This is a genomic window from Arthrobacter sp. Soil_C_60, from assembly GCF_057656375.1.
The window spans coordinates 1-112,115 of record NZ_JBDGKM010000003.1 but is presented as its reverse complement, the minus strand read 5'-3'; the positions used below and the strand labels follow the sequence as shown (position 1 = coordinate 112,115).

109 protein-coding genes and 3 tRNA genes are annotated in these 112,115 nt (G+C 64.7%); 36 read left to right on the top strand and 76 right to left on the bottom strand.

Features of this window, described 5'->3' with window-relative positions; all coding sequences use genetic code 11:
- Positions 1–92: 92 nt before the first annotated feature.
- Positions 93–257 carry a hypothetical protein gene (locus AC3A4M_RS07310; RefSeq protein WP_498734940.1) on the bottom strand — a complete coding sequence of 55 codons (165 nt, stop codon included), beginning with the start codon at positions 255–257 and terminating at the stop codon, positions 93–95.
- A 79-nt stretch (positions 258–336) separates the two neighbouring features.
- Here AC3A4M_RS07310 and AC3A4M_RS07305 point away from each other — a divergent pair, with 79 nt between their 5' ends.
- Complete coding sequence (locus tag AC3A4M_RS07305; RefSeq protein ID WP_074700193.1) at positions 337–954, top strand: DUF47 domain-containing protein; 618 nt, start codon at positions 337–339, stop codon at positions 952–954.
- Entirely contained in the window at positions 955–1,965 is a 1,011-nt protein-coding gene (locus AC3A4M_RS07300; RefSeq protein WP_498734938.1) for an inorganic phosphate transporter, read from the top strand.
- A gap of 101 nt (positions 1,966–2,066) precedes the next feature.
- On the opposite strand, the gene pstB is transcribed toward AC3A4M_RS07300, so the two are convergent.
- The 4 genes from pstB to pstS form a co-directional block, all read right to left on the bottom strand.
- Positions 2,067–2,846 carry a phosphate ABC transporter ATP-binding protein PstB gene (gene pstB / locus AC3A4M_RS07295; RefSeq protein WP_074700195.1) on the bottom strand — a complete coding sequence of 260 codons (780 nt, stop codon included), beginning with the start codon at positions 2,844–2,846 and terminating at the stop codon, positions 2,067–2,069.
- 31 nt (positions 2,847–2,877) lie between these two features.
- Positions 2,878–3,993 carry a phosphate ABC transporter permease PstA gene (pstA, locus tag AC3A4M_RS07290; protein WP_498732800.1) on the bottom strand — a complete coding sequence of 372 codons (1,116 nt, stop codon included), beginning with the start codon at positions 3,991–3,993 and terminating at the stop codon, positions 2,878–2,880.
- The gene (gene pstC / locus AC3A4M_RS07285; RefSeq protein ID WP_498734935.1) at positions 3,993–4,922 is read right to left on the bottom strand and encodes a phosphate ABC transporter permease subunit PstC; all 930 of its coding nucleotides are present in this window, start codon (positions 4,920–4,922) and stop codon (positions 3,993–3,995) included. Before pstC ends, pstA begins: the two co-directional genes overlap by 1 nt.
- Before the next feature lie 143 nt (positions 4,923–5,065).
- The gene (gene pstS / locus AC3A4M_RS07280) at positions 5,066–6,181 is read right to left on the bottom strand and encodes a phosphate ABC transporter substrate-binding protein PstS (protein ID WP_498734933.1); all 1,116 of its coding nucleotides are present in this window, start codon (positions 6,179–6,181) and stop codon (positions 5,066–5,068) included.
- Positions 6,182–6,467: 286 nt separating this feature from the next.
- On the opposite strand from pstS, the gene AC3A4M_RS07275 reads away from it, so the two are divergent.
- From AC3A4M_RS07275 to disA, 3 genes are all read left to right on the top strand, one after another.
- A complete protein-coding gene (locus tag AC3A4M_RS07275; RefSeq protein ID WP_498732803.1) occupies positions 6,468–7,595 on the top strand; it encodes an FUSC family protein in 1,128 nt (375 codons plus the stop codon).
- Positions 7,596–7,634: 39 nt separating this feature from the next.
- On the top strand, positions 7,635–9,026 hold the full coding sequence (gene radA / locus AC3A4M_RS07270; protein WP_498734931.1) for a DNA repair protein RadA: 1,392 nt from the start codon (positions 7,635–7,637) through the stop codon (positions 9,024–9,026).
- A gap of 179 nt (positions 9,027–9,205) precedes the next feature.
- Positions 9,206–10,279 (top strand): DNA integrity scanning diadenylate cyclase DisA, encoded by a 1,074-nt coding sequence (disA, locus tag AC3A4M_RS07265; RefSeq protein WP_498732805.1) that lies wholly within the window; start codon positions 9,206–9,208, stop codon positions 10,277–10,279.
- 46 nt (positions 10,280–10,325) lie between these two features.
- Here the strand turns inward: disA and AC3A4M_RS07260 are convergent, their stop codons facing one another.
- Complete coding sequence (locus tag AC3A4M_RS07260) at positions 10,326–10,991, bottom strand: hypothetical protein (RefSeq protein WP_498734929.1); 666 nt, start codon at positions 10,989–10,991, stop codon at positions 10,326–10,328.
- Positions 10,992–11,078: 87 nt separating this feature from the next.
- Here AC3A4M_RS07260 and AC3A4M_RS07255 point away from each other — a divergent pair, with 87 nt between their 5' ends.
- Complete coding sequence (locus tag AC3A4M_RS07255; RefSeq protein ID WP_498734927.1) at positions 11,079–12,047, top strand: HhH-GPD family protein; 969 nt, start codon at positions 11,079–11,081, stop codon at positions 12,045–12,047.
- Between the two features lie 38 nt (positions 12,048–12,085).
- Positions 12,086–12,610, top strand: coding sequence for a hypothetical protein (locus tag AC3A4M_RS07250; protein WP_498734925.1), 525 nt, complete (start codon positions 12,086–12,088; stop codon positions 12,608–12,610).
- Between the two features lie 10 nt (positions 12,611–12,620).
- Here the strand turns inward: AC3A4M_RS07250 and AC3A4M_RS07245 are convergent, their stop codons facing one another.
- From AC3A4M_RS07245 to dacB, 22 genes are all read right to left on the bottom strand, one after another.
- Positions 12,621–12,806, bottom strand: a complete 186-nt coding sequence (locus AC3A4M_RS07245; protein WP_498734923.1) for a CsbD family protein — start codon at positions 12,804–12,806, stop codon at positions 12,621–12,623.
- 2 nt (positions 12,807–12,808) lie between these two features.
- Positions 12,809–13,030: an Rv0909 family putative TA system antitoxin gene (locus tag AC3A4M_RS07240; protein ID WP_498734921.1), complete on the bottom strand. Its 222-nt coding sequence runs from the start codon at positions 13,028–13,030 to the stop codon at positions 12,809–12,811.
- Positions 13,031–13,151: 121 nt separating this feature from the next.
- Positions 13,152–13,661: an amino-acid N-acetyltransferase gene (locus AC3A4M_RS07235; RefSeq protein WP_498734919.1), complete on the bottom strand. Its 510-nt coding sequence runs from the start codon at positions 13,659–13,661 to the stop codon at positions 13,152–13,154.
- 82 nt (positions 13,662–13,743) lie between these two features.
- Entirely contained in the window at positions 13,744–14,349 is a 606-nt protein-coding gene (nboR, locus tag AC3A4M_RS07230) for a nicotine blue oxidoreductase (protein ID WP_498734917.1), read from the bottom strand.
- 138 nt (positions 14,350–14,487) lie between these two features.
- On the bottom strand, positions 14,488–16,989 hold the full coding sequence (locus tag AC3A4M_RS07225; protein ID WP_498732813.1) for an ATP-dependent Clp protease ATP-binding subunit: 2,502 nt from the start codon (positions 16,987–16,989) through the stop codon (positions 14,488–14,490).
- Between the two features lie 214 nt (positions 16,990–17,203).
- Complete coding sequence (locus AC3A4M_RS07220) at positions 17,204–17,533, bottom strand: histone-like nucleoid-structuring protein Lsr2 (RefSeq protein ID WP_139003854.1); 330 nt, start codon at positions 17,531–17,533, stop codon at positions 17,204–17,206.
- A gap of 537 nt (positions 17,534–18,070) precedes the next feature.
- The gene (locus tag AC3A4M_RS07215) at positions 18,071–18,202 is read right to left on the bottom strand and encodes a hypothetical protein (protein ID WP_498732815.1); all 132 of its coding nucleotides are present in this window, start codon (positions 18,200–18,202) and stop codon (positions 18,071–18,073) included.
- 23 nt (positions 18,203–18,225) lie between these two features.
- A complete protein-coding gene (gene lysS / locus AC3A4M_RS07210; protein ID WP_498735565.1) occupies positions 18,226–19,680 on the bottom strand; it encodes a lysine--tRNA ligase in 1,455 nt (484 codons plus the stop codon).
- A 118-nt stretch (positions 19,681–19,798) separates the two neighbouring features.
- Positions 19,799–20,704 carry a pantoate--beta-alanine ligase gene (gene panC, locus AC3A4M_RS07205; RefSeq protein WP_498734915.1) on the bottom strand — a complete coding sequence of 302 codons (906 nt, stop codon included), beginning with the start codon at positions 20,702–20,704 and terminating at the stop codon, positions 19,799–19,801.
- Complete coding sequence (locus AC3A4M_RS07200; protein WP_498734913.1) at positions 20,701–21,618, bottom strand: Rossmann-like and DUF2520 domain-containing protein; 918 nt, start codon at positions 21,616–21,618, stop codon at positions 20,701–20,703. The genes panC and AC3A4M_RS07200 overlap by 4 nt, the downstream gene beginning before the upstream one ends.
- Entirely contained in the window at positions 21,605–23,137 is a 1,533-nt protein-coding gene (locus tag AC3A4M_RS07195) for a PH domain-containing protein (protein WP_498734911.1), read from the bottom strand. Before AC3A4M_RS07195 ends, AC3A4M_RS07200 begins: the two co-directional genes overlap by 14 nt.
- Positions 23,134–23,646 carry a PH domain-containing protein gene (locus tag AC3A4M_RS07190; RefSeq protein WP_498734909.1) on the bottom strand — a complete coding sequence of 171 codons (513 nt, stop codon included), beginning with the start codon at positions 23,644–23,646 and terminating at the stop codon, positions 23,134–23,136. The genes AC3A4M_RS07195 and AC3A4M_RS07190 overlap by 4 nt, the downstream gene beginning before the upstream one ends.
- Positions 23,639–24,136: a DUF3180 domain-containing protein gene (locus AC3A4M_RS07185; protein WP_498734907.1), complete on the bottom strand. Its 498-nt coding sequence runs from the start codon at positions 24,134–24,136 to the stop codon at positions 23,639–23,641. The genes AC3A4M_RS07190 and AC3A4M_RS07185 overlap by 8 nt, the downstream gene beginning before the upstream one ends.
- 19 nt (positions 24,137–24,155) lie before the next feature.
- Entirely contained in the window at positions 24,156–24,650 is a 495-nt protein-coding gene (gene folK, locus AC3A4M_RS07180) for a 2-amino-4-hydroxy-6-hydroxymethyldihydropteridine diphosphokinase (protein ID WP_498734905.1), read from the bottom strand.
- Positions 24,647–25,036, bottom strand: a complete 390-nt coding sequence (gene folB / locus AC3A4M_RS07175) for a dihydroneopterin aldolase (protein ID WP_498734903.1) — start codon at positions 25,034–25,036, stop codon at positions 24,647–24,649. The genes folK and folB overlap by 4 nt, the downstream gene beginning before the upstream one ends.
- A 5-nt stretch (positions 25,037–25,041) precedes the next feature.
- A complete protein-coding gene (gene folP, locus AC3A4M_RS07170; protein ID WP_498734901.1) occupies positions 25,042–25,947 on the bottom strand; it encodes a dihydropteroate synthase in 906 nt (301 codons plus the stop codon).
- Positions 25,948–25,975: 28 nt separating this feature from the next.
- On the bottom strand, positions 25,976–26,584 hold the full coding sequence (gene folE / locus AC3A4M_RS07165; RefSeq protein WP_498732823.1) for a GTP cyclohydrolase I FolE: 609 nt from the start codon (positions 26,582–26,584) through the stop codon (positions 25,976–25,978).
- 10 nt (positions 26,585–26,594) lie between these two features.
- A complete protein-coding gene (gene ftsH / locus AC3A4M_RS07160; RefSeq protein ID WP_498734900.1) occupies positions 26,595–28,664 on the bottom strand; it encodes an ATP-dependent zinc metalloprotease FtsH in 2,070 nt (689 codons plus the stop codon).
- A gap of 162 nt (positions 28,665–28,826) precedes the next feature.
- Positions 28,827–29,378, bottom strand: a complete 552-nt coding sequence (gene hpt, locus AC3A4M_RS07155; protein ID WP_074700218.1) for a hypoxanthine phosphoribosyltransferase — start codon at positions 29,376–29,378, stop codon at positions 28,827–28,829.
- Positions 29,379–29,393: 15 nt separating this feature from the next.
- The gene (gene tilS / locus AC3A4M_RS07150) at positions 29,394–30,575 is read right to left on the bottom strand and encodes a tRNA lysidine(34) synthetase TilS (protein WP_498734898.1); all 1,182 of its coding nucleotides are present in this window, start codon (positions 30,573–30,575) and stop codon (positions 29,394–29,396) included.
- Entirely contained in the window at positions 30,572–31,750 is a 1,179-nt protein-coding gene (locus AC3A4M_RS07145; protein ID WP_498734896.1) for a zinc-dependent metalloprotease, read from the bottom strand. Before AC3A4M_RS07145 ends, tilS begins: the two co-directional genes overlap by 4 nt.
- 154 nt (positions 31,751–31,904) lie before the next feature.
- Positions 31,905–33,329, bottom strand: coding sequence for a D-alanyl-D-alanine carboxypeptidase/D-alanyl-D-alanine endopeptidase (gene dacB, locus AC3A4M_RS07140; RefSeq protein WP_498734894.1), 1,425 nt, complete (start codon positions 33,327–33,329; stop codon positions 31,905–31,907).
- A 187-nt stretch (positions 33,330–33,516) separates the two neighbouring features.
- Here dacB and AC3A4M_RS07135 point away from each other — a divergent pair, with 187 nt between their 5' ends.
- The 3 genes from AC3A4M_RS07135 to AC3A4M_RS07125 all read left to right on the top strand — a co-directional run bounded on the left by AC3A4M_RS07135 (position 33,517) and on the right by AC3A4M_RS07125 (position 35,301).
- Positions 33,517–34,080, top strand: a complete 564-nt coding sequence (locus tag AC3A4M_RS07135) for an inorganic diphosphatase (protein WP_074700220.1) — start codon at positions 33,517–33,519, stop codon at positions 34,078–34,080.
- Between the two features lie 104 nt (positions 34,081–34,184).
- Positions 34,185–34,814, top strand: coding sequence for a hypothetical protein (locus AC3A4M_RS07130; protein WP_498734892.1), 630 nt, complete (start codon positions 34,185–34,187; stop codon positions 34,812–34,814).
- Between the two features lie 58 nt (positions 34,815–34,872).
- Positions 34,873–35,301, top strand: coding sequence for a DUF1761 domain-containing protein (locus AC3A4M_RS07125; RefSeq protein WP_498734890.1), 429 nt, complete (start codon positions 34,873–34,875; stop codon positions 35,299–35,301).
- 28 nt (positions 35,302–35,329) lie between these two features.
- Here AC3A4M_RS07125 and AC3A4M_RS07120 read toward each other — a convergent pair whose 3' ends face one another.
- Both AC3A4M_RS07120 and serS read right to left on the bottom strand, forming a co-directional pair.
- Entirely contained in the window at positions 35,330–36,208 is an 879-nt protein-coding gene (locus tag AC3A4M_RS07120) for an HAD family hydrolase (protein ID WP_498734888.1), read from the bottom strand.
- A gap of 83 nt (positions 36,209–36,291) precedes the next feature.
- Positions 36,292–37,575, bottom strand: coding sequence for a serine--tRNA ligase (gene serS / locus AC3A4M_RS07115; RefSeq protein WP_498734886.1), 1,284 nt, complete (start codon positions 37,573–37,575; stop codon positions 36,292–36,294).
- Between the two features lie 73 nt (positions 37,576–37,648).
- Between serS and AC3A4M_RS07110 the strand changes: the two genes are divergently transcribed.
- Positions 37,649–38,752 carry a diacylglycerol/lipid kinase family protein gene (locus AC3A4M_RS07110; RefSeq protein ID WP_498734884.1) on the top strand — a complete coding sequence of 368 codons (1,104 nt, stop codon included), beginning with the start codon at positions 37,649–37,651 and terminating at the stop codon, positions 38,750–38,752.
- Positions 38,753–38,789: 37 nt separating this feature from the next.
- On the opposite strand, the gene AC3A4M_RS07105 is transcribed toward AC3A4M_RS07110, so the two are convergent.
- The 3 genes from AC3A4M_RS07105 to AC3A4M_RS07095 all read right to left on the bottom strand — a co-directional run bounded on the left by AC3A4M_RS07105 (position 38,790) and on the right by AC3A4M_RS07095 (position 40,458).
- A complete protein-coding gene (locus AC3A4M_RS07105; protein WP_498734883.1) occupies positions 38,790–39,119 on the bottom strand; it encodes a hypothetical protein in 330 nt (109 codons plus the stop codon).
- 86 nt (positions 39,120–39,205) lie between these two features.
- The gene (pheA, locus tag AC3A4M_RS07100; protein WP_498734882.1) at positions 39,206–40,132 is read right to left on the bottom strand and encodes a prephenate dehydratase; all 927 of its coding nucleotides are present in this window, start codon (positions 40,130–40,132) and stop codon (positions 39,206–39,208) included.
- Positions 40,132–40,458 (bottom strand): rhodanese-like domain-containing protein, encoded by a 327-nt coding sequence (locus AC3A4M_RS07095; RefSeq protein WP_074700228.1) that lies wholly within the window; start codon positions 40,456–40,458, stop codon positions 40,132–40,134. The genes pheA and AC3A4M_RS07095 overlap by 1 nt, the downstream gene beginning before the upstream one ends.
- Before the next feature lie 110 nt (positions 40,459–40,568).
- On the opposite strand from AC3A4M_RS07095, the gene AC3A4M_RS07090 reads away from it, so the two are divergent.
- The 4 genes from AC3A4M_RS07090 (at position 40,569) to AC3A4M_RS07075 (ending at position 46,464) form a co-directional block, all read left to right on the top strand.
- Positions 40,569–41,312, top strand: a complete 744-nt coding sequence (locus AC3A4M_RS07090; RefSeq protein WP_498734880.1) for a Type 1 glutamine amidotransferase-like domain-containing protein — start codon at positions 40,569–40,571, stop codon at positions 41,310–41,312.
- A gap of 74 nt (positions 41,313–41,386) precedes the next feature.
- A complete protein-coding gene (locus tag AC3A4M_RS07085) occupies positions 41,387–43,444 on the top strand; it encodes an ABC1 kinase family protein (protein WP_498734879.1) in 2,058 nt (685 codons plus the stop codon).
- Between the two features lie 57 nt (positions 43,445–43,501).
- Positions 43,502–44,884: an amidase gene (locus AC3A4M_RS07080; protein ID WP_498734877.1), complete on the top strand. Its 1,383-nt coding sequence runs from the start codon at positions 43,502–43,504 to the stop codon at positions 44,882–44,884.
- A 104-nt stretch (positions 44,885–44,988) separates the two neighbouring features.
- Positions 44,989–46,464, top strand: coding sequence for a peptide MFS transporter (locus AC3A4M_RS07075; RefSeq protein ID WP_498734876.1), 1,476 nt, complete (start codon positions 44,989–44,991; stop codon positions 46,462–46,464).
- Positions 46,465–46,612: 148 nt separating this feature from the next.
- On the opposite strand, the gene AC3A4M_RS07070 is transcribed toward AC3A4M_RS07075, so the two are convergent.
- The gene (locus AC3A4M_RS07070; protein WP_498734875.1) at positions 46,613–46,978 is read right to left on the bottom strand and encodes a winged helix-turn-helix transcriptional regulator; all 366 of its coding nucleotides are present in this window, start codon (positions 46,976–46,978) and stop codon (positions 46,613–46,615) included.
- An 86-nt stretch (positions 46,979–47,064) separates the two neighbouring features.
- Between AC3A4M_RS07070 and AC3A4M_RS07065 the strand changes: the two genes are divergently transcribed.
- Positions 47,065–47,838: an NAD(P)H-dependent oxidoreductase gene (locus AC3A4M_RS07065; RefSeq protein ID WP_498734874.1), complete on the top strand. Its 774-nt coding sequence runs from the start codon at positions 47,065–47,067 to the stop codon at positions 47,836–47,838.
- 18 nt (positions 47,839–47,856) lie between these two features.
- Here the strand turns inward: AC3A4M_RS07065 and AC3A4M_RS07060 are convergent, their stop codons facing one another.
- The 3 genes from AC3A4M_RS07060 to arsB form a co-directional block, all read right to left on the bottom strand.
- Complete coding sequence (locus AC3A4M_RS07060) at positions 47,857–49,281, bottom strand: FAD-dependent oxidoreductase (protein ID WP_498734872.1); 1,425 nt, start codon at positions 49,279–49,281, stop codon at positions 47,857–47,859.
- A 73-nt stretch (positions 49,282–49,354) separates the two neighbouring features.
- On the bottom strand, positions 49,355–49,798 hold the full coding sequence (locus AC3A4M_RS07055; RefSeq protein WP_498734871.1) for an arsenate reductase ArsC: 444 nt from the start codon (positions 49,796–49,798) through the stop codon (positions 49,355–49,357).
- Positions 49,798–50,925, bottom strand: coding sequence for an ACR3 family arsenite efflux transporter (gene arsB / locus AC3A4M_RS07050; protein ID WP_498734870.1), 1,128 nt, complete (start codon positions 50,923–50,925; stop codon positions 49,798–49,800). The genes AC3A4M_RS07055 and arsB overlap by 1 nt, the downstream gene beginning before the upstream one ends.
- A 124-nt stretch (positions 50,926–51,049) precedes the next feature.
- On the opposite strand from arsB, the gene AC3A4M_RS07045 reads away from it, so the two are divergent.
- Positions 51,050–51,415, top strand: coding sequence for an ArsR/SmtB family transcription factor (locus AC3A4M_RS07045; RefSeq protein ID WP_498734868.1), 366 nt, complete (start codon positions 51,050–51,052; stop codon positions 51,413–51,415).
- 79 nt (positions 51,416–51,494) lie between these two features.
- Here AC3A4M_RS07045 and AC3A4M_RS07040 read toward each other — a convergent pair whose 3' ends face one another.
- Positions 51,495–51,959 carry a DUF4190 domain-containing protein gene (locus AC3A4M_RS07040; RefSeq protein WP_498734867.1) on the bottom strand — a complete coding sequence of 155 codons (465 nt, stop codon included), beginning with the start codon at positions 51,957–51,959 and terminating at the stop codon, positions 51,495–51,497.
- A 175-nt stretch (positions 51,960–52,134) separates the two neighbouring features.
- On the opposite strand from AC3A4M_RS07040, the gene pgm reads away from it, so the two are divergent.
- Positions 52,135–53,781 (top strand): phosphoglucomutase (alpha-D-glucose-1,6-bisphosphate-dependent), encoded by a 1,647-nt coding sequence (gene pgm / locus AC3A4M_RS07035; RefSeq protein ID WP_498734865.1) that lies wholly within the window; start codon positions 52,135–52,137, stop codon positions 53,779–53,781.
- A gap of 197 nt (positions 53,782–53,978) precedes the next feature.
- On the opposite strand, the gene AC3A4M_RS07030 is transcribed toward pgm, so the two are convergent.
- A complete protein-coding gene (locus AC3A4M_RS07030; RefSeq protein WP_498734864.1) occupies positions 53,979–54,608 on the bottom strand; it encodes a malonic semialdehyde reductase in 630 nt (209 codons plus the stop codon).
- A gap of 213 nt (positions 54,609–54,821) precedes the next feature.
- On the opposite strand from AC3A4M_RS07030, the gene AC3A4M_RS07025 reads away from it, so the two are divergent.
- The 3 genes from AC3A4M_RS07025 to AC3A4M_RS07015 all read left to right on the top strand — a co-directional run bounded on the left by AC3A4M_RS07025 (position 54,822) and on the right by AC3A4M_RS07015 (position 57,831).
- Positions 54,822–56,150 (top strand): uracil-xanthine permease family protein, encoded by a 1,329-nt coding sequence (locus AC3A4M_RS07025; RefSeq protein ID WP_498734863.1) that lies wholly within the window; start codon positions 54,822–54,824, stop codon positions 56,148–56,150.
- Between the two features lie 99 nt (positions 56,151–56,249).
- The gene (locus AC3A4M_RS07020) at positions 56,250–56,459 is read left to right on the top strand and encodes a dodecin (RefSeq protein WP_074700241.1); all 210 of its coding nucleotides are present in this window, start codon (positions 56,250–56,252) and stop codon (positions 56,457–56,459) included.
- A 43-nt stretch (positions 56,460–56,502) separates the two neighbouring features.
- The gene (locus AC3A4M_RS07015; RefSeq protein WP_498734862.1) at positions 56,503–57,831 is read left to right on the top strand and encodes an erythromycin esterase family protein; all 1,329 of its coding nucleotides are present in this window, start codon (positions 56,503–56,505) and stop codon (positions 57,829–57,831) included.
- Positions 57,832–57,838: 7 nt separating this feature from the next.
- Here the strand turns inward: AC3A4M_RS07015 and AC3A4M_RS07010 are convergent, their stop codons facing one another.
- Positions 57,839–58,507, bottom strand: coding sequence for a dienelactone hydrolase family protein (locus tag AC3A4M_RS07010; protein WP_498734860.1), 669 nt, complete (start codon positions 58,505–58,507; stop codon positions 57,839–57,841).
- A 125-nt stretch (positions 58,508–58,632) separates the two neighbouring features.
- On the opposite strand from AC3A4M_RS07010, the gene AC3A4M_RS07005 reads away from it, so the two are divergent.
- Entirely contained in the window at positions 58,633–58,884 is a 252-nt protein-coding gene (locus AC3A4M_RS07005; RefSeq protein ID WP_074700244.1) for a hypothetical protein, read from the top strand.
- A gap of 11 nt (positions 58,885–58,895) precedes the next feature.
- On the opposite strand, the gene AC3A4M_RS07000 is transcribed toward AC3A4M_RS07005, so the two are convergent.
- The 8 genes from AC3A4M_RS07000 to AC3A4M_RS06965 form a co-directional block, all read right to left on the bottom strand.
- The gene (locus AC3A4M_RS07000) at positions 58,896–60,014 is read right to left on the bottom strand and encodes a glycerate kinase (protein ID WP_498734859.1); all 1,119 of its coding nucleotides are present in this window, start codon (positions 60,012–60,014) and stop codon (positions 58,896–58,898) included.
- On the bottom strand, positions 60,011–60,823 hold the full coding sequence (locus AC3A4M_RS06995; RefSeq protein ID WP_498734858.1) for a glycerophosphodiester phosphodiesterase family protein: 813 nt from the start codon (positions 60,821–60,823) through the stop codon (positions 60,011–60,013). The genes AC3A4M_RS07000 and AC3A4M_RS06995 overlap by 4 nt, the downstream gene beginning before the upstream one ends.
- Positions 60,824–60,836: 13 nt before the next feature.
- Complete coding sequence (locus AC3A4M_RS06990; protein ID WP_498734857.1) at positions 60,837–61,640, bottom strand: HAD family hydrolase; 804 nt, start codon at positions 61,638–61,640, stop codon at positions 60,837–60,839.
- Between the two features lie 29 nt (positions 61,641–61,669).
- Positions 61,670–62,587, bottom strand: a complete 918-nt coding sequence (locus AC3A4M_RS06985; protein ID WP_498734855.1) for a carbohydrate kinase family protein — start codon at positions 62,585–62,587, stop codon at positions 61,670–61,672.
- 51 nt (positions 62,588–62,638) lie between these two features.
- On the bottom strand, positions 62,639–63,400 hold the full coding sequence (locus AC3A4M_RS06980; protein ID WP_498734854.1) for an alpha/beta hydrolase family protein: 762 nt from the start codon (positions 63,398–63,400) through the stop codon (positions 62,639–62,641).
- 10 nt (positions 63,401–63,410) lie between these two features.
- A complete protein-coding gene (locus tag AC3A4M_RS06975; RefSeq protein ID WP_498732858.1) occupies positions 63,411–64,478 on the bottom strand; it encodes a LacI family DNA-binding transcriptional regulator in 1,068 nt (355 codons plus the stop codon).
- A 102-nt stretch (positions 64,479–64,580) separates the two neighbouring features.
- Complete coding sequence (locus tag AC3A4M_RS06970) at positions 64,581–66,986, bottom strand: phosphoketolase family protein (RefSeq protein WP_498734852.1); 2,406 nt, start codon at positions 66,984–66,986, stop codon at positions 64,581–64,583.
- A 61-nt stretch (positions 66,987–67,047) separates the two neighbouring features.
- Complete coding sequence (locus AC3A4M_RS06965; RefSeq protein ID WP_498734851.1) at positions 67,048–69,579, bottom strand: ATP-dependent DNA ligase; 2,532 nt, start codon at positions 69,577–69,579, stop codon at positions 67,048–67,050.
- A gap of 69 nt (positions 69,580–69,648) precedes the next feature.
- Here AC3A4M_RS06965 and ku point away from each other — a divergent pair, with 69 nt between their 5' ends.
- Positions 69,649–70,581 carry a non-homologous end joining protein Ku gene (gene ku, locus AC3A4M_RS06960; protein WP_498734850.1) on the top strand — a complete coding sequence of 311 codons (933 nt, stop codon included), beginning with the start codon at positions 69,649–69,651 and terminating at the stop codon, positions 70,579–70,581.
- A 69-nt stretch (positions 70,582–70,650) separates the two neighbouring features.
- Here ku and AC3A4M_RS06955 read toward each other — a convergent pair whose 3' ends face one another.
- Together AC3A4M_RS06955 and AC3A4M_RS06950 are read right to left on the bottom strand one after the other, a co-directional pair.
- On the bottom strand, positions 70,651–70,893 hold the full coding sequence (locus tag AC3A4M_RS06955) for a DUF2630 family protein (protein WP_498637262.1): 243 nt from the start codon (positions 70,891–70,893) through the stop codon (positions 70,651–70,653).
- Positions 70,894–70,973: 80 nt separating this feature from the next.
- A complete protein-coding gene (locus AC3A4M_RS06950) occupies positions 70,974–71,537 on the bottom strand; it encodes a cysteine hydrolase family protein (RefSeq protein WP_498734849.1) in 564 nt (187 codons plus the stop codon).
- A gap of 115 nt (positions 71,538–71,652) precedes the next feature.
- Here AC3A4M_RS06950 and AC3A4M_RS06945 point away from each other — a divergent pair, with 115 nt between their 5' ends.
- Positions 71,653–73,176, top strand: coding sequence for an FAD-dependent oxidoreductase (locus AC3A4M_RS06945; protein ID WP_498734848.1), 1,524 nt, complete (start codon positions 71,653–71,655; stop codon positions 73,174–73,176).
- Between the two features lie 79 nt (positions 73,177–73,255).
- Positions 73,256–74,362, top strand: coding sequence for a phosphate ABC transporter substrate-binding protein PstS (locus tag AC3A4M_RS06940; protein ID WP_498734846.1), 1,107 nt, complete (start codon positions 73,256–73,258; stop codon positions 74,360–74,362).
- Here the strand turns inward: AC3A4M_RS06940 and AC3A4M_RS06935 are convergent.
- From AC3A4M_RS06935 to AC3A4M_RS06910, 6 genes are all read right to left on the bottom strand, one after another.
- Positions 74,349–74,963: an SRPBCC family protein gene (locus AC3A4M_RS06935; protein ID WP_498734844.1), complete on the bottom strand. Its 615-nt coding sequence runs from the start codon at positions 74,961–74,963 to the stop codon at positions 74,349–74,351. The genes AC3A4M_RS06940 and AC3A4M_RS06935 overlap by 14 nt on opposite strands.
- Positions 74,964–75,015: 52 nt before the next feature.
- Entirely contained in the window at positions 75,016–75,804 is a 789-nt protein-coding gene (locus AC3A4M_RS06930) for an SRPBCC family protein (protein ID WP_498734843.1), read from the bottom strand.
- Between the two features lie 217 nt (positions 75,805–76,021).
- On the bottom strand, positions 76,022–76,564 hold the full coding sequence (locus AC3A4M_RS06925) for a YceI family protein (protein WP_498734841.1): 543 nt from the start codon (positions 76,562–76,564) through the stop codon (positions 76,022–76,024).
- A gap of 134 nt (positions 76,565–76,698) precedes the next feature.
- Positions 76,699–77,496, bottom strand: a complete 798-nt coding sequence (locus AC3A4M_RS06920; RefSeq protein ID WP_498734839.1) for an enoyl-CoA hydratase/isomerase family protein — start codon at positions 77,494–77,496, stop codon at positions 76,699–76,701.
- Positions 77,497–77,523: 27 nt separating this feature from the next.
- Entirely contained in the window at positions 77,524–78,312 is a 789-nt protein-coding gene (locus AC3A4M_RS06915; protein ID WP_498732869.1) for an inositol monophosphatase family protein, read from the bottom strand.
- A 52-nt stretch (positions 78,313–78,364) separates the two neighbouring features.
- Positions 78,365–79,180 carry a LysR family substrate-binding domain-containing protein gene (locus AC3A4M_RS06910; RefSeq protein ID WP_498734838.1) on the bottom strand — a complete coding sequence of 272 codons (816 nt, stop codon included), beginning with the start codon at positions 79,178–79,180 and terminating at the stop codon, positions 78,365–78,367.
- Between the two features lie 124 nt (positions 79,181–79,304).
- Here AC3A4M_RS06910 and AC3A4M_RS06905 point away from each other — a divergent pair, with 124 nt between their 5' ends.
- Positions 79,305–79,700 (top strand): DUF5997 family protein, encoded by a 396-nt coding sequence (locus AC3A4M_RS06905; protein WP_498732871.1) that lies wholly within the window; start codon positions 79,305–79,307, stop codon positions 79,698–79,700.
- A gap of 67 nt (positions 79,701–79,767) precedes the next feature.
- Here the strand turns inward: AC3A4M_RS06905 and AC3A4M_RS06900 are convergent, their stop codons facing one another.
- Both AC3A4M_RS06900 and AC3A4M_RS06895 read right to left on the bottom strand, forming a co-directional pair.
- Positions 79,768–80,148 (bottom strand): VOC family protein, encoded by a 381-nt coding sequence (locus tag AC3A4M_RS06900; protein ID WP_498734837.1) that lies wholly within the window; start codon positions 80,146–80,148, stop codon positions 79,768–79,770.
- 112 nt (positions 80,149–80,260) lie between these two features.
- Positions 80,261–80,343, bottom strand: a tRNA-Leu gene (locus AC3A4M_RS06895).
- A gap of 424 nt (positions 80,344–80,767) precedes the next feature.
- Between AC3A4M_RS06895 and AC3A4M_RS06890 the strand changes: the two genes are divergently transcribed.
- The 7 genes from AC3A4M_RS06890 to pknB are packed head-to-tail and all read left to right on the top strand — an operon-like array spanning position 80,768 to position 90,373.
- Positions 80,768–81,508, top strand: coding sequence for an FHA domain-containing protein (locus AC3A4M_RS06890; protein WP_074700264.1), 741 nt, complete (start codon positions 80,768–80,770; stop codon positions 81,506–81,508).
- Positions 81,508–81,990, top strand: coding sequence for an FHA domain-containing protein FhaB/FipA (locus AC3A4M_RS06885; RefSeq protein ID WP_498734836.1), 483 nt, complete (start codon positions 81,508–81,510; stop codon positions 81,988–81,990). Before AC3A4M_RS06890 ends, AC3A4M_RS06885 begins: the two co-directional genes overlap by 1 nt.
- A 2-nt stretch (positions 81,991–81,992) precedes the next feature.
- On the top strand, positions 81,993–83,633 hold the full coding sequence (locus AC3A4M_RS06880; protein WP_498734835.1) for a PP2C family protein-serine/threonine phosphatase: 1,641 nt from the start codon (positions 81,993–81,995) through the stop codon (positions 83,631–83,633).
- A complete protein-coding gene (locus tag AC3A4M_RS06875) occupies positions 83,626–85,062 on the top strand; it encodes an FtsW/RodA/SpoVE family cell cycle protein (protein ID WP_498734834.1) in 1,437 nt (478 codons plus the stop codon). Before AC3A4M_RS06880 ends, AC3A4M_RS06875 begins: the two co-directional genes overlap by 8 nt.
- Entirely contained in the window at positions 85,059–86,507 is a 1,449-nt protein-coding gene (locus tag AC3A4M_RS06870; RefSeq protein WP_498734832.1) for a peptidoglycan D,D-transpeptidase FtsI family protein, read from the top strand. Before AC3A4M_RS06875 ends, AC3A4M_RS06870 begins: the two co-directional genes overlap by 4 nt.
- The gene (locus AC3A4M_RS06865) at positions 86,504–88,300 is read left to right on the top strand and encodes a protein kinase domain-containing protein (RefSeq protein WP_498734830.1); all 1,797 of its coding nucleotides are present in this window, start codon (positions 86,504–86,506) and stop codon (positions 88,298–88,300) included. Before AC3A4M_RS06870 ends, AC3A4M_RS06865 begins: the two co-directional genes overlap by 4 nt.
- A 27-nt stretch (positions 88,301–88,327) precedes the next feature.
- Positions 88,328–90,373, top strand: a complete 2,046-nt coding sequence (pknB, locus tag AC3A4M_RS06860) for a Stk1 family PASTA domain-containing Ser/Thr kinase (protein ID WP_498734829.1) — start codon at positions 88,328–88,330, stop codon at positions 90,371–90,373.
- 17 nt (positions 90,374–90,390) lie between these two features.
- Here the strand turns inward: pknB and AC3A4M_RS06855 are convergent, their stop codons facing one another.
- Genes AC3A4M_RS06855 through AC3A4M_RS06845 form a run of 3 tightly spaced genes read right to left on the bottom strand, consistent with a single transcriptional unit; the run spans position 90,391 to position 91,960 of the window.
- Complete coding sequence (locus AC3A4M_RS06855) at positions 90,391–91,035, bottom strand: anthranilate synthase component II (protein WP_498734827.1); 645 nt, start codon at positions 91,033–91,035, stop codon at positions 90,391–90,393.
- Between the two features lie 2 nt (positions 91,036–91,037).
- Positions 91,038–91,202 carry a hypothetical protein gene (locus AC3A4M_RS06850; RefSeq protein WP_498732881.1) on the bottom strand — a complete coding sequence of 55 codons (165 nt, stop codon included), beginning with the start codon at positions 91,200–91,202 and terminating at the stop codon, positions 91,038–91,040.
- A gap of 2 nt (positions 91,203–91,204) precedes the next feature.
- Complete coding sequence (locus tag AC3A4M_RS06845) at positions 91,205–91,960, bottom strand: class E sortase (RefSeq protein WP_498734825.1); 756 nt, start codon at positions 91,958–91,960, stop codon at positions 91,205–91,207.
- A 279-nt stretch (positions 91,961–92,239) separates the two neighbouring features.
- On the opposite strand from AC3A4M_RS06845, the gene AC3A4M_RS06840 reads away from it, so the two are divergent.
- Positions 92,240–92,488, top strand: coding sequence for a cell division protein CrgA (locus AC3A4M_RS06840; RefSeq protein ID WP_498734823.1), 249 nt, complete (start codon positions 92,240–92,242; stop codon positions 92,486–92,488).
- Positions 92,489–92,563: 75 nt separating this feature from the next.
- On the opposite strand, the gene AC3A4M_RS06835 is transcribed toward AC3A4M_RS06840, so the two are convergent.
- From AC3A4M_RS06835 to AC3A4M_RS06825, 3 genes are all read right to left on the bottom strand, one after another.
- The gene (locus AC3A4M_RS06835) at positions 92,564–93,745 is read right to left on the bottom strand and encodes an NAD(P)-dependent malic enzyme (protein ID WP_498734822.1); all 1,182 of its coding nucleotides are present in this window, start codon (positions 93,743–93,745) and stop codon (positions 92,564–92,566) included.
- 1,421 nt (positions 93,746–95,166) lie between these two features.
- On the bottom strand, positions 95,167–95,826 hold the full coding sequence (locus AC3A4M_RS06830) for a rhomboid family intramembrane serine protease (protein WP_498732886.1): 660 nt from the start codon (positions 95,824–95,826) through the stop codon (positions 95,167–95,169).
- A 291-nt stretch (positions 95,827–96,117) separates the two neighbouring features.
- The gene (locus tag AC3A4M_RS06825; RefSeq protein ID WP_498732887.1) at positions 96,118–96,660 is read right to left on the bottom strand and encodes a peptidylprolyl isomerase; all 543 of its coding nucleotides are present in this window, start codon (positions 96,658–96,660) and stop codon (positions 96,118–96,120) included.
- Positions 96,661–96,813: 153 nt separating this feature from the next.
- On the opposite strand from AC3A4M_RS06825, the gene AC3A4M_RS06820 reads away from it, so the two are divergent.
- On the top strand, positions 96,814–97,800 hold the full coding sequence (locus AC3A4M_RS06820; RefSeq protein WP_498734820.1) for a hypothetical protein: 987 nt from the start codon (positions 96,814–96,816) through the stop codon (positions 97,798–97,800).
- A gap of 97 nt (positions 97,801–97,897) precedes the next feature.
- Positions 97,898–98,737 carry a glycosyltransferase family 2 protein gene (locus AC3A4M_RS06815; RefSeq protein WP_498734818.1) on the top strand — a complete coding sequence of 280 codons (840 nt, stop codon included), beginning with the start codon at positions 97,898–97,900 and terminating at the stop codon, positions 98,735–98,737.
- Here AC3A4M_RS06815 and AC3A4M_RS06810 read toward each other — a convergent pair whose 3' ends face one another.
- From AC3A4M_RS06810 to dnaA, 12 genes are all read right to left on the bottom strand, one after another.
- A complete protein-coding gene (locus AC3A4M_RS06810; RefSeq protein WP_498734816.1) occupies positions 98,738–99,655 on the bottom strand; it encodes a DMT family transporter in 918 nt (305 codons plus the stop codon).
- A gap of 104 nt (positions 99,656–99,759) precedes the next feature.
- Positions 99,760–99,832, bottom strand: a tRNA-Ala gene (locus AC3A4M_RS06805).
- A gap of 40 nt (positions 99,833–99,872) precedes the next feature.
- On the bottom strand, positions 99,873–99,989 hold the full coding sequence (locus AC3A4M_RS06800) for a DLW-39 family protein (protein ID WP_240793188.1): 117 nt from the start codon (positions 99,987–99,989) through the stop codon (positions 99,873–99,875).
- 31 nt (positions 99,990–100,020) lie between these two features.
- Positions 100,021–100,094: transfer RNA gene (locus tag AC3A4M_RS06795), tRNA-Ile, on the bottom strand.
- 154 nt (positions 100,095–100,248) lie between these two features.
- Positions 100,249–100,842 carry a DUF3566 domain-containing protein gene (locus tag AC3A4M_RS06790; protein WP_498734814.1) on the bottom strand — a complete coding sequence of 198 codons (594 nt, stop codon included), beginning with the start codon at positions 100,840–100,842 and terminating at the stop codon, positions 100,249–100,251.
- On the bottom strand, positions 100,839–103,520 hold the full coding sequence (gene gyrA, locus AC3A4M_RS06785) for a DNA gyrase subunit A (protein ID WP_498734812.1): 2,682 nt from the start codon (positions 103,518–103,520) through the stop codon (positions 100,839–100,841). Before gyrA ends, AC3A4M_RS06790 begins: the two co-directional genes overlap by 4 nt.
- A gap of 61 nt (positions 103,521–103,581) precedes the next feature.
- A complete protein-coding gene (gene gyrB, locus AC3A4M_RS06780; protein WP_498735564.1) occupies positions 103,582–105,630 on the bottom strand; it encodes a DNA topoisomerase (ATP-hydrolyzing) subunit B in 2,049 nt (682 codons plus the stop codon).
- Positions 105,631–105,893: 263 nt separating this feature from the next.
- A complete protein-coding gene (locus AC3A4M_RS06775) occupies positions 105,894–106,499 on the bottom strand; it encodes a DciA family protein (protein ID WP_498734811.1) in 606 nt (201 codons plus the stop codon).
- Entirely contained in the window at positions 106,499–107,680 is a 1,182-nt protein-coding gene (gene recF / locus AC3A4M_RS06770; protein ID WP_498734810.1) for a DNA replication/repair protein RecF, read from the bottom strand. Before recF ends, AC3A4M_RS06775 begins: the two co-directional genes overlap by 1 nt.
- A gap of 10 nt (positions 107,681–107,690) precedes the next feature.
- Entirely contained in the window at positions 107,691–108,614 is a 924-nt protein-coding gene (gene gnd / locus AC3A4M_RS06765) for a phosphogluconate dehydrogenase (NAD(+)-dependent, decarboxylating) (RefSeq protein WP_498734809.1), read from the bottom strand.
- A gap of 73 nt (positions 108,615–108,687) precedes the next feature.
- The gene (dnaN, locus tag AC3A4M_RS06760) at positions 108,688–109,812 is read right to left on the bottom strand and encodes a DNA polymerase III subunit beta (protein ID WP_498734808.1); all 1,125 of its coding nucleotides are present in this window, start codon (positions 109,810–109,812) and stop codon (positions 108,688–108,690) included.
- A 555-nt stretch (positions 109,813–110,367) separates the two neighbouring features.
- Positions 110,368–111,786, bottom strand: coding sequence for a chromosomal replication initiator protein DnaA (gene dnaA, locus AC3A4M_RS06755; protein ID WP_498732930.1), 1,419 nt, complete (start codon positions 111,784–111,786; stop codon positions 110,368–110,370).
- Between the last annotated feature and the right edge of the window lie 329 nt (positions 111,787–112,115).

Genomic DNA, 112,115 nt, shown 5'->3' with positions numbered 1-112,115 from the left:
GCAGCCAGTCCCTTAGGCCCCGCAGCACCGGCCGAGCAAGGCCGTTGAATGCGGGGCATGTTAGCCCTGTCCGGCCTGATTTTCCAGCAGATTTAGCGTTTTTTCCCCGTTATTCCGCGGTGGTTGACATCGATGCTCAGGCGTAGAAAACTGAAGGTGGTGTCGAACTGTGGCAGCCCCGGGCTCCAACTTTTAGCCGCTTCGAGCGGCCATCCGCCGAGAGGCGCTCCCAGTTCGGCACCATTATTTTTGTTCACTTTCAGACGATACTCTTAGCCTTGCGGACGCCCTCAGCTCCGCAGTTTTCTTCCACAGCTAGAGACCTTCGGTGAAACAGTGAAGCTAAGCCTTTTCCCCCAGGAGAACAAGAGCCTGGATCTGCTGACCGAGATGGCGGGTCAAATCCCCCACGGCGTCACCACGCTCTCCGAAATCCTCGGCGCGTCGGCAGATGACTACGATCGGCTGGCCGAAGAGCTGCACCAGCATGACGCCAAGGTTTTCGAACTTCACTTCGCGCTGATGACACACGTGCGCACCAGCTTCATCACGCCGCTGCCCCGCGAGGACCTGTTCCAGATCTCCCGGTACATTGTGGAGGCCTACGAAAAGCTCGACGGCGCCGCCGAGCTGATCGCCCTGAACCGGGTCAAGCGGCTTTCCACCAGGGCGTCAGAGCAACTGGAGGTCATCGCCCGCATGTCGGAGCTGACCCGGGACGCGATGGGTCGGCTGAGTTCCCTGCTGGATCTGGATGAGTACTACGTGGAAATGCTGCGGCTGGCCAAGCGTGCGGAGCGCACCCACCGGAACTGGACCGCGGAGGCGCAGAAGGAGCTGAAGACTCCGAACTACCTGCGCCACCGGGACGTCGCCAACCAGCTCGTGGAAGTCACCAAGGACTTGCGGCGCGTTTCGAACCACGTGGGCCAGATTCTGATCAAGGAATCGTAGGTGGAGCTGTTCCTGTTCGCAGCAGTCGTCGTCTTCGCCGGATCTTTCGCCTTCATCAACGGTTTCCATGACGTCTCCAATGCCGTAGCCAGTGCCGTCCGCACCCGTGCACTCACGCCGAGCATCGCCGTCGTTCTCGTGGCTTTTTTCAACTTTGCCGGCGCGATGATCTCCACCGGCCTGGCCCTGCTGGTCAGCGAGGCCTGGATCGGCCTGCCGGAAGGGCCTGAGGGCCTCGGCATCCTCATTGCCGGCCTGCTGAGCGCCTGCGGCTGGGGAATCTACACCTGGTGGCGGCGGATGCCTTCCTCGTCCACACACGCGCTGGTGGGCGGGCTGGTGGGCTCCGGCGCGGCTTCGGCCTTCCTGGGCGGGCACAACATCATCGCCGGGGACAACTTCATCGGCACGCAGATAGTCCTGCCGCTGCTGCTCTCCCCCGTCATCGCCTTCGCCATTTCCTACGTTGTGGTGTTTCCCCTGACCTGGATTTCCCGCTACACGGCGCCGAAGCGGGCCAACGAGAACAACCGGATGATCCAGTCCATCCTCGCCGGTGCTTTTGCCTTAGGTCACGGGCTCCAGGACGGGCAGCGGACCATGGCCGTGCTGCTGTTGGCGCTAGTCGCTGCGGGACTGGATACCGGGGACCGGATGCCGCTGTGGGTCCAGCTGTTCGCGGCGACCCTGCTGGCCGCCGGCAGCCTGTTCGGCGGTTGGCGCCTCTCGCACACGCTGGGCTACCGGCTGGTGCGGATGGATCCGCTGCGCGGCGCCGTGGCGCAGGGCGTGAGTTCGGCGATGCTGTTTTTCGGCGGGATGGCCCTGCACATCCCGCTTTCCAGCACGCACACCATGACCTCGTCCATCCTGGGCGCCGGTGCCAACCAGCGCTTCGACGCCGTCCGCTGGCGTGTGGCCAACCGCGTTTTCCTCACCTGGGTCATGACCGCCGTCGCGACGGCAACCGTGGGCGCGGTCCTCTACCTCGCGCTGGATCCGCTGCTGTAGGTTCAGCCAAAGCACGACGGCGGCACCCGGCTGGCGTGTAAACCGCCGGGTGCCGCCGTCGGCAGCTGTGCAAACCCGGTTGAGTACCGGGGCGCTGCTGGTTAGCCGAAGCGGCCGGAGACGTAGTCTTCGGTGGACTTCTCGCTCGGGTTGTTGAAGATGGTGGGCGTGTCGTTGTATTCGATCAGCTTGCCGGGCTTGCCGGTGCCGGCGATGTTGAAGAACGCCGTCTTGTCCGAGACGCGGGCGGCCTGCTGCATATTGTGCGTCACGATCACTACGGTGTATTCGGTCTTCAGTTCCTCGATCAGGTCCTCGATGGCAAGCGTCGAGATCGGGTCAAGGGCCGAGCACGGCTCGTCCATCAGGATCACCTGCGGGGAGACGGCAATGGCGCGGGCAATGCACAGACGCTGCTGCTGGCCGCCGGAGAGGCCGGATCCCGGCTTGTCCAGACGGTCCTTGACCTCGTTCCACAGGTTGGCGCCGGTCAGCGACTTTTCCACCAACGCGTCCGCATCCGACTTGCTGATGCGCTTGTTGTTCAGCTTGACGCCCGCCAGGACGTTGTCCCGGATGGACATGGTGGGGAACGGGTTCGGGCGCTGGAAGACCATGCCGATCTGGCTGCGTACGGTGACCGGATCGACGCCGGGCCCGTAGAGGTTTTCCCCGTCCAGGAGCACTTCGCCCTCGACCCGGGCGCCCGGAAGCACCTCGTGCATGCGGTTCAGGGTCCGAAGGAAGGTGGATTTGCCGCAACCGGAGGGCCCGATGAATGCGGTGACGGACCGAGCCTCAATGTTGATGTTCACGCCTTCAACGGCCCGGAAATTTCCGTAATAGACGTTCAGATCATTGACGTCGATACGCTTGGACATAGTGTTCCTTCTCTTGGACGCAGGTGGAGGCTTAGCGGCCGGTCTTGGGGGCGAAGAGGCGGGCAATAACCCGGGCGATCAGGTTGAGCAGCATGACGATCAGGATCAGCAGCAGTGCCGCCGCCCAGGCCCGCTGGGCGCTCGGATCGATGCTCGTCGGTGAGGTGGGGTTCATCAGCTGCCGGTAGATGAACGTCGGCAGGGTGGTCATCCAGCCCGCAAACGCGTTGAAGTTGATGCTGTTGACGAAGCCGGCGGTGACCAGCAGCGGAGCGGTCTCGCCGATGACCCGGGCGATGGCCAGGGTGACGCCGGAAGCAATACCCGAGATCGCCGTCGGCACCACGACCTTGACGATCGTGCGCCATTTGCGCACGCCGAGGGCGTAGGACGCTTCGCGCAGCTCGTTGGGCACGATCTTGAGCATTTCCTCGGTGGAACGCACCACCACGGGGATCATCAGCACGGACAGCGCCACGGCGGCCACAAAGCCGGTACGCGTGGACGGGCCGAAGATCAGGCCGAAGAGCGCCGCCGCGAACAGGCCGGCCACGATCGACGGGATGCCGGTCATGACGTCGACAAAGAAGGTGATGCCGCGGGAGAGCGAGCCGCCCTTGCTGTATTCAACGAGGTAGACGGCGGTCAGCAGGCCCACCGGCACCGATATGACGGTCGCCCAGAAGGTGATCAGGACCGTGCCGACGATGCCGTGGTAGGCGCCGCCGAGCACCGGGGTGCCGTTCTCGACTGTCTCGTTGTCCACCACGCCGGTCATGCCGTTCATGGAGGTGAACAGGAAGTTGGAGGTCATGCCGGGAAGGCCCTTTTCCAGGACTGTCCAGATGACGGAGAACAGCGGCACCAGGGCCACGATGAACGCCGCGTAGATCAGGTTGGACGCGAAGCGGTCCTTGGCCTTGCGCTCACCCTCAACGGACAGCGTGACCAGGAACCCGGCGATCACGAAGATGACGGCGGAGAACAGCGCCCAGCCGACCACGTGGAAGCCGATCAGCGAGGAAATTGCAGCGCCGAGCACCAGCGAGCCGGCCAGCACGGCCCAGATGGCCCACTTCGGCAACTGGTTCTTGGTCAGCGTGTTCTTGCGCAGCGGCGAAGGCGTGCGCGTAGCGGTCTGTGACATTAGTTTGCCCCCGAGAATTCTTTGTGACGGCTAACGATCCAGCGGGCGACCATGTTCACGGCCAGCGTGATGACGAACAGGACCAGGCCGGCGGCAATCAGCTCCGCGAGGCGCAGCCCGAAAGCCTCCGGGAAGTTCAGCGCGATTTCGGCCGCGATGGTCTGGTTTCCGCTCTGGATCAGGCTGGCGATCAGGCCGCCGCCGGAGAGCACCATGGCCACCGCCATCGTTTCGCCCAGGGCGCGGCCCAAGCCCAGCATGACGGCACTGATGATGCCGGCGCGTGCGAAGGGGAAGACGGTCATCCGGATCATTTCCCAGCGGGTGGCACCCATCGCCAGCGCGGCTTCCTCATGCAGCTTGGGCGTCTGTAGGAAGATCTCCCGGCTGAGCGAGGTGATGATCGGCAGCACCATGACGGAGAGCACGATGCCGGCGGTCAGCATGGTCTTGCCGGTCTGGCTCGCCGGGCCCGCAAAGATCGGGATCCAGCCGGCGTTCTCCGCCAGCCAGACGTAGGGGCCTACCAGGGCGGGCGCAAGCACGGTCATGCCCCACGCGCCGTAAACCACCGAGGGGATGGCGGCAAGCAGGTCGATGACGTAGCCGAGGCCCTGGGACAGCTTCCGCGGGGCGTAGTGCGAGATGAACAGCGCCACGCCAATGGAGATCGGGGTAGCAATCAGCAGCGCGATCGCGGCGGCGATGAGCGTGCCGATCACGATGGGCCAGATGTAGCTCCAGAATCCGTTCCCGCCGGTGATCTCGGCCGGATCCGCGGCAAAGGTCGGAAGGGCCTGCCACAGCAGGAATAACGCCACGCAGAAAAGGACGAAGAGAATCAGGCAGCCGGCGAACAATGCAATGCCGGAGAAAACCTTATCTCCGGCACGGCCTCTGCTGCCGCTTTCTGTCAATGTGTTGGACACTTCACAACCCTTCGGGCTCCTGTTTTCTAGCGGTCTGGCTTTTGTCAGTTTTCACTGTTTTGTCCACGGGAGCAACGTCGGCTCCCTGACACGGGGATGCCCCGCTCGTCATTTTCGACGGCGGGGCTCCCCTGCGTGCGTTGCTACGAAGCCACCGAGATGGATTCGAGAGCGGTTCCGGCCTGCTCGCGCAGGTTCTCGGAGAGCGGTGCGCTACCGGCGGAGTCGGCAGCAGCCTGCTGGCCTTCTTCACTGATCACGTAGTTGCCGAAGGCCTTGACCAGGTCAACGGTCTCCTGGTCAGAGTACGTGCTGCAGTAGATATGGTAGGAAACCAGCACGATCGGGTAGGCCCCGGATTCGGTGGTGTCGCGCTTGAGATCCAGGGACATATCGACGTCGCTGCGGCCCTCAACGGGCGTGGCAACCTCAACGGCCTTCGCTGCAGCCTCGGGGCTGTAGCCCACGAACTCTTCGCCGACCTGGACCTTGACGGTACCCAGACCCCCGACGGCGGACGCGTCGGCGTAGGTGATGGCGCCATCGGTGGCGCTGGCGGCAGAGACGACGCCGGAGGTGCCCTGGGCGTTCTCGGCCACGATGTCTGCAGGCCAGGCGTCGGAGGGCTCGTCGGTCCAGACGTCGGGAGCGGCGGCAGAGAGGTACTCCACGAAGTTCTCAGTGGTACCGGAGTCGTCAGCGCGGTGGACAACGGTAATGGGGGTATCCGGCAGTTCCACGCCCTCGTTCAGAGCGGCGATGGCCTCGTCGTTCCAGTTCTTGATCTCGCCGCGGAAGATCTTGGCGATGGTCTCGGCGTCGAGGTTCAGCTCCTCGACACCCTCAAGGTTGAAGGCAACAGCGATCGGGGAAACGTAGCCCGGGATGTGGAAGGCACCCTCGGGTCCGCAGACCTCTTTGGACTTCTCCAGCTCTTCTTCGTCCATGTACGCATCCGAACCGGCGAACTGCACGCCGCCGGCCAGGAAGTTGTCGCGGCCGGCGCCGGAGCCGTCCGGGGAGTACTGGACGTTCGCTTCGGGATTCTGCGCCTGGAAACCGGCGATCCAAGCCTGCATGGCCGAGTCCTGGGAAGAGGCGCCGGCGCCGGACAGCGTGCCGGAGACGCCTTCGGCTGCCGCGGCGCTGCCGCCGGCCTCCGCCTGCGAGCCGGTGGCGTTGTCGGAGCCGCAGGCGGTCAGGGCCAGTGCTGCTACGGAAAGTACTGCGGCCGCGCGGCCGAAGCGGAATGCCTTCACTTTGGGTCCCTTTCAGGGTTAGCAAACGAGATGGACGAAATGCGCGGTGATGGCCGTGCGGTTTCGTACTTCTACGAAGCTATTCGTGTCAGGTAACGAGATTGGCGGGTGAAAATGAACGGAAAGTGAACAGATGCGGGCCATTCGCTAACATCGCCGCTGGTGCTGTTGCTTTTGTGATGGAAATCGTATTAGAGGACCAGCCACCCAGAGCCTTTCCTGGCACTCGTACGACGCACAGCGGCACAGTTCCGAAGGCCCGCGGCTTCCCGCCTAGACTGAACCCATGAGTACCGGCGGCCCTCTCTCCCGAGCCCGTACTTTCCTGCGCAACCGCACCCGCGTGGGTTTCAGCCGGAGCAAGGCTTCTCTGTTTCCGGCTGCACGGATGACACTCTGTGCCGTCGCCGCCTACGTGATCGCCGAGCAGCTCCTGGGCCACGAGGGTCCGCTGTTCGCTGCAACGGCGTCGCTGGTGGCACTGGGCTTCGCCACCGGTCCGCGGTTCCGCAAGGTCATGGAAGTGGCCATCGGCTGCACCTTGGGCATCGCCGTCGGTGATTTGCTCCTGCACTTCCTCGGCTCCGGAATCTGGCAGGCCGCCGCCGTCCTGTTGATCTCCATCCTGCTGGCGCGTTTCCTCGACAGCGGGTCCATCTTCTCGACCCAGATGGGCCTCCAGTCCGTGCTGGTGGTGCTGTTGCCGGCTCCCGACGGCGGACCGTTCACCCGGAGCCTGGATGCGGTGGTCGGCGGTGCAATGGCGCTGATCGTGACCATGCTGATCCCGGGCGACCCGCGGTCCGCCCCGAAAACCAACCTGCAGAAGCTGCTCAACGAGCTGGCGTCGGTGTTGCGCGAATGCTCCAATGCGCTCAGCCGCAGCGACTCCACGCTGGCCTGGCACGCCCTGGTCCGGGCTCGCGCCTCGCAGAAGCTGATCGACGAGGTCCGCACGTCCTTTTCGGGCGCGCAGGAAGTGGCCCGGATTTCCCCCGCGTACCGCCGCCACCGCGAAGAAGTGGGCGACCTGCAGAAATCGGCGGAGATGATCGATCTGGCCATGCGCAACAGCCGGGTCTTCTCCCGGCGCCTGACTTCGGCCATCAACCACGCGGCGATGACCGACGACGCCATCGAGTCCTTCGCCGAGGTGCTGCTGGAAGCCGCCGACGCCGTCGAGGTCCTCTCCGCGGGCCTGTCGGACCCGGACGGCGGTGCGCGCGAACGCCGGCTAAGCAGTGCCCGGAACGAGCTGGCCGCCGTGGCCACTCGCCTGCATCCGAAGACCCTGGGCATCCAGAGGCTGGAAGGTGAAGGCCTGGTCCTCGTCTTCCGTCCGCTCATGGTCGACCTCCTTGAGGCGACCGGGCTGACCCATGACGAAGCGGCCGCGTACCTGCCCAAACTGTGACTGGCCGGGATTGTCACACCGTTCCGTTAGCCTGATTCCATGAGTTCGAAGACCGCACGCGCCAAAGCGCCCGCCTACCGATGTGCCGAATGTGGCTGGAGCACCGTCAAGTGGGTAGGCCGTTGCGGCGAGTGCCAGGCCTGGGGCACCGTGGAGGAAGCCGGGGCCGTCATTTCAAGAACGACGCCGGCGGCGGCCGTAGCGAATCCTGCGCAGCGCATCGCGGACGTGGACGCCTCGACGGCAGCTTTTCAGGCCACCGGTATCGGCGAACTGGACCGCGTGCTGGGCGGCGGTCTGGTGCCCGGCGCCGTCATCCTGCTGGCGGGCGAGCCGGGCGTGGGTAAGTCCACCCTGTTGCTCGACGTGGCCGCGCGGGTCGCCGGACTAGCCAAGGATGTCCTGTACATCACCGGCGAGGAATCAGCCGCGCAGGTCAAGCTGCGCGCCGAACGCATTTCCGCCATCGCTGACTCGCTGTACCTGACCGCAGAATCGGATCTGGGCATCGCGCTGGGCCAGATCGAAAAGACGGACCCTTCGCTGCTCATCGTGGATTCGGTCCAGACCCTGAGCAGTTCCGCGGTCGAAGGGAGCGCCGGCGGCGTCACCCAGGTCCGCGAAGTGGCTGCCTCGCTGATTAACGCGGCGAAAACCAGGAACATGACCACCATCCTGGTTGGCCATGTCACCAAGGACGGTTCCATTGCCGGACCCCGCCTGCTGGAACACCTCGTGGATGTGGTCTGCCAGTTCGAGGGAGACCGGCACTCCAGGCTGCGGCTGCTTCGCGCCATCAAGAACCGCTACGGCCCCACCGACGAAGTGGGCTGCTTCGACCTGACCGAAGAGGGGATCGAAGGACTGGCTGATCCGAGTGGGCTGTTCATGTCGACGGCGGCGGAGCCGGTTTCCGGTACCTGCATCACGGTGACCCTGGAGGGCCGCCGGCCCCTGCTGGCCGAGGTGCAGGCGCTGCTCGCGGAGACCTCCAATGCGCAGCCGCGCCGGGCCACGAGCGGCCTTGATTCCTCCCGGGTGGCCATGATGATGGCCGTGCTGCAGCGCCGTGCAGCCATGTCGCTGCACAAGGATGACAGCTACGTGGCCACCGTCGGCGGCGTGAAGCTGACGGAACCGGCCACTGATCTGGCCACGGCGCTGGCCATCGCCTCGGCCAAAAGCAACAAGCCGCTGCCCAAGGGCTTGATCGCTTTCGGCGAGGTGGGACTGGCCGGGGAGGTCCGGCCCGTGCCCGGAATCGGCCGGCGCATCCAGGAAGCGGAACGGCTCGGCTTCACCCATGCCGTCGTCCCTTCTTCCCACGGCGGACCCGGGCAGGTGCCCAAGGGCTTTCGCGTCAAGGAGGTCGGCACCGTGGCCGAGGCGCTGGATCTGCTCTTCGGCGCGGGCACTGCCAGCCCCAGTTAGGCGGGCTGTACCTGGCGCACGGCTCCCGCCATAGCAGCAGTCCTGTGCAACCGCGGCGGCGACGCGCGCCTCGTCGGCATATTATGGTGCCTAATGGCTGTTTCCCGCAGCGTTTCCGGAACCGGAGGCCGCGGGCTCCCGCCCGACTGCACTGCGACCGACTGATCAAAGGAAACTTCATGGCTAAGAGCCCCGAGGACGCCTTGAAGGCTACCTTGGCACGTGTCGCTCCGGGCACTCAGCTGCGCGACGGACTGGAACGGATCCTCCGCGGTCGCACAGGCGCCCTGATCGTCCTCGGCTATGACAAGCAGGTGGAATCGATCAGCAGCGGCGGGTTCGACATCGGCATCGGCTTCTCGCCCACAGGTCTGCGGGAGCTGGCCAAAATGGACGGGGCGATTGTCTGCGACCAGGACGCTACGAACATCATCAAAGCCGCCGTCCAGCTGGTTCCGGACCCGTCCATCCCCACGCAGGAATCGGGCACCCGGCACCGCACGGCCGAGCGGGTGGCCATCCAGACCGGGCTGCCGGTGATTTCGGTCAGCCAGTCCATGCAGATCATTGCCCTGTATGTCGACGGAATCCGGCATGTGCTCGAAGGCTCGGAGCCGGTTCTGGCCCGGGCCAACCAAGCACTCGCCACGCTGGAACGCTACCGCGCCCGCCTTGACCAGGTGACCAGCTCGCTTTCGGCCCTGGAGATCGAGGCCATGGTCACGCTGCGGGACGTCGCCGTGACCTTGCAGCGTCAGGAAATGGTCCGGCGGATTTCGGAGGAAATCTCCCAGTACGTACTGGAACTCGGCGTCGACGGACGGCTGCTGTCCCTGCAACTCGATGAGCTCACCTCCGGGCTCGGCCCCGACAGCGAAATGATTCTGCGCGACTACGCCGAGGTCAAGGGCGGCATCGACGTCGAGCCTGCCCTGGAATCCCTGCGCACGTTCAGCTCCACCGACCTGATCGATCTGGGGCGGATTGCCAGTGTCCTGGGCTTCCAACCCGGCGTGGACTCGCTGGAAGCGGTTGTCCAGCCGCGCGGCTACCGGCTGCTCTCGGCGGTGAAGTCCGTTCCGCGGGCAGTGGCGGACCGCCTGGTGGACCACTTCGGCGGACTGCAGAACCTGATGGCGGCAAACATCGATGACCTGATGGCCGTGGACGGAATCGGCGAGCAGCGCGCCCGCGTCATCCGCGAAGGACTTTCCAGAATAGCCGAGACCAGCCTCCTCGACCGCTTTATGTAGGAGCGGGACAGCCCCTTCGCCGCCGGGGCAAAAGGGCCTGCTTGGCTCATTGCAGGTCGAACACGATTTTGTCGCTGGTCCATGGTCCCAGTTTTGCCGTCAGGACATAGGTCCCGGGCTGCGGATTGGCGTTGACCGCTTTACAGCCCGGGGCGCTCCGGTTCCGCTCCCAGGTGAACTGCGCCCGTTCGCTTTCGCCCGGCTCGATGGTCCGCATCAGTTCGCTGGTGTCCACGGCGCAGTCCTTGGACGAGAAGATGCGGTCTTCACCGCTGGTCACGAGAAACTCCATGGCATCGGTGCCCACGTTGACCTCGCAAGGGGAGTCGCCCTTGTTAGCAACTTCGAGGATCAGGATCGGATTCTCACCGGCCGCATAGGCCGGGGCATCCGTGGATGCGGTCACGGAAATCTTGGACTCGTCGCAGGCTGCACTGGCCATCGGGCTGGGGGAAGCCGCCGGCGAGGACGTCACTGGAACGCTGCCGCCGCCGTCGTCGTTGTCCGCTACGGGCTGGCTCCCGCCGCCGAAGAGGCTGGCGATCCAGAATCCGACGGCAACGAGCAGGGCCAGAACGAGCAGGACTGCGATCAGAAGCGCCAGCCTGCGTCTGCGGTAGACGGCCGGGCTTGGCTTGCGGCCGGAACGTGGGGTATTGCGGGTCGCCGAGGCACCGCTGCCGCGCGATGACCCCGTGCCTGTACCTGCCATACCTTAAGGCTAGAGACAGTTGCGCGGCCGGAGCGGTAACACCACGCCGAGGCAGTAAGGTATTGGTGGTCACAGACAAGGAATGCCATGCCCAACCACACGATCACGCACGCAAAACCGGCTCCGGCGCCAGGTCAGACGCGGTATCTGCATGAACAGATCACGTCCTGGTTCGCCGACAATGCGCGCGAGCTGCCGTGGCGGGAGCCCCAGTGCAGCCCGTGGGGCATCATGGTCAGCGAATTCATGCTCCAGCAGACGCCCGTGGTCCGTGTGCTCCCGGTCTGGGAGCAGTGGATGCAGCGGTGGCCGACCCCTGCCGCCCTGGCCGCCGAACCCAGCGGCGAAGCTCTCCGCGCCTGGGGTCGGCTGGGATACCCCCGTCGGGCGCTCCGGTTGCACTCCGCCGCCGCCGCGATCGTGGACCGGCACGGCGGGCGGGTTCCGGACACCCGGGAGGAACTCCTTCAGTTGCCGGGCGTCGGCGCCTATACCGCCGCCGCGATCGCCTCCTTCGCCTTCGAACGCCCGGAAACCGTGGTGGATACCAACATCCGCCGCGTCCACGCCCGCGCCGTCACGGGAAACGCCCTGCCGGCGCCGTCGCTGACGTCGGCGGAGATGAAGCTGGCGGCCGCGCTCATGCCCAGCCAGGAGACCAAGGCATGGAATGCCGCCGTGATGGAACTCGGAGCCTTGGTCTGCACTGCGCGCTCCCCCAAATGCTGCTCCTGCCCGGTACGGGAGCAGTGTGCCTGGATAGCCGCCGGGCAACCCGAGCCGCATTACGTGCCCAAGGGACAGGCCTGGGCCGGTACGGACCGGCAGGTGCGCGGCGCCATGATGGCCGTGCTCCGCGAGGCGGAAACGCCGGTCCTGCGCGAGGTGCTGCTGGGCACGGTGGATCTTGTGGACCACGGCTCGGGGCATGTTGTCCACCTCACTAAGTTGCGATCGCTCGGGGCCAGCGACGAGCAGTTGGCACGTTCGTTGGACGGGCTGCTCGCGGACGGACTCGCCGAAACGGCTGGCAGCGGCGTGCAGTTACCAAAATGAGGCTTGGCTGCAGCAGCTGCCGCTTCTAAGCTCGCAGTATGCGGCTGAACCGCCGGGAGGGAAGCTCCCTAACAACGACGGCGGTAGCCGCCTTGCTGGTACTGGTTACCGGTTGCGGTGCGTCCACCGGCTCCCAGGGCCACGCCTGTACGGAAATCGGTGCAGTGTCCGGAGTTGGCCTCACGGTTGGACAGGAGCTTGCCGACGACGTCCGCGGGGCGGAGATACAGGTTTGCTGGGACGGCACCTGTGAAAGGCTTCCGCTTGATCTGCACCCGGGCGAACGCATGGTCGATCTGGGATGCGAGTCGGATCAACCGGACGCAGTTTGCTCGGCTACCTCCACGCCGGACGGCACGTTAACCGGCTTCGCACAGCTCGACTCGCTGCCTGCGGGCGAGGTCCAAGTCCGCGTCTACACGACCCGTCAGGGTGGCACGCAGGTCGAAACGGACCCGCTTTCCGTTGCGACGGAAACAGTCTTTCCTAACGGCGAAGACTGCCCGGGCGAAGCGCAGCAGCTGTCGTTGACCCTTGACCCATCGGGACTGAGTGCAAAATAGATCTCCAGGTTCAGCGGTTCGGGTCGCCGTCCAGGCGGTCCTTCACGTCTTCGCCGACATCCTTGATTTTGGCTTCGGCCTGGTCCAGCTGGCCTTCGGCCTGCAGGTCCGGGTTATCCGTGGCGTCGCCGGCCTTTTCCTTGATCTTGCCGCTGGCTTCCTGTGCCTTGTTCTCGATCCTGTCGCCCAAGCCCATGGCTACTGTCCTTCTTCCTGCTGGCCGCCGCCGAAGCGCTCCTGGGCACCGTCGACAGCTTCGTTTGCCTGGTCGCCGAAGCCGCCGAGTTGTTCGCCGTGCTGCTCCTGTGCGTTGTCTACTGCGTCGTTGGCGCGGCCCGCGAGGCCGCCACCCTGTTCGTCGCCGCCCTCGTCATTTCCGAAGGCACCTTTGGCTGCGTTGGTGATGTCGTCAATACCCATAGCGTTCTCACTTTCGATCGAGAGACAGACCGATCGGGAGATCGGCCCGTCCGCTTGCTGGTCATTCCCAACATCTTCACCGTGGCACAGGCAGCTTTGTACTGTCCACCCCTCGTGGCGGTTAGACCGCCCGAATCATCCGGGTATTTCCCAAAGTGTTCGGCTTGACCCGGGCCAGGTCCAGGAATTCGGCGACGCCTTCATCGTGCGAACGCAGCAGTTCCGAATAAACTTCGGGGTCAACTGCGGACTGGTCGGCCATTACCTCGAAGCCGTGCCGGGTAAAGAAGTCCACTTCGAAAGTCAGGCAGAATACCCGGTTGACGCCCAGACCGACAGCCTCGGCCAGCAGGGCCTCGAGCAGCGCCCGGCCCACCCCGTGGCCCCGCCAAGTCGATGAGGTGGCAAGAGTGCGCACTTCGGCGATGTCTTCCCACATCACGTGGAGTGCCCCGCAACCAATTACTTCGCCGTTGGAAGCCTCGGCGATCTTGAACTCCTGAATGCTCTCAAAATAGGCCACGGCTTCCTTCTCCAGCAGCACACGCTTGTCGGCCAGCGGCTTCACCAGACGCCGGATCTCGGCAACATCGGAAGTACGCGCCGGCCGGATCGTGAAGGATGCAGTCATGGTGCAAGTTTAGGGCCCGTTTCCGGTCGAACCTGCCGCCAGCCTGGCAAGCCGTCCATGCACCGCTGGTCGGGCCGGGTTGTCATTCCAGACGGTAAAGGTCAGCGGCGGTGTCGACGTCGCCGCCGTCGGACTCATCCGAGCAGTCCACGAGATCGATCAGGTACGTATGGTCCTGCAGAAAGCCGCGGGCTCCGCTGTCGCCGCTCGCCGCTTCCGCAGCCTGCGCCACGAGCGCCGCATCGAACAGCACCGGATGGCCGCGTTGCAATTCGCCGTCCGTTCCCCGGTAGGCGGCCGCGGTGACACGACCGGGCTTATGGCTGTCCAGCAGCCTCCTGACTATGGCAGACGTGAGGCCTGGCTGGTCCACCAGTACGGCCAGCATGTGGAATCCCGATGGCACCGCGGCTGCGCCGAGCCGGAAGGAGCTGCCCATGCCGCCGGACCAGTAGGGATTGTCCAGTACAAGGCAGCCGGACAAATCGGCCTGCCGGCGGACCTGATCGGCACCTGCTCCGAGGACCACCACGATTTCAGTGCATCCGCCGTTCCACAGCACGGATGCCAGGTAGGAGACGAGCGGTTCCTGCCGGTATTCCAGCAGCGCCTTCGGCCCCTGGCCCAGCCGGTTGCCTGCTCCCGCGGCGAGCAGCACGGCGGCGGTCGGCTGGGAACGAGATGTCATGCCCTCACTATAGGCACCCGTCCGCACGCCAAAGCGGCATAGCTTGCCGCAACAGGGATTAACGCGACCGGCGGGCCCTGGAATGTCCAGGACCCGCCGGTTCGACGCGTAGTAGTCTAGGAGCCCGTGCGGGCGGACCTACTGGGAGAGCGCCGGGGTGTCCGGCACTTCCTCGATCGCCTTGGGGGCGCCGGCGCTGGAGAAGACGAACTTCGCGTCCTCGCCTTCGCCTTCGACGTCCACTCGGATGAGCTCGCCGGGCATGATCTCGCCGAAGAGGATCTTCTCGGAGAGCTGGTCCTCGACCTCGCGCTGGATGGTGCGGCGCAACGGCCGCGCACCCATGGTCGGATCGTAGCCGCGGGTTGCCAGCAGAACCTTGGCCGCCGGCGTCAGCTCGATGGTCATGTTCTTCTCGGCCAGGCGCTTCTTTAGCCGCGTGATGAACAGGTCCACGATCTGGACGATCTCTTCCTGCGTCAGCTGCGGGAAGACCACGGTGTCGTCGACACGGTTGAGGAACTCCGGACGGAAGTGCTGCTTGAGCTCATCCTGGACCCGGGCCCGCATCCGCTCATAACCGGTCTTGGTATCCGTACCGGACTGGAAGCCGGTCATGACGCCCTTGGAGATGTCACGGGTACCGAGGTTGGTGGTCATGATGATGACGGTGTTCTTGAAGTCCACCACACGTCCCTGGCTGTCGGTCAGACGGCCGTCTTCCAGGATCTGCAGCAGCGAGTTGAACAAATCCGCGTGGGCCTTCTCCACCTCGTCGAAAAGCACCACGGAGAACGGACGGCGACGGACCTTTTCGGTCAGCTGGCCACCTTCTTCGTAGCCGACATAACCGGGAGGCGCACCGAAGAGCCTGGACACGGTGTGCTTCTCCGAGTATTCGGACATGTCCAGTGTGATCAGGGCGTCCTCTTCGCCGAAGAGGAACTCCGCCAGCGCCTTGGCCAGCTCCGTCTTACCGACACCGGTGGGACCGGCGAAGATGAACGAGCCGCTGGGACGGTTGGGATCCTTCAGGCCGGCGCGCGTACGGCGGATGGCCTGTGAGATCGACTTAATGGCTTCGTCCTGGCCGATGACCCGCTTATGCAGCTCATCTTCCATGTGCATGAGCCGGCTGGACTCTTCTTCGGTCAGCTTGAAGACAGGGATGCCCGTGGAGTTGGCCAGAACCTCGGCAATCAGGTCCTCGTCAACCTCGGCGATCTCGTCCAGGTCACCGGACTTCCAGGCGCGTTCCTTGTCGGCACGCTCGTCCTGGAGCTTGCTTTCCTTGTCGCGCAGCGAGGCCGCACCTTCGAAGTCCTGTGCATCGATGGCAGATTCCTTCTGCTTCTTCAGCTGCGCAATGCGCTCATCGATTTCCTTCAGCTCCGGCGGAGCCGTCATACGGCGGATCCGCAGGCGGGCGCCGGCTTCATCGATCAGGTCGATGGCCTTGTCCGGGAGGAAGCGGTCCGAAACATAGCGGTGGGACAAGTGCGCAGCAGCATCCAGGGCGCCGTCCGTGATGGACACGCGGTGGTGTGCCTCATAACGGTCGCGCAGGCCCTTCAGGATCTGAATCGAATGCTCAACCGAGGGCTCATTGACCTGGATCGGCTGGAAGCGGCGTTCCAGTGCAGCATCCTTTTCGATGTGCTTGCGGTACTCATCGAGAGTGGTGGCGCCGATCGTCTGCAGTTCGCCACGGGCCAGCATCGGCTTGAGGATCGAGGCTGCGTCGATCGCGCCTTCGGCGGCACCTGCACCAACGAGAGTGTGGATCTCATCGATGAACAGAATGATGTCCCCGCGGGTGCGGATTTCCTTCAGTACCTTCTTCAGGCGTTCTTCGAAATCACCGCGGTAGCGGGACCCGGCGACAAGCGAACCAAGGTCGAGGGTGTACAGCTGCTTGTCCTTGATGGTTTCCGGAACGTCGCCGCGGACAATGGCTTGGGCCAGACCTTCGACGACGGCGGTCTTGCCGACACCGGGTTCACCGATCAGGACAGGGTTGTTCTTGGTGCGGCGGGAGAGGACCTGCATGACGCGTTCCATCTCATGCTCGCGCCCGATAACAGGGTCAAGTTTGGACTCGCGGGCAGCCTGGGTCAGGTTGCGGCCGAACTGGTCCAGCACCACGGAACCGGCCGGGGTGCCTTCCTGCTGCTGGCCGCCGGCGGAGACGGGCTCCTTGCCCTGGTAGCCGGAGAGCAGCTGGATGACCTGCTGGCGAACACGGTTCAGGTCCGCGCCGAGCTTGACCAGAACCTGGGTGGCGACACCTTCACCCTCGCGGATGAGGCCGAGCAGGATGTGCTCGGTGCCGATGTAGTTGTGGCCTAGCTGCAGAGCTTCACGGAGGGAGAGCTCCAGCACTTTCTTGGCACGCGGGGTGAAGGGAATATGGCCGCTGGGAGCCTGCTGGCCCTGGCCGATAATCTCCTGCACCTGCTCACGCACCCCATTGAGGGAGACACCGAGGAATTCCAGCGCCTTCGCGGCAACACCTTCACCCTCATGGATCAATCCAAGAAGGATATGTTCGGTACCAATGTAATTGTGGTTGAGCATGCGGGCTTCTTCTTGAGCCAGCACGACAACGCGACGGGCACGGTCGGTAAATCTCTCAAACATCTCGCACACTCCTAGCTACTGCGTACTTTGATGCTACGTGGCCGAAAGACGATTTTGGGGTCTGTTCGCCCAAGGGATAATGACCGGCCGTAACGCAGATGTGGGGCAGGCCGCCCACCGTATGGATAAAGGGCGGACCCTCGGGTCCGCCCTTTATGGAAGAGTTATCAAAATCTACCTGCGCCAGCGCCCGTGATGCCGGCGGGCGGTACTGCTAGCCGCCGTGGGCCCGCCTGTAAGCCTCGAGGATCTCGGACTGCACGCGGCCGCGCTCACTGACGGTGTAACCGTTCTCCCGCGCCCAGGCCCGCACAGCCGATGCGTCCTGGCTGCGGCCTGCAGAAGCCGGCTTGACCTTTCCGGCGCGGGTGGGAACCTTTCTGGCCTTCTCAACATAAGTCTTCAACGCATCTCGCAGCGCATCAGCATTCTTCGATGAAAGATCAATCTCGTAATTGATTGCATCCAGCGCAAAACGCACCGTTTCATCGGCACTGCCACCATCCAGGTCATCAACCAGAATGATTTTCACTTCCTGTGCCACAGGAGCTCCTCTATATTGAAGTTTTAGTAATCCCATTGGCTTCCCCAAAACCAATTTGATTATTGCCTATCAATGAATAGCTGGCAACATGGCATGTTTCTGCTGTGCACTAAAGCGCCTCGCGATTATGCAATCGCTGCCGAAATGGAAGCTGCCGCCATTTCAGCGAATCACGCTAATCCGCTTCTCTGAAGTATTCGAAGGCGGACAGGCATAGCCCGCATAACTAGTATTATCGATGTCTATTTACGATCCGGCATGTGCCGACAAAGCTGAACTCCGCAGCACGATCGAGTCCCTCAATAGGAACAGTGGCCGCATTGGGGATGACGGAGCGGAAGGACGCGAGCGAACAGTCGGCGAAGCATCCTCATTATCCGCTGCAAAATGATTAGCCCGGCGGCGAAGAATATCAGCGGCGGCACTGGTGAATATCGGTCCTGCCGCTCATGCATGATGGCAACACCGGGAGAAGAATTATGGCCAGGCCTGCGGTGAACCACGGGCCTGGCCATGTCTGCCAACTAGAGAGCGAAGCTAATTACTGTGCCCCTGCTGGTCGGCCTCGTACTCGGCTTGAGCCAGGGCTTCGCGCTCCCGGCGGTCAGCGTTGAACACGGCTTTCATAGCGAAGTAAAAAATCAGGCCGACGCCGGTTGACGGAGCCAATACCCACAAATATTCCAACATGATTATCCCAATTCAGGTTTCAAGAGCGGGAAGAGAATGGTCTCCCGGATTCCCGTCTGGGTGAAGAGCATGACCAGCCGGTCAATACCCAGGCCAATGCCGCCCATAGGCGGCGCTCCGTATTCCAGCGCACGGAGGAAGTCTTCGTCCAACTGCATCGCTTCATGATCCCCCGAGGCTGCTTTCCGCGACTGCTCGGTGAGCCGTTCACGCTGGACAACAGGGTCGATGAGCTCGGAAAAGGCGGTACCGCGCTCCATACCGCCGATGATCAGGTCCCAGGCTTCAATGAGCCCGGGCTTGCTCCGGTGCGCACGAGCCAGGGGCTGGGCTGCCGGCGGATAGTCGTAGACGAAAGTCGGCTGAAGCAGCGTCGGCTCCACGATTTCACCGAAAAGTTCAATCACGATCTTTTCGGTGTCCCACTGGGGTTCCACTTTGACGCCGTGCTTTTCGGCGATGGCCCGCAAAGTACTGCCATGGGTTTCGGGCGTGATCTCCTCGCCCACGGCTTCGGAAAGCCCGGGGTAAACGCCCAGCCAGCGCCATTCACCGTTGAGGTCGATGGTACCGGCATCGGTCTCGATGACGCGGCTGCCCACGGCGTCCGCTGCGTTCAGGATCATCTCCCTCATGCGCTCAGCCATCACAAACTGGTCGGCGTAGGCCTCGTAGCTTTCCAGCGTGGTGAATTCGGGGCTGTGCGTCGAATCCACGCCTTCATTGCGGAAGATGCGCCCGATCTCGAACACCCGGTCGATGCCGCCGACCACGGCGCGCTTCAGGAAGAGCTCCGTGGCGATACGAAGTGTCATGTTCTGGTCGAAGGCGTTCAGGTGCGTCTGGAACGGCCGGGCGGCCGCCCCGCCGTGGATGAGCTGGAGCATCGGGGTCTCCACCTCCACGTAGTCGCGGTTGTGCAGCGTTTCCCGGATGGAGCGGATGATCGCCGCTCGGGTGTATACCATCTGGCGCGCTTCGTCGCGGACCATCAGGTCCACGTAGCGCTGGCGCACCCGTGTCTCTTCGTTCAGGCCGGCATGCAGCACGGGCAGCGGGCGCAGCGCCTTGGAGACCATCGACCAGGATTCGGCCATGACCGAGAGTTCACCGCGCTTCGAGGAGATGACCTCGCCTCGCACAAACACGTGGTCGCCCAGATCCACCAGAGACTTCCAGCCCGCCAGCGCATCCTCGCCGACGTTGGCCAGGCTCAGCATGGCCTGCAGCCGGGTGCCGTTGCCCTCCTGCAGAGTGGCGAAGCACAGCTTGCCCGTGTTGCGGACGAAGACCACACGGCCGGAGACGCCGACGGTTTCCCCGGTGGTCTCATCGGCCGCAAGGTGACCGTACTTCTCGCGGACCTCACTGAGAGTGTGGGTCCGGTCGACACCCACCGGATAGGGCTCCACACCGCTCTCGAGCAGTTTGGCGCGCTTGTCCATGCGCACGCGCATCTGCTCGGAGACGTCCGAAGGTTCCGGGGAAGGGGTGGGGGTTTTATGTGTGGTCACGGTAGTTAAGATTACCGGTTGTGCTCCGGTGGCTCCTATTCGATCTTCCCCGGCGCTCCGGCTAGCCGAGGTCGACGTTGTCGATCAGCCGAACCGGGCCTACTGTGGCGGCGATCAGCGCCAGCGCTTCGCCGGTAAATGGGGTGTCCTGGCAGTTGAAAGCCAGTGGCTCCAAGGTGACCGGATCGACCACCTCGAGGTAGTCCAGCTCCACCAGCCGGGCGGATTTGATCATGGCCAGGGCACCCTCGATGTCCAGCGGCTCGTGCCGGTCGGCCTGCTCCTTCAGGTAGCGCAGGCCGCGCGACAGGACCAGGGCGGCCTCGCGTTCCTCGGCGGAGAGGAAGCGGTTCCGGCTGGACAGCGCCAGCCCGTCCTCGTCACGGACGATCGGCACCCCGACGATTTCGACCGGGAAATTCAGGTCCGCCGCCATCCGCTTGACCAGGGCCAGCTGCTGGGCGTCCTTCTTGCCGAAGTAGGCGCGGTAGTCCGCCGGAATGGGGGGCATGCCGTAATGCAGCAGTTTCGCGACCACGGTCAGGGCGCCATCGAAATGCCCGGGCCGTGAGGCGCCTTCGAGCTTTCCGCCCAACGGCCCCGATGCCACCCGCACCATCGGTTCGCCGCCGGGATAGACCTCTTCCACGGCGGGCGCGAAAACGATATCCACCCCGCAGGAACCCAGCAGGTCCAGGTCCGCGTCCAGTGTGCGCGGGTACCGCTCCAGGTCGGCCGCGTCGCCGAACTGCAGCGGGTTGACGAAGATGGTGGCAATAACGACGTCGTTCGCCTGCCGTGCAGCGGTGGCCAGGGCGGCATGGCCGGCATGCAGGCCTCCCATGGTCGGGACCAGGCCCTGGCTCGTGTGGCCGGCATGGTGCTTGCCGGCAGCCTCGCGCAGCAGCTCCGCGCTGGCGGCGTTGAGCTCGGCGTACGTGGTGGCCAGCTGGGGGCGGTTGCTCACTGGGGGTCCTCCGGAGTGGAACGGGTACTGAGAATATCCAGGATTTCGGTGGCCTGGGCGTCTTTGAGCAGGCCGCGTTCGAACGCCCGCTTGGCCGTGGCGCGGGCCAGCTCCTCATATGCTTGCCGGATGTCGGTGCTGCCGTGCTCGAGTTCGTACGCCAGCAGCGCCTCGCGGTGGACCCGGACGGTGCCGGCGTCGCCGCGGGCCACCGGTCCGGTCAGCGCGCCCTCGCCGGATGCCAGCGCGTTTTCCAGCGAGGCCCGCATCAGCGGACCCAGCAGCCGCTCCGGCTGGTCCGCACCGGCGGAGCTGAGCATTTGCGCGGACTGCGCGGCAATGGTGACCAAGTGGTTCGAGGCATGCGCCAGGGCCGCGTGGTAAAGCGGCCGGTCCTGCTCCTCGATCACGATGGGCTCCGCACCCATCTCGACCACCAAGGCCTGGGCGATGGGGAGCACCGTGCGCGGCGCGGTCACGCCGAAGGCACAGTCCGTGAGCCGGGTCAGGTCCAGGCTCAGGCCGGTGAAGGTCATGGCCGGATGGATGGCCAGGCCGATGGCCCCCTTGGCCCGGGCCGGCGCGAGCACGTTCACGCCGTGCCGGCCAGAGGTATGCGCCACCAGCTGGCCCGGTTGCCAGGCACCGGTCTCGGCCAGGCCGGCCACCAGTTCCGGCAGGGCATCGTCCGGCACGGCCAGCAGCACCAGTTCGGCCCGCTCGATAATCTCGGGGATCTCCAGCACCGGCACACCGGGCAGCAGCATTTCGGCCCGCTCCCGGCTGGCCTCGGACACGGCGGAGACACCGACGACGGCGTGCTGGGCCGCGCGCAGGGCCGCCCCCAGCACGGCTCCCACCTTGCCGGCGCCGATCACACCGATCCCTAGCCTGCCCGGTCTAACGCTGTTCATCCTCGGCCTTTCCCTTCTCTGAGCCGGCCTGCTCCGGTACGCTCTCCTGCCGGCGTTCCAGCCAGCGCTCCGGCACGCTGTGCCGCCGGGCCGCCGCGGCGCGCGCGGATTGTTCGTTGAACAGGCGGCGGGCCACCTCGATGTCCATCTGATAGACCACCGGGCTGACCGGCCCCACCGTGGTCTGCAGTTGCAGATCCGCCACCCGCAGTTTCCGTGCCACCGGTCCCTGGTGCAGCGCCATCGACTGGGTGCGTTCGTGCGGTACCACGGCCAGGTTCCGTACGAACCGGCCGGAGCGGGCCAGCAGCGCCGTTTCCGTCAGCGCGAAGCCGTTGCGCCGCCAGGTGAGGAAGGACAGAAACCGCACCCGCGCCGGGGAGGTGACGAAGCCGCCGTCGTTGTTCTGCCCCACCAGCCCGGCGGTGAAAACGCCGAATGGGTCCTCGGTGCCGGGGTCGGGAAGCACCAGGGCCAGCATCTGCATGACCTCGTCCCTGGTGCCGACCGGGAGCAGGGTGGTGCGCGCGCCGGAGTTCTCCGCGCTCACGCCGTAGCCTGCCACGTTGATCTTGATCCGGTACCAGTCCTTGGTCCGCCAGAGCAGCGGCTGGGACACCGCCACGGCCTGCACGCGCCCGGGCGGCACGGTTTGGGCCCGCGTCTCGAGCAGCCCGTAGCGCAGCCGGATGCCGTCCGGGGACACGGCCGCCCGGAAGTTGTATGCGGTGCTGAAAACGCTCCAGTAGCCGGCCGCCACGGCGATCATGCCGGGCACCAGCGCCGACAGCAGGACCGGCAGGCCGCCCCAGTCCGCCACGTAGCCCACCGCTGCGGCCACGCCAATAACAACGACGACGACGACCAGCGCCACCGTTGCGCCCGAAAGCACCGTGGCGCCGACGACCCGCTGCGGAGTCAGCTGGACGATGGGGTGTTCGGGGGCTTCGGGCGCCTCGTCCGGGTGCTCGGGGTCCAGCTCGGCGCCGGAGGCCCGGGCCAGAATGGTCGCCCGCAGTTGCTGGGCCGAGGCCAGCGGCAGGTAGGCCAGCCGCACCGCGGACTCGCCGGCGTCGGCCACCTCGAACTTCAGCTCCGCGAGCCCGAAGATGCGGCCCAGCAGCGGCTGGATGACGTCAATCGCCTGCACCCGGTCAAGCCTGGCCTGGCGGTGCTGGCGGAACAGGATGCCGGAGTTGACCCGGACGTGTTCCTCGGTGACCTGGTAGCGCGTGAACCACCAGGACAGCACGAAGGCGCCCACCAGCAGCAGCACCACAACCAGCAGTACGACAACGGCCCAGATGCCCCGGCCCTCGGTCAGGAACCACAAGGACTCGCCGCGGAACATCGCTTCGAACCAGTCGCGGCCGAAGAAGTAGGCGATGGCGGCCAGGGCGATCCAGCCCCGGACAAACGGGGAAACGGGGTGGACGCGGTGCCAGCTTTCCGCGCGGTCCGGAGTCAGCGGCACCTCGCGCGAGGGGGAAACCGGGCCGTTGCCCTCCGGGATGGTCACAGCCCGGCCAGTCTTGCCTGCCCGCGCGCGGAAAGCTGTTCGCGCAGCCGTGCGGCTTCCTCTGCCGGGAGTCCGGGAATGGAGGCATTGGTCTGCGGGGAGGCGGTGTGCAGTTTGACCGAGGCCAGCTTGAAGGCGCGCTCCAACGGGCCGACCGCCACGTCGACGTACTGCATGCGGCCGTAGGGGACCACCATGAGGCGCTGGAAGAAGATGCCCTGCCGGATCAGCAGGTCCTCGTCCCGCTCCGCATAGCCGATCGCCTTGACCTGGCGCGGAATGAGCAGGCCGATCCAAACCTGGATGACAAGCGTGCCGCCGGCCAGCAGCCAGGCGAGCCAGGCCGGGAAGCCGGGCCAGACGCCGGTGAGCAGCAGGATGAGCGGGATGCTGAGGATGGCCAGGCTGATCAGCGCGGACACGGCCCAGCCGATCAGCCGCACCGTGACGTACTTCGGCGCCACCCGGATCCAGCTGATCTCCGGCGGATCGATCGGCTCGCTACGCATACTCCCCCTCGCCCTCGGCCGTACCGTCTTCGCGTTCGGCCGATTCCGGATCCTCCGGCGGGAGTTTGCAGAACCGTTCCACCATCAGACCAATAATGACCATGACCAGGCCACCGCCCATCATAGCCAGCACCTGCAGCAGGATGGGCCCGGCGGGCCGGTAGGTCAGCAGCACCAGCTGGTCGACCAGAATGCCGGCATGCCAGCCGAGCAGCAGGGCACCGGCGTAGGCGCAGGCTTGGGCGAGCACCAGCGTGCGGGCGGCAAGAATGGGATCCAGCGGCTTCTCGCGCTTGCCGTTGCGCCAGCTGCGCACGCGCAGGCCGAGGACCAGGGTGAACACCATGATGGCGCCCATGGTGGCCAGTGAGCTCAGATGCAGGACGGGCACCGGCAGGCCGCCGCGCGCGGTCAGGAGGTTGGCTAGCCAGCCCAGCACACCGGTGACGACGGCGATGGCCGCCAGCCAGCTGTACTTGATGGTCCTCACGATGCCGCGCCCATCCGGCTCAGTGCCCTGGTTCGAAAGGCGCCAGGCCGTCCAGGTCCCCCGCGGCTTCGGCCAGTTCGCCGACCGGGACGCCGTTGAGGGTTGCGTGCGCGTCCATCCAGGCCCAGGGCTGCAGCACGAAGGCCCGCTCATGGGCGCGCGGATGCGGGACGGTCAAGGCCTCGTCGTCGAGCTTGAGGTCGCCGTAGGTAATGATGTCCACGTCCAGGGTCCGCGGCCCCCAGCGCACCTCACGGGTCCGGTGGTGCTTGTTTTCCACGCTCTGGCAGTGTTCCAGCAGCCGATAGGGCTCCAGATCGGTCTCCACCTCGATCACCATGTTCAGGTAATCCGGCTGGTTCTCGGGACCGCCAACCGACTTGGTCTGCACCACCGGCGACACCGCGCAGAGGCGGACGTTGGGGGTGTCCACCAGATCCGCGACGGCGTGGGAGAGCGTATCGCTGCGTTCGCCGAGATTGCTGCCAAGGGCCAAAACCGCGCGTACACTCATGAATTCTCCCGGTAGATAGTGATGGTGACGTCGCCGAACGGCACTTCGATGGGCGCCTGGGGCTTGTGGACCGTCACTTCCACGGCGGCAATGCCGAAGGTGGCCAGAACGTAACCGGCGATCCGCTCCGCAAGCGTCTCGATCAGGTTCACCGGCTCGCCCGTGATGATCTCTTTGACGCCCTCGGCCAGTACGCCGTAGTGCGCGGTCAGGGTCAGGTCATCGGCGGCGGCTGCGGCACGGATGTCCGTGTGCAGGGCGACGTCGATGGTGAAGGGCTGGCCGTCCCGGCGTTCATGGTCGAACACCCCGTGGTAGCCGACGGCGGTGATGCCGGAGAGCTTGATGACGTCCGCGCGGCCGGACCCGGCTGTGCCCGTCTGCACCGGCTCTACCCGGCCCAGGCTGCGGCGACCTTGACCGCGTCCAGGCTGGCACCGGAATCGTGCACGCGCACGCCCCAGGCACCGTTGGCTACGGCCAGGGCGCTGATGGCCAGCGTGGCGTGGTCTCGCTCAGCCGGCGCGGCAACCTTGCCGGCGGAGGAGAGCAGGGTACCGAGGAAGCGCTTGCGGGATGCCCCGACGAGGACCTTGTGACCGAGCTTGGTGAACTCCGGCAGCCCGCGCAGCAGCGCCCAGTTGTGCTCGGCGTTCTTGGAGAAGCCCAGTCCCGGATCGAGGATGATCTGGTCTTCGGCCACGCCGGCGGCCACAAACTTGTCCCGCAGCTCGGCGAGTTCGGCCACAACCTCGGCCACCACGTCATCGTACTGGGCGCTGGGATCGACATTGCGCGCGTCGCCGCGGCGGTGCATCAGCACGTAGGGGACCTTGCGTTCGGCAATCAGGGCCGGCATTTCCGGGCTGAAGGTCATGCCGGAGACGTCATTGATGATGCCGGCGCCGGCGTCGATCGCCTTCGCCGCGGTATCCACGTGCATGGTGTCCACACTGATCAGGGCACCGGCCTTCGCCAGCGCCTCGATGACGGGCAGGATGCGGGCCTGCTCCTCCTCGGGGGTGATGGACTCGGCACCCGGACGGGTGGATTCACCGCCGACATCGATGATGTCCGCCCCGCCGTAGAACAGTTTCAGCCCCTCGGCAATGGCCTTGTCCGGGGAGACGAACTTGCCGCCGTCGCTGAAGGAATCCGGAGTGACGTTCAGGATCGCCATCACCACGCCGCGGTCGGTGGGCAGATCCGAGAACTTTCGGGGTGCGCGCACCTTGCGTACAACGGGCAGCGGGGAAGTTGCGGGCCCGGTTCCGGGCACTGCTGCGAGTGAATCCATAAATGTCTACCGTTTCTGCTTGTTTCGCTTAGCGCCCGATGATCAGGCTCATGGCCTCTGCCCTGGTGGCAGTTTCCCTGAGCTGACCGCGGACTGCGGACGTTACCGTCTTTGCGCCCGGCTTGCGGACACCGCGCATGGACATGCACATGTGCTCGCACTCGACGACGACGATGGCACCCTTGGGCTCGAGATGCTCCATGAGGGCATCAACAATCTGCGTAGTGAGCCGTTCCTGGACCTGCGGGCGGCGGGCGAAGACTTCCACCAGCCGGGCCAGTTTGCTCAGCCCCGTCACCTTACCGTCATGGGAAGGAATGTAGCCAATGTGGGCGGTGCCATGGAACGGAACCAGGTGGTGTTCACAGGTGGAGTAGAACGGAATGTCCTTGACCAGCACCATTTCTTCATGATCAATATCGAAGGTGGTGGCCAGCAGGTCCGCCGGGTCCTGGTGCAGGCCGGCGAAGACTTCGGCGTAGGACTTGGCCACCCGCCGCGGGGTCTCCACCAGCCCCTCGCGGTCAGGGTCTTCACCCACCGCAATCAGGATTTCGCGCACTGCGCGCTCGATCCGGGGCAGGTCTATCGAGCTGTCGATTTCCAGCTCGGCGATTACATCGTCGTATTCGGTCACGTCTGAAATCCTAGCCGTTGCCGCCGGTGGTCCCGCCCGGATTGGTTCCGGGGGTGCTGCCGGGAGGGTTTTCGACGGGCAGTTCGGGCAGGGCCGGATCCGGATCAACGATGACGGCCGAGTGGCCCTCTTCCTCGTCCGGGCTCTGGGCCGAAGCGGCCTCGGCACGTTCCTTGGCACTCATGACCGGCGGAATCTGGTGGACCGGACGCGATTCCTTGGACAGCCAGACGTCGCGGTATTCGCGCTTGCGGATGTCCTCGAAGACCTCGGCGATTTCGCGCTGGTTCAGCGTCTCGCGCTCCAGCAAAGCCAGGGCCAGGCGGTCCAGCACGTCGCGGTTTTCGGTCAGCACGGCATAGGCCTCGTCGTGTGCGGTGTCGATCAGGCGGCGTACTTCCTCATCGACCACGAAGGCCACGTGGTCGGAGTAGTTGCGTTCGTGCGACATGTCGCGGCCCAGGAACGGTTCGCCGCCCCCCTGGCCCAGCTTCACGGCGCCGACACGTTCGCTCATGCCGTACTGCGTCACCATCTGGCGCGCGGTGCTGGTTGCCTTTTCGATGTCGTTTGAGGCACCGGTGGACGGGTCGTGGAAGACGATTTCTTCGGCAACCCGGCCGCCCATGGCGTAGGCCAGCTGGTCCAGCAGTTCGTTGCGGGTGACCGAGTACTTGTCGTCCTCCGGAACCACCATGGTGTAGCCGAGGGCACGCCCGCGCGGCAGGATGGTGACCTTGGTGACCGGCGCGGTGTAGCGCAGGGCCGCCGCCACCAGAGCGTGGCCGCCTTCGTGGTAGGCGGTGATCTTGCGCTCGTGCTCCTTCATCACGCGCGAACGCTTCTGCGGACCGGCCATGACGCGGTCGATCGCCTCGTCCAGGGCACGGTCGTCGATCAGCTGCGCATTGGAGCGGGCAGTCAGCAGCGCGGCTTCGTTGAGCACGTTAGCCAGGTCGGCGCCGGTGAAGCCCGGAGCACGCTTGGCCAGCGCACGCAGGTCCACGTCCGGAGCCATCGGCTTGCCGGCGGCGTGCACCTGCAGAATTTGGTGCCGGCCCTGCAGGTCCGGCGCCTCCACCGCGATCTGGCGGTCGAAACGTCCGGGCCGCAGCAGTGCGGGGTCCAGGACGTCCGGGCGGTTGGTGGCGGCGATCAGGATGACGTTGGTCTTGACGTCGAAACCATCCATCTCGACCAGGAGCTGGTTCAGCGTCTGCTCACGCTCGTCGTTGCCGCCGCCCACGCCGGCGCCGCGGTGGCGGCCGACGGCGTCGATCTCGTCGACGAAGATGATGGCCGGCGCGTTGTTCTTCGCCTGCTCGAACAGGTCGCGGACACGGGAGGCGCCCACACCGACGAACATTTCGACGAAGTCCGAGCCGGAGATGGAGTAGAAGGGCACGCCGGCTTCACCGGCGACCGCGCGGGCCAGCAGGGTCTTGCCCGTTCCGGGAGGACCGTAGAGCAGCACGCCCTTGGGGATCTTAGCGCCGAGCGCCTGGAACTTGCCCGGTTCCTGCAGGAACTCCTTGATTTCGTGGAGTTCCTCCACGGCCTCGTCCGCGCCGGCGACGTCGGCGAAGGTGACCTGGGGCATGTCCTTGGTGATCAGCTTCGCCTTGGACTTGCCGAACTGCATGACCTTGGAGCCGCCGCCCTGCATGCGCGAGAGCAGGAACCAGAAGATGATGCCGATGATCAGGATCGGCAGGATCAGGCTGATGAAGCCCGTGAACCAGTTGTTTTCCACCGGCTGATCCGTGAACACGTCCACGTTGGAAGCACTGATGGCATCGACCACATCTTCGGCACGGGCGGTGCTGTAGAAGAAGGTGATGCTCTTGCCTTCGTTGGCACCGTCCTGGATGAAGTCTTCACGCAGGGTAAGTTCAACGCTCTGGTTGCCGTCATTGATGCGGGCCTGCTCCACCTTGTCATCGGTGAGCAGCTGCAGCCCGACGCTGGTGTCCACACGGGAGGCCTGCGGGCCGGCAAGATTGGGCACCACGATAAGCAGGATTGCCAGGACCAGCACAATCCAGATGATCGGTCCCTTGAAAATGTTCTTCAATTTCATGCGTCTAAGGGCACAATGCCCCGTCCCTCCTGCTGATCAGCCCGTGGTGTCACCCATATAGCTATACACCGTCCGCAATAATTCACGCACGGCGGCAAAGATTAGTTCCCTCTCGGCGTACAAGCAAGCCTTTGGCTCAAGCTGGAGACAGGGATCTTGGTTTTACTCGTAGACGTGCGGTGCCAGCGTGCCGATGAAGTCCAGGTTGCGGTACCGCTCGGCGAAGTCCAGGCCGTACCCGACGACGAATTCGTTGGGGATTTCGTAGCCGACGTATTTGACGTCGATTTCCACCTTGGCCGCATCCGGCTTGCGCAGCAGCGTGCAGATCTCCACCGAGGCCGGGCCGCGGGAAAGCAGGTTCGTCTTCAGCCAGGACAGCGTCAGGCCGGAGTCGATGATGTCCTCGACGATCAGGACGTGCTTGCCCATCAGGTCGGTTTCCAGGTCCTTGAGGATCCGCACGACGCCGGAAGACTGCGTGCCCGAGCCGTAGGAAGACACCGCCATCCAGTCCATCTTCACGTGGCTGTGCAGTGCGCGGGCCAGATCCGCCATGACCATGACGGCGCCCTTGAGGACTCCGACGATCAGCAGGTCGCGGCCCTCGTAGTCCTTGTCGATCTCGGCAGCCAGTTCCTGCACGCGCTGCTGGATCTGTTCCTTGGTATACAGAACGTGCTTGAGGTCCGCCTGAACGTCGTTGGAATCCACCAGATACTCCCGTAATTAATGATGTGGCGTCACTGGGCGCGAGCCAGTTGTTCTAAAGACAAGATTGCCATAGCCGCCGCGCTCTTGCGCAACCGGGCCTGTTTGTCCGTCCGGTTCCCGCCGCACCCGGCGGTACACGCTGACCATTCCGGCCAGCTGCACGGGGCCGGCGGACCCCTGCCTCGCCAGCAGCGATTCCGCCGCGATGAGCCGCTCGTAACTGGGGTTCTCGCCGCCCATTTCGGCCGCCGCCAGGGCGATGACCCGGTGCTTCATCGCTGCGGGCAGCACCTCGATCCCGGTCCGCTCCAGTTCAATGCCGTCCGGGGTATCTATCCTGAGGCGCAGGTATTCGGTCCGTGCCTGGACATCCAGGTAATCGGCATCCGCCCGCAGGATCTGCGCCGAACGCCACAGCGCCTCGGCGACGCCCGGGCCCAGCTGCTGCTCCAAAAACGGCAGAACTTCCGACCGCACACGGGAGCGCAGGAATTTTGGATCGGCGTTGGTCGGATCGTGCCACGGCTCCAGTCCGGCGAGGGCACACAGCTCTTCGGTGTGCTTCCGCCGCAGTTCCAGGAACGGCCGCAGGTAGTTCCCGCGGCGCGGGGCCATCCCGGCCAGCGAACGCGTTCCCGAGCCCCGGCCGAGGCCAAGCAGCACCTGCTCGGCCTGGTCATCGAGGGTGTGGCCCAGCAGCACGGCGGCGGCGTCATGCTCCGCAGCGGCAGCGTCCAGTGCGGCGTACCGCGCTACCCTGGCCGCGGCTTCGGGCCCCATGCCGGGCTGGGCAACGCTGACCCGGCGGATTTCCACCGGCGCCAGCCCCAGGCCCGCAAGCTGCACGCGGGCACGTTCGGCCACCTCGGCACTGCCGGGCTGGAGGCCATGGTCGACGACGACGGCGCCCACCCGGTAGCGCTGCGTTCCGTCCCGCAGGGGCCGGGCAAAGTAGGTTGCCACGGCGGCCAGGGCCAGCGAGTCCGGCCCGCCGCTGCAGGCCACCAGCAGCAAGGGCGGTTCGCCCTTGCCCGATGCTGGATCTGTGGTGCCCGCAGCTTTGCCCTCCGGCGCATCCAGTAATTCCAGCGCCGCCTTGATGTGGTTCCGGGCCGTGCCGACCAGCGGATGCAGCCGTTGCTTGCGCCGCGTTACACCGACGGTGGATCCCGTGGCCGCTGCGGAGGGTTCGGTCATGGACGGCTGAGGTCCATGCGGCTGATCCAGAGGTCAGCGTTGTGGATCTCTTCTTCAGTGGGCAGGTTTTCCGCCCGGAGCCAGACCTGGTTGAAGCCTTCCATGCCCACCTGCTTCACCACGGCGCGGACGAACTTCGCCCCGTCGGTGTACTGGCGTGCCTTGGCGTCCAGACCCATGATTTTGCGGATCCAGTTCTCCAGCGCGCCGCGGGTCTTGGCCCGGGCGTTGAAGCGCTGGCGGATGGTCTTCACCGTGGGCACAACGCTGGCGTCCACCTCGTCCATCACGACGTTGGCGTGGCCCTCGAGCAAGCTCATGACCGCGGTGACGTGGGAGAAGATGGCCTTTTCCTCCGGGTCCTGGAACAGGTCCATGATGGTGCCGGTGGCGCCGACGGCCACTTTCCCGCCGCCGGTGCCGCCGCCGTCGTCGTTCTTGTCTTTGCCGGACATCAGGGCCTTGGCCGCCTGCTGCAGCCGCTCGCCGAAGGTGTCGGCCTTCGCCACCAGGCCGGAGGAGAGCTTGCCGATCTGTTCCATCATGTGGTCGCGCAGCCAAGGCGCGGCCGCGAACTGCACCCGGTGCGTCTGCTCGTGCAGGCAGACCCACAGCCGGAAGTCCGCGGGTACGACGTTGAGCTCCTGCTCCACGGCGATGATGTTCGGCGCCACCAGCATCAGCCGCCCGCCCGCCGGACCGCCGGGCAGCAGCGAGCAGAACGGATCGTACTGGCCCAGCACCTTGCTGGAAAGGAAGGAGAGGATGGCGCCCATCTGGGTTCCCGTGAGCGAGCTGCTCAGGCCCGTGGCCGCGCTCTTGACCTGCTCGGGCTTTTTCCGGGCGAGTTCGGTCAGGGCCGGTGCCAGGAGCGCTTCGAAGCTGCGCGCGTTGGCCTTGGACCACTCGGCCCGGTCCACGATCAGCACCTGCGAATCCCGCAGGTCCCGCGCCGCCTCCAGCCCGGTGATCCGGTGCACATGGTCCACGGAAACTTCCGAGAGTTCGCGCAGATTGGCCACGGCGGCGCGGATCTGCGCCTGCGGCATCTTGGGGCCGGCCGGGGTGAGCTTGGCCGCGGTGGTTGCCGCTAGGTCCCAGTTGATCAGGCGCGGCGGGGTTTCCGGAGCGGACGGGGTGTTTCCGGCGCTGCCGGTGCTTGCGGTGCTGTCCATGGTGACCATCAGATCACACCGGAGCCCGGCAGGTCACCGGCCGTTCGCCCAACGGTGAAGGAAATTTCGACGGCGGACCAGCGGGACGGCGGCCCAGCGGGCCGGGCCAGGGCGCAGATCAGGCGCCGGTCAAGTGCCCGACAGGTGCGGGCGGTCAACGGCAGCCGCAGCCGGCAAGGACCGTGGCCGCACGGTCGGCCGCCTCGCGGGCCTGCACCGTTGAATTCTGCAAGCCGTTGGCCACGAAGGCAAAGACCAGCGTCCGCCCGTCCGCGGTCACCGCGTAGCCGCTGAGCGAGGTGACCGTGTGCAGCGTGCCGGTCTTGGCCCGCACCAGCCCGGCGCCGTCGGCGGTCTTGCCCGCGAAGCGCTCCTGCAGCGTCCCGGTCAGTCCCGCCACGGGCAGTCCGTCGATGCCCGCCCGCAGGTCCCGGTTGGAACCGCTGGTGATCTCCCGGAGTACCGCGGAGATCTGCTCCGCCGAGACCTTGTTGCCCAGTGCCAGTCCGTTGGCATCGCTGACCAGCAGGCCGGAGGTGGGAATCCCGAGCTGCTCCATGGCCTCCTTGATCGCCTCGGTGCCGCCGCCGAAGGACCCGGGTTTGCCGCTGGCCAGCGCCGTGTTGCGGGCCATGACCTCGGCAACGTAGTTATCGGATTCCTGCAGCATGTAGTTGACGTGCTCCGCCACGGTGGCGGATTCAACGGAGGCGAGCACTATGCCGTCCTTGGGCGCGGCACCGCGGACCACATCAGGCGCCACTTTGACGCCACGCTCTGACATTTCCTCCGCCAGTGCCGCGCGGAAGGCCCGCGCCGCGGTGAGGGCAGCATCATCGACCAGCTCGCCGCTGCCGTCCGCGTTTTCCCGGCCGCCCGAGAGCGCCAGCGGATAGATGGGCGCGATTTCCCCCGCCTGGATGTCGGCCGGGTCCCACGCGGGGCTCAGCGTTGGGCCGGCGTAGGCGGTGTCGTCCAGCAGCACCCGCAGTTCGCCGGTGAACTTCACGGTGGCCAGCCGTTCCGCGGCGGCCTGCGCCAGCGTGGCCAGCCCCGCGTGCCCGAGGACGTCCTCCCGCTCCGACCCGCCGGCGCCCAGCAGGGCATCTCCCCCGCCGCGCAGCACCAGCGTCCCGGGCACGTTGCCCTGGATGACCTCGGTGGAGAACCGTGCCTCCGCGCCGAGGGTCAGCAGGGCCGCCGCGCCGGTCAGCAGCTTCATATTGGAGGCCGGAATGCGTGGCTCGGACCCCTTGCGCTCATACAGCACGTCGCCGCTCTGCGCATCGGTGACCAGTGCCGCGAAGTCCCCGGCGCCGTCGTACTTCAGAGCTTTATCCAGCGCCTCGCCCAGCACCTTCGGATCCGGCACCGGTGCGGCCTCCGGCGCGTCCGTCAGGAGTTCGGCGGCGGCCAGTTTCGTCGGCGGTAGCTGGGCTTCCGGAGTGGTGACCACCGGCTTGGCCGCCCCGGGATTCCATTCAAGGGCGGGGGCAAGATGCCAGGCGGCGGGAACGGCCAGCACGGCGAAGGCAGCGGCCAGCAGCCAGGATGTCAGCAGCCGGAAGCCACGGTTCATCCTGCCCCTCCCCCTGTTTGCACGTGCGCGTCCCCGCACCCGGCAGCGGGACGGAACGCGGTTTGTGAATCGGCCGCTCCGGTTGATGTCGGGCCGGGCAGCCAAGACCTATATCGTTAAGCGTAGACCGGCGCCGGGCCCTGCCCTGTCCACCGCGCCAGTGAGACAAAACACCAAGGAGACTTCCATGCAGCACGATGTGACCATCGAGATCCCCAAGGGATCGCGCGTCAAGTACGAGATCGACCACGAGACGCACCGCCTCCGCCTGGACCGCGTCCTCTTCACCTCCATGCAGTACCCCACGCACTACGGCTACTTCGAGGACACCCTGGGTGAAGACGGCGATCCGCTGGACGCGCTGGTCATGCTGCAGGATTTCGATCTGCTGCCGGGCGTGCTGGTTGAGTCCCGCCCGATCGCCGTGTTCAACATGACCGACGACGGCGGCGGGGACGCCAAGGTGCTGTGCGTACCCTCCGACAAGCGCTTCGACCACATCCAGGAACTCTCCGACGTCCCGGAGTTCCTGGTCAAGGAGATCGAGCACTTCTTCACCCGCTACAAGGATCTTGAGCCGGGCAAGTGGGTCAAGGCCGAGGGCTGGTCCGACCGCGCCGCCGCCGAGGCCGAGCTGGAAGCTTCCATCAAGCGCTTTGCCGCACTCGGCGAGGAGTCCGCTCCGGACGAGCCCCAGGGCCGCGACGTCGAGGAAGGCACCACCAGCGGTTCCGAAGCACAGGGCCGCTAGATCTGACGCTTCTTCGAGGGCGGACCGGACTGTTTCAGTCCGGTCCGCCCTTTTTGGCAACCGAAATCAGTTGATTCGACCTTTTTGTCCGTAATACTTAGGGCATGTACGTGCTCACCATCAATCAGCGCGACTCCCGCGAGGTAGGCGATCTGGTGCCGGAGCTGATCAAATCGCTGCGGCACCTGCCAACCGCCGTTGCCTTCCGGCGATCGGTCGGTGACGAAGCCATCGGCGTGCTGGAAGACCCGAAGACGGCCATTGACGCCGCCATGATCGCCCTGCGGAGCCGGCGCTGGCATGTCGGGATCGGCGTGGGCGAACTGCTGGTACCGCTGCCCGAGGACGTTAATGAGGCCCAGGGATTCGGGCTGGTCTATGCGCGGCGCGCCGTCGAGCGGGCCCAGAAGACGGGTGAACGGGTCCCGCTGGCGGTCTCGGGTCCCGACGCCGACATCGCGGCCGAAGCCGAGGCCGTGCTCCGGCTGATCGGCCAGATCGTGTCCACCAGGACCGATGCCGAGTGGAAAGTGCTGGACCTGATGACCCCCGGCGCCCGCGGACAGCAGAAATTCATCGCCGAGGAACTCGGCATCACCACGCAGGCGGTCAGCAAGGCCGTGGTCCGCTCGCACTGGGTGGAGGAATGGGCCTGCCGGCCGGCCGCGGCGCGCCTGCTCGACCTGGTTTACGGACCCAAATCGCTGCCCGAGGCGAGCCTTCCGTACCGCTGACCTGCGGCCGGGCCTAGACTCCGAGGAGGAGTGCACCGATAACCAAGAGGAGCTGACGATGATTCCGGAGATCAATTTCTGGGCCGTACTGGTGGCAACGCTGTCCACCATGGTGGTCGGGTCCATCTGGTACACGCCCAAGGTGTTCGGCAACTACTGGATGCGCGTGGCAAAGGTGAGCCCCAGCGGCGAAGCGAAGGACGCGGTCAAACCGATCCTGATCACGCTGGTGGTCAGCTTCATCAGTGCCTGGGTGCTCGCGGGCGCGGCGGCCATCGCGCAGGAGTTCTACGGCGGCAGCTTCCTCTGGAACACCGTTCTCACCGCGGTGATCCTGTGGGCCGGTTTCACCGCCGCACGGTTCATTACCCACGACGCCTTCGAGGGCCGGCCCGCCGGGCTGACCGTCCTGAACTGCGCCCACGAACTGGTCACTTACTTGATCATGGCGTTGATCATCGGACTGTTCGGCATCAGCGCTGCCTAGCTTCCAAGCAGCCTTCAGCGAAGAAGAACTAAGCGAGCAGGCTTTGCAGAATCGGGGCGGCGCCGTCTTCGTCTACGGTTCCGGTCACTTCGTGGGCGACGGCGATGACTTCCTCCGGCGCCTGGCCCATGGCAACACCGCGGGCGGCCCAGTCGAGCATTTCGATGTCGTTGCGGCCGTCTCCCATGGCAACGGTCTGGGCCGGATCCACTTTGAGCTTGCGGCGCAGGGTCTCCAGCGCGCTGGCCTTGGTGACGCCGTTCGCGGCGATATCCAGCCAGGCGGTCCAGCCCACCGAGTACGTCACGCCATGCAGGCCCGCATTGTCGATGGCTTCCTTGAACTCTTCCGGCGTGTTCTCGGTGCTGAACACCACCACGCGCACTGCCGAAGCTTCCAGCATGGTTTCGAAGTCCACGCCAACAGCCTCCACCCCGAAGCTCGCATCCTGGAAGCGCTCGGTCGAGAGGAATTTGCCCTCATCGTCCTCAAGGGCAAATTTGGCGGTGGGCAGCTTCGTGCGCAGGGCACGCAGTGCCGGACCGGGTTCGAAGGTGACGCGGTCGATGACCTCGTAGCCATCCTCGAGACCGGTGTCGATCCGCAAGGTCACACCGCCGTTGGAGCAGACGGCGTACCCCTTGGTCAGGCCGATGAGTTCGATGATCGGCAGCGTGGCGTTCAACGAGCGGCCGGTGGAGACCACCACCTCATGTCCGGAATCGACCACCGCCTGCGCGGCCTCGCGGACGGCGTCGCTCATGTGGCCGTCATGGTTCACCAGTGTGCCGTCCACATCCAGGCAGACCATTTTCCGCACCTGGTTGTGCGTCCGTGTCGAATTCCGTCCCGTGTTCTTTTGCTGGTCTTCGATGCCAGCAATCGCATTATCAGCTGTAGTTGTCATTGTTCCAGTGAATCAGAGGCAAGCCCCGGAACGGTAGGGCGGCGCTCACATTGGGAATTAACGGCCAATGAACACCGGCCGAACTAGCTGAGTACGGGCAGGACCTCGAGGCCGCCCAGGTATGGACGCAGCGCCGCGGGCACGGTAACGGATCCGTCGGCATTCTGGTGGTGCTCGAGAATGGCCACGATCCAGCGTGTGGTGGCTAGCGTGCCGTTCAGGGTGGCCACGGCACGGGTGCCCTTCTTTTCCTCGCCGGTGACGCGTTCACGCACATTCAGGCGTCGGGCCTGGAAGGTCGTGCAGTTGGAGGTGGAAGTCAGTTCGCGGTAGGCATTTTGCGTGGGGACCCACGCTTCACAGTCGAACTTGCGGGCAGCACTCATGCCCAAATCGCCGGCGGCGGTGTCGATCACCCGGTAGGGCAGTTCCACCTTGGCGAGCATCTCCTCTTCCCAGGCCAGCAGCCGGGCGTGCTCCTCGGCGGCGTTCTCGACCGTGGTGTAGATGAACATTTCCACCTTGTTGAACTGGTGGACCCGGATGATCCCGCGCGTATCCTTGCCGTGCGAGCCTGCTTCACGGCGGTAGCAGGAGGACCAGCCCGCGTAGCGCAGCGGGCCGCCGGCCAGGTCCAGGATTTCGTCGCCGTGGTAGCCCGCCAGCGGCACCTCGGACGTGCCCACCAGGTACAGGTCGTCCTCGGCCAGACGGTAGATTTCGTCGTCGTGCGCCACATCGAACCCGGTGCCCTGCATGGTCTCCGGGCGGACCAGCGTCGGGGTGATCATCGGGGTGAAACCGGCCGCAATGGCCTGGTCCATAGCCATGTTCAGCAGCGCCAGCTCCAGCCGGGCGCCGACGCCCTTGAGGAAGTAGAACCGCGCGCCGGAGACCTTCGCGCCTCGCTCCATGTCGATGGCGCCGAGCAGTTCGCCGATCTCCAGGTGGTCTCTGGGCTCGAACCCGTCCGGGCCGAAATCACGCGGCTTGCCGACGGTCTTGATGACCTCGAAATCGTCCTCGCCGCCGGCGGGAACGCCGTCTTCGATGAGGTTCGGGATTTGCCGCAGCAGCGACTCCTGCTCCGTTTGGGCGGCGTCCGACTCGGCCTGGGCCGCCTTGACAGACGCGGCGAGTTCCTTCACCTCGGCCAGCAGGGCCTGCTTTTCCTCACCCTTGGCCTGTGCCACCTTCTTGCCGAAAGCGTTCTGCTCGGCGCGCAAGGATTCGTAGCGGGTAATGGCTTCGCGGCGGGCGGAGTCTGCGGAAATGACTGCATCAATCAGGGAATCATCGGCTCCCCGGGCACGCTGCGAGGCTCGGAAAATCTCAGGATTGGCGCGGAGTTCATTTACATCGATCACCTGCTAAGGGTACCGAACAACCGGCTGCCACCTCGATCCCGCGCCCGAGTGGTGCGGCTATTCTAAGAGCATCATGGAGACTCAGTGGATGGTTGGCCTCGTCGTTGTTATCGCCGCGGTGGTTTTTCTCGTGAGCTGGCTCAGTGTGCGCCATCTGCCGGCCCGGCGGGCAGCCGCGGTTCCAGGGGTGCCGGTGGAAGTCCTTGATGTCAGGGCGCAGCGCGTGGCCGTGATCCTCAATCCCGTGAAGAACGACGCCGACTCAGCCCGGGAGAAGATCCGGATGGCCTGCACCGCGGCCGGTTGGCCGGAGCCGATGGTTTTCGAGACCACAGTCGAAGATCCGGGGCACACGCAGACAAGACGGGCGCTGGAAGCCGGCGCAGACGTTGTCCTGGCTGGCGGCGGCGACGGAACGGTCCGCGTGGTTACCGGCGAATTGGCAGGCACGAACACACCCTTCGGCCTGGTACCGCTGGGCACCGGAAACCTGCTGGCCCGCAACCTCGGCATCAACCCCGGACAACTGGACGCGAACATCCTCACGGCCCTGCACGGTGCGGACCGCCGGATCGACACCGCGACCATCACGCTGGACAATTCGGTGACCGGCAGCAGCATCACGGAGAGCTTCCTGGTGATCGCCGGCATCGGGCTGGACGCCCAGGTCCTCGCGGACACCAAGGACGATCTCAAACGCAAGTACGGTTGGCTGGCCTACTCCGAAGCGGGCGTACGGAACCTGCCCGGCAAGCGCAAGAAAGTCACCATCAGTATCGACGACGGTCCAGCCCAGACCCGCAGCATCCGCAGCATTCTGTTTGCCAACTGCGGCAAACTGCCGGCAGGCATCGACTTCATCCCGTCCGCGACGGTGGACGACGGCGAGTTGGACATCGTGGTGATGAGCCCGCGCAACGCCATGGGCTGGATCAGGATTGCCGCCAAGACGCTGCTGCGGCACAACGCCCGGATCCCGGTCATCGACTATTACCGGGGGCGCAAGGTCACGGTGACAGCCCATGAACCGATGGGCACCCAGCTCGACGGGGATCTCTCGGGCGACGTGACATCACTGACCGTCCAGGTCCGGCCCTCCGCGCTCAGCGTGCGGGTGGATCCGCAGACCCTGGCGGAAGTTGGCGCCGCAGCTGGTCACAACCGCCGGACGGCCTGACCTCAGCTGCGGCACCGCTCCACCCGTCCGGACAGTCCTACGTGTCCTGGCCGCCGAGGTTGTACGGATCGTCGCTTGAGTCCGCCTCGTCCGTATTGTGCAGCTCCTCGCCCGGAACATCGATGGCCTCGCGCTCCGCGTCCAGCGGCGGCACATCCTCGAGGTTTTCGCTCTCGTCTTCCGGATTCGGAAATTCGCCCTTGGCCTGGTGCTTGATCATTTCCTGCTCTTCGGCCAGGCGCAGGTCATTGCCGAGGTCACCGGCATCGCCGGAACGGAACTCGCTGTTGGTCTGCTGCAGCTGCTCATCATACTGGCCCCCGTCGGCGCCGGTCTCGCTGTGCAGTTCCTCATTGCTTTCGGTCATCGTAGGCACCTTCCGTTCAGTATTGCTCGGCTCCAACTTCGATCAGCTTACTTAGCAAGTGGTGCCAGCGAAAGCTCGACGGCTTCTCAGGCCGGCTGCAGCAGGCGCTGGACCCATTCATGCGCCTCGCGGAATGCTTTGTCCTGATTGTGCCTGGGCACCGCGTAAGCGCGGCCGTCGGCGCGGGGATACGAGCCCAGGAAGAGCGTATCGGGACTGATCCGGTGCAGTCCCCGGACGGCGTCGGCCACGCGCTGCTCGGCCAGGTGTCCGTCAACGTCGAAGCTGAAGAAGTAGTCGCCCAGGAACTGGCCGGTAGGCCGCGACTCAATGCGGCTCAGGTTCACTCCGCGGGTGCCGAACTGTTCGAGGATTTCCATCAGGGCGCCCGGACGGTCTTCGGGCAGCGGGACCACCAGCGTGGTCTTATCAGACCCGGTGGGCTCAGGCAGTCCGTTGGGCCGGCTGACCAGGATGAAGCGCGTGACGGCATCGGAAATGTCGCCGATATCCTCGGCCAGCACGTGGAGGCCGCGCTGTTCTGCCACCAGCGGCGAGCAGATGGCCGCATCATGCGGGCAATTGTCATCGAGCAGCCCTACAGCGGCGGCGGCGGTCGAGGATGCCGGCAGATATGCAGTTTGCGGAATATTGACTTCGCTCCACCTGCGGCACTGGGCCCAGGCATGGGTATGGGTGGAAACAGCCTTGATGTCGGTAAGCGCCAGACCCGGACGGGCTACCAGAACGAAGCGGATGGGAACCAGTTCCTCGCGCAGGATCTGTAGGGGTTCGCCCGTGGCAATGGCATCCAGCGTGGCGCTGACGCCGCCCTCGACGGAATTTTCGATGGGCACCATCGCGGCATCTGCCGTGCCGTTGCGGATCAGTTCGAGGGCGCCGCTGACATTTGCCGCCGGAATGCGGTGCGCCGCGGCGGCCCCCGGGACCTGCAGCAGGGCGGCTTCGGTGAAGGTGCCCTCGGGACCCAGGAAGGTATAGGTACCGCTCATTACTTGACCGTCGGCTCCTGCCCGTTATCGGACACCATCGGTTTGCCGGCCTCGAGCCAGGCACCCATGCCGCCGTCGACATTGACCGCCGAGTAGCCGTTGCCCACCAGCCAGGCAGCGGCACGGTAGGAGCGCCCACCGGTCCGGCAGATCACGTGCAGGTCCTCGTCCGGGTCCAGTTCGTCGAGCCGCTCGGGCAGCTGGTCCAGCGGGATGTGCAGCGCGCCGTCGATATGGCCCGCCTCCCACTCGTAATCCTCGCGCACGTCCAGCACTTTGGCGTCGGCGCCGATGCTGTCCACATCCACGTTCTCGAAGTCGCTCATCGGGGAAACCTCCGCAGAAATCAGTCGTAAGACGGACTGTTTGCCGTCCTCTCCAGCCTATAGTGGGATCACGCTGTGCACCTTAACAAGACTTCCAGACAGAGGTACTGATGGCCGCTGAGCAGCCCACCATTCTGGCCACTTCCGGTGGCTACAAAGCAGGATCCCGCACCCGGTTGGAGTTCAACCACCTGGTCCACCACGCCGTCGAGCTATCCGGCGCCAGTGGACGGGCACCGAAAATCACTCACCTGGGAACGGCCGGCGGTGACCAACGGTGGTACGCGGCCGAGCTGGACGAGGCCGCCCGGGTCGCCGGCTTTGAACTGTCCCATCTGAACCTGTTCAGCATGCCCAACATCGGCAACATCGAGGAGCACCTGCTGGGCCAGGACGTGGTCTGGGTGAACGGCGGGTCCGTGGCCAACCTCCTGGCCGTGTGGCGGGTCCACGACCTGGATACGATCTTCCGCCGGGTCTGGGAATCGGGTGTGGTGCTGGCAGGTGTGTCCGCCGGTTCTATCTGCTGGTTCCGCGGCGGCACCACGGATTCCTTCGGCCCGGAACTGCGTGCCGTCACCAACGGCCTGGCGCTGCTGCCCTATGACAACGGCGTCCACTACGACTCCGAAGCCGAGCGCCGGCCGCTGGTCCACCAGCTGGTCAGCAACGGCACCCTCGGCGAAACCCACTGCACCGACGACGGCGTGGGGCTGGTTTACCGCGGCACCGAGCTGGCGGAGGCGGTCACCGAAGTCAAGGGCAAGCTGGCCTACCGGGTCACGGCCAAGGCCGGGGACGGCCCGGAAGCCGTGGCGGAAGAGGAATCGATCGAGCCGCGCTACCTGGGCTGACGCACACACCGCGGTTCCGGCTGCCGGCCGGAGGAGAGGCGGAGAACGCCTGCCGCGGAACTGACGGGGGATGTATGGATCTGCAGCTGCTACGCGATGGTTTTGTCTCCGGACTCGGGACCGCCATCGCGCTCATTGCCGCCGCCCTGATACTGCTTGTGCTGGCCTGGCTGGCCGCCACCATTGCCCGCCGGGTCCTCGGCGTACCGGTCGGCTGGCCGCGCTCCATGGTGGTGGGCGTGTTCATGATTTTGTCCTTCTCCGCCATGTCCAGATACCTCTACGATGCGGCAGACCTGGGCAGCGTGGACGGCAGCCAACTGAACGTTCCGGCCGCCGTCGTACTGATGTTTTTGGTACTAGCCGTGGCGTGGGTCTTCGCGATCGGCGTCGCCGTGCTGGTGGGGCTGGAGGTTGCCTTCCCCACCGGGTCGCTGCCGAAACTCACCAGCTTCTTCTCCGGCTGGCGCGCCAGGCGGCAGCGCGCCAAGCGCTACACCGACGTGGTGCGGATTGCCTTCAAGCACGGGCTCGGTTCGCAGCTGCGCGGGCTGACGCGCAACGTCCGGAGCGCGGATGAGGAAGAAACGGCGCTGCACCTACGGCTGGCCCTGAACGAGGCGGGCGTGACGTTCGTGAAGCTGGGCCAGATGCTCTCGACCCGCCGCGACGTCCTGTCCGAGCCCTACATCCGCGAGCTCTCCAAACTGCAGACCCACGCCGAGCCCGAACCGTGGTCGGCGATCCGGCCGGCCATCGGCAAATACCTCGGCCGGGACCTGGACGAAGTCTTCTCCTGGGTCAATCCGGAACCGCTCGCTTCGGCGTCCGTGGCCCAGGTCCACGAGGGCACGCTGCTCTCCGGGCAGGTAGTGGTCCTGAAGGTGCAGCGGCCCTCGGCGCTCCGGCAGGTGCGCCGGGACATGGACATTGTGCTGCGGATGGCCCGCTGGCTGGACCGCACCGCGCCTTGGGCCCGCTCGCTGGGCATCAACAATCTCGCCCAGGGATTCGCGGACTCGCTGCGGGAGGAACTGAACTACCGCGTGGAGCTGGAGAACATGCGCAGCGTGGCGGCCGCACTGGCCGAGTCCGGCATCGAGGACGTTCTGGTCCCGCATGCCTACGAGGAGTTCTCCGGCAGCCGCCTGCTGGTCATGGACAAGCTGGACGGCCTGCCCATCTCGCACGCCCATCACCTTCTGGCCGCAATGCAGCCGGTCCAGCGCCATGGGGTCGCCGAAAAACTGCTCAAGGCCACCCTGAGCCAGATCGTGGACACCGGGGTGTTCCACGCGGACCTGCACCCGGGCAACATCTTCCTGCGCGACGACGGCGGCGTCGGCCTGCTGGATTTCGGTTCCGTTGGGCGGCTGGATCCGGCCACCCGCCAGTCGCTGGGAACGCTGCTGTACGCGGTGGAGAAGGACGACGGCGTTTCCGCCACGGACGCCCTGATCGAGCTGCTGGACCGACCGGATGAACTCGATGAACGGGCGCTGGAGCGCGGCGTCGGCCAGCTGCTCACCCGCTACCGCACCGGGTTCGGCGCGCACGGCAGCCGCAGCATGTTCTCGGTCCTGCTCAATCTCCTGGTGCAGCACGGTTTCGCGGTGCCGCCGCAGATCGCCGCGGCCTTCCGCGCCCTGGCCGCCCTCGAGGGGACGCTGGGGCAGATCAGCCCGGATTTCGACGTCGTTGCCGCGGCCCGCGCCGAAGGCAAGCGCATCATGGGCCGGCAATTCAAACCGGGCAACCTCAAGGACCAGCTGGAAAGCCGGATGCTGCAGCTGCTGCCGCTGCTGGACCGCATGCCGCGCCGCATCAACAAGCTGACCGAGGACCTGGAGCAGGGCCGCTTCTCCATGAACGTGCGGATGCTGGCCGATAACCGCGACCGGCACTTCCTGGACACGCTGGTCCAGCAGGTGGTGGTGGCGCTGCTGGCCAGCGCGGCGACGCTGGGCGCGATTGTGCTCATTGCCAGCGACACCGGCCCGATGCTCACGGAGAACGTCAGGATGCACGCGTTCTTTGGCTACACGCTGCTCTTTGCCGGGTTTGTCCTCTCGCTGCGGGCCGTGGCGCTGGTGTTCCGCCGGCATCCCGAAAGCACCAACCGGGACATCTGAGCCGGTACCCGCCGTCGTAGCATGGTGGTTCGGGCTACCGAAGGGCATCTGAATTTTATGAGCGATCTGCACGAACTCTCGGCCTTGCAGCAGCGGGACGCCGTCCGCCGCGGGGAGGTCGGCTCGCGGGAGCTCACCGAGCACTATCTGACCCGGATCGAGGCGCTGAACCCCGAGCTGGGAGCCTTCATCACCGTCACCGCGGAGCAGGCCCTTGCCGCCGCCCGCGAGGCAGACGAGCGCCAGGCCCACGGCCGGGAGCTGCCCCGGCTGCACGGGCTGCCGCTGGCCTTCAAGGACCTGACCGATGTGGCCGGCGTGCGCACCACCCACGGCAGTTCCGCCGTTGACCACGTGCCGGCGCCGGCCAACCACACACTGGTCGACGTCCTGCAGAGCGCCGGCGCCATCAGCCTGGGCAAAACCCAGGTCCCCGAATTCGGGCTGACCTCCTACAGCGAGAACCGGATCGCCCGGCCCGCGCGCAACCCGCTGGATCCGGCCACCAGCCCCGGCGGCTCCTCGGGCGGAAGCGCGGCGGCAGTGGCGGCTGGCATGCTGCCGTTCGCGCCGGGTTCCGACGGCGGCGGATCGATCCGGATCCCTGCCGCGGCGACCGGACTGGTCGGGTTGAAACCGGGACGGACCCGGGTGCCGGCCGGTTCCTCCGGCGAGGACGCCGGGCGGCTGGTGGTCGCTGGCCCGCTGGCCCGGACCGCCGCGGACGCCGGCCTGCTGCTGGACGCGATGGTGGACGAGCCGCTGGCCCGCGCGGCCTTCGGGAAGGAGCCCGATTTCCTCGGTGCCGCGCTGCGGGCCGAGGGCAGGTTCCGGATCGGTGCCAGCACGCTCTCCCCGTTTGCCGCCAGCTACCCGCTCTGGCTCGAGCCCGAGGCCCAGACCGCCTTCGACCAGGGCATCCGGCTGCTCGCCGGCCTTGGCCATGATGTGCTGGACGCGGATTTCCGTTACGACAACCGCTATCCGGACGCCTTCACCACCGTGTGGACCTCCTCGCTGGCCCAGCTGCGGATGCCGGCCAGCCGGGAACCGCAGCTGATGCCGCTCACCCGCGCGTTCCGCCGTCGTGCTTTGAAAAAATCTCCGGCAGAACTGGCCGCGGCGCTGGGGATTCTGGCGCGGTTCCAGGAAGACACCATGGCACAGTTCGGCGCGTACGATCTGGTGCTCACCCCCGCGCTGGCCATGACGCCGCGCCCGGTCGGCTGGTACACCGCCACCAGCGCCGAGGTGGACTACATGCGCCAGTGCCAGTACTCGCCGTACACCTCCATGATCAACGTCTGCGGGCTGCCGGCCATCGCCGTGCCCGTACTGACCACCCCGCGCGGGCATTCCATGGGGATACAGCTGGTGGGCAAACCCGGTGCGGAAGCGGTCCTGCTGGCGGTCGCCGCGCAGCTCGAAAACGTGCGCTGACCGGGGAGAACCCCGCGCAAATCCGGGCATTTCGCCATACCATCGGTTGCAGCAGGCAACCAAGAATATGACAATGCATAAAGCCCGGTGGCAAAATGGAGTAAATGAGCCAAACCTCACAATCGGCTACTCGGCCACAAGCTACCGGCGGTAAGACATTTTTCGGGCACCCCCGAATGCTCGCCAACCTCTTTTCCGTAGAACTGTGGGAGCGCTTCTCCTTCTACGGCATGCAGGGCATCCTCCTCTACTACATGTACTTCTCGGTCGCCGAAGGCGGTCTGGGCATCGACGAAGGCATCGCCACCGGACTGGTGGGAGCCTACGGCGGCGGAGTCTACCTCTCCAGCATTCTCGGGGCGTGGGTCTCGGACCGCCTTCTCGGTTCCGAAAAGGTCCTTTTCTACTCCGGCATCATGATCATGTTCGGCCACATCGCTCTGGCCCTGATCCCGGGCACTGTTGGCCTGGCCATCGGGTTGATCCTGGTGGCCGTCGGGTCCGGCGGGCTGAAGGCCACCGCCACCTCACTGGTCGGCTCCCTCTACGGCGAGAAGGACGAGCGCCGCGACGCGGGCTTCTCCATCTTCTACATGGGCGTGAACATCGGCGGGCTGGTGGGCCCGCTGCTGACCGGACTGGCCCACGTCCAGCTCGGCTTCCACTACGGGTTCGGCCTGGCCGCCATCGGCATGGCCATCGGCCTGACGCAGTACGCGCTGACCCGAAAGAACCTGCCCGAGGAATCCCACCACGTGGCCAACCCGCTGCCGCGCACCCACTTCGGCAGGGTCGCCGGAATCGGGATTGCCGGCCTGGTGGTTGTGGTGCTGGCCGTGGCGCTGGGCCTGGTCACCGCGGAGAACCTCGCCCCGATCATGGCCTGGCTGGCGATCCTCGCCGCCGTGGCCTACTTCGCGGTTATTCTCTCCAGCAAGAAGGTCACGCCGCTGGAGCGCGGCCGCGTCTACGCCTTCATCCCGCTGTTCATCGGCTCCGCCGCGTTCTGGGCACTGTTCCAGCAGCAGTTCACCGTGGTGGCGCTGTACGCGGACAAGCAGCTGGACCGCAACCTCTTCGGCTGGGAAATGCCCGCCAGCTGGGTGCAGTCCATCAACCCGGTGTTCATCATCATCTTCGCCGGCATCTTCGCCACCGTCTGGACCAAGCTCGGCCCCAAGCAGCCCGGCTCCCCGCTGAAGTTCGCCATCGGCCTGGCCGTGATGGGACTGGCCTTCCTGGCCTTCATCCCGCTCTCCGGCGCCGGCGCCAACAGCACCTCGCTGCTGGCGATGGCGGGCATCCTGTTCCTGTTCACCATGGCGGAGCTGTTCCTCTCCCCCACTGGCAGCTCCATCTCCACCAAGCTGGCCCCGAAGGCGTTCCAGACCCAGATGGTGGCGCTGTTCCTGCTCTCCATCTCGCTGGGCACCACGCTGGCCGGCATCCTCGCCGGCTACTACGATCCGGCGAACGAGGCCCCGTACTTCGGCTTCATCGGCATCACCGCGATCATCCTGGGCGTTGCCCTGGCCATCGCGGCACCGTCCCTGAAGAAAATCATGGGCGGCGTGCGCTGACCCCGACCTGATCCGCCGGCCTCGCGCCGGTTCTGCAACTGCAACCAACTAACGACGGCGCCGCTCGAGGTGGGTTTTCCAACTCACCTCGAGCGGCGCCGTCGTTAGTTCAATCGCTTCCCGGTTGCCAACGCGGATGGCAAGCCCCTCAGCCGGATTTCTGCTGGGCTTGCTCCCCCAGCTGCGCCTCGGCCGAAGCGTAGTTTGTTCCCCAGCGGTCGAGATCCGCAACGATGTTTTCCAGGCTCCGCCCCAATGCGGTCAGCGAGTACTCCACCTTGGGCGGGACCTGGGCGAAAACCTTCCGGTCGACGACGCCGTCCTCCTCCAACTCCCGAAGCTGCCGGGTGAGGGTACGCGGACCGGCCAGCGGGAGCAGCCGGCCGAGTTCGCCGAAGCGCAGGGTCCCCTCCAGCAGGTGTTTGACGATGGTGAGCTTCCAGGTGCCGCCCAGAACCGCAACCGCAACCTCCACCGGGCAAATCTGCGCCGCCGTTTCCACTGCTTTCCTCATCGGAGCCCCTTAGTGACAAATTTGTCTGTATCAGCGGTCAAAGACCGTACTGTTGCGATCGAGCCTTAGAACCTAGGCTAGCTGGCATGGCTGGACATTCAACTGTTTTATGGGTCAGTGCCCATCCCGAACCCGAGTCGCTGAACGGCTCGTTCCGCAGGGCGGGGCTGGAACAGCTCCGAAAAAATGGATACACAGTGATCGAATCCGATCTCTACAAGATGGGCTGGAACCCCATCCTTGCGGGCGAGTGCATGGCTTCGCCCGCGCAGCCATTCCGGGTCACCGACGACACCAGACGAGCCTATGTCGACGGCACGCAACCGGCCGACGTAGTACGGGAACAGCAAAAAATCCGGGACGCCGACGCTCTCGTGATCCAGTTTCCGCTGTGGTGGTACGGCATGCCCGCCATTCTCAAGGGGTGGTTCGACCGCGTGTTCGTCAGCGGGTTCGCCTTCGGCAAGGATCCTGCCAGCGGAAGGCGGCTGCGTTTCGAAAACGGCCCCTTTGTAGGCAAGCGCGCCATGGTCGTCACAACGCTCGGGGACCGGGAGGCCTCCATTGGCCCGCGGGGCAAGAGCGGCGAAATCACGGAACTCCTCTTCGGACTGCTGCACGGGACACTGGCCTACACCGGGATGAGTGTCCTGGCACCGTTCGCCCTGCCCAGTGCGGATTTCACGGACCCTTCAACCTACTGCGGTCATCTCCGGAGCCTGCTGGACAGGCTTGACGGCTTGTTCTCGGAGCCGCCGATCCCCTACCGGCCACAGTTCCAGGGCGACTACACGGAGCAATGGGAATTGGTACCGAGTGTCTGTCCCGGGGAAACCGGACTGTCCATCCACTCCCTGTAACCCGGATGCCGGGTACCGTCAGCGCGCGGGCAATCCGGACCGTCCGTGGGCCAGGCCGGTAGGAATTCCGAGGAAGGCCGGTTCCGGAGCCGGGCAGCAGGCGGCGTCTTGGGCTTCCTCCAGGTCTGCAGCGGTATCGGCCGCGGGTGTGTCGCAGCTGCCGGCGAGGTCCGTGGAGCAGACACCGGTTTCGGGCAGTTCCAGCTGCAGCTTGTCGGCAGCTTCGCGGTCTCCGGCGACGGCGGCTGCGACGGAGCGGACCTGTTCGTAGCCGGTGGCCAGCAGGAAGGTCGGGGCGCGGCCGTAGGACTTCATTCCGGTGAGGTAAAAGTCCTTGTCGGGGTGGGCCAGCACCTTGGCACCGTGCGGCGGCACCGTACCGCAGCTGTGGAACTCCGGATCGATCAGCGGGCCCAGCTGGCGGGGCGCCTCCACGGCGGGATCCAGCTCGAGCCGGAGTTCGCGCAGCATGTCCAGGTCGGGGCGGAAGCCGGTGGCCGGAATCAGCAGGTCCACGTCCAGCTGCACGTCGCCGTCGGGCGTCGTCCCGAACACGGCGAGGGTGTCCGCGGTCTTGAAGCCCGTGATGCTGAAGGAGGTATGCAGCTCGATCCGGCCGTCTTCCACCAGCTTGCGCAGCCTGGTACCGAGTTGGCCGCGGGCGGGGAGGCCGTCCAGATCGCCGCCGCCATAGAGCCCGGTTACGTCCGCGCCGCGCACAGCCCAGCTGATCCGGGTGCCGGGTTCGTTCCTGGCCAGCTGTCCGAGGTTGAGCAGGGTGTTGGCAGCCGAATGTCCGGCTCCGACCACGAGGATATGTTTGCCCGCGAACCGCGCACCGCCGCGGCCGGTCACGTCGGGCAGCGGTTCGGTGATGTGTCCGGTAGCGATGGCTTCCGCTTCGCCCGGTGCGGGCAGTCCCGCCTGGCCCAGCGGGTTCGGCTGACTCCAGGTGCCGGAGGCATCGATCACCGCGCGGGCGTGATGATCGGCCACCGTGCCGGAAGCATCCCGGACCCGGACCAAGAACGGTGTCTCGTCCCTGTGCCGGGAATGGGTTTTATCCAGCCCTGCCCGGCTGACGGCGATCACCCGGGAGGAAGTGTGCAGGGCGTCCCGGATGGCCGGGACCGCTGCCAGCGGCTCGATGTACCGCTCGATGAGGTCGGTGCCGTAAGGCAGCGAGGTCAGCCGCGGTTCCTCCCAGCCGGTCCCCTCGAGCAGTCGGCGGGAGGCGGCGTCGATGTTGAACCGCCATGGCGAGAAGAGCCGGATATGGCCCCAGGCACGGATGGCCGCACCCGGCCCGGTTCCGGCTTCGAAGATGACCGGCCTCAGTCCGCGCTCCAACAGGTGGGCCGCGGCGGCCAGGCCTACCGGCCCGGCTCCGATGACGACGACGGGAAGTTCCGCGATGTCAGTGGAATCGGCTTTGTCAGGCATGGCTTCCTCTTCCTCGAGCGGACCACGGCGCGGTTTCCTACGCGGCGGCGTACGAGTGGTTGGCGTACCGGAGCTAGTTGGCGTCCGGGTGGGCGGCGGGCAGCAGCTCGGAGATGAGCTTTTCGATCCGGCCCTTGATGTCGTCGCGGATGGGTCGGACGGAGTCCACGCCCTTGCCGGCCGGATCCTCCAGCACCCAGTCTTCGTAGCGCTTGCCCGGGAAGTAGGGGCACTCGTCGCCGCAGCCCATGGTGACAACGACGTCGGAATCCTTGACCGCCTCGGCAGTCAGGACCTTGGGCAGTTCCGTGGAGATGTCGATGCCCTCTTCGCGCATCGCCTCAACGGCTGCAGGGTTGACCTGGTCTGCGGGCTGGGATCCGGCGGAACGAACCTCGATGGCGCCCTCGGCCAGATGGGTCAGGTACGCCGCGGCCATCTGGGAACGTCCCGCGTTGTGGACGCAGACGAAGAGGACGGACGGCTTTTTGGCGGTGGATTCGGCGCTGGTGGTCATTACTTCGTCTTTCCTTCGATCGGTGCGGAGAGTGCGGGGGTGGCTGCGGGCCAGTATTTCTTCTGGGCCCAGAGCGCTACGTAGACCAGGGCCACCAGCACCGGGACCTCGATCAGCGGACCGACGACGCCGGCGAGGGCCTGTCCGGAGGTGACGCCGTAGGTGCCGATCGCCACCGCAATAGCCAGTTCGAAGTTGTTCCCGGCTGCCGTGAACGCCAGCGTGGTGGTCCGTGCGTAGCCCATGTTCAGGAGTTTGCCGATCACCATGCCGGCCCCGAAGACCACAGAGAAGTAGACCAGCAACGGCAGCGCGATCCGGGCGACGTCCAGCGGATTGGACGTGATCTCGTCGCCCTGCAGGGCGAACAGGAGCACGATCGTGAACAGCAGTCCGTAGAGAGCCCAGGGACCGATCTTGGGCAGGAACTTGTTCTCGTACCAGTCACGGCCCTTGGCCTTTTCGCCGATGGTGCGGGTCAGGAAGCCGGCCAGCAGCGGGATGCCCAGGAAAATCAGGACACTTATGGTGATGGCCCAGAAGGAGAATTCGGCGCTGGTGGTGGGCAGTCCCAGCCAGGAGGGCAGCAGTTGCAGGTAGAACCAGCCCAGCGCGCCGAAGGCGATGACCTGGAAGACGGAGTTAATCGCCACCAGCACGGCCGCGGCCTCGCGGTCACCGCAGGCCAGGTCGTTCCAGATCATCACCATGGCGATGCAGCGGGCGAGCCCCACGATGATCAGGCCGGTCCGGTACTCGGGCAGGTCCGGCAGGAAGATCCAGGCCAGCGCGAACATGAAGGCCGGGGCCGCGAGCCAGTTAATAACCAGCGAGCTGATCATGAGCTTCTTGTCGGCCATCACGCGGTGGGTTTCGTCGTAGCGGACCTTGGCCAGCACCGGGTACATCATCACCAGCAGCCCGATAGCGATGGGGAGCGAAACATCCGCAACCTGGACCGCATCCAGCGCGCGGGCCAGGCCCGGGATGAAGCGGCCCAGCAGCAAGCCCGCCGCCATGGCGGCGATGATCCAAACGGGCAGGAAGCGGTCAAGAGTGGAAAGACGGGCTGTAACCTGCCCTGTTTCGGGTGTTGCGACGGGGGTGCTCACGTAGCTCCTCGGCATGGGGATCTGTTCGGTGCGAGGCCAAGCGTTTGGCACCGCAAACATTGACGGGAATCGATGCGTATCGATACCGAGTATGGAGGTAGATATCGACGAGTGTCAATCTATGTGCATAATGGATGACATGGCTTCCGTTACCGAGTTTGAGTCACCAGGCATCCAAGAGGACCAGCTTTCGTGCTGCACCCCGGCAGGAGCGCCGGTCATGAGCGCTGAGCGCGCCACCGCGCTGGCCGCGCAGTTCAAGGCCGTGGCGGACCCGAACCGGCTGCGTTTGATCTCGATCATCTCGGCCAGCGAAGGGGCCGAAGCCTGCGTCTGTGACTTGATCGAGCCGTTGGACCTTGGCCAGCCCACGGTGTCCCACCACCTGAAGGTTCTGGTTGACGCGGGCATCCTGCGCCGGGAGAAGCGCGGCGTCTGGGCCTACTTCTCGCTGGTGCCGGGAGCGTTGGACAATCTGGCCGGAGTGCTGGAGGAACCCAAGTAGCAGCGCCGGCAGCAGGAAGTAGCCGTAGCAGGAGGTAGCAGTCAGGGGCGGATTGCGCGGGAGGCCGGTGCGGGGCGAGTCAGAAACCGCTGCTGGCCGCGCCGATGAACCCGAAGAACAGCAGAATGGCCCAGAGTCCGGCCACCAGATAACCCATCACCAGGCCGCCGATGGCCATCCCGCGTCCGGCGGGCTCTTTGGACAGGCCGATGTGGCCCAGCACGATGGCGGCGATCTGGGGCAGGAAAAGGAAGCCGAAGGTCACCACGCCGACGATCCCGCAGACCAGCGCCCCGATGCTCAAACCCTTGGGCTGAGGCTGCGGCTGGTAGTACATCTGCTGGTTGTAGCCGGGCCCGCCGTAAGGGTTGTACTGAGGTGCAGGCTGGGCACCCGGGCCGGGCTGGAAGGCGTAGGGATTCGGGGCGGCTTCAGGCGACGACGGCGGCACCGGCGCATTGCCCGCGGGGCCCGGCTCCGTGTACCAGCTCGGGTGTTTGGGATCGTTGAACGGTGGCTGCTGCCCGTGGTCCGTACCTGACATGGTGCTGCTCCCCTTGATCCGCTCCGCTCAGAACAGCCTACCTGCGGGCCGCCTGCCGCTACTAGTTTAGAACTTTGTTGTGGATAACGCGGAGGTAAGCCGTCGCCGTCGTAATCTGATGAATTTCCGGTAACCCAAGTCACTAGGCCTGCCCGATGTTTGGCATGCTGGTGCAATGGCAAACCGTGCGGGCACCGTGGCCCAACCCAGCGACCTTGTTGACCTCACCGCGCTCCTCGACGCGTACTTCGATATCAAGCCGGATCCGCGCGATCCGGTCCAGCGCGTGGCCTTCGGCACCTCCGGGCACCGCGGCACCAGCCTCAAGGGCTCCTTCAACGAGGAGCACATCGCCGCCATTACGCAGGCCATCGTGGAATACCGCGCCGGCCAGGGCATCAGCGGACCGCTGTTTGTCGGCAAGGACACGCACGCGCTCTCCGATCCGGCGCAGAACACCGCCCTCGAGGTCCTCGCCGGCAACGGCGTGACCGTCTGGGTGGATGCGCGGACCGGCTGGACGCCGACGCCGGCCGTCAGCCATGCCATCCTGAAGCACAATGCGGCGCATCCGGACGCCCAGGGCGACGGCATTGTCATCACCCCGTCCCACAACCCGCCGCAGGATGGCGGCTTCAAGTACAATCCGCCCCACGGCGGACCCGCCGATTCGGACGCCACCGGCTGGATCGCGAACCGGGCCAACGAGCTGCTCGAATCCGGCCTGCGCGGCGTGAAGCGCATTCCCATCGGCCAGGCCCAGCTCTCCGGCGCCGTGGGCAGCTACGACTTCATGAGCAACTACGTGGAAGACCTGCCGCAGGTGCTGGACCTTGATGCCATCCGTGAGGCCGGCGTGCGGATCGGGGCGGACCCGATGGGCGGCGCGTCCGTGGACTACTGGGGCGCGATCGCGGACCGGCACAACCTGGAACTCACCGTGGTCAACCCGACGGTGGATCCACAGTGGGCGTTCATGACGCTCGACTGGGACGAGAAAATCCGGATGGACTGCTCCTCGCCGTCGGCCATGGCCTCGCTGATCGCCAAGGTGCGCGATGGCGGCGCCTCCTTTGATATTGCTACCGGCAACGACGCCGATGCGGACCGGCATGGGATTGTCACCCCGGATGCGGGACTGATGAACCCCAACCACTACCTGGCCGTGGCCATCCAGTACCTCTACACACACCGCCCGCAGTGGCCGGCGGAAGCCTCCGTGGGCAAGACGCTGGTCTCCTCCTCGATCATCGACCGGGTGGCGGCGGACCTGGGGCGCAAGCTGGTGGAGGTTCCGGTCGGCTTCAAGTGGTTTGTCCCCGGCCTGCTCTCGGGCAAGGGTGTCTTCGGCGGCGAGGAATCCGCGGGCGCGTCCTTCGTCCGGTTCAACGGCCAGCCCTGGTCAACGGACAAGGACGGCATCCTGCTGGCACTGCTGGCCTCCGAGATCAAGGCCGTCACGGGCAAGTCGCCGTCCGAAATCTATGGTGAGCTGACCGCGAAGTTCGGGTCGCCGTCGTACGCCCGCATCGACGCCGCCGCCAGCCGGGAGCAGAAGGCGGCACTGGGCAAGCTCTCCGCCGCCGACGTCACCGCCACGGAGCTGGCGGGCGAAGCGATCACCGCCAAGCTGACCGAGGCGCCCGGTAACGGGGCGCCGATCGGCGGGCTCAAGGTCACCACCGAGAACGCTTGGTTTGCCGCGCGCCCCTCCGGCACCGAAGACGTCTACAAGATCTACGCGGAGTCCTTCAAGGGCGAAGACCACCTCAAGCAGGTCCAGGCCGAAGCGAAGGCGATTGTCGACGGCGTCATCTCGTAGCCCGGCGCGGGCACCGGGAAGACAAACCTCGAACCCGATTACCCGGGCGCCGACAGGCCTCCGGGGAACTGAAACGGGCCTCGTCTGCAATAACGGTGCTGGGCAGCACCGTTTTCGCAGGCGGGGCCCGTCGTCGATGAGTCAGTTCCTCTCGGGCCCGCTATGCCCGGTGGATAGGCGTGGCCTCAGGCGGCCGTTTAGACCGTGGTGGTGGCAAACTCGTAGTCCAGGCGGGGCAGGCGCGGATGCCAGGCGTTCTCGCCCGGCTTGCCGAGATTGACCACCATGAAGGTCTTGCGGTTCAGGCCCTCGTGGAATTCGGCGTCGATACCGGCGGCATCGAATGCGCCCATGGGTCCGGCGGCCAGGCCGACAGCGCGGACGGCCATGATGAAGTAGGCAGCCTGCATATGGCCGTTGTTGTTGCCCATCACCGCGCGGAGTTCTTCGTTGCCGTCGAACATGGCCTTGCGCTCGGCCGCGTGCGGGAAGAGCGCGGGGAACTGCTCGTGCCATTCCGTGTCGAAGCTCAGCACGGCCACCAGCGGGGCGGCGGCGGTCTTGGCCTGGTTGCCCTCCGCCATGTGCCTGACCAGCCGCTCGCGCGCTGCGGCGGAACGGATCCAGGTGATGCGCAGCGGCTGGATGTTCATGGACGTGGGGCCCATTTTCGCCAGCTCGTAGATGGCGCGCAGCTGATCGTCGGTGACCGGTTCGTCGGTGAAGCTATTGGCCGTGCGTCCCTCGAGGAACAGTGCGTCGGTGGCGGCGGCGTCGAGGACCAGTTCGTCCTGGAGGTTGGTTTCGGCAGTGCTCTGGGCGGTCATGGGGACCTTTCGGTAGGGATACGGCGTTCATGGGTGCCAACGCATTTTCGGCGCCGAACCCTCCACCCCCTGACATGATCTGCGTCACGATCATGGCCGCACTGCGGCCAAGGCGTCAGCAAACCCGCGTGAGCAGCTGCGCCGCGGAAGCCCGGTTTCGCTGCTGGCGGTAAAGTTTGCTCAGAAAATCCCCTTATCTGCAGGAGACTCGCCATGGGTACGCTCGGTTCCACCAAACTCGGCCTCGGCTGGACGATGCACGGCGATGGCAAGCGCATCGGACCGGGGTCCGTGGTTTCTCCGCAGGAGCGGTTGAGCTGGCCGCGGACCATCGGCATCGGCGCCCAGCATGTGGTGGCAATGTTCGGCGCGACGTTCCTGGTTCCGCTGCTCACCGGTTTTCCGCCGTCGACCACCCTGCTGTTCTCCGGCGTCGGCACGATCCTGTTCCTGCTCATCACCGCCGGCCGCGTCCCGAGCTACCTCGGCTCAAGCTTCGCCTTCATCGCCCCGATCGGCGCGGCGATGAACCAGCACGGCATGGGCGGCGCGCTGGGCGGCCTCGTCATGGCGGGCGCCGTGCTTTTCGTCGTCGGCCTGATTGTGCATAAAGCCGGCACGCACTGGATCCAGGTGGTCATGCCGCCCGTGGTCACCGGTTCGATCGTGGCGCTCATCGGCCTCAACCTCGCCCCGACCGCCAAACTGAACTTCGAGCAGGGCGCTATCACCGGGCTGGTCACCGTGGCCGCAATCCTGCTGACCACGGTCCTCTTCCGCGGCCTGCTGGGACGGCTGTCCATCCTCATCGGCGTCCTGGCGGGCTACGTCACGGCGATCTTCCGCGGCGAGGTGGACTTCTCAACAATCAACGACGCCGCGTGGTTCGGCCTGCCACCCTTTCACGCACCCGAGTTCCACCTTTCCGTCGTCGGGCTCTTCATACCCGTGGTACTGGTGCTGGTTGCCGAAAACATCGGCCACGTCAAGTCCGTCGCCGCGATGACCGGGCAGGATCTGGACCCTTACACCGGGCGCGCGCTGATGGCTGACGGCCTGGCCACGGTCCTGGCCGGTTCCGGCGGCGGTTCCGGAACCACCACGTACGCGGAAAACATCGGCGTCATGGCTGCCTCGAAGGTCTATTCCACCGCCGCGTACTGGGTGGCCGGTGTCATCGCGGTGCTGCTGAGCCTGTTCCCCAAGTTCGGCGCGGCCATTGCAACAGTACCGCCGGGAGTGCTGGGCGGGGCGGGCGTGGTGCTGTACGGCATGATCGGCATCCTGGGTGTGCGCATCTGGGTGCAGAACAGGGTGAACTTCGCCAACCCCATCAACCTCTCCGTCGCCGGTGTCTCGCTGGTGGTCGGCATCGCCAACTTCACCTGGAGCATCGGCGCACTGACCTTCGAGGGCATTGCCCTGGGCACGGGCGCCGCGCTGCTGATCTTCCACGGCATGAGCGCGATCGCCCGGTGGCGTGGCACCGAACCGCTGGATTCGGCCGAGGATTCCGGGGTAAAACCGTCCAAGCTCGGCTGACGATGCGGCCGGCACCCTAGACCGATTCCGGCAAGACGACTAGCGTTGCAGACATCGCGCCTCAGGGTCCGGTCCTGGGGCCATCTTCAAGGAGGAAGCATGGCCAACCACGTCTACAACGTCACCGAAATCGTCGGCACGTCCCCGGACAGTATGGAAAAGGCAGTTGCCAATGCCGTCGCGGAGGCGTCCAAGACGCTGCGCAATCTGGACTGGTTCGAGGTCAAGGAAACACGCGGCCACCTGAAGGACGGCGCCATTGCGGACTGGCAGGTCACCATCAAACTGGGCTTCCGGCACGAAGGCTGAGACCACGTCCGCCGGCAGCACCGGCGGACCCTAGGGATTCGACATGACGGACCATTCCGCACAGATCCAGCACCAGGCGCTGCCGCTGCGTGCCGAAGCAGACCTGGATCCGTTGCTGGAGCGGATCGGCGACGCAAGCTACGTACTCATCGGCGAAGCCTCACACGGCACCCATGAGTACTACGCCTGGCGTGCGTCGCTGACCCGCCGCCTGATCCAGGAGCGGGACTTTTCCTTTGTCGGGGTCGAGGGCGACTGGCCGGACTGCTACGCCGTCAGCAACGCGGTGACCCTCGCACCCGGTGCGCCGGAAGATCCCGAGGACGTGCTGCACGGCTTCGACCGCTGGCCCACTTGGATGTGGGCCAACCGCGACGTGGCGGACTTTGCCCGCTGGCTGCGGTCCTTCAACGAGTCCAGGCCGGAGGACGAGCGCGTCGGTTTCTACGGGCTGGATGTCTACAGCCTGTGGGATTCGCTGCGGGCCGCCCTCGGGTTCCTTGAGGAGTACCATCCGGAGCACGTCGATTCCGCGCTCGAGGCCTTCCGCTGCTTTGAGCCCTATGCGGAGGATCCGCAGTCCTACGCTCTCTCCACCCGCCTGGTGCCTTCCGGCTGCGAGCCCGAGGTGGTCGAGCTGCTCGGCAAACTGCGCACCTCTGCCGCGAGCGACGGCGGAGCGCCCCGTGACGCCCGCTTCAATGCGGAACAGAATGCCCTGAGTGCGGCAGGTGCCGAGGCCTACTACCGCGCCATGGTGCGCGGCGGATCCGAATCGTGGAACGTGCGGGACGAGCACATGGTTTCGACGCTGGACCGGCTGATGGCGCACCACGGCGATGGCGCCAAGGCCGTGGTGTGGGAGCACAACACGCATATCGGGGATGCGCGCTGGACCGACATGGCATCGGCCGGGATGGTCAACGTCGGCCAGCTGGTGCGCGAAGCGCATTCGGAGGAGGGCGTGGTGGCGGTGGGGTTTGGCAGCTACCGCGGCAGCGTCGTCGCCTCCGACCGCTGGGGCGGTTCGACGCAGGTGATGCAAACCCCGCCCGCGCGGCGGGGAAGTGTCGAGGACCTGATGCATTCGGCCCTCGAAGGAACTCCTTCCGCCTCGTTTGTCTTCAACGGCGGATCCAAAGCCACGGATTCCGCCGCCGACGGTTCCGACTGGGCGGGACAGTCCCTTGAACACCGTGCCATCGGTGTGGTGTACGACCCGAACGCGGAGCGGTGGGGCAACTACGTGCCCTCCGTGATGGGGCGGCGTTACGACGCGTTCCTGTTCTTCGATGAAACGACGGCGCTTGACCCGTTGCATGGCGTCCATGCGCACGGCGGCGAAATGGAGACGTGGCCGGCCAATACCTGAACCCCGCCTAGGCCGGAGCCGCCTGTGCCGGGCCGGTCTGCAGTGTCCGGCTGAACCAGGCGGCGGCCTGGCGGGCGACTTCCTCCAGCGTCCCGGGTTCGGAGAAGAGGTGCGTTGCGCCCGGGATGATGGACAACTGGTGCTCCGCCGGCAGCCGGGCGGCTGCCTGTTCGTTGTAGGCGATGACCTGCTCATCGAGCGACCCGACCAGCAGCAGGGTCGGGGCGCGCACCCCGGACAGCGCTTCGGCGGCCAGATCCGGCCGTCCGCCGCGGGACACCACCGAACGTACGACGCCGGGACGCGCCGCCGCCGTGCCGAGCGCAGCTGCAGCGCCGGTGCTGGCGCCGAACAACCCCACGGGCAGGCCTGCCAATTGGGGACGGGCTGCCACCTCGTCCACCACCGCGGCCAGCCGGTCCGTCAGGAACCCAATGTCGAAGCGCAGGGACGCATCCACGGCATCGCGCCGTTCCTCCTGGGAGGTCAGCAGGTCGAAGAGGAGCGTGCCCAGGCCCGCCTGCTGCAGCTCCTTGGCCACCAGGATGTTGCGCTGGCTGCGGCGGCTGCTGCCGCTGCCGTGGGCGAAAACCACTATCCCCCTGGCGCCGGCGGGCAGGTGCAGATCCGCATCCAGCCCCGGTCCCCCAGGCAGCACGACGATCTGTTCGTCCATGTATCCAGCATGCCAAAGCGGCGGCGGCGACACACTGGCCTGCCCGCAGAACTTTTTAGCCCGTAGCACCCGCGGGGAACGCGGAAGCCATTGTGCCCTTTCGGCAGCGGTGGTTGGCTGGAATCATGACCCAGATACCAGAAGAGAACCTCCCCGAGGACGAGCACCTTCGTCAGGACATCAACGCCGCGGAGCCCGAACGCGAATCCGCTGCCGAGTTCGACGGCGACACCTTCACGTCGGGCCTGACCAACGCCGGCCAGCGGGTTCCCGGGCTGAGTCCGGACGGTGAGTACGAGGCCCGGCAGGATCCGGAGCGTGAGGACGACCCGGGCCAGGACGGCTTCCTCCCGCCGGAACCCGTCCCCGAGGACTGACGCCCTGCTGCTTACGCTCCCTCGAGTGCCTGCTGCGTACCCCAGGTGACGTACTTGGCCGCCTGGGCGAAGGCTTCTTCCGGCGTGCGGGCAAGGTCCAGCAGGCTGACGGCGGCCTCCACTCCGTGCGCGGCCAGCTGCTCCGGCGTCAAGGTGATTTTCCCGGCAACAACGACGGCGGGAATTCCCCTCTGGTGTGCACGGTCGGCGATACCCATGGGCGCCTTGCCGTATTCCGACTGCTCGTCCATGGACCCCTCGCCGGTGATCACCAGGTCCGCGCCCTCCAGGGCAGCATCGAGACCGGTCAGTTCGGCCACCAGGTCAAAGCCGCGCTCCAGCCGTGCCTTGGTCAGGCCGAGGAAGCCCGCCGGGAAGCCGCCCGCGGCACCGGCTCCGGGAACGTTGACCTCGGCCCCGGTCTCCTGCCGCAGCAGTTCCGCCCACCGCTGCAGTCCTTCATCCAGGAGCTGCCGGCCCGTGGCGTCCGCACCCTTCTGCTGGCCGAAGATATGCGCGGCACCTTCCGGACCATGCAACGGATTGTCCACATCCGCGGCAATCCGCACAGTCACCGAGGCCAGCCGTGAGTCCAGGCCGGAGGCATCGATCCGGTGTGCCGTGGCCAGGCCGGCGCCGCCGAGCGGAACCTGCGCCCCGCCGTCGTAAATCTTCAGGCCCAGCGCGCACAAGGCACCGGAGCCGCCGTCCGTCATCGCGGAACCGCCGATCCCGAGCACAATTTCCTGGGCGCCCGCGTCGAGGGCCGCGGCGATCAGCTGCCCGCTGCCGTAGGAATGCGCCGCCAGCGCGGTCTGCACGGAGGGCTCGGTGAGCAGTAGCCCGGAGGCCCGGGCGGTCTCGATCACCGCGGTTTTGATGCCGCCACGGTCAAGCATGGCCCAGGAGGCGGTGACCTCGCGGTCCAGCGGTCCGCGGACCCGGCTGGTGTGTTCCTGGGCTCCGGCGGCCAGCGCGGCTTCCAACGTCCCCTCGCCGCCGTCCGCCACCGGCAGCGTCCGAACCTCGGCATCCGGGTAGACGCGCAGCACTCCCTCCGCCATCGCCTGGGCTGCCTCCGCCGCGGACAGCGTGCCCTTGAACTTATCCGGTGCCACCAAAACCTTCATGCCTGCTCCCTCTGCGGCCAGAAACCGCGTTCGTCCATCACCTGTGCCAGTACATCGGCCCGGTCCGTCATGATTCCGTCCACGCCGAGATCCAGCAGCCGGTTCATCTCATCACGCTCATTGATCGTCCATACGTGCACGTGCAGCCCGGCCGCATGGCAGCGCCGCACGAAGGCCGGGGTGACCACGCGGAACCGCCCGTAGGCCACCGGCACCTGCACGGCATGCATCCGCGCCGCGCGGCCCACCGCCCGGGTCAGCCCAACGCGGCCCAGCCCCACCAGTGCACTCAACGATACGATGCCGCCGGAACTGGCCGCGGGCAAGGTCAGACCGCGGAAAACACCGAGGCGCCGCCGGTCCGAGAAGGACGTGACGAGGATGCGGTCGTGGGCCTTGTACTGCTCGATCAGCCGTGCCAGCAGCGGGCCGCCGGCGCGGTCCTTCACGTCCACGTTGATCTTCAGGTCCGGCCACTCGCGCAGGAGTTCCTCCATGGTGGGGATCGGCTCGACGCCGCCGATGCGGACTTGCCGCAGCTGGGAACGGGTGTGCTCGGCGAGCGGCCCAGAACCGTCCGTGACCCGGTCCAGGCTCTCGTCGTGGAAAACCATCAGTTCGCCGTCGGCGGTGGTACGTACGTCGGTTTCCACATACCCGTAGCCCAGCTCGATGGCAGCGCGGAACGCGGCCAGCGAGTTCTCATGGCCGGCCGGTGAGAAGCCGCGGTGTGCAAAGGCTACCGGCCACGGTTCGGCACCGGCCGCGGTCCCGCACCGGTTATGCAGATACGGGTAGTCACTGCTCACCTTCCGGCTCCGCCTACAGCTCGGCGAGCCGGGCTTCGAGAATCTGGGCCACGCCGTCGTCGGCGAAAGCCGGGGCCTGGTAGCGTGCCGCTCCGATCGCTTCAGGGTGGCCCGATGCCATCGCGTACCCGTGGCCGGCCCACTCGAGCATCTCGATGTCATTGGGCATATCGCCGAAAGCAACCACGTCCTGCGGGTCGATGTTCAGCGACGAGGCATAGTCCGCCAGCGTCACGGCCTTGTTGATGCCCGGCTGCGCCATCTCCAGCAGGGCCACGGTAGGCGCCGAATGGGTGACCGCCACCAGATGGGACACCGCGTCCTGCACCTCGGCCAGGAACGCATCCGGATCCAGGTCCCGGCCGCGCGCCAGGAACTTCACCACCGCATCGCGTTCCGTCAGGGACTGCTCCAGTAGCATCGGCTCGATTCCGTCCAGCAGCTCCACGGACCCCTGCTCCACGAAGCCCGGTTCCAGCTGGAATCCGAAGGTGGTTTCGGCAGCGAAAGTAGCGCGCGGATGCAGCCGCAGAATGATCTCGCGGGCCTGGAAGATGTTGGTGTGCGGCAGTGTTTTGGCCGAGATGACCTCGCTGCGCACCAGGTCGTAGACCACGGCGCCATTGGAACAGATCACGGTGCCTTCGTGGCCGATCTGCTCGCGCAGCGGATCCAGCCAGCGCGGCGGACGGCCGGTGACAAAGACAATTTCGACGCCGGCAGCAGCCGCGTCCTTGAACGCCCGGACGGTGCGGGCGCTGATTTTCCCGTCCCGGCCAATGATGGTCCCGTCCAGATCACTGGCAATCAAGCGCATACAGCCCAGTCTATGCGTCACCCGGCGTTTCAGCGGGCAAGTTCGTTCCGGCTGGGAGGATTGGCACCGGCGCGGGAAACCGTGACGGCAGCAGCACTGGCCGCGAAGTCCAGTATCTCCCGCAGGACATCGGCAGACAGGTTCTGCAAGTGCTCGCGGCTCCGGGAACCGGCCAGCCCGCGCTCCATCAGGGCCGTCAGCAGCGCCGCCATGAAGGAGTCCCCCGCGCCGACCGAATCCACTACCTCGACCTCGGGCACCGGGGCTTCGGCCGCGCCGTCGCGCACCACGCCCCACGGTCCCAGGGCTCCCTTGGTCACCACGACAATGCCCGGTCCGCGGGACAGCCATTCACGCGCCGATTCCTCCACCGGACGGTCCGGGTAGAGCCACCGGAGGTCTTCCTCGGAGGCCTTGACCAGATCGGCCAGCGCCACGAACTTCTCGGCCTGCCGGCGGGCGAAGTCCCGATCGGTGATCAGGGTGGGCCGGCAGTTCGGGTCATAACTGATCAAGGCCCGCGGATGCGCGCGCTGGACCGTGGCCAGCACGGTATGCGCCCCGGGCTCGAGCATGGCGGCGATCGAACCGGTGTGCAGCCAGAGCGTTTCCTCGAGCAGCCTCGGCAGGGCCGTCTCCAGCGGCGGCAGTTCCCACAACAGGTCGAAGGTGTAGTGCGCGGCGCCGGTCCGGTCCAGCGTCGCCTTGGCAACACTGGTCGGCCCACCATCGCCGCCCAGCGGCGTGAGTACCGAATTGGAGCGCAGGTGGTGGAGGATCCGGGCGCCATGATCATCGCGGCCGTACCGCCCGACGAACTGTACCGGCTGGCCCAGCCGCGCCAGCCCCACCGCGACGTTCAGCGGGCTGCCGCCTACGTGGACTCGCTCCGCAGAAGTATCGCTTGAAACGACGTCGACCAGGGCCTCACCGATAACTGTCAGCACAGTGTCAACGTAGCAGAGCGCGCCGGTCCGCGGCAGGGGTAGGGCCGGGCGCTATCCCAAGGTCTGAAGCACGGTACGGATCTTGGCGAAGGCCGCCGATCCGGGGTCGATGATGTCGAAGTGGTCCCCGGGAACCCTGATGAGTTCCGCGCGGCCGCCTGCTGCCTGGGCCGCCGCCACATAGTTTTCGGACAGGGCCACCGGCACCGCGTCGTCGGCCTCCGAGTGGAACGCGTAGACCGGGACGGACAGCGGGACCTGCTGGAGTGGATCGGCCCAGCGGAACCGCTGCGGCTCATCCTCCGGGCCGCAGCCCAGGAAGTTTTCCACCGCCTGGTCGCTCAGGCCCAGTTCCCAGGCCCGCCGCAGGTCCAGCACCCCGGCCTGGCTCAGCACCGCGGAAATTGGGACCGCCGGATCCGCTCCGGGCACCCCGGCGGGCAGCGAAGCGCGGCCGCCGGCCCACGCGGCCAAGTGTCCGCCGGCCGAATGTCCCAGCGCCACCACGTTCTCCACCGGCAGCGCCAGCCGGCCACCCAGCTCGGCGAGCAGATCGATGCCGGCCGCCACGTCGTCGAACGTTGCGGGCCAGCCGCCGCCGTTGCCGGCGCGGCGGTATTCGAGGTTCCAGCACACGTAGCCGCGCGAGGCCAGGTCGCGGGCCGCCGGCTCGCCCAGGTCCAGACCGTAGCGGGAACGCCAATAGCCCCCGTGGATAATAACCACGACGGCGTCATGTGTGCGCTGCGCGGGCAGGTACAGCTGGCCGTACTGGCTGGGATCCGGTCCGTAGCTGTAGCTGGTGCAGTCCATAGGCAGGACTCTAAGTGGCGGCCGTGGTGCTCACAACTCCGTTGTCTCCGTTGCCCGACTCGGCGTCCTGCCGCTGCGTAGTCCCGCGGAAGCGCATCTTCCACGGCACCGGAACCTTGCGGCCTTGTTCGCCGGCTTCGCCCTTCAGCCGGGCCAGCAGCAGATCCACCGCCAGGTGCTCGGTAGGATCCGGGCCCACCGTGCTCAGGGCCGGGTCCGAGTTCTTCCCCAGCTGCGAATTCTCCACGCCGATAATTTCCAGCTGGTCCGGGATTTCCAGACCCTTCCAGGTAGCCGCCCCCGAGACGCACAGTGCCTCAAGATCAGCCGTGGTGAAGAATGCGGTGGGCGGTTCGGGCAGCGAGAGCAGTTCCAGCGCGCTTTGGAAGGCCGTGCGCCAGGACCCGCCCGAGGCACGGACCAGCGAGTCATCGAGCTGCACGCCGTTCTGTGCCAGGGCGGTCCGGAACAGTTCCAGCCGCGTGCCGCGCGGCCCCGGGGCCGAGGTTCCCCGGTGGATCACGCCGATCCGTTCATGCCGACCGCCCAAGTACTCGGCCGCCTCGGCAATCCCGCCGGCGGCGTCCACCGATAGCACATCGAAGCCCTGCGGCTCGAGGAACTGGGACACCACCACCTGGGCCACGCCGCGTTTGGCTAGGTCCAGGATGGTCCGGGTTTCGTCCTCAGTTTCGGTGCTGAAACCGAGAATCACACCGTCGGCTCCGCCGGAGAGCATGAAGTTCCGCCAGGCCTCCTGCCCCAGCAGGATCACCACCCGGTAGCCGTGGGCCGGCAGGATCCGGTTGGCTGTTTCCGCCAGGGCGCGGTCCCACGGCGACTCCATGTTCTCGATGACCACGGCAATTGTGTCCGTGCGCCCGCGGCGCATACCGCGTGCCGCGCTGTTGGCCACATAGCCCAGTTCCTTGGCCGCCTCGAGGACACGCTCTTTGGTGGGTTCGCTGATCCGTGTTGACCCGCCGCTGCGGCCGGACAGTACATATGACACTGTCGCCAGTGATACGCCGGCCTTTTCCGCGACATCGCGAATGGTCGGCTTAAATAGACTCCCCATGGTCCGTCTGCCTTCTCCCCCAACAGAATTTAATCCCCTGGCTAACAGCGTAGCCATTCATGGTTCATTTGACAGGGGTAAGGCTACGGAAACCTTTAACAATTATTGAGCCGGCAGCATCCACTCGCTGATGGCGTCCGGGTCCTCGCCGAATTCGCGGGTATGGCGCAGTGACTGCATGCGCAGATCCTGCAGCTGCTGGCGCAGTCCGGTGCGGGAGGAGCCTAGGGAAGGCACCCGGTCGATGACGTCGATGGCCAGCTGGTAGCGGTCGATGCGGTTCATCATGGCCATGTCGAACGGCGTGGTGGTGGTTCCTTCCTCGACGTAGCCGCGGACGTGCAGATTGCCATGGTTGGTGCGCCGGTACGTCAGCCGGTGGAGCAGCCAGGGGTAGCCGTGGTACGCGAAGATGATGGGCTTGTCGGTTGTGAACAGCCGGTCGAAATCCCGGTGCTCCAGGCCGTGCGGATGTTCCTTGGCATCCTGCAGGCGCATCAGGTCCACCACGTTGACCAGCCGTACCTTCAGCTCCGGTATCTGTTCGCGCAGCAGCGCGGCCGCAGCCACGGCCTCCACGGTGGGCACGTCGCCGGCGCAGCCGAGGACCACGTCCGGTTCCTCGCCGGGACGCTCGCTGCCCGCGAAGTCCCAGACCCCGATCCCGCGTTCGCAGTGGTTCCGGGCATCCTCCGGGCCCAGCCAGGTCAGCGACGGCTGCTTCCCGCAGACAATGACATTGACGTAGTCGCGGGAGCGCAGGCAGTGCTCGGTGACGGCGAGCAGCGTGTTGGCATCCGGCGGCAGGTAGACCCGGACCACCTCGGGCTTCTTGTTCATCACGTGGTCGATGAAGCCCGGGTCCTGATGCGAAAAGCCGTTGTGGTCCTGCTGCCAGACGTGCGAGGACAGCAGGTAGTTCAGCGATGCGACCGGCTGCCGCCAGGGCAGTTCGCGGTGCACCTGAAGCCATTTTGCGTGCTGGTTGAACATGGAATCGACAATGTGCACGAACGCTTCGTAGCAGTTGAACACCCCGTGCCGCCCGGTCAGCAGGTAGCCCTCGAGCCAGCCCTGGCAGAGGTTTTCGCTGAGCACTTCCATCACCCGGCCGGCCCGGCCCAGATGCTCGTCCACCTCGTCGAGCCGCTGCTGCCAGACCTTGTCCGTGGCCTCGTAGACGTCCTGCAGCCGGTTCGAGGCCGTCTCGTCCGGGCCGAAGATCCGGAAGTTCTCCGGATTCAGCCGCACCACTTCGCGCAGCCACGACCCCAGATTCTTCATCGGGCTCACGCGCTCGGTTCCCGGCTGATTAACGACGACGGCGTGCCCACCGTAAGGGGGCAGCTTCAGGTCCTGCAGTAGCCGGCCGCCGTTGGCATAGGCAGTAGCGCTCATCCGCTTGTCGCCCTGCGGCGCGAGGCCGGCGATTTCCGCACGCAGCCGGCCCTCGCCGTCGAAAAGCTCGTCCGGCCGGTAGGACTGCAGCCAGCCCTGCAGCTGGGCCAGGTGGTCGGGGTTGGTCCGGACCTCGGACAGCGGCACCTGGTGCGCCCGCCAGGTCCCCTCCACCGGTTTGCCGTCCACCTCTTCGGGCCCGGTCCAGCCCTTGGGCGACCGCAGCACGATCATCGGCCAGCGCGGGGCGAATTCCGACGGCGCTGCCTGCTCCGACCGGTGCTGCTCCTGGATCTGCCGGATGCTGCCCAGGGCCTGCTCGAGGGCGTGCGCGAATTCCTCATGGGCGCGCACGGTGTCCCGCGGATCCTGCACGGTGACGAAGATCGGCTCGTACCCGTAGCCGGTCAGCAGCGCGGCCAGCTGCTCCTGGGGCATCCGCGCCAGCACGGTGGGATTGGCGATCTTGTACCCGTTCATGTGCAGGATGGGCAGCACCGCGCCGTCCTGCACCGGGTCGAGGAACGAGCTCGAGTGCCAGCTGGTGGCCAGCGTCCCGGTTTCCGCTTCGCCGTCGCCGATGACGCAGGCCGCGATCAGCTGCGGATTATCGAACACGGCTCCGAAGGCGTGGGCCAGGGAGTAGCCGAGCTCCCCGCCTTCATTGATTGAGCCGGGGGTTTCCGGTGCCGCATGACTGGGAATGCCGCCCGGGTAGGAGAACTGCTTGAACAGTTCCCGCAGTCCGTCCTCGTCCTTCCCCACGTGGGTATAGATCTCCGAGTAGGTCCCCTCCAGCCAGGCGTTCGCCACGTTGGCCGGGCCGCCGTGGCCGGGACCGGTGACGAAAAGGATGTCCTGGTCCTGTTCGGCGATCACGCGGTTCAGATGGGCGTAGATGAAGTTGAGCCCCGGCGTCGTGCCCCAGTGCCCGAGCAGCCGCGCCTTCACGTCCTCCGGTTCCAGCGGCCGGCGCAGCAGCGGGTTGTCGCGCAGGTAGATCTGCCCGGCGGACAGGTAGTTGGCCGCGCGCCACCACAGATCCACGCCGTCAAGGCTGCGCTGGTCCGCGCCCGGGTTGGTGGTCAGCACTGTGTTGTTCTCGGTCATGGAGCCTCCTCGGGGCGGTGGTGCCGGGCGGTGCTATCGCGACGGTGGGGCGGGCGTCGGATCAGACCTCGACCACGACGTCGGATGGTTTCTTGTCCGGCCGGAAACCGCGCCAGACGGGGTGACGCAGCTTGCCGGCTTCCGTCCGTTCGCTGAACTGCACCTCGCCCACCAGGGCTGGCCGGACCCAGTGCGCATCCGAGGCATCGGCGGCGGGAACGTCGTCCAGCGGCGGGGTCTTGCGGCCCATCTTCTTCAGGCGCGCCCCCACGGCCGCCAGGTCCCGCTCGGTCAGGCCGGAGCCGACGCGGCCCAGGTAACGCAGGTCCGCACCGTCCGGAATGGCCACCAGCAGCGAGCCGATCTTGCGCTCCCGGCTGCCCTTGCCGGGCCGCCAGCCCACGATGACCACTTCCTGCGTCAACTGGTTCTTGATCTTGATCCAACTCCTTGAGCGCTGTCCGTCCGCGTATGTACTGTCTACCCGCTTGGCCATCACACCTTCAAGGCCGAGTTCCTTGCTGGTGTCCACCGCGTCCTGCAGCGAGGTGTCCAGGTCCGGCGGCACCTGGATGTGGCCGTCGCCGCCGGCATCCACGGCCTCTGCCAGTATCTCGCGGCGCTGGCAGTATTCCAGCGGCAGCAGCGATTTGCCGTCCAGCTGCAGCAGGTCGAAAAGCATCAGGTGGACCGGGGTCCGCGCCGCGGCCTGGTCGATCTCGCGCTTCTTGGTCAGCTTCATGCGGGTCTGCAGGAGGCCGAAGTCCGGGCGGCCCGCCTTATTAAGGGCCACGATCTCCCCGTCCAGCACCGCCGTCTCCGCGTGCACCCGGTCAGGCAGGTCCGCCAGTTCGGGGTAGCCGGCGGTCAGGTCGTTGCCGTTGCGGCTGATCAGCCGGACGCCGCGGTCCTCGATGATGGCGATGGCACGGATGCCGTCCCACTTCATCTCGAACGCCCACTGGTGTTCAGCGGTGATGTCCGCCGCGGAGCCCTGCGTTGCCAGCATCGGTTTTATGAACGCGGGCTCGACTTCCTTGGCCAGGTCATCGCCCTGGCGTTGGTGCGGCGTGCCCTTCCGGTAGGTCCCGGGCTTCTGGTCCTTCATCAGGTGCATCAGCCAGTTGTTCTCGCCCTTTTCCCCGCCGGTGTGGATCAGGGCATAGCGCCGCGGCGCCTCCGGTCCGCCGTCCTTGCTGAGCCCGCCGCCCTCCTTGCCGTGCAGGGTGACGATGACCTCCTTGCCGTCCCGCCACTTCTCCAGGTCATAGGTGCCCGAATCCCAGATGTAGACCTCGCCGGCGCCGTACTCGCCTTTCGCAATGGTGCCTTCGAAGCTGCCGTATTCCAGCGGGTGGTCCTCGGTCTGGACGGCCAGGTGGTTCTTGCCCGGGCTGGTGGGGGGCCCCTTCGGCACGGCCCAGGACACCAGGACCCCTTCGCGCTCGAGCCGGAAGTCGTAGTGCAGCCGCCGGGCGTGGTGCTCCTGGATGACAAAGGTGTTGCCGCCGCGGTCCACCGGCGGAGCCTCCGGGACGGGTTCCGCCGTTTTGGCCGGGTCGCGCATGGAACGGTATTTGGTGAGCCGGTCGGAACCGTGAGCCGCCCCGGATCGGCGCGCACCGCCGTCGTTGTTTGCCTGGTCCTCCCCGGCTTCCTCCACCGCCTCGGCCAGCGATTCCTCGTCCGCAGTCCCCGAGCCCATGCCTTCGAGCAGGTCCCCCAGCTCGCCGACGCGCTCGAGCACCTCCAGATAGTCCAGGTGCGCCAGGTCCGGGTCGTCGAGTTCCTCCCACGTGCGCGGCGCGGCCACCATCGGATGGGCGCGCCCGCGCAGCGAATAGGGGGTGATGGTGGTCTTGTTCCAGTGGTTCTGGCTCCAGTCCAGCAGGACTTTGCCCCTGCGCAGCGTCTTTTTCATGTCGCTGACCACCAGGTCCTTGTGGTCCGCCTCCAGCACGCGCGCCAGTTCATGCGCGACGGCGGACACCTCCTCCGAGGTCTGCTTCCCGTCCAGCGCGGCGTACAGATGGATGCCCTTGGAACCGCTGGTGACCGGCCGGGGATCCAGCCCCATCCCGGTCAGCACCGCGCGGACCAGCCGCGCCACCTCGGCGCATTCGGCCAGCCCGGCGCCCTCCCCCGGGTCCAGATCCAGTACCAGCCGGTCCGGATTGCTGATCTTGCCCCGCGGCCCGAACTTCCACTGCGGAACGTGGATCTCCAGCGCCGAAATCTGCGCCAGCCAGGTGAGCGTGGCCAGATCGTTGACCATCGGGTACACGTTGGTCCCGCTCTTGTGCTCGATCGCGTGGCTTTTGACCCAGGACGGGGCGTGTTCCTCCAGGTTTTTTTGGAAGAACACCTCGCCGGGTTTGTCTACCGTGCCCACCCCGTTGACCCAGCGCTTGCGGGTGACCGGTCGGTGTGCGGCATGCGGAATCAGGTAGTCCGCGATCCGCGAGTAATAGTCCAGCACTTCGGCCTTGGTGGTGCCGGTTTCGGGGTAAATTACCTTGTCCAGGCTCGTCAGCTTCAGCCGGTGTCCGTCCACCGTGACCAGCTGGCGCTGGCTGGAGCTTGTCTGGGCCATAGGGTTAGTCTCGCCAATATTGTGGCCGATGGCTAGTAATTGCCAGCATGCTTGGTGTTGTATTGACCCATGAGAGCCATCTGGAAAGGGGCTGTCGCTTTCGGCCTGGTCAACGTCCCGGTCAAGCTTTACAGCGCCACGGAAGACCATGACATCAAGCTGCACCAGGTCCATGAGAAGGACGGCGGGCGGATTCGGTACCAGCGCCGCTGCGAGGTGTGCGGGGAGATCGTCGAGTACAAGGACATCGACAAGGCGTACGACGACGGCGAGCAGACCGTGGTGCTCACGGACGAGGACCTGGACTCGCTGCCGGTGGAGAAGAACCGCGAGATCGACGTGGTGGAGTTTGTCCCCAGCGACCAGATCGACCCGATCATGTTCGACCGCAGCTACTACCTGGAGCCGGATTCCAAATCGACCAAGGCCTATGTGCTCCTGCGCCGGACGCTGGAAGACACGGACCGGACCGCGGTGGTGAAGTTCGCGCTGCGGCAGAAAACCCGCTTGGCCGCGCTGCGTGTCCGCGGCGACGTGCTGATGCTGCAGACGCTGCTCTGGGAGGACGAGGTGCGCGAGGCCGCCTTCCCGTCGCTCGAAGAGGACGTACGGGTTTCCGCGAAGGAACGCGAAATGTCCGCTGCGCTGGTGGAATCCTTCTCCAGCGACTTCAAGCCCGAGGACTTCACGGACGAGTACCAGGAGCAGCTGCGCACGCTCATCGAGGCCAAGCTCGAGCAGGGCGAAACCCTGGACACCGAGGCGACCTTCGGCGAAGAGGGCGAGGAAGAAGGCGGCAAGGTCCTGGACCTGATGGAGGCCCTGCGCCGCAGCGTCGAGAAGAACCGCGAAGGCAAGAAGCCGGCGGAATCCAAGCCCAAGGCCCCCGCCAAGTCCGCCTCAAAGTCTTCGGCGAAGTCGGAGGACACCAAGGAAAAACCGGCCGCGAAGTCCGCCTCCAAGACGTCCGCGGCGAAAACCAAGGCGAAAAAGGGCGCCTAGCAAGAAGCTAACGACGCCGGCACTTGGGTTCCGTTGCTGCGGAACCCAAGTGCCGGCGTCGTACGTTGCCTACTGGCGGTAACCCTCCACTTCCTCAACCGGGCGGGCTTGGGCCTCATCGGGGTCTTCGCCGGCACGGCGCTTGGCCCGGCGCTGGCGGAGCAGGTCCCAGCACTGGTCCAGCTGTTCTTCCAGCCGCGCAAGCTCCCTTGCCCGCGCCTCTGCCTGCTCGTTGTCCACGGTGCCGCCCTCGCGGAGCTGCTGCTCCTCTTCGATGAGCTCTTCGATCCGGCGGTGGATTTCCTGGTCCATGTCCATTACCTCCTGCAGTAGTTGGCGTCGATTCTCAGGCTACTGAGCATTTGCATCGCAGACCAGAGCCGGGGGCGGACCTACACTTCCCCGCCGGCCAGCAGCCGGTCCACTCCTGCAGCATCAAGGATGGGCTGGCGGTATTCCTCGCTGAGCACCTTGCGCACCATGTGTCCGTAGTCGTCCTTGTTCGAGGCCATGGCGTCCGCGGCGTAGGCCACCTTGAAGTTGTTGGCGAAGGCGTCAGCTGCGGTCTGGGCCACGCAGTTATGGATGGAAACGCCGGCCAGCACCAACTGCGTCGCTCCGAAATTGCGTAGCCGCAGCAGCAGGTCAGTGCCCTGGAAAGCGCTGTCCCGCGTCTTGACCATCCGCGGCAGATTCTCATACCGCAGCCCCGGGAGGAATCCTGCCTGCTCACTGCCGGAGAAGATGAAGCCCTGGTCGTCTTCAAGCATGCTCAGGGTCCAGGTGGATTTATCCCGCTCGTGTTCGGTGCACACCATCAACACCGGGACCGAGGCCTTTTGCGCCTGTCCGATGAGGTGGTTGCAGGCATCGACCAGCTGCCCCCGCCGTTCTCCCAGGGCGGGATCCTCGAAATAGGCGTTCTGCATGTCGATGATTAGTACAGCGGTATCCATAACGTAGCCGGCCTCCGAAACCTCTTTTGCGGTCAGTATTGAAAGTAAGCTTACTGATCTCTTGACGGAACTCACGCAACAAGGTGGGGTGGAGTTAGCAGCGGAAAGGATCACCATGAAATCCCTTTGGCTAGACACGGCGCCGGACATCGCCTCGGATTCCTACGAGCCTGGCACCGAATATGACAGCGTGATTGTCGGAGCTGGCATTACCGGCCTGACCACCGCGGTCCTGTTGGCACGGGCCGGGCACCGGGTTGCCGTACTGGAGGCCCGCAGCACCGGGGCCGTCACCACAGGCAACACCACCGCAAAGGTCTCCCTGTTGCAGGGCCGCCAGATGACCAGCATCAGCTCGCACCACGGCGCCGGAACTGCACGCGCCTACGTGGATGCCCAGCGCGAAGGGCAGTCCTGGCTCCTGCGCTTCTGCGAAGAGCACGGAATCGACTACCAGCGCCGTGATGCCTACACCTATGCCAACACGAGCAAGGGCATTGAAGACCTCAAAAAGGAGCTGGAAGCCAGCGCCGAAGCCGGCCTCGGGGTGGAGTTCGTGGACACCTCCGCAGAGCTGCCCTTTCCGATCGCCGGTGCCATCCGGCTGCCTGACCAAGCCCAGATCCACCCGCTTCAGGTGCTCGCCGGGCTCGCCGCGGAACTACGCGAACGCGGCGGCCTTTTGGTGGAACGGGTACGCGTCACCAACGTCACCGGCACCCGTGGAACATCCGGATCCAAGCAAGCTGCCGGCGGCAGCGCGGGCCGCAAACTGACCGTCCACGCGGAGGCCGGCCAGGTCACCGCGGACCACGTTGTCCTGGCCACGGGCACGCCCATCCTGAACCGAGGCGGCCATTTCGGCCTGCTCAAACCCCAGCGGTCCTATGCCACCGCCTTCAATGTGCCCGGGCAGATTCCCGAGGGCATGTACCTGTCGATCGATTCGCCCGCCAGGTCCCTGCGCACCGCCGAGAGCGCCGGCCGGCAGGTCCTGATCGTGGGCGGCAACGGCCACAGCGTGGGTCGGCAGCACCACACCAAAGGGCAGCTGGAGGATCTGGTCCGCTGGGCGCAGAACACCTTCCCCGGCGCCGAACTGACGCACAGCTGGTCTGCGCAGGACTACAAACCGGACGGGGCCGTGCCCTATGTGGGCAAGCTGTCCTTCGCCGAGGACCGCATCTATGTGGCCACGGGCTACAACAAGTGGGGCATGACCAATTCGGTGGCGGCCGCGCTGTCGCTGACCTCACTGATCCTCGAAGGGGCCAAACCCTGGGCCAGGGAGCTGTACAAGACGCGGGTGGCCCCGCAGGATGCCTTCTCCACGGTGCAGACCAACGCGTCCGTCGGGGTGGAGCTGGTGAGCGGCTGGCTCAGCGGACTCGTCCGCACCTCGGAAACGGCGCCGCCGGAAGGCCAGGGCACAGTGGTCCGGGACAATGCCCGGCCGGTGGGCGTGAGCACCGTGGACGGCACTACCCGCCGGGTGAGCGCGGTCTGCACGCATCTGGGCGGAGTGCTCTCCTGGAACGACGCCGAATGCACTTGGGACTGCCCGTTGCACGGCTCGCGTTTCAGCGCCGACGGCGTGGTGCTGGAAGGCCCGGCCACACGCGATCTGGACAGGAAGTGAGCAAGAAACCCGCCCGCCCTATCCGGGGGCGGAGGGAGTCATCTTTGTGCACGATTCGTTCCCGGTTACCCTAAAGAGGATGGCTCCCCGACTTTTTCCCACCTTGGCCCTGACTTCTGCTGCCCTGCTGTCCCTGACGGCCTGCGGCTCCGACTATCCCCTTGGGCCGGAGCAGGAAGCAGCGGCCCAGCACGGATCCGATCTGACCGGAACCCTTTCGGGCGCCGGTTCGTCCGCCCAGAACGCGGCGATGGATGCTTGGCGCGCGGGCTTTAACCTGCTTCATCCCAAGGCGCAGGTCCAGTACTCCCCGGACGGCTCCGGGGCCGGCCGGACCGCGTTCCTGGCCGGTGCCGTGGAATTTGCCGGATCGGACGCCTACCTCGACGCCGAGGAGATGGAGCGCGCCAAGGAAGTTTGCGGCCCCGAAGGCGCATTCAACGTCCCCGCCTATGTCTCCCCCATCGCCGTCGGCTTCAACCTGCCCGGCATTACTGAACTGAACATGGACGCCGCCACGATAGCGGGGATCTTCAAGGGCGAGATCACACACTGGAACGACCCGGCCATCGCCGAACAGAACCCTGGTGTGGAACTGCCGGATCTGCGCATCACGCGGGTAAGCCGCGGCGATGATTCCGGAACCACGGAAAACTTCACTGAGTACCTGCATGCCGTGGCTCCGGATGTCTGGACGGCCGAACCCAGCGACGCCTTCCCCTCGGAATTCGTTGCGGAAAACGCACAGGGCAACACCGGCGTGGTCAGCATGGTCGCCCGCACCGAAGGCGCAGTGACATACGCAGATGATTCTGCGGTCGGACCTCCACTGGGCAAAGTGAACCTCAAGGTCGGCGACGATTACGTGCCGGTCAGCTCCGAGGGCGCGGCCATAGCCCTCGACGAGGCCGAACCGGCAGAGGGGCGCCCGGAGTACGACCTCGCACTGGAACTTGACCGGACCACCACGGCCGAAGGCGCCTACCCGCTACTGCTGGTGTCCTACCACGTCTGGTGCACAACCTATGATGATCCGGAAAAGATCGAACTGATCAAGACCTTCGCCGAGTATGTGCTCAGCCCGGAAGGCCAGGCAGCTGCGTCCGAATCGGCCAAGAGCGCCCCGATCTCGGAGCGGCTCTCGGAGCGCGCCATCGAGTCGGTGGAAAGAATCAGCGTCCGCTAGATTCTGCCTCCGTCGACTCTCCGGTCTCCGGACTGCCGCCGGCCGGCTGGTCCTTGCCTGCGGCAGGATCCTGCACCGGTATATCGTGCTGCTCTGTGTATCCCGGCGGGAACCCGCCGCCGGCGGTGCCGCCATAGTAGTCCCGGCTGCCCAGGCCGTGCTCGGAGGCAGGATGATGGGTCTCCGAGCCCCCTGTCTCCACATACTGCTTAAACCGCCACAGCTCGTTGCGCACCTCGCGGTGGTCCGAGCCCAGAGTGGCCCCGGCCTTTTCCAGCACCGACCCCGGATGCCAGTCGATCCGCACGACCATCCGCGTGCGGCCGGGATCGAGTTCCAGGAACTCCACCGTGCCCTGATGGGGCACGCCCTCCACGGTTTCCCAGGCCATGCGCTTGCCCGGTAGCTCCTCGGTAATCTTCGTCTCGAACTCCCGCCGGACGCCACCAACCTTGGTGGTCCAATGGTGGGTCACGTCATCCTCGCGGATGACCCGCACCACGCCGTGCATGAAGATCCCGAACGCCTCGAACCTTGCCCACTCGCGGTAGGCTTCGGCAGCCGGGGCCGCAATGTCGACTGTCTGCTCGATCTTGGCCATCTTTCAACCTTCTTCTTCAGCGGTCCGTTGTTGGTGGCCGCGGCGGGGCGGATCAGCGCCCTGCTGCATTCCGCCCCGTCTCATCGGTATCCGGATCGGGCTCATTGTCCGGGTCATTCAGCGTTCCGCCAGGGACATCCTGGAGCGGAACCTTCGAGGTCTCGCCAAGTGCCGGATCATCCAGGAGCGGTTTGTCCGACCGGGCGGCGGGGTCTTCGATCGGCAGATCGTCCTTGTTGGTGCCTCCCGGCGGAAACCCGCCGGCCCCGGTGCCGCCGTAGTAATCCCAGCTGCCCAGGCTATTGCCTTTCTCGCCGGTCCCGGCCGGGGACGCACCCGTTGCCGCAGCGGCCCCGGCACTCCCGGAAGGTCCGGTCGATGCATCACCGGGGCGGTCCACATTGCCGCGCCAGGCTCCGGTCTCGGAGCCCTGGGTTTCAACGAACTCCTTGAACCGCTTCAGGTCGGATTTCACCTGCATCTTGTCGGCGCCGGCAGCGGCTCCGGCCTTTTCGACGAACGTTTGCGGGTCCCAGTCCAGCTGGACAGTGACCCGCGTGTTCCTCTCGTCGAGCCGGTGGAAATCAACCGCGCCCGCGTGGCTGATACCGTCGGTGCTCTTCCAAGCGATCCTTTGGTCCGGATGCTGCTCGGTGATCTCGGTGTCGAATTCACGCTCGACGCCGGCGACCTTCACCGTCCAGTGGTTTGTGGTGTCGCTGAGCTGCCGGACTGACTGGACCCCGTGCATGAACTGCGGGAAGGACTCGAACTGGGCCCACTGGTTATAGGCCATGGACACCGGGACGGCCACATCGATCGTTTCATTGACACTTGCCATGATCATCCTCTTCCAGTTGGAAACTGACGTGAAACCGTCGGGCTTCAGGGAGTGACCGCCTATTTCCAACGGTACATAACATGACCAGTACCGGCAACGAAGTAGTAAGACTGCTGAGAATCTGCTTCGGCGTACCGCAAAAAAACGAACGCCCGCCCCCTGACTGGGAGCGGGCGTTCGCCTCAATGGGCCGGCATCGCCGGCGGATGCTGCCGGATCAGTTGGCCGGCAGCACAAACGCGGCGTCGACCGTGATGGTGACCTTATCGCCCACCAGCACGCCGCCAGCTTCGAGGGCTGCGTTCCAGGTGATGCCGAATTCCTTGCGGGAAATCTGGGTGCTAGCGGAGAAGCCGGCGCGGGTGGAGCCGAACGGATCCACGGCCATGCCGCCGAACTCGACGTCGAACGTCACCGGCTTGGTGGTGTCCTTGATGGTCAGCTCGCCGCCCAGCTTGAACTCCTCCGGGGTGCCCTGGACCTGGTTGGCCTTGAAGGTCATGTGCGGGAACTGCTCCACATCGAAGAAGTCGGCGCTCTTGACGTGGCCGTCGCGGTTGTCGTCGTTCGAGTCGAAGGACGCCGTCTTGACCGTGGCCTCCACCGAGGACGTAGCCAGGGATTCGCCGACCACCAGCGTGGCGTCGGCCTCGGTGAATTGGCCGCGGACCTTGCTGATGCCGGCGTGGCGGACCACGAAGCCGATCTCCGTGTGGGACGTATCCAGGTTCCAGGTTCCGGGAGTGAGTTCAAAAGCCATAACGGTGCCTCCTAGGCGTAGATGCTGGGATGCCTCCCAGAGATAATCATGCATTTGCATCTAGTATGACCCTTATTTAGTTGATGTGTCAACCTATTGGGAAAGAGACGTCCCTCCACCGGGAGCTGACCGGCTTACTTCCCCGTGAATTCGGGCTTCTCCTTGGCCAGGAAAGCCTTGGTTCCGATCCGGGCGTCCTCGGTGGCAAAGGCAGCCCCGAACGCCTTCCGTTCCACCACCAGCCCTTCTGCGGTCGACAGACCGGCGGCAGCGTCTACAGTGCGCTTGGCGTTGGCGACGGCGGCTGGGGACTTTCCGGCGATCTCGCGGCAGGTGGCCGCGGCCGCGTCGAGCATATCGTCCTTGCTGTCGAACACCGCGTTGACCAATCCGATCCGGTAGGCCTCCTCGGCCCCGATGGTCCGCCCGGTGTAGATCAGCTCCTTGGCACGGGCCAGCCCCACCAGGTGCGGCAGGCGCACCGTGGCGCCGAAGCCGGGGATCAGGCCCAGGCTCACTTCCGGTTGGCCGAACTTGGCGTTTGCCGTGGCATAAATGAAGTCGCAGCCCATGGCCAGCTCCAGGCCGCCGCCGAGCGCGAAACCGTTTACGCACGCCATCACGGGAATGGCCAGTTGTTCGAGCGACCGCGTCAGGTCCTGCATGCCGGCGCTGTAGTCCCGGGCCTGGGCCGGAGTCATGTCGGCCATCTGCCGGATGTCTGCGCCCGCCGCGAACGCCTTCTCCCCCGATCCCGTGATCAGGATGCTGCGCACTTCGGCACCTTCGGGCGACTGGACGTCCGCCACGAACTGGGTCAGGTCGGCCACCACCTGCGTGCTCAGCGCATTGAGCGCCTCCGGCCGGTTGATCACCACGGTGGCCAGTTCGCCGAGGCATTCCAGCTGGATGGTTTCGTATGTCTTCTCCATGGGCATTCCCTTCCGGATCCTTTCGGGCTAAGCCCGGCTCTGCAACAGCGCGACGGCGTCCGCCACCTGCGCTTTTCCGCCGGCTACATACCAGCGGTAACCATTAAGATGTACGACGGCGGTGTCCCCGCCTGCCGCTTCCACGAGGGCTTTGCCCGGGAGCCAGTCCCATTCCGGCAGGCCCTGCTGGAACCATACGCCGAAGATGCCGGCCGAAGTCGCCGCCAACTCACACGACGCCGACCCCCAGGTACGGTACGTTGCGGCGCCGAGCACGGCCTCCATGTACGGCTCTGCAGCTGCGGGATCCCGAAGGTACGTGTGGTGGAGGTACGCGGACGCGCAGCTTTGATCCAACGGGGCACTCATGGCCTCCCCGGTCCGAACGCCGTTGCGGGTAGTCGGCAGACCGTCCCCGCCGATCCACAGCGCATCCTCGGCGGGGTGGTAGATGGCACCGAGCAGGCCGCCGTCGTCGTTCTTGAGGGCGATGGCCGCACACCAGTAGGTGCCGCCGGTGAAGAAGTTGTAGGTCCCGTCCACCGGGTCAATCACCCAGGTGCGGCCGGATGTGCCCGTGTGGCTGGAGCCTTCCTCACCGAGGATGCTGTCGTCGGGACGGACCCGGCGCAAGGTTTCCACCACCAGCTGCTCGGCCGCGTGATCCGCTGCGGTGACGACGTCGGAAATGCTCGTCTTTTCCTCGAAGGTCACCACGGCCGCGCGCATTCCTGCCGCCAGCGTGCCCGCGGAGCGCACCAGCCAGGCGGCGAGCTCGGCGTCGTCAAGGTGTTCGGGGATCTCGGGTGAAGTCATAGCTCCACCCTAATGCGAAGCCCGCCAGCCTCCGCCCCCGGGCACCGGCGGGTCAGCGGCCCCCCTTGCGAGGGCCCTTGCCCCTCGGCTTGCCGCCCTTTGCCGGCCCGCCCTTTGGCTGCCGGCCTTTCGTCAAGCCACTCTTACCGGAGGTGCCCTTTCCGGAGCCGCCCTTGGCCTTGCCCGCCGGCTGGCCTCCCTTGGCCTGGCTTCCCTTTACCTGCCCGGCCTTGCCGCCGCTTCCGCCCGCTGGCTTGCGCCCCGCTTTGGCGTCCTTCTGTCCGGCCTCCTGCTGGGCCGAGGGCTGCCGGGAACTGTTGGCCGTGCGGCCGCGGACAATCCCGATGAATTCCTCGATGGTTTCGTTGGTCTGTTCGGTAATCCATGCCACCCCGATCTGCGTTTCGGGAGCGCCCGACAGGGGCTTGTAGACCACGTCTTTGCGGTTGTGCAGCCTCGCCACGGACATCGGCAGGATCATCAGTCCGGCTCCGGAGGCCACCACTTCCACGCCGGTCTTGGCTCCGCCCATTTCCACCGGGTCCAGGAAGTTCTGGCCGTCCAGCTCTGCCAGCGGCACGTCGTCGTCGTAAAGCTCTATGTCGTGGTCTTTCGGCGCGACCACCACCGGCACCTCTGTATATAAGGGGATGACGCTCAGACCCTCACGGTCAACCGGCAGGCGTACAAAGCTCAGATCCGCCCGGCCATCCCACAGGACGGCGGCCTGCTCGGCTTCTTCACAAGCGGATACGGTGAGCGGGACGTCCGGAACGCGCTCTTCCCAGCGCCGGACCCACTTCCCCGGTGTCACGCCGGGCACGATCGCGATTCTCAAGGCCGGCAGCGGCGGTACTTGTGCATCCATGCGGCTCCTTCTGGCCGGCCTGTCCCGACGTTTCGTCTCTTCCGGCGCAGGCGTGCAGGCAGTCCCAGCGAGGGCCCGCACCAAGCTCTTCAACACCTTAGCCCAAGACAGTTACGCTTGAGCCATGACAAGCGCGAAATCCTCCCAGTCCATGAAACCTGCCACGGCAGCCAAGAAGCTGGGCATTTACCTCCCGGCCGCCCCGCAGGAATTCCAGGACAACCCGGTGTCGCGCGAACAGTTCAGCGAACTGCAGTCCAATCCGCCGCAGTGGCTCGAAGAACTGCGCCGCAACGGGCCGCATCCCCGGCCCGAGGTGGCCCGGAAACTCAACGTGTCCATCAGCGGGCTCGCCCGCGGCGGGGTTACCGAACCGCTAACGACGGCGGAAATCACCGAGCTGCTGCAGAACCCGCCGCAGTGGCTGGTCGCCGAGCGTGCTTCCTTCGCCGCCGTCCGCGCCGAGGAGCTGCGCCTCAGGGACGAGGCCAAGAAGGACGAGGCCAAGAAAGCCAAGTAGCCTGCCCCGCACCCCCTCCGTCCGACCGCCAGTGCCGCGGCGGACGGAGGGGGACGGCAGACAGCTGTCAGTCCTGGTGGAGCTGGATCAGGTTTCCGCAGGTGTCGTCGAAGACGGCCGACATCGAACCGCTGGGATCCGACTCCGGTTCGCCGGTAAACTTCACACCCTTAGCCGTGAGCCGCTCGTATTCCGCCTGCACATCGGGAACGCCGAAAACAATGGCCGCCATGCCGGCGTCATACACGCCCTTCATGTAGGCCTCGCCAATAGGGTTGTCACTCGGCTCCAAGAGGAGGCCGGCGCCCTGCCCCTCGTCCGGTGACTTGACGATGAATAACTGGTGTTCCGGCATCGCCATGAGTTCCTCGAAACCCAGTGTTTCCGTGTAGAACTTGAACGCCTCGGCGGGATTCTGGACATGGATGCTGCACATTTTGATACGCATGCCGTGAAGACTACCCCCGCCGCAGCGTCACGGGGAAGGCGCGGGAGGGTCAACGCGGGGCGCGGCTTAAACACATCAGCCCCGGTCCGAAGACCGGGGCTGATGTTCTGCGTGCGCGAGGGGGGATTTGAACCCCCACGCCCTTTCGGACACTGGCACCTGAAGCCAGCGCGTCTGCCGTTCCGCCACTCGCGCGCAACTTCCTTGCAGATCGTTTCCTGCAAGAACAGCGAGATCAATACTAGCCTGAAACCTGCCGAAATTCCCAATCGGCGGTTTCACCCGCCAGAAGCGGGGGTTCCGACGGACGCCTCGCTGCCCGAAGGCACAACAGCCGCGCCCTTACATCCGCTGAAACACAAGGCTTCGGGCGGGGACGGCAGCGGAACATGCCTCAAGTTGAACGCGGCCGCTCGCTCTGGAACACTGCCGAAGACGGAAAAAGGGGCACAAGTGCACAAGGTGACCTTCGCCACTGCGCGGCAACTTTCGGTGGCGGGGAAACGTTAGCGTTAAAGCCTTTTGGACCAGTCGCAAGTAGTATCGAAGTGGATAATCGTCCTACGGGCGTGCCCTTGAGGCATGCGCGGACCGCTATACCAAGGAGAGGAGGCAGCCAGTGGGCTTACTGGATAACGTTGAACGCGGCATCGAAAAGATGGTCCGCGGTGCCTTCTCGGTCGGCGGAAAAGGCCAGGTCCAGCCGGTGGAAATCGCGAGCCGCCTGCGCCGCGAGCTCGACAACCGCTCCATCACCCTGGCCCAGGGACGCACGCTTGCCCCCAATGTATTCGAGATCCGGCTCAGCGGTTCGGACTACGCCATGGCCCAGCAATGGGGCTCTACCCTGGCGGAAGAACTGTGCGATGTGGTGATCAACCACGTGAACAGCCAGAAGTACACGCTGCAGGGCGCCGTACGCGTTTCCTTCAATCAGGACGACGAACTCAAGCCCGGGGATTTTGAAATCGACTCCTCGGCGGAAAAGTCCGGAGCTGCGCCGGCCTCCCAGCCGCGCAGGCCGGCCACACCGGCGGCACCTGCCCGCCAACCCACCAGACTTCAGCCTGTGCTGGAAATCGAAGGCCAGCGCTATTCACTGAACGCGCCCTCCATCGTCCTCGGCCGGTCATCCGAAGCGGACATCCTCATCGATGACACGGGAGTCTCCCGCAAGCACCTGGAAATCCGTACTGAAGGTGGATCCGCCACTGCCGTGGATCTCGGCTCCACCAACGGCAGCTTCGTCAACGGCCAGCGCATCCATGGCCAGGAGGACCTGACTGACGGGACCGTGATTACGATGGGCCGCACCCGCATTACCTTCCGTCTGCTGCCGGCACGGGGCGGCGGGGCCTGATGGACGATCTGGTAGTAACCGCCCTGCGCTTCGGGTTCCTGATCTTGCTCTGGCTCCTGATCATCAGCATCATCTCGGCACTGCGCCGGGACCTGATGATCGGCAAAAAGGACAAGACCGGCGCCCCGACGGCACGGCAAGTCCGCAAGAATCCGGACCTGGCCGAGCAGCATGCCGCAGCGCCGCGCGTTCAGGCGCGCAAGCTGATCGTCGTCGAAGGACCCTTGGCGGGCAAGACGCTTGACCTCGCCGCCAGCCCGATCCTGCTGGGCAGGGCGCAGGAAGCAACGCTCGTGCTCGAAGACGATTATGCGTCCGGCCGCCACGCCAGGCTGTTCCCGCAGGGCAGCCGCTGGTTCATCGAGGATCTGGGTTCCACCAACGGAACCTACTTGGGGGAAACGCAGCTGACACGCGCCCTGCCGGTTGAGCCCGGCGCACCCATCCGGATCGGTAAGACGGTCATTGAATTGAGGCCATAGCCATGGCATTGATCCTGCGCTACGCAGCGCGGTCGGATGTAGGCAAGTCCCGTTCCAAGAATGACGATTCCGCCTACGCCGGGCACCACCTGGCTGTTGTGGCAGATGGCATGGGCGGACACGCAGGCGGCGATGTCGCCTCCGCTTCGACGGTCCTGGACCTGGTCCATCTAGACCGCAGCGACCACGAGGACCCCGCCAACGTCCTCGCCGACGAAATCCAGACCGCCAACTCCATCCTCTCCGAGCTGGTGCAGACCAGCCCCAAGCTGGCCGGCATGGGCACCACGGTCACGGCGCTGCTGCTCCACGATGACCGGCTCGAGTTCGCGCACATCGGGGACTCGCGCGCCTACCGGCTGAAGAACGGCACCTTTGAACAGGTCAGCATCGACCATACCTTCGTCCAGCGGCTGATCGATGAGGGCCGGCTGCGCCCCGAAGAGGCGGAGGTGCACCCGCACCGCAATGTCCTGATGCGGGTTCTCGGCGATGTGGACGCCAGCCCGGAACTGGATCTGGCCTCGCACCCGGCCGAGGCCGGCGAGAAGTGGCTGCTGTCCTCGGACGGCCTCGACGCCGTCGTCCCGGACCACGTTATCGAGGACGCCGTCCGCTATTCGGATTCGCTCCAGGACACGGTGGACAGGCTCGTGGAGCTCACGCTCGAGGGCGGTGCCCCGGACAATGTCACTGTTGTCATGGTCGAAGTAGCGGAAGCGACCGAAGCAGATCTGGCCGCCGCAGCCGTCCGATTGAACACCCAGCCGGAGCCCGACGACGCCCTGATCGATGATGCTGCTGCCGTTCCCGCCGCCACCGCCTCCGCCGGCCGCCAAAATAACGACGACGGCACGGCCGCAGCCGCGTCGGTCGCCGATGATGCGGCGGACGCCGTAGACCTGTCCGGCAATCCGATCGGCGCGGTGCGGGCGGACTTGATCCGCCGCGAACTCTCGACCCGGCCGCACGTACTCGTAGGTGCCGCTGCCCTTGCCACGGAGACCGGCCAGATCCCGATCGTCACCCAGCACTCCACCCAGCGCCGTGCTGCCGCGCTGCTCACCCACAAGGCGCCTTCGGCCGAAAGCCCGGCCGACGATGAACCGGAGGAGTCCCTACGACGCGGCTGGATTGTGCCTGCTTTCCTCGCCGTGATGTCCATACTCCTGGTGGCAGTCCTGTGGTTCGGCTACCTCTGGACCCAGACCCAGTATTTTGTCAGCCAGTATGAGGGCCGGGTCGCGATCTATAATGGGGTCTCGCAGAACATCGGTCCCATCGAGTTGTCCCATCTGGACACCGCCTACAACATCCGGCTGGAGAGTCTGCCCGTGTACCAGCAGCAGCGGCTGAACTCCAGCATTCCGGCACGGGATCTGGAACATGCCGAAGAAATCGTGGAAAGCCTGCGGGTCACCAGCCGCCGGAACTGTCCTGATCCCGCGCCCACACCAACGCCTTCGCCGGGCGGCGAGAGGTCGACCTCCTCGCCCACTGAGTCCGCGTCCCCGACGGCGTCCCCGTCGCCGGAGACAGCGGAGTCGACGGCCAGGCCAACCGCTTCCGCCGCCGGCGGGACCTCTACACCCCAGCCGACGCCGACCATTCCGCCCGAATGCCTAGGTGGTCCCGTTGAGTGATATCACGACCGTCGCCAAGCCCCGCCGCAACGTTGAGTTGCTGCTGCTGATCCTTGCTCTCGCCGTCGGCGTAGGCGCGAACTTCCTCGTCGGACTGGACCAGGACCAAGCCCTTGACTCGGATTTCTTCGTCCAGGGGTCCACGCTCATCTTCCTAGTCTTCGCCGTGCATATAGTGCTGCGCATCCGGGCGAAATATGCCGATCCGATCATACTTCCTGTCGTGACCGCGATGAACGGCCTCGGTCTGGCCATGATCCACCGGATCGACATCGCGACCGGAGACCAGGCCGCCAACCGCCAGCTGCTGTGGACGGGCATGGCCATCGGTGTCCTCATCGCCGTGATCTGGCTGCTCCGCGACCACCGCGTCCTGCGCCGCTTTACCTACATTTCGCTCATCGTCAGCGCCGTCCTGCTGATGCTTCCGCTCCTGCCCGGCATCGGCATGGAGCTGAACGGCGCGCGGATCTGGATCAACCTCGGGTTCGCCACCTTCCAGCCAGGTGAAATTGCGAAGATCACCCTGGCTATATTCTTCGCCGGGTATCTATCCACCAACCGGGATCTGATCCTGCTGGCGGGCAAGAAGCTGGGCCCCCTGCAGCTGCCGCGCTGGAAAGACATGGGCCCCATGCTGGTCGCCTGGCTGGTCAGCATCGGCGTTTTGATTTTCCAGCGGGATCTCGGCTCGTCCATCCTTTTCTTCGGACTGTTCATGGCGATGATCTACATTGCCACCAGCCGCGTCAGCTGGATCCTGATCGGCCTGGTCATGATCGCGTTCGGCGGATTTGTCGCCTTCAAGCTCTTCCCGCATGTGACCGCCCGGATCGACGGCTGGCTCAACGCATTTGACCCGGAGGTCTACAACCGCATCGGCGGCAGTCACCAGATTGTCCAAGGCCTGTTCGGTCTGGCCAGCGGCGGTTTGACCGGAACCGGATTGGGCCAGGGACGGCCGGACCTCGTTACCTTCGCCAACAGCGACATGATCATTGCCGCGATGGGTGAAGAGCTCGGTCTCATCGGTTTGTCGGCCATTGTCATGCTTTACGTGTTGCTAGTCAGCCGCGGTATCCGCGCCGCCCTCGGCACCCGTGATTCCTTCGGCAAACTGCTCGCCACCGGCCTGTCCTTCACATTGGCGCTGCAGTGCTTTGTCGTCATCGGCGGCGTCACCCGCTTGATCCCGCTGACGGGCTTGACCACACCCTTTATGGCGGCCGGCGGCTCGTCCCTGCTCGCCAACTGGTTGATCATCGCGCTGCTGCTGCTGATTTCCGACGCCGCCCGTCGGCCCGCCATGACCGGTCCGATCAGCAGCGGCCGGCCGCCGCAGCGGGGCCTGGCGCGCATCAAAGCCCTGGGCAGCAAGCCCGCCAAGAACCAGGATCCGCACCGCACCGTGGAGGTGAAGAAGCCATGAACCAGGCCATCAGAAATACGTGGGTAGTCGCGATAGCCATGTTCGCGTTGCTCTTCGGCTCCCTGACCGTGGTGCAGTTCTTTGAGGCCGACGACCTCAATGCCAATGACTGGAACAGCCGCACGCTGTACAAGAACTTCGATAAGAACCGCGGCGCCATTCTGGTCGGCGGAGATCCCATTGTGGAGTCGGTTCCGTCCGACGACGAGTTCGAGTACCAGCGCGTCTACAACGAGCCCGAGCTCTATGCACCCATCACCGGGTTCTATTCGCTGGTCTACAGCGCCACGCAAATGGAAGCAGCCATGAACGAGGAGCTGTCGGGCAACAGCAACGACTTCTTCTATGACCGCATTCTGCAACTGTTCTCCGGGTCCCAAGTAGAAGGTGCTTCGGTGGAACTGACGCTGGATCCGGAGCTTCAGCAAATGGCGTTCGACATGATCCCCGACGGAATGAAGGGTTCGATCGTGGTGATGGAACCGGATACGGGAAACATCCTGGCCATGGCCTCCAAGCCCAGTTTCGACCCCAACCTACTGGCGGGACATAACACCGACGAAGTCACGTCGAACATGGCCCAGTTGGAGGAAGTGGCCGGTCTCTCGCCGTTCACCAATCCGGCCACCCAGAGCCTCCTGGCACCGGGCTCGGTCTTCAAACTGGTCGATACCGCAGCCGCCCTCGAGTCCGGCGAATACGACGCGGACAGCGAACTGGACAACCCGGCCGAACTGCCCCTGCCCGGGACCAATATCTCCCTGCCGAACTTTGTCAACGGCGGCTGCGCGGCCCGCACCACCGTTGATTTCTCCTTCGCTCTGGAACAGTCCTGCAACACGCCGTTCGCACAGATCGCCATGGACCTTGGCGAGGACGCGATTGCCGAGCAGGCTCAGAAGTTCGGCTTCGGCGAAGCCTACAAGATTCCGATTCCCGTCACCGCCAGCCAGTTCCCCACCGGCATGAGCGATGATCTGCTGGCCCAGGCCGCGATCGGCCAGTACGACGTCCGCGTGACTCCGCTCCAGGTCGCTATGGTGAGCGCTGCCATTGCCAATGACGGCGTCCTGATGAAGCCGAATCTTGTGCGCACAGTCCGTGCTCCCGATCTGCGGGTGCTTGACAGCCCGGAACCCGAGGAACTGCAGCGTTCCCTGTCCGCGGAGAACGCTGAGCTCATCCAGCAGTGGATGGTCAACGCCGTGGACCGTGGCATTGCCAACGGAGCCGCCATTCCCGGCGTCGAGGTTGCCGGTAAAACCGGAACCGCCGAGCTGATGGCCGGCAGCGAGGGCAATAACTCCTGGTTCACCGGGTTCGCTCCCGCCGATGACCCGGAAGCAGTAGTCAGCATCGTCATTGAAGACGTGAACCTGGCCACCGGTTCCCAACTGACTAGTCCGAACGCTCAGAAACTCCTAGAGGCGGTGTTAAATAAGTGAGGCCTACATCGGGTATCACCTTAGGCGGCAGATACCAGCTCACCGAACGTATCGCCATTGGCGGCATGGGTGAAGTCTGGAAGGCACAGGACAAGGTCCTTGGCCGCATTGTCGCCGTCAAAATCCTCAAAGAGGAGTACACCGGTGACCCGGGCTTCCTGAACCGCTTCCGGGCCGAAGCACGCCACACAGCACTGTTGAACCACGTGGGCATCGCCAACGTGTTCGATTACGGTGAAGAGGAGGGCTCCGCGTATCTGGTCATGGAGCTGGTTCCCGGCCAGCCGCTGTCCACGATCATCGAGCGCGAACGCGTGCTCTCGCCGGACCGTACCCTGTCACTGATCGCGCAGACCGCACGTGCCCTCGCCGTCGCACACGCCCAGGGCCTCGTGCACCGCGACATCAAGCCCGGAAACCTGCTGATCACACCGGACCGCCGGGTCAAGATCACCGACTTCGGCATCGCCCGGCTCGCCGACCAGGTTCCGCTGACAGCTACCGGCCAGGTCATGGGTACGGCACAGTATCTCGCGCCGGAACAGGCCACCGGCCAGACCGCCACCGGCCAGAGCGACATTTATTCGCTGGGCGTGATCGGCTACGAATGCCTCTCCGGCTCGCGCCCGTTCTCCGGTGAGTCCCAGATCGCCATTGCCCTGGCCCAGGTCAATGACACGCCGCCGCCGCTGCAGGAAAACCTGCCGCGCCCCATCCGCGCGCTGCTGATGTCCATGCTGGCCAAGGATCCCGCCGACCGTCCCGCCACGGCCGAGAAACTTGCCGAGGCAGCCGAGGCCATCCGCGCCGGCAATGTCCGCGCGGCCGAGGCCGCCGTTCCCGGCATGCTCCTTTTCGACGGCGGCGACGCGGCCACCAGCGCGGTTACTGCCCCGGTCCCTTCCGCAGGCACGGCTCCCACCCGGGCCGTCGACGCCGGCACTTCCCAGCTTCCTGCCGTCGGCGGTGCTGCCGCCGGCGCTGCAGCAGGGGCTGCGGCGGCTGGCGGCGTGGGCGCCGAGCGTGCCTGGACCGAAACTGATATTGACGACGACGGCGGAGTGCCGCCACAGGAGACGCGTAAGCGACGCAGTCCCTGGACCTGGCCGCTGATCGGATTGATCGCGCTGATCCTCTTCGCAGTCCTCGGCGCCTGGCTGGTCCCCATGCTTACCGCCACGAATGACGAGTCCACGCCGCCGCCGGCCGCGACGTCGTCGACAACCAGCCGGTCGGCTACTGCCACCACTACGGAAGCCACCGAGACCACACCCGCCCAGACCCCAGACGCACCGACAAACACGCCGGACCAACCCACGACGCCGGATACCGTCCAGCTCGTAGCGTCGAGTTTCCAGGGCCGCCCCTTCGACGAGGTCCGTGCACAGCTCGAGAACGACGGCTTCGGCGTTGTCGGCGATCCGGTGCAAAGCGACGTCCAGGAGGGCCTGGTGACCGATATCAGCCCGTCCGGCTCGGTGGAACCAGGCGCGACCATCACGGTGAGTTATTCCGAGGGCCCCGGCACCGTCGATATTCCGGGCGGCCTCTCGGGCCAGCCGGAGCAGCAGGTGCGCGAGTCCCTCCTGCAGCTCGGCCTGAATCCGCAGAACGGAGGCGAGGAGCCGAACGACGCTCCCGCAGGCACCGTGATCAGCATGGACCCGCCGCCGGGCACTGCCGTCCCGGAAGGCTCCACCGTCACGTACATCGTCTCTTCCGGTCCCGAACAAACCCAGGAGCCGGAAGAAACGCTCACCCTGCCGACAACCGTCCCGGACGGGGAGGGATAAGCGTTGTGAACAGTTGCGGACTGGAACATGGAAGGTAAGTACCCAGTGGAAGCGCCCCTGGTCCTGAACGGACGTTACGAGGTAGGTGAGCTCATTGGCCGTGGCGGCATGGCCGATGTGCACCTCGGTCGTGACGTTCGTCTGGGACGCACTGTGGCGATCAAGCAGTTGCGCCCTGATCTGGCCCGCGACCCCTCGTTCCAGTCGCGTTTCCGCCGGGAAGCGCAGGCCGTCGCCGGCCTGAACCATCCGGCTATCGTCGCCGTCTACGACACGGGCGAGCAGGAGCTCCCCGGCTCGGCCGCCCATGATGTCAAAGCACCCTTCATCGTTATGGAGTACGTCCGCGGCCGCACCCTCCGGGACCTGATCCGGTCGGGCGAACTGACCATCGAAAAGTCGGTCGATTATGCCCTGGGTGTGCTGGCGGCTCTGCAGTACAGCCACCGCTCCGGCATAGTGCACCGGGATATCAAGCCCGCCAACGTCATGGTGACGCCTGACGACCATGTGAAGGTCATGGACTTCGGCATCGCCCGTGCCCTCGCGGATTCCGCTGCGACGATGACGCAGACCCAGGCCGTCCTCGGTACCGCCCAGTACCTCTCGCCGGAGCAGGCACGCGGCGAAACGGTAGACGCCCGCAGCGATCTGTATTCTGCCGCCTGCCTGCTGTATGAAATGCTAGCCAGCCGACCTCCATTCATCGGAGACAGCCCTGTTTCCGTGGCCTACCAGCATGTCAGGGAACTCCCGGAACCGCCCAGCAGCTTCAACCGGGACGTCACTCCCGCCTTGGACTCAGTGTTGGCACGCGCACTGCAGAAAGACAAAACAGACCGTTTCCAGGACGCAGCCTCCTTCAGCGCGGCCCTCCAAGGCGCCCAAGAAGGAATCATGGTCGCTGCCGACGAGGCCCAGACCGAAGCGATGCCTGCGCAGAGCGCTCCGACTGCTGCCTTCACCGCCGCTCCTTTCCCCGTACCGGTAGGGACACCGGGCAGTAACGGCCCCAGCACGCCCGAAGCCGGCGAATCTCCCGACGAGCAATACGACACCGATGGGCTGGACCAAACCGGCCCCATCAATGCATCGCCCCACACGGCCGCCATCCCGATGGCGCTGCAGGTCGGCAACGAATCCGAAGAAGTCGATACGAGCCGCCGTACCCGGCGACGCGCTTGGACAACGGTGCTGGTGATCGCACTGGTGCTCCTGCTTGCTGGCGGTGGTTTTTACCTCTTCAACTACCTGCGCAACGCTGAGCCTGACATGGTCCCTGTACCTCCGGTGGCCGGCATGGAGCAGACGGAGGCTTCCAACACCATCTTCAACCACGGCTTGGTACCGCAGATCGAGTCCAGGTTCAGCGATGAAGTGCCTGAAGGCGAAGTCATCAGCACTGACCCCGAGGGCGGCACGGCGGCCCTGCCGGACAGCGAAGTCATCGTCTATGTCTCGCAGGGCAAGGAGTTCGTCACTATCCCGGAGGACTTCAGCGGCCGCACGGAAGGGGAAGTGCGGGACAAGCTTCGCCAGCTCGGTCTGGTACCGGGGGAGAACGTCTCGGCCAACAGTGCCGTAATTCCGAGCGGGAATGTCATCGCTACGGATCCCAAGGCCGGCGAAAAGGTCCGCACCGATTCCACGGTGGACCTGGTGATTTCAAATGGGCTGGTGACCGTGCCGGCTCTCCTCGACAAGACGGAGGAAGAGGCCATCAGCCTGCTCCAGGATGACCCCGCCGTCGCGTTGCCCTACCGGGTGGAGCAGGTGGAAAACGAGGTTGTCGAACCCGGCACCGTGACCGCGCAGAGCCATGCCGCCGGCAGCAACGTCCCCCAGGGCACCGAGATCGTCATTACGGTCGCAGTCGCGCCGGAGCCGGCTCCCGAACCGACGGAACCGGAGCCCACGGACCCGCCGACGGATTCGGATGACAACAACGGCAACAATAACGGCGATGACCGCGGCCGGGGAAATAACGACGGCGGCCGGGACGACAGCGGCAACGACGCCCGCGACGACAGCAACAGCCGCGCTGAGGACGGCTCGGACCTCCCGTTCCTCTAGGAGGCAGCCGGGTAACGCTACTTGGTGATCAGCGGGCTCAGGGTCGCTGCGCGCTCCGCTGCGCCTTCCATGCCCAGCGATTCCAGCCAGTTGCCCAGCATGAGGTAGCCGCCCTCGGTCAGAACGGACTCCGGGTGGAACTGGACGCCCCACAGCGGGGCTTCGCGGTGCGCCAGGCCCATGATGACCCCGCCTTCGGTTTCGGCGGTGATCTCGAGCTGCGCGGAAATTGTTTCCCGGACCGCAGCCAGCGAGTGGTAGCGCGTGGCGGTGAAAGGGCTAGGGACGCCTGCAAAGACGTTCTGGCCGCGGTGCAGTACCTGGGACGTCTTGCCGTGCATCAGCTCCGCTGCATGGGTCACCACGCCGCCGTAGGCCTCGGCCAGCGCCTGATGGCCCAGGCAGACGCCGAGCATCGGTTTGCTGTTCTCGCCGCACCAGCGGATCAGCTCCACGCAAACTCCCGCCTCGGCGGGGTTGCCGGGCCCGGGGGAGACCAGCACGCCGTCCCGCGCTCCGGCCAGCTCGATTGCTTCGGCCAGTGTCACGTCGTCGTTCCTGACAACGGTCGTCTCGGCTCCAAGCTGCTGCAGGTAGCCCACGAGGGTGTAGACAAAGCTGTCGTAGTTATCGACAACCAGGATGCGGGGAGTGGTGGTCATGATTATTCGATCGTGCCAATCGTGGAATCGGTGAGCGGGTTGAATTGCGAAAGCCAGGGGAAGACAAACTGCAAAAGCAGCAGGACCGCCCCGGCGATCAACAGGATGGATACAATGATCCGCATCCAGAGCGGCCCGGGCAAATGGCGGAAAATCCAGCCGTACATAATCAGCTCCCGCTTCCTGCCGGAGCGGCGGCGTACTCGGCCACGCGCTCGGCGATCTCAGCCGGCGGTCCGTCCGACATAGGCTGCCAGCTCTCCATCACTGCGTAGGCAATGATCCGTTCCGTGGCACCGAACCGTGGGTTACACGCAGTCATAGTCAGATACCGTTCCGTCGGTTCGGCCTCAGGCTTGGTGGGCACCGGAGCAATGACGTCCACGCGGTCCGGCATCACAATATGGTTGTTGCGGAAGGTGTACGTGTAGTAGCCGTCCTTGGTCTGCACATAGATTTTGTCGCCGGGAACCAGGGTATGGATCAGGTCCAATACTTGCCCGTGGGTCTGCCGGTGTCCGGCAACCGCGAAGTTCCCCACCCCGCCCGGCATCTGGGTACCCGGGTAATGGCCAAGACCCAGCGAGTCCAGCACATCAACCCCGACGCCGCTGGTTACCGGCCGGGCATGGTCCTCACCGAAGCGCGGCACATAGACGACGGCGAACGTCTCGCCGTATTCGGGCTTGTCCAGCACCGGCGGCTCGGCGTCATCGTTGTTTTCTTCCGCGCTATCCGCTTCCGGACTGGCAGACGGGGCAGCAGCGGCGGGCAGCTCGAATTCCTCGAAGAGCGAGGTGAGGGCCTCTTCCTGCTTCTGGTTGGACTCGATATTGGTCCACCACAATTCCCAGCCGACAAACAGCAGAGCCACCAGACCCAAGGTGATCAGCAGCTCGCCGACCACTTGGACGACAACCTGCACCGGTGACCTGCGCCCGCTGGCTTTTCGCCGTCGCCGGCGGCCCGGCACAGCAGAATCCACAGCGTCCGCCACGGCACCTCCAGGTTGGTGTTGCGGCCTTGCACTCCCGGCAGGAGCGGCGTGGTCACAACCGCAGAACAGTATTAGTAGACTAAACAGCTAGAACATGCTGATTAAAGGTCTCTCAAGCAGAATACCTTCTATAGTCGGCAGAGAATGTCCGCTACTGATGACAACCGCCGGTTTCCGCTGATGCTCCAGGCCGGTGAAGGAGGACCCATGCCAGAGTCGAAGCCCCGCAAAAGAAGCGAACGCAGGCCGCAGACGACGGCTGCGCCCGAGTACAAGCCGAACCCGGTGTGGTTCAAGCCGGTGATGTTCGGCCTGATGATCATCGGCTTGCTGTGGATCATCGTTTTCTACATCACCGAGGCGCAGTGGCCGATCGCCGCCGGCTCGTGGAACATCATGATCGGTTTCGGCATCGCCATCGCAGGCTTCCTGATGACCACCAAGTGGCGTTCGTAAAACCTTTCCAGACCGCGAGTTAAAAGCAGCGGCCGCCGGAGATAATTTCCGGCGGCCGCTGCTTTTTGAGTTTTGTTACGCCTTGCTCGCCTCGGCGACGGCGCTCACCGCAGCCGTGACCGCGGGGGCTACCCGCGGATCCAGCGGGCTGGGGACGATGTAGTCGGCGCTGAGGTCGCTGGCCGCGATGTCGGCGATGGCCTGGGCAGCGGCTACCTTCATTTCCGGGGTGATCTTCTTCGCACCGGAATCGAGGGCCCCGCGGAAGATACCGGGGAAGGCCAGCACGTTGTTGATCTGGTTCGGGAAGTCGCTGCGCCCGGTGGCCACGACTTTGGCGTACCGGCGGGCGATCTCGGGATGCACCTCCGGGTCCGGGTTGGACAGTGCGAAGACGATGGCGTCCTCGGACATCCCGGCGAGGTGCTCTTCGGGAATCGTTCCGGCCGAAACTCCGACGAACACGTCGGCGCCTTCGAGCGCTTCCGCGCTACCGCCGGTGGTCCCGCGCGGATTGGTGCGCTCGGCGTAGGTGGCCTTGATCCCGGACAGGTCCTGGCGGCCCGAATGGATGATGCCCTTGGAATCGAGGATGGTCACATCCCGGATACCGGCGGTCATCAGGATCTCGGCCACGGCGATGCCTGCCGCGCCGGCTCCGGAAACGACAACCTTCAGGGACGAGAGCTCCCGCTGGACGACCTTGGCTGCGTTGGTCAGGGCCGCCAGAACAACGACGGCGGTGCCGTGCTGGTCGTCATGCATCACCGGCATGTCCAGGGCTTCGATGAGGCGTTCTTCGATCTCGAAGCAGCGGGGTGCGGAAATGTCCTCGAGGTTGACGGCGCCGAAGCTCGAACGCAGCCGGACAACGGTCTCGACGATCTCGTCGACATCGGTGGATTCGATGACCAGCGGAATGGAGTCCAAGCCGGCGAATTTCTGGAACAGTGCTGCCTTGCCTTCCATCACCGGCAGGGACGCGCTGGCACCGATGTTGCCGAGCCCGAGGACGGCCGTGCCGTCGCTGACCACTGCGACGAGGCGGGAAGCCCAGGTGTACTTTTGGGCCAGTTCCGGTTCGGCGTGGATGGCACGGCTGACCTGTGCCACACCGGGGGTGTAGGCGATGGAGAGATCGCGCTTGTCATTGAGCGGAGCCGTCAGTCCGACCGAGAGCTTGCCGCCCTCATGGGCAGCGAAAATCTCTTCGGTTGTCAGCTCGATTGGCGTCGAGTTCACGGTTTCAGCAGTCACTTGTATGTCCTTTTCTGAGCATCCGGCGGTCCGGAAGAACGCATGGTGGTCGGGCATCACAGCACATGCATACAGGAGGCGGATCCTCTACCGGCGGGCCGTCGGGCTGTGCGCGGCGACGCTGGTGGCGGTATTACACGGCAAATCTTGCTCAACGTCGCCTGGCCTGTCGGCGACCGTCTTAGTTTCGGCTGGTCGAGCCGACACTGGTTTCATTACGTTACCGGATGGCGCACCACAGCAGCGGGCATGTTTCCCAAAAATTTCTCAATATTTCGCAATCTGCGGCCCAGCCGCTAGTGTTACGCGCCATCCCGGCTGGCGTGCCGGCCAACTGTGACTTCCGTTCCTGCCCGCCTCTACCGGCCCACGAATCATGGAGGAATCTCCAAGCCAGGGCGGCAAAATATTGCGGTTCGGCGAGTGTGGCCAAAGCATCCGGGATGGTTTCCAGTCTTCCTCCGGACGCCCGCAGCGGCAGCCTGCATTTCTCCAGCGACCACCAGTTCACGTCGTTCGAAGAGTCTCGCATGTGGGCGACGCTTGATTGTTTGTGAATCGCGCTCGAAAAGTACCAAAATTTGCAGTTTGCACAAGTTGTGCACGGAGTTATCCACAGGCGTGCATAACTTTGGGGGAAACTTTGCTTTGGTACCCCCAGAGTTGCCGCCGTTTCGCCACTTCGGACCCGAGACTTCCTCTTAATCACAGGGGTGTAAGTTATCCACGCTGTGCATAACTCCTGTGGATAACCACTGTGAAGATGTGAAAAAGGCTATGCGATGGATCTGCGAGTGGCTAAATGCGGTTCACTCGCGGGCACCCTATTGACTTTCGGCCCGGCCTACACTTCGCGGGCCTGTGGGTGACGACGGCGGGCCCTAGTTGAGTCCAGAACAGCAGAAGCGCGGGGTAATGAACCTGCGTCGTTCTACCGACACTGCGCAATTGTGCGGCTCTAACCGCTTGAGGGGACGGAGCGGCATTCTCTCGCGAGCGGACCTACGGCTCATGTTGGGGCGCGAAAAGTTATCCACAGTTCCCACACTCTGGTGGGGATACGCGTTCGATCATATGTTCTACTGTTGGTTTTGCGCCCCCAGACGAGTTATCCACAGAGGTTATGCACAACGGGGATAACTTACACACATGTAATTCCACAGCTGTGGATACTGCTACGACAGTGATCGCAGAATTTAAGCGGACTCAAGCGAGGAAGTTATGCACTCCTGTGGAAAACTCTGTGCACAACTGTGAACAACTTGGTCGGCGCTCTGAAGGAAGATCTGCTGCCCGGCTCGGCCCAACTTGCCGTGATATTTCCACAGGTCCGAGCACGGCTCTAAAAGCCGCAAACGCGCTTAAACGTGAAGGGCCGGCACCGCCGCGGTTGCAGCAGTACCGGCCCCGGGGCCTCTAGATTATTGGGGCAACGTGACCAGTGATGACCCGATCCACGTCAGGACGACCAGCAATACCGCAATGCCAGCAAGACCCGCCCATTGCAACCGCTGCTGGCTCCCGCCTCGAGGAACGAAGGCAATGGCGGCAGCAGCCAGCGCACCGGTAACCATGCCGCCGATGTGTGCCTGCCACGAGATGCCAGGGAAGAAGCTGATGGCAATATTGATGCCGATCAGCACCAGAATGCCGCGGACGTCCTGTTTGCGCTGCAGCTGCACGATCAACAGGGTTGTGAAAAGACCGAAGACGCCGCCGGAGGCGCCTACGACGCCTTGGTTTATTTCGCCGAGCAGGAGCACAGCGACCGAGCCGCCCCAGATCGATAGAAGGTACAGCGCCACGAACTTCAGACGTCCCAGCAACGGTTCGAGGTGTTGGCCGAAGATCCAGAGCGCATACATGTTAAACGCGATATGCAGGAGGAGACCCGTTGAATGCAGGAAGCCTGCAGTGATCATTCGCCACGGTTCGAAGGGCAGTCCAGGGATCTGGGCGGTGTAAAGCGGAGCATAAACAAGATTCGCCTGAATAACGCCGGGCAACACCCACTGCAGAATATAGATCGCAACACAAAGCCCGATGATGGTTAGCGTTACTACCGGCTTACCGGTTGTCACCGCTCCTCCATAAACCGTGCGCTGGGTCGGGAGGTTACGACCCTGTTCCCTGACACAGTCCACACACTGGATGCCGACCGCAGCCGTCCGCTGGCACTCGGGGCAAGTCGGTCGCCCGCAGCGCTGGCACCGGACATAGGAGATCCGGTCCGGATGGCGCGGACAGACGGGAACTTCGGATTGCGGCTGTTGCGCCGGCATCCCATAGGACATGAGGGGCGTCTCCTGGAGGAAAGCTGGTTAAGAAAAACGTCCCCGCCCGGACTCGGCCGGACGGGGATGATTGGGGTCTTAGAGCTGCTCGACCGTGATGTTGTTGATGACAACGTCTTCCAGCGGCTTGTCCCGCATGTCCGTAGCCACAGTGTTCAGTTTGTCCACAACCGCGCGCGAGGATTCATCGGTCACGTCGCCGAAGATGGTGTGCTTGCCTTGCAGCCAAGTGGTGGGGGTCGTCGTAATGAAGAACTGCGAGCCGTTCGTGCCGCGGCCACCCTGGAGGCCGGCGTTGGCCATCGCCAGCTTGTAGGGCTCGGTGAAGTCCAGATCGGGGTTGATCTCGTCGTCGAACTGGTAGCCCGGGCCTCCTACGCCCTGTCCGAGCGGATCTCCGCCCTGCAGCATGAAGTCCTTGATAATGCGGTGGAAGATGACGCCGTCGTAAAGGGGAGCGTTCGTTTCTTCGCCGGTCGCCGGGTGCTTCCAGGTGATGTCGCCCGTGGCGAGACCGATGAAATTCTTGACCGTCTTCGGGGCATGGTTGCCGAAGAGGTTGACCACGATGTCGCCGTGGTTGGTGTGAATGGTTGCTTTAGCTGTAGGAATAGCAGTCATAGAGCCATTCTTCCACGCGACCGCAAGGAAATTGCCAGCTGCGCCCGGTTCCGCGTTCAGTGAAAATACCTGTTATTCAGGGACCGGCATAGCACCTTGTCGCAGGCACGAAGTAGTCTGAGTGTGGACCGTCACCATCTCCGGGAGGTAGTAGTGAAGAAAACCGAACGTTTAGCCCGTGATCTAGAGGGCACCATCACCGTCGGTGTGGAAAATGCCCGTGATTGGGCCACTCCTCGGGTAGAGGCTGCGTTGAACTGGGCGGTGCCGCGTATCGAAAAGGGCATCGGAACAGCTTCTCCCAGAATCCAGGAGGGCATTCAGCGCGCCGCTCATGACCTGTCACAGGGTGTCTCAACAGTGACTCCCAAGATTCAGGCAGAGCTGGACAAGATTGCGCCGAAGATCGCCCAGATTGTCGATGAGGCTACTCCACGCATCCAGGGCACCCTGGACAAGGCAACCCCCACCATCACCCATGCACGGGACAAGGTCGTCGGCGAGTACATTCCGACTTTGTCCCAGCGGGTCGGCAGTGCGGGGGAGAACCTTTCGCGATCCCTCGACAAGTCCGCTGCAGTACAGGTCGTGGGGTCGAAGAAAATGATCCGCAAGGCCCAGAAGGCGGCTGCTGCATCCGCCAAGGAAGCTGCCAAGGAACTGAAGAAGCAGCAGAAGTCAGGCAAGGGCAAGGGCTGGCTCATTGCCGGCGTTATCGGTGCGGCTGCGGCTGCCGGTGTCGCCGCATGGCGGGCCTCCCGGCCGGTTGAAGATCCTTGGAAGACTCCGGTCACTCCGACCCCTACTCCGGTTCCCAACACTTCGGCCGCTCCGACTGCATCAACAGCCGAAGCGGCAGACACAGGAAAGCAAGCTGCCGCTGCCGCTTCTGCAACGTTGGCTGACAAAACTGCCGACGCCGCAGCAAGCGCTTCCGGTACCGCTAAGCACGCTGCCACAGCGGCAAAGGCAGACACGGACAAAGCCGCCGAAGCTGCCAAGGATTCAGTGGATCAGTCCGCCGAGGCCGCCAAGAACGCTGCCGATGCCTCGGCAGCCAAGACGACCTCCGCCGCGGAGGGCGCAGCACGGGTCGCTAATTCGGCAGCCCAGGATGCGGCTAAGGATAGCAACAAATAACGCATTTTCCACAGATGGTGAATGAGGTCCCTGCTTCGGCGGGGACCTCATTTTTTACTCCGGATGAATCCGCATTGATGCTGATAGATTCAGTCCCATGCAGACAGCGAAGCCGAGCGTTTCGATTGTAATTCCCGCCTTTAACGAAGAGTCGGTGATTCGACAGTGTCTTTTCGCCGCCATATCCCAGTCCGAACCTCCTGCCGAAATCATCGTTGTGGACAACAAATCCACCGATCGGACAGTCGAGCTCGTACGGCAGATGCAGGACGAATATCCGGACGCGCCCCTCATGCTGCTCTCCCAAGACCAGGCACAAGGCCTTATCCCGACCCGTAACTTCGGCCTGGACCATGCCACCGGCGAAGTGCTGGGGCGAATCGATGCCGACTCCATCCTGGAACCGGACTGGGTGGAACACCTCCAGAAGGCCTTTCTGGATCCTGAAGTCATGGCCGCCACCGGCCCGGTGCTCTACTACGACATGCCGTTGCGCCGCTTCGGCCTCCAAGCCGACGACCGGATGCGCAGGTTTGTGCTGAAGCTGGCGAAGAAGCAGTACCACTTTCTGTTCGGCTCCAACATGGCCATCCGCAGGGGAGCTTGGGAGATCATCCGCAATGAAGTGTGCCTCGACGAAGAAGACGAGATGCATGAGGATATTGATATCTCCGTCCACCTTGCCGAGCATGCATTGCGCATCCTGTACGTTCCCGAAATGATCAGCGGAATGTCCGCCCGCCGGCTGGAGGATTCGCCCAAGGACTATCGGTATTACGTGACGCGGTTCGACCGGACCTATAAGAACCACAAGATCAAACGACGGGTGCTGAGGGTCCCCACGCTGATCTTCATGAGCGTCTACTATCCGGCCAAAATCCTGCGCAGGGTCCATCAGGCCCGCACGAAACAGATGGTCCCGCGCGGCGGAATCTGATCATTCCGGTGGCGGTGCCGAAGGCCGGAGGGAAGCGGTCGAGCCTCGTCTCAGGCGGCCGTGCGCGGATCGGTTCTGGAACAGAACGACGACGGCAAGTCCCGCCATAATGAGGGCCAGGCCGAGGTATGTACCCCAGGGCAGAGCCTCCTGCAGGAACACGGCTGCCAAAATGGCTGCGCCAGGAATCTCCAGCAGGATGATCATGGAGACCACCAGAGGACTCAAAGTGGCGAGCAGGTAATTGAAGACGGTGTGTCCCATCAGCTGCGCGACAGCAGTCACGGCCAGAATGCCAATCCACGCTTCCGGTGGGAACGCCACAAGGGACTGCCCGGACACGAGGCACATTACCAGCAGAACGCCCGAACAGATCCCGTAGCACAGGGTGGTGTAGGTCCCGGTCGAGAGTGTCCGGCGCACTTGGCCTCCGGCGATCGTGTAAATGGCTGCCATGGCCCCGCCGATGACCGCAAGGACGTCTCCTGTGATGGCCTCAGCGGAAAGCTGCAGATCGAATCCGGAAATCACGACGACGCCGCCAAGGGCCAGCCCCAGGCCTACCAGTACCTGCGAAGCGGCGCGGATGCCCTGCAACAGGTTGAAAACAGCGATCCAGGCAGATTGGAGACATACCAGGGCGGTAGCAGCAGCAACGGAGGTCATCTGCAGTGCCGTGATGAAACAGGCGAAATGGAGGGCCAGCGCAAGGCCGGCAACGGCACACCACTTCAAGTCCGACGTCGTTAGCCGGCTGAATTCCTGCCGCCGCGTAAGGCCAGCGGGCACACCCATGACTAGGCCGCCAAGGAAGTTGCGCCAAAACGCAATGGCCAGCGCAGGTGCGGCCGTGGCAGCCATGATGGGGCCTGAAGCGGCGACACCAAGGACGCCCAGCGCAGCGAGGAAGAAAGTCACGTCCTCACCGTAAGGTGTGCAGGCGGCAAACTCCCAGTTGTCCTTCAACAAGGCGCAGATGCGGAAAGATCCCGGTCCTGATGGACCGGGATCTTTCTACTCGGTGGAGGCAAGGGGACTCGAACCCCTAACCCCCTGCTTGCAAAGCAGGTGCGCTACCAATTGCGCCATGCCCCCCGAAAGGAACCTCACCAGTATAACCTAGCGGGCTTCGGAGTTAATCAACCTTGTCGGTCGACTTGCTCCACGCGGATTTCTCCGCTTCGGATTCCTGCCACTTCTTGTAGACGACCGCACCTGCGAGTGCAGCTGCCAGAACCAGCAACTTCTTCACAGTGTCCTCCATAAGTCGGAACAGTTTTCCGTGGGCGTACCAGGACTTGAACCTGGGACCTCTTCGTTATCAGCGAAGCGCTCTAACCGCCTGAGCTATACGCCCCCTTGCCCCGTCGGGCCGAAATATGACTTTACAGCACATCCCGACGCAACTCCAAATCGGGCCGCACGATGCCTGCGGGACGCGTCTGCGGTACAGAAAAACCCTCCTCCACCGACGGATATCCGTGGTGGAGGAGGGCTGTTCCGTAACGGTCTCAGTCGTCGGTAAGGGTAACGCCGATGCCGCCGACCAGGGTGGCAGAGATGTTGTAGAGCACGGCCGAAAGCATCGCCAGCGCCGTCAGGAGGACGACGTTGACTACCGCGATGATGGTCGCAAACGACGCCACCTGACCCAGCGAGGCATAGGCCCGCAGGTCGAAGGCTCCGCCCTCGCTGCCAGCGATTTCCGTCAGGAGGTCATTGACGCGGTCGAAGATGCCGGTGATGTCCAGCGTGGTCCACAAGACGATGGACGCGACAACGGTTACGATGCCCAGCGCCACGGAGAGCAGGAATGCCATCTTCAGTACCGACCAGGGGTCCACCTTGCTCACAAGCAGGCGTGCGCGGCGGGCCTTGGCCTTGGGCGCCGGACGGACTAACCCGGGGCGTGACGCCTGGCCCGCCGGACGCGTGCCGGCAGGACGTGCGCCGGAATTTCCGCTTGAGCGGGCTCCCGCCGCCGGCTTTTGCCCTGTCCCGCCCGACGGGCGCTGCGATGGCTTCGCCGGCGGGTTGCGAGGAGCCCCTACGCGCGGTGCATTAGCCGGCCGGGTACCCGGCCGGGGCGTATTGGGTGTGCTCACTCGTTACCTCCGTTTTCCGGCGCCTCTGCTGCCTCGTCGGCAACCGATGGCATTTGGTCTGCATTCAACGGTACTTCATCAGCAGGCTGCTGCGCAGATTCCGCTGCTTCGACAGCCTCATCTGGAACTTCAGCCTCATCATTCCCGGTGTCTTCCTCCGGAACGGCGCCCAGGCCCCGTTCGGAGTTCTTGGCGACGGCGATGATGCGGTCCTTCTTGTCCGGTTTGGCAAAGATAACGCCCATGGTGTCCCGGCCCTTGGCAGGCACGCCGGTGACCGAGGAACGGACTACCTTGCCACTGGCCATGACAACCAGGACTTCGTCCTCTTCCTGGACGACAAACGCGCCAACCAGGTTTCCGCGGTCCTCGGCATACTTGCCGACCTTAATGCCCAGGCCACCGCGTCCCTGTACCCGATATTCCTCAACGCTCGTCCGCTTGGCGTAGCCGCCCTCGGTGACGATGAAGACAAATGAGTTATCCGTGACGACGTCGGCCGTCAGCAGCTCGTCTTCTTCGCGGAACTTCATTCCAGTCACACCGGACGTTGCGCGGCCCATCGGGCGCAGGGCCTCGTCCGTGGCGGTGAAGCGCAGGGACTGGCCCTTGCGGGACACAAGCATCAGGTCATCCGTTTCGGAAACAAGCTGTGCAGAAACCAGTTCGTCTTCGTCGCGCAGGTTGATGGCGATGACGCCGGCCGACCGGTTCGTGTCATAGTCCTCAAGCCGGGTTTTCTTGATCAGGCCGCGCTTGGTTGCCAGCACCAGATAGGGGGACTGCTCGTAATCGCGCAGTTCCAGCACCTGGGCAATGTGCTCGTCCGGCTGGAAGGCCATCAGGTTGGCCACATGCTGGCCCTTCGCGTCCCGTCCGGCTTCTGCGAGTTCGTAGGTCTTCGCCCGGTAGACGCGGCCAAGGTTGGTGAAGAACAACAGCCAGTGGTGCGTCGTAGTGACAAAGAAGTGTTCGACGACGTCGTCACCGCGCAGCTGTGCGCCCTTGATGCCCTTGCCGCCGCGCTGCTGCGAACGGTAGTTGTCGATGCGGGTCCGCTTGACGTAGCCGCCGCGGGTGATGGTGACCACCATTTCCTCTTCAGGAATGAGGTCTTCCATGCTCATGTCGCCGTCGTAACCCATAGCGATCTGGGTGCGGCGGTCATCGCCGTACTTGTCGGTGAGTTCCTGCAGCTCTTCGCTGACGATCCCGCGCTGGACTTCCTCGGACGCGAGAATCCGGTTGAACTCGGTGATCATCCGCTCGAGTTCGGCATGGCGGTCCTGGATTTTCTGGCGTTCCAAAGCGGCAAGCCGGCGCAGCTGCATATCGAGGATTGCCCGGGCCTGGAGCTCGTCGATATCCAGCAGCCCCATGAGGCCGTCGCGCGCTGCCTCCGTGGTGGCCGAGGCACGGATGAGCGCGATAACCTCGTCCAACGCGTCGAGTGCCTTGAGCATGCCGCGCAGGATATGAGCCTCTTCTTCGGCCTTGCGCAGCCGGTAGCGTGTCCGTCGGACGATCACTTCCAACTGGTGGGCGACCCAATGCCGGATAAACGCATCGAGCGTCAGCGTGCGCGGGACGCCGTCGACGATCGCCAGCATATTTGCCGCGAAATTCTCCTGCAGCTGCGTGTGCTTGTACAGGTTGTTCAGCACCACCTTGGCCACGGCATCGCGCTTGAGCACAATCACCAGGCGCTGGCCGGTGCGGCCGGAGGTCTCATCGCGCAGGTCCGCGATGCCGCTGATCTTGCCGTCCTTGACCAGGTCGGCGATTTTGATCGCAAGGTTGTCCGGATTGGCCTGATAGGGAAGTTCCGTCACCACCAGGCAGGTGCGGTTCTGGATTTCTTCCACGTTGACCACGGCGCGCATCGGAATAGATCCGCGGCCGGTCCGGTAGGCATCTTCAATGCCCTTGTGTCCCAGGATCTGTGCACCGGTCGGGAAATCCGGGCCCTTGATGCGCTGAATGAGTGCTTCCAGCAATTCCTCGCGGGAAGCCGTAGGGTTCTGCAGGTACCACTGCACACCGTCGGCGACTTCACGCAGGTTGTGCGGTGGGATGTTGGTGGCCATACCGACGGCGATGCCGGACGAGCCGTTAACCAGCAGGTTGGGAAAACGCGACGGCAGGATGGTCGGTTCCTGGTTCTTGCCGTCGTAGTTGTCCTGGAAATCGACGGTTTCCTCGTCGATGTCGCGCACCATCTCCATGGCGAGCGGGGCCATTTTGGTCTCGGTGTACCGCGGGGCCGCGGCGCCGTCGTTACCCGGGGATCCGAAGTTCCCCTGCCCCAGTGCGAGGGGATAACGCATGGTCCAGTCTTGGATCAGGCGCACCAACGCATCGTAGATGGCGGAGTCGCCGTGCGGGTGGTACTGGCCCATGACCTCGCCGACCACACGCGCGCACTTGTTGAAGGAGCGGTCCGGACGGTAACCGCCGTCGAACATCGCGTACAGCACGCGGCGGTGGACCGGCTTGAGCCCGTCCCGGACGTCCGGAAGAGCACGCCCGACGATGACCGCCATGGCGTAGTCCAGGTACGACCGCTGCATTTCGGTCTGCAGGTCGACCTGCTCGACCCGGTCCGTCAGAATATCGCCTTCCAACGGGATGTCCCCGGCAACACCCTCGGGGAGGTCCGGAGTCTCTTCGTCGCTCATCGTTGCGTTCCTTCTGTCAAAGTCATCGTGTTACCAGGGAAAGGGTTTCGGCCGGCCATCGCTAGATGTCCAGGAACCTCACGTCCTTGGCGTTCTGCTGAATAAATGTGCGGCGGGACTCGACATCCTCGCCCATCAGCACGGAGAAGATCTGGTCCGCGGCCGCGGCGTCATCCATGGTCACCTGCAGCAGCGTGCGGTTATCCGGATCCATGGTGGTGTCCCACAGTTCCGTATAGTCCATCTCGCCCAGACCCTTGTAGCGCTGGATGCCGTTCTCCTTGGGCAGGCGCTGGTTGCTGGCCAGCCCCTTGCGGATTACGTCGTCGCGTTCCCGGTCGCTGAAGACGTAGTCGTGCGCATGGTTGGACCACTTGATGCGGTACAACGGCGGCTGCGCCAGGTAGACATAACCGTTTTCAATCAGCGGGCGCATGTAGCGGAACAACAAGGTCAGCAGCAAGGTGGTGATGTGCTGGCCGTCAACGTCGGCATCTGCCATCAGTACGATCTTGTGGTACCGGGCCTTCTCGACGTCGAAATCCTCGCCGATGCCGGCACCGAAGGCGGTGATCATGGCCTGGACTTCGGCATTGCCCAATGCACGGTCCAGACGTGCCCGTTCCACGTTGAGGATCTTTCCGCGCAGCGGCAGGATGGCCTGGGTCTCGGGGTTGCGGCCGCGCACGGCCGAACCACCTGCCGAGTCACCCTCCACAATGTAGATTTCCGACTTCGACGGATCCTTCGACTGGCAGTCCTTCAGCTTGCCGGGCATGCCGCCGGACTCCAGCAGTCCCTTGCGCCGCGTGGACTCGCGCGCCTTGCGGGCAGCCAAACGGGCCTGCGATGCCTGGATCGACTTGCGGATGACATCGCGCGCGGGACCGGGGTTGCGCTCCAGCCAGTCGCCGAGTTCGTCGGTAACAACGCGCTGGACAAAGCCCTTTGCTTCCGAGTTGCCGAGCTTGGTCTTGGTCTGGCCTTCGAACTGGGGCTCGCCCAGCTTGACGGAAATGACGGCGGTCAAGCCCTCGCGGATGTCATCACCGGTAAGGTTGTCATCCTTTTCCTTAATGATGTTCTTTTCCCGCGCGTACCGGTTGATCAGCGAGGTCATGGCAGCCCGGAAACCCTCTTCGTGGGTGCCGCCCTCATGCGTATTGATCGTGTTGGCGTAAGTGTGGACGCTCTCGGAGTATGAGGTGGTCCACTGCATGGCCACTTCGGCGGACATCTTGCGCTCGGTGTCCTCGGTTTCGAAGGCGATGACCTCCGGGTGGATGATGTCCACCTTCTTCGAAGAGTTCAGGTGCGTGACGTAGTCCAGCAGGCCGTTGTCGTATTTGTAAACAACTTTGCGGTGCTCCGGAGTGGTTTCAACCTCGGTGGCCGGGTGGTCCAGATCCACGTCTTCGCTGTTGGAGACGTTGTCCTCGGGATGCCGCTCGTCCGTGAGCGTGATCTTCAGTCCCTTGTTCAGGAACGCCATCTGCTGGAAGCGGGCCCGCAGGGTCTCAAAGTCGAACTCGGTGGATTCGAAAATCGTCGAGTCCGGCCAGAACGTCTGCTGGGTGCCGGTCTCTTCGGTGGCTTCGCCCTTGCGCAGGTCTCCCACCGGCTTGCCGCCGTCCGCGAAGGACTGGTGCCAGACGAATCCCTGCCGGCGCACCTCGGTCTCCACGCGTGAGGACAGTGCGTTAACTACGGAAATACCGACGCCGTGAAGACCGCCGGAAACCGCGTATCCGCCGCCGCCGAACTTGCCGCCGGCATGCAGGATGGTCATGACAACCTGGACTGTGGGCCGGCCCTCGGTCGGGTGCATATCCACCGGGATACCGCGCCCGTTATCGATCACGCGCACGCCGCCGTCGGCCAGCAGCGTGACATCGATCGTGTCGCAATAGCCGGCCAGCGCCTCATCGACGGAGTTGTCGACTACCTCATAGACCAGGTGGTGCAGACCGCGGGGACCGGTGGAGCCGATATACATACCGGGGCGTTTGCGGACCGCTTCGAGACCTTCCAGAACGGTGATGTCGCTGGCACCGTAGTCTTTGGGTTTTACGCCCTCTGTCTCCTGGGGTTCTGCGCCGGTATTTTCCAGCTCATTCTCCTGCGCCACAGTTGCCGTCGACTCCTCTAGTTCCGTCTCATGTTTGGGCGCCCTCCCAGCAGGGAAAGGCGCCGCCACCTAATTCTAGCGTGTCGCGGCGTCGAATTATGCATGAACAGGCCCTGGACGGGCAAGAAACTGCCTTTTCCCGCATTGAGGGGGCCTGTTATGGGTCGGTGTATAGGTGGCGGCCCTCTGAGTGCTCTACTTGGCTCCTGCGCATTTCGCAAGAGCCCCTTTCGATGTTGTGGAGTTTATCCGTAAGTATCGCGCGGGCCGCGCCCGCTGACGGTCCGATAACCCTTGCGCCAATTCGGCGCGGACGGAGCGAGGACCTGGATTTTGGTGACCACGCCTGCACCGAGTGCTTCATCGAAGCGTTTGAGCAACGCATGGCTCATCAACCGCAACTGCGTCGCCCACGCGGTGGAATCACAGCGCACCTGGACCGTTGTGTCCTGGAAGCTCTCCGGCCGGCAATGGGCCGCAATCTCTGCCCCCACCAGCTCGTCCCATCGCGAAATCACGGATCCGACCGCCACCGGCGAAGACCATCCCCGGTCCTGGACCAAACGGCCGAAGACCGCTCCGAGGCCTCTCGGATCCCGGCCGGAATCCTGTTTCGCAGTTGCGCTCACAGGATGAGGCGACGGCGTACGACGGCGGGTGGCTGACCGGGTGCGGATCTCGCCACGGCCTGCGGCCGCTTCACGGACTCGGCTAAGCATGGCTTTGGCGGCATCAACCTCGTCGTGATGCGTTGTCTCGGGCTGGGCGGGGCCGGTCCGGGGTTGCGGCAGACCGGCTTGTTCTCCTTGGTTGTCCCGAGGTGTGGAAGCGGGACGTTTTCCGGTTGCCATCACTGATCCACCCCTCCCGGAATGACGGTCAGCTTCTCGCCGCTCAGGGCGGCAGGGATATCTTCCACTACTGCTGCCGTGACGATGACTTGCTCTGCACCCGCCACGATCCCGGCCAGTTTATCCCGTCGCTGGGTATCGAGTTCGGCGAAAACATCGTCAAGAATCAGCACCGGGGCAGCCCCGGGAGTCTGGTCATCTTCGCGCAGCACATAGTAGGAGGCCAGCCGCAGAGACAAAGCAAGGGACCAGGTTTCACCGTGGGATGCGTAGCCCTTGGCCGGCGTCGGGCCGAGCACGAGTTCCAGCTCGTCACGATGGGGGCCGACCAGGGAAATACCGCGCTCGACTTCCTTTTTGCGCTGCGCCCGGAATGCCTCCAGGTACTTGGCAGCCAGTTCCTGAACGCTCATCGAACTCAACGGGAGATCCTGCGCACCGCCGTCGTTCTCTATTTCTCCCTCGTCCGAAAGCTGCAGGTCGATAGTGGAACGGTAAATGGCGGCGGCCTTTTTTGAACCATCCGTTAAAGACGCGTACGCGGCCGCGACATGCGGCTGCAGCAGTTCGACCAGTTCGAGCCGTGCCTTGAGCAGTGCCGCACCGGCCTGGGCCATGTGCTGATCCCAGACCTCCAGGGTGGATTCGTGCGTAGAGGTGAACCGGCCGCTGGCACGCGCCGACTTCAACAACGCGTTGCGCTGTTTCAGTACGCGGTCGTAGTCGCTGCGGGTGGCGGCATGGTGCGGAACCAGGCTCGCCAGGAGCTCATCAAGGAAACGACGCCGGTTGGATGGATCGCCCTTGACCAGTGCCAAGTCTTCCGGTGCGAAAAGAACTGTACGAAGGATCCCCAGGACGTCACGGGCACGGACCGGGTTCGCGCGGTTGATTCGGACGCGGTTGGCCTTGCCGGGGTTGATCTCCAGTTCCAGGGAAGTGGACTGGCCGCCGCGGACAACCCTGGCACGGACAAGAGCCCGCTCTGCGCCAAAGCGGATGAGCGGACCATCCGTGCTGACGCGGTGCGAGGACAGGGACGCCAGATAGCCGATCGCTTCGACAATATTGGTTTTGCCGACGCCGTTTGAACCCACAAATACAGTGGTTCCGGGCGTAAAGGGGATATCCAGTTGGGTATAGGTCCGGAAATCAGTCAGGGATAAATACTCTACAAACACCTAGCAGCGGCTACTTCTGGTTGTCATTGTGCTGTTCTCCGGCGTCGCGGGCGCCGGGTGCGCGGACGGCATGTCCGCCGAACTGGTTGCGCAGCGCCGCGACCATCTTCATGGCTGGCGCGTCGTCCTGCCGGGAAGCGAACCGGGCAAAGAGCGCGGCGGTAATGGCAGGTGCCGGGACGGCATGGGCTATGGCTTCTTCCACGGTCCAGCGGCCTTCGCCCGAATCCTCGACATAGCCGCCGATTTTGCTTAGTCCCGGGTCCTCTTCAAGCGCCTTGACCATGAGATCCAGCAGCCACGAGCGGACGACCGTGCCCTTTTGCCAGGCGCGGAATGTTCCGTGCACATCCTTGATGATGTCCTTGGCTTCGAGCAGTTCGTACCCTTCGGCATAGGCCTGCATGAGTCCGTATTCAACGCCGTTATGGACCATTTTTGCGTAGTGGCCGGCACCGACATCGCCGACGTGAACGAAGCTTTCTTCCCGCGGTCCCTCGGGACGCAGTGCATCGAACAGCGGCATGGCTGCTTGGACGCGGTCCGGATCTCCGCCGGCCATTAGTCCGTAACCGTTGGCCAGCCCCCACACACCGCCGGAGACACCGACGTCGACAAACCCTACGTTCTTCTCCGCCAGCAGTGCTTCATGTTTCTGGTCTTCCGTGAACTTGGAGTTCCCGCCATCGATCACCAGGTCTCCGGCTTCAAGTTTTCCGGCCAGATCGATGATAACCGAATCCGTGATTTCCCCTGCGGGGACCATCACCCAGATAATCCGCGGGGCCGGAACAGCTGCCACCAGCGCATCGACCGATTCAACATCCGTCCGCTCAGGATTGCGATCGTAGCCAGTAACCTCTATGTCCGCGTCACGGAGGCGTTGGCGCATGTTGAAGCCCATTTTCCCAAGTCCAATGAGGCCGATGTGCATAACGATCACTCTTTCCCGGTTGTGGTTGAGACTAGCGTCGCGGGTCTGAACTGAGGTTCGTGCTGTTTTCGGCTTATTGGTTTGGCAACCGTACCGGCATGAGCAGGTAACGGTAGTCTTCCTTGTCTTCGCCTTCGAGGTCATCCTGCGCGGACATGACCGCAGGCTTCGGCGGGGTCGTGAAGGAGAACCGGACGTACTTGCTGCTGAAGGCGTTGAGGCCTTCCGACAGGTAGTGCGGATTGAAAGCGACCGTAATTTCATCTCCGGACAAGGCTGCTTCGATTGCTTCGGAAGCCTGGGCATCTTCGCCCGTGCCGGCATCCAGTGAGAGCTGCCCGTCGGTGAACGCCAGCCGTACGGGCGTATTGCGCTCGGCCACCAAAGATACGCGGCGTACTGCCTCAACGAGTACCGAGGTTTCGACCGTTGCGTGGATGGGTGTGTTTTCCGGGAACAATGAACGGATCTTCGGGTAATCGCCGTCGACGAGCAGTGAAGTGGTTCGGCGACCGCCGCTTTCGAAACCGATCAGTTCGCTATTGTCCGAAAGCGCAATGCTCAGATCGCCGGAACCGCCGAGAGTCTTGGCAACTTCGTTCAAGGTCTTTGCCTTGACCAGTGCGCTGGTGGAGATACCGGGTGTGGCCGGCCGCCAGGCTACCTCGCGCAGCGCCAAACGGTACCGGTCTGTGGAGAGCAATGTGATGAGGTCGTCTTCGATCTCCATACGGACACCGGTCAGGATGGGCAGAGTGTCGTCCCGGCTTGCCGCGATGATCACCTGGCTAACCGCTTCCGCGAAAGCTTCTCCATCAACAACACCGCTGATATCCGGCAGCGCTGGCAGTTCGGGGTAGTCCCCGACCGGCATGGTTGCCAGGTTGAATCGGCTACTGCGGCAAGTCAAGGTCACCTTCGTGCCATCGGTGGAGACATCGACCGGGGCCGAGGGCAGGCTCCTGGAAATGTCCGCGAGGAGCCGGCCGGAAACAAGAATGGTGCCTTCTTCGCTTACATCCGCCGGAATCTGAAGGCGGGCAGATATCTCGTAATCGAAGCTGGCGATGCTGACCATGCCGGCTTCGGCTTTGATGAGCAAGCCCGAAAGCACGGGAACAGGAGGCCTCGGCGACAGCGAGCGGGCTGTCCAGGTTACGGCCTCGGCCAGGACATCCCGATCAACTCTGAACTTCACTGAAGTGTGCCGCCTTTCACAACGTACATGCCGGGGAATGCCAGTGGTGACAGCTCTGCCGCTCTTCCCGGCAGAAAGAACCGGCGGCTGCTGTCGACCAATGACAACAATTCTCTGTGCAAGCTTAGCCGCCAGACAGGCATTCTCACACCGGAGGTGGATTTCGGTGGATCGGAGCATCAGGGATCGGAGAGCTTGGATCGTCAGGGTCAAATGTTATTTGGAAAAGCCTGAATAGATGGGATTCGTAGTGTTAATAACGTCTGTGGATACTGTGGATAACTGCTTCTGGCCGCGGCTGCTGGCGAAATCGCCCTGTTCACAAGATGTGCAGTTCCTCCGTCAGTGCCTGTGAGGTCGTGTGGACAAGAATCCTTGTGATTATTGGGATCCACAGGCGACCCTGTAGTTATCCCTCCATGAAGTGCGGTTCTCCACTTAATGATCCACAGCTTTATCCACACCTGTTAATTTCGGACCGGTCTAAGGGTCTGAAAGATAAGCTTCAGAAAATAGTCAAGGGTCCGAAGGTACCTGGGGAGTGGTCTTTAAGGCTTAGCTCTCGCGCTGCTGCTGCTTGATGAGGTTGGTTAGCTCGGTGACCTGGTTGTAGATCGCGCGACGCTCAGCCATCAGTTCCCGGATCTTTCGATCCGCATGGATGACGGTTGTATGATCTCGGCCACCTAGTTCCTGACCGATCTTTGGCAGTGACATGTCCGTCAGCTCCCGGCACAAGTACATGGCGATCTGCCGGGCAGTCACGAGCGTGCGGGTCCTCGACTTACTGCACAACTCCTCAAGACTAAGTTTGAAGTACGCCGCAGTCTGACCCAAGATCGTGGTCGACGTGATCTCTTGTGCCCCGTCGTCGGTAATTAAATCCTTGAGGACGATTTCTGCCAGGCCCATGTCCACGGCCTGACGGTTCAAACTTGCGAAGGCAGTGACGCGAATCAGCGCGCCTTCGAGTTCGCGGATGTTGGTAGAGATTTTGGACGCGATGTACTCAAGCACCTCATCCGGGACGGACAGGCCTTCACTGATGGCTTTCTTGCGCAGAATCGCGATTCGGGTTTCCAGCTCTGGAGGCTGGATGTCGGTCAGCAGGCCCCACTCGAAACGTGAGCGCATCCGTTCCTCAAACCCGGAAAGCTGCTTCGGCGGAAGATCTGAGGTGATGACTACCTGTTTGTTGTGGTTGTGCAGTGCGTTGAAAGTGTGGAAGAACTCTTCCTGCGTCGCATCCTTGTTGGCCAGGAACTGGATGTCATCGATGAGGAGAATATCCACGTTCCGGTACAACTGCTTGAAGCTCGCACCTTCATCGTCCCGAATGGAGTTGATGAAGTCGTTCGTGAACTCTTCGGAATTCACATAGCGGACGCGGATCCCGTTGTAGAGATGCCGGGCATAGTGCCCAATCGCATGGAGCAGGTGGGTTTTACCCAGCCCTGAATCACCGTAGATGAAGAGCGGGTTGTAGGCCTTTGCAGGTGCTTCGGCCACGGCCACGGCAGCGGCGTGTGCAAAACGATTCGATGAGCCGATGACAAAGGTGTCGAAAATGTACTTCGGATTGAGCCGGCCGAATTCGTGCGAGGTGCTCGGCGGAGTGGGCTGTGCGCGAACTTCGTCACCCGCGGTGCTGGCCGGCGACGGTGCAACTTCCGGTTCGGGTTCCGGTTCCGTCTGCGTGACCATGTCCGTATCCACAGAGAATGCACAGAGGATCTCGTCCTGGAAGACATCGCGGAGGGCATCCTGCAAGGGCTCCTTGAGCTGCTGGGATTGGAAGACTTCCCTAGTAAGTTCATTGGGGACAGCTACCAACAGCGTGGTTCCAATCAAGCCCTTGGCCTGGGCGAGGACTACGAAACCTCGCTGCCGGGGACTGACTCTGTCGTCCCGTTCCAAGGTGCGAACCACCTTACGCCAGGAGCTTCCGACGTCGTTTATCTGGTCCGTATCCACCGAAAACCCCTCAAATAGCAGTAATGCAAATTCCTCCACTTCCCGTTTTACCGGATCCAAGACCTTCATCCACAGAGTTATACACAGACGTGGATAAAGTGCTCTTGCCAAGAGTAGATGATGATTCTGGTAGAAGATAGCTGGAAAGTGGCCTAGGTGAACTAATGCGGCCGAAGGCGGCGAAAGCGTTCGACAAGAGGTTGTCCACAGGTGTTTATCCACACCGGTGGATATCAACGGTAGAGTGCTGGTCCCGGGGAATCATGTCAAGATGCCCGCTTCGATTGATTCGTGGAATCATCTGATTTTGCCCGGATAGCAGGTTTGGG

Bases quoted from the DNA above. Each gene is read 5' to 3' on its own strand.
- pstB (WP_074700195.1), bottom strand. From the start codon at position 2,846: ATGTCCAAGCGTATCGACGTCAATGATCTGAACGTCTATTACGGAAAT.
- pstA (WP_498732800.1), bottom strand. From the start codon at position 3,993: ATGTCACAGACCGCTACGCGCACGCCTTCGCCGCTGCGCAAGAACACG.
- AC3A4M_RS07275 (WP_498732803.1), top strand. From the start codon at position 6,468: ATGAGTACCGGCGGCCCTCTCTCCCGAGCCCGTACTTTCCTGCGCAAC.
- radA (WP_498734931.1), top strand. From the start codon at position 7,635: ATGAGTTCGAAGACCGCACGCGCCAAAGCGCCCGCCTACCGATGTGCC.
- disA (WP_498732805.1), top strand. From the start codon at position 9,206: ATGGCTAAGAGCCCCGAGGACGCCTTGAAGGCTACCTTGGCACGTGTC.
- AC3A4M_RS07260 (WP_498734929.1), bottom strand. From the start codon at position 10,991: ATGGCAGGTACAGGCACGGGGTCATCGCGCGGCAGCGGTGCCTCGGCG.
- AC3A4M_RS07255 (WP_498734927.1), top strand. From the start codon at position 11,079: ATGCCCAACCACACGATCACGCACGCAAAACCGGCTCCGGCGCCAGGT.
- AC3A4M_RS07250 (WP_498734925.1), top strand. From the start codon at position 12,086: ATGCGGCTGAACCGCCGGGAGGGAAGCTCCCTAACAACGACGGCGGTA.
- AC3A4M_RS07245 (WP_498734923.1), bottom strand. From the start codon at position 12,806: ATGGGCTTGGGCGACAGGATCGAGAACAAGGCACAGGAAGCCAGCGGC.
- AC3A4M_RS07240 (WP_498734921.1), bottom strand. From the start codon at position 13,030: ATGGGTATTGACGACATCACCAACGCAGCCAAAGGTGCCTTCGGAAAT.
- AC3A4M_RS07235 (WP_498734919.1), bottom strand. From the start codon at position 13,661: ATGACTGCATCCTTCACGATCCGGCCGGCGCGTACTTCCGATGTTGCC.
- nboR (WP_498734917.1), bottom strand. From the start codon at position 14,349: ATGACATCTCGTTCCCAGCCGACCGCCGCCGTGCTGCTCGCCGCGGGA.
- AC3A4M_RS07225 (WP_498732813.1), bottom strand. From the start codon at position 16,989: ATGTTTGAGAGATTTACCGACCGTGCCCGTCGCGTTGTCGTGCTGGCT.
- lysS (WP_498735565.1), bottom strand. From the start codon at position 19,680: ATGCGCGTGCGCATGGACAAGCGCGCCAAACTGCTCGAGAGCGGTGTG.
- AC3A4M_RS07200 (WP_498734913.1), bottom strand. From the start codon at position 21,618: ATGAACAGCGTTAGACCGGGCAGGCTAGGGATCGGTGTGATCGGCGCC.
- AC3A4M_RS07190 (WP_498734909.1), bottom strand. From the start codon at position 23,646: ATGCGTAGCGAGCCGATCGATCCGCCGGAGATCAGCTGGATCCGGGTG.
- folK (WP_498734905.1), bottom strand. From the start codon at position 24,650: ATGAGTGTACGCGCGGTTTTGGCCCTTGGCAGCAATCTCGGCGAACGC.
- folP (WP_498734901.1), bottom strand. From the start codon at position 25,947: ATGGATTCACTCGCAGCAGTGCCCGGAACCGGGCCCGCAACTTCCCCG.
- ftsH (WP_498734900.1), bottom strand. From the start codon at position 28,664: ATGAAATTGAAGAACATTTTCAAGGGACCGATCATCTGGATTGTGCTG.
- tilS (WP_498734898.1), bottom strand. From the start codon at position 30,575: ATGACCGAACCCTCCGCAGCGGCCACGGGATCCACCGTCGGTGTAACG.
- AC3A4M_RS07145 (WP_498734896.1), bottom strand. From the start codon at position 31,750: ATGGACAGCACCGCAAGCACCGGCAGCGCCGGAAACACCCCGTCCGCT.
- dacB (WP_498734894.1), bottom strand. From the start codon at position 33,329: ATGAACCGTGGCTTCCGGCTGCTGACATCCTGGCTGCTGGCCGCTGCC.
- AC3A4M_RS07135 (WP_074700220.1), top strand. From the start codon at position 33,517: ATGCAGCACGATGTGACCATCGAGATCCCCAAGGGATCGCGCGTCAAG.
- AC3A4M_RS07130 (WP_498734892.1), top strand. From the start codon at position 34,185: ATGTACGTGCTCACCATCAATCAGCGCGACTCCCGCGAGGTAGGCGAT.
- AC3A4M_RS07125 (WP_498734890.1), top strand. From the start codon at position 34,873: ATGATTCCGGAGATCAATTTCTGGGCCGTACTGGTGGCAACGCTGTCC.
- AC3A4M_RS07120 (WP_498734888.1), bottom strand. From the start codon at position 36,208: ATGACAACTACAGCTGATAATGCGATTGCTGGCATCGAAGACCAGCAA.
- AC3A4M_RS07110 (WP_498734884.1), top strand. From the start codon at position 37,649: ATGGAGACTCAGTGGATGGTTGGCCTCGTCGTTGTTATCGCCGCGGTG.
- AC3A4M_RS07105 (WP_498734883.1), bottom strand. From the start codon at position 39,119: ATGACCGAAAGCAATGAGGAACTGCACAGCGAGACCGGCGCCGACGGG.
- pheA (WP_498734882.1), bottom strand. From the start codon at position 40,132: ATGAGCGGTACCTATACCTTCCTGGGTCCCGAGGGCACCTTCACCGAA.
- AC3A4M_RS07095 (WP_074700228.1), bottom strand. From the start codon at position 40,458: ATGAGCGACTTCGAGAACGTGGATGTGGACAGCATCGGCGCCGACGCC.
- AC3A4M_RS07090 (WP_498734880.1), top strand. From the start codon at position 40,569: ATGGCCGCTGAGCAGCCCACCATTCTGGCCACTTCCGGTGGCTACAAA.
- AC3A4M_RS07085 (WP_498734879.1), top strand. From the start codon at position 41,387: ATGGATCTGCAGCTGCTACGCGATGGTTTTGTCTCCGGACTCGGGACC.
- AC3A4M_RS07080 (WP_498734877.1), top strand. From the start codon at position 43,502: ATGAGCGATCTGCACGAACTCTCGGCCTTGCAGCAGCGGGACGCCGTC.
- AC3A4M_RS07075 (WP_498734876.1), top strand. From the start codon at position 44,989: ATGAGCCAAACCTCACAATCGGCTACTCGGCCACAAGCTACCGGCGGT.
- AC3A4M_RS07070 (WP_498734875.1), bottom strand. From the start codon at position 46,978: ATGAGGAAAGCAGTGGAAACGGCGGCGCAGATTTGCCCGGTGGAGGTT.
- AC3A4M_RS07065 (WP_498734874.1), top strand. From the start codon at position 47,065: ATGGCTGGACATTCAACTGTTTTATGGGTCAGTGCCCATCCCGAACCC.
- AC3A4M_RS07060 (WP_498734872.1), bottom strand. From the start codon at position 49,281: ATGCCTGACAAAGCCGATTCCACTGACATCGCGGAACTTCCCGTCGTC.
- AC3A4M_RS07055 (WP_498734871.1), bottom strand. From the start codon at position 49,798: ATGACCACCAGCGCCGAATCCACCGCCAAAAAGCCGTCCGTCCTCTTC.
- arsB (WP_498734870.1), bottom strand. From the start codon at position 50,925: ATGCCGAGGAGCTACGTGAGCACCCCCGTCGCAACACCCGAAACAGGG.
- AC3A4M_RS07045 (WP_498734868.1), top strand. From the start codon at position 51,050: ATGGCTTCCGTTACCGAGTTTGAGTCACCAGGCATCCAAGAGGACCAG.
- AC3A4M_RS07040 (WP_498734867.1), bottom strand. From the start codon at position 51,959: ATGTCAGGTACGGACCACGGGCAGCAGCCACCGTTCAACGATCCCAAA.
- pgm (WP_498734865.1), top strand. From the start codon at position 52,135: ATGGCAAACCGTGCGGGCACCGTGGCCCAACCCAGCGACCTTGTTGAC.
- AC3A4M_RS07030 (WP_498734864.1), bottom strand. From the start codon at position 54,608: ATGACCGCCCAGAGCACTGCCGAAACCAACCTCCAGGACGAACTGGTC.
- AC3A4M_RS07025 (WP_498734863.1), top strand. From the start codon at position 54,822: ATGGGTACGCTCGGTTCCACCAAACTCGGCCTCGGCTGGACGATGCAC.
- AC3A4M_RS07020 (WP_074700241.1), top strand. From the start codon at position 56,250: ATGGCCAACCACGTCTACAACGTCACCGAAATCGTCGGCACGTCCCCG.
- AC3A4M_RS07015 (WP_498734862.1), top strand. From the start codon at position 56,503: ATGACGGACCATTCCGCACAGATCCAGCACCAGGCGCTGCCGCTGCGT.
- AC3A4M_RS07010 (WP_498734860.1), bottom strand. From the start codon at position 58,507: ATGGACGAACAGATCGTCGTGCTGCCTGGGGGACCGGGGCTGGATGCG.
- AC3A4M_RS07005 (WP_074700244.1), top strand. From the start codon at position 58,633: ATGACCCAGATACCAGAAGAGAACCTCCCCGAGGACGAGCACCTTCGT.
- AC3A4M_RS07000 (WP_498734859.1), bottom strand. From the start codon at position 60,014: ATGAAGGTTTTGGTGGCACCGGATAAGTTCAAGGGCACGCTGTCCGCG.
- AC3A4M_RS06990 (WP_498734857.1), bottom strand. From the start codon at position 61,640: ATGCGCTTGATTGCCAGTGATCTGGACGGGACCATCATTGGCCGGGAC.
- AC3A4M_RS06980 (WP_498734854.1), bottom strand. From the start codon at position 63,400: ATGGACTGCACCAGCTACAGCTACGGACCGGATCCCAGCCAGTACGGC.
- AC3A4M_RS06975 (WP_498732858.1), bottom strand. From the start codon at position 64,478: ATGGGGAGTCTATTTAAGCCGACCATTCGCGATGTCGCGGAAAAGGCC.
- AC3A4M_RS06970 (WP_498734852.1), bottom strand. From the start codon at position 66,986: ATGACCGAGAACAACACAGTGCTGACCACCAACCCGGGCGCGGACCAG.
- AC3A4M_RS06965 (WP_498734851.1), bottom strand. From the start codon at position 69,579: ATGGCCCAGACAAGCTCCAGCCAGCGCCAGCTGGTCACGGTGGACGGA.
- ku (WP_498734850.1), top strand. From the start codon at position 69,649: ATGAGAGCCATCTGGAAAGGGGCTGTCGCTTTCGGCCTGGTCAACGTC.
- AC3A4M_RS06955 (WP_498637262.1), bottom strand. From the start codon at position 70,893: ATGGACCAGGAAATCCACCGCCGGATCGAAGAGCTCATCGAAGAGGAG.
- AC3A4M_RS06950 (WP_498734849.1), bottom strand. From the start codon at position 71,537: ATGGATACCGCTGTACTAATCATCGACATGCAGAACGCCTATTTCGAG.
- AC3A4M_RS06945 (WP_498734848.1), top strand. From the start codon at position 71,653: ATGAAATCCCTTTGGCTAGACACGGCGCCGGACATCGCCTCGGATTCC.
- AC3A4M_RS06940 (WP_498734846.1), top strand. From the start codon at position 73,256: ATGGCTCCCCGACTTTTTCCCACCTTGGCCCTGACTTCTGCTGCCCTG.
- AC3A4M_RS06935 (WP_498734844.1), bottom strand. From the start codon at position 74,963: ATGGCCAAGATCGAGCAGACAGTCGACATTGCGGCCCCGGCTGCCGAA.
- AC3A4M_RS06930 (WP_498734843.1), bottom strand. From the start codon at position 75,804: ATGGCAAGTGTCAATGAAACGATCGATGTGGCCGTCCCGGTGTCCATG.
- AC3A4M_RS06925 (WP_498734841.1), bottom strand. From the start codon at position 76,564: ATGGCTTTTGAACTCACTCCCGGAACCTGGAACCTGGATACGTCCCAC.
- AC3A4M_RS06920 (WP_498734839.1), bottom strand. From the start codon at position 77,496: ATGGAGAAGACATACGAAACCATCCAGCTGGAATGCCTCGGCGAACTG.
- AC3A4M_RS06915 (WP_498732869.1), bottom strand. From the start codon at position 78,312: ATGACTTCACCCGAGATCCCCGAACACCTTGACGACGCCGAGCTCGCC.
- AC3A4M_RS06910 (WP_498734838.1), bottom strand. From the start codon at position 79,180: ATGGATGCACAAGTACCGCCGCTGCCGGCCTTGAGAATCGCGATCGTG.
- AC3A4M_RS06905 (WP_498732871.1), top strand. From the start codon at position 79,305: ATGACAAGCGCGAAATCCTCCCAGTCCATGAAACCTGCCACGGCAGCC.
- AC3A4M_RS06900 (WP_498734837.1), bottom strand. From the start codon at position 80,148: ATGCGTATCAAAATGTGCAGCATCCATGTCCAGAATCCCGCCGAGGCG.
- AC3A4M_RS06885 (WP_498734836.1), top strand. From the start codon at position 81,508: ATGGACGATCTGGTAGTAACCGCCCTGCGCTTCGGGTTCCTGATCTTG.
- AC3A4M_RS06880 (WP_498734835.1), top strand. From the start codon at position 81,993: ATGGCATTGATCCTGCGCTACGCAGCGCGGTCGGATGTAGGCAAGTCC.
- AC3A4M_RS06870 (WP_498734832.1), top strand. From the start codon at position 85,059: ATGAACCAGGCCATCAGAAATACGTGGGTAGTCGCGATAGCCATGTTC.
- pknB (WP_498734829.1), top strand. From the start codon at position 88,328: ATGGAAGGTAAGTACCCAGTGGAAGCGCCCCTGGTCCTGAACGGACGT.
- AC3A4M_RS06855 (WP_498734827.1), bottom strand. From the start codon at position 91,035: ATGACCACCACTCCCCGCATCCTGGTTGTCGATAACTACGACAGCTTT.
- AC3A4M_RS06850 (WP_498732881.1), bottom strand. From the start codon at position 91,202: ATGTACGGCTGGATTTTCCGCCATTTGCCCGGGCCGCTCTGGATGCGG.
- AC3A4M_RS06840 (WP_498734823.1), top strand. From the start codon at position 92,240: ATGCCAGAGTCGAAGCCCCGCAAAAGAAGCGAACGCAGGCCGCAGACG.
- AC3A4M_RS06825 (WP_498732887.1), bottom strand. From the start codon at position 96,660: ATGACTGCTATTCCTACAGCTAAAGCAACCATTCACACCAACCACGGC.
- AC3A4M_RS06815 (WP_498734818.1), top strand. From the start codon at position 97,898: ATGCAGACAGCGAAGCCGAGCGTTTCGATTGTAATTCCCGCCTTTAAC.
- gyrA (WP_498734812.1), bottom strand. From the start codon at position 103,520: ATGAGCGACGAAGAGACTCCGGACCTCCCCGAGGGTGTTGCCGGGGAC.
- AC3A4M_RS06775 (WP_498734811.1), bottom strand. From the start codon at position 106,499: ATGGCAACCGGAAAACGTCCCGCTTCCACACCTCGGGACAACCAAGGA.
- gnd (WP_498734809.1), bottom strand. From the start codon at position 108,614: ATGCACATCGGCCTCATTGGACTTGGGAAAATGGGCTTCAACATGCGC.